Below are 110,592 nucleotides of genomic sequence, written 5' to 3'. Positions count from 1 at the left end.
TCCGCCCCCTGGACCAGAAGTTTGGCGAAGGAGGTTTGATCGAACACGGCCACGGCCTCGCGCACCGCCTTGTGCTCACGCGCGACCGCCTCGAACCAGTTCTGCCGACCGAAGGAATAGCGGATCTCCCGCGCCTCTCCTTCGCCGGCAAAGAAATTGGCCCGCTCCCACCCCATCTTGGAGCCGAAGACCGCGCCTTTGGCCGAGAGGCGGTCATAGAGCGGCGACTTGCGCAAGGGGCGTGCCGTTTCCAGTTCCCGGTTCGGCCAGGGCATGGCGTAATGCAGGCCGAGGGTTTCCTTGACCCGGTCATGGAGCCAGCGGGGGTTGTTGTTGAAGCGGTCGAAGCGGCGAATATCGACCGGCCACAGGTCCTGCGTCGGTGCGCCGTTGACGATCCATTCGGCAAGCGCCTGCCCTGCTCCGCCGGCACTGGCGATGCCCATGGAGTTGAAACCCGCGCCGACGAAGAAGTTCCGCAGGCCCGGCGCCTCGCCGAGGATGAAATTGTTATCCGGCGTGAAACTCTCCGGGCCATTGTAGAATTGCCGGATCTCGGCTTCGGCCAGCGCCGGCACCCGCTCCAGCGCATGCTCCATCAGGATCTGGAACTGGTCCCAGTCGTCCGGCAGGAGCTGGAAGACGAAGTCGTCGGGGATGCCGTCCATCCCCCAGGGTTTCGCCTCAGGCTCGAACCCGCCCATGACAAGCCCGCCGACCTCTTCCTTGAAATAGATGTACCCGTCGGGATCGCGCATGACAGGAAGGTCCGGATGCACGCCCTCGATTTGTCCGGTCACGATGTACATGTGCTCGGCCGAATGCAGCGGCACATCCACGCCGCACATTTGCCCAACCTTTCGCGCCCATTGCCCCGCACAGTTGACGACGGTCTGCGCTTTCACCGCCCCGCGATCGGTGACCACGCCCGTCACCGCACCTGCCGCCGTCGAGATGTCCACGACACGCACGCCCTCGACGATCCGCGCCCCGCCGCGCCTTGCGCCGCGCGCCAGCGACTGCGTGAGATCCGTGGGATTGGCCTTGCCGTCGCCCGGCAGCCAGACCGCGCCGGCAAGATCCTCGGTCGCCATCACCGGCCAGAGCTTTCCGGCCTCCGACGGGCTCAGCACCTCGATATCGACTCCTTGCGCAAGGGCCGAGGCCGCCGTGCGCCTGAGCACCGTCATGCGCTCTTCGCTGCGCGCCACGGTGAGCGAGCCGCAATTCTTCCAGCCGGTCGCCAAACCCGTTTCCGCTTCAAGGCTGGCATAGAGCTCGGTGGAGGCGCGGATAAGGCGTGTCATGCTCTCATGCGAGCGCAATTGCCCGACCAGCCCCGCAGCATGCCAGGTGGTTCCACCGCTCAATTGCCCCTGCTCCAGGAGCAGCACGTCCCGCTTGCCAAGTTTCGTCAGATGATAGGCAAGGCTCGCCCCGACGATCCCTCCGCCGATGATGACGATCTCTGCCTGCGATGGCACCGCGTCCTGCGACATGAATTGTATCTCCCTCACCTTCCAACCCTCCCCCGGCGCTCGCGTTGTTCCACGCCCGACGCACCGGGATCGTCCGCCGAACGGACATCTGGACAGCCTGCATTCTTTGCAAAATTTTGCAATTCTTTTCTACATTTGGCAATTTTGTGCTATAGAACATCTTTGCCAAGCATGCGACCTTTGCAAATGTGCTTGAAACCGGACGGAAGCCCCCGATGCGCGAGACCTCCCTCATGCCCGCCGAACATCGCCGCGCCCGGATTGTCGACGAGGTCGAACGCCGTCAAACGGTGACGATCCGGGCATTGAGTGAACGCCTTGGCGTTTCCCGCGAGACCCTGCGCAACGACATTTCCCTGCTCGACGAGGCCGGCCGCCTGCGTCAGGTGCGTGGCGGTGCGATGATCCGCGACCGGGAAGAGCCGCCGGTGGGGGAGCGTGTCCTTACCAATCCGGACGGCAAGCGCGCGATTGCCGCTGCCGCTGCCGCGCTCATTCCCGACGGCGCAACCATCTTGCTGGATTCAGGGTCGACCACGCGCTTGCTGGCGGAACGCCTCGTCGAACGGGTGGCAACGGGCACCCGGCTGAGCGTTTTCACCAACGATCTGAAGATCGCGCTCGCATTGCATCCGCTTGGTGTCGCGGTGCATGTACTGGGTGGCCGTCTCGCCGACGGCGAGGAATCCACCGGCGGGCTGGATGCCATCGACATGCTGAGCGGTTATAGCGTCGACCTCGCTTTCGTCGGCGTTGGCGGACTCGGTTCCAGATTGCCGATCTCGGATTTCAGCCGCGAGGCCGTGGCCCTGCGCGCGGCGATGCTCGCAACGGCCCGCACCCCGGTCCTGCTCGCCGATCACACCAAGATCGACCGGCCCGCGCCTGTGCGTCTGGCGCCGCTTCCCGAGAACCTGCGCCTCATCACCGACCGTCCGCTTCCCTCCCCCTTGGCCAATGCCCTCGCAAAAGCCTCCGTGCACGTCGAATTGGGACAACCCTGACGACCCGGCTGTCGCCCCTCATGCGGCAATCAAAGATCAGAACAAAGCCACGGTGACGTCCGAAAGGCCCCAGCAAAAAACTGGTCGATAATTGAATACCTTCACGAAACCGCCAGGAATCCCGATAGTCATCTTCGCGGAATGCATATCTATTACAGTTCATCGCGGATTGGTTTAGTCTCTACCGCGTTCGCGGAGGTCCTTCTGGATGCCTGTTTCGGCAAGGGCGACACCAGAATCTGTGAAAGTGCGTGGCCCGGCCTTGGATGGTTTATGAGCCGACGATCTCAAGGTGCAGCCGGGCGTTGAGCCAGAAAACGGCTTGAAGGCCGAACTGAATGCGCTGTCACCGAAGACCCCGAGGTCCTGCGCTGTTCGGGCAATGCCTGCGCCATCTGCCAGCATCTGGAAAACCTTCGAGAGCCGTCATTGTTATTGCCACCGCTGACAGGACATGCTTGTCACTTGTTCCAACCTGGGTCGTCAGGCGCACCGGCCGTGAGACGCATGGCAGGGGCAGAAAAGCGGGAATACGTGATGCCGCCTTGACCTCAGTCAACGAGACGGCAAGCAGGCTCCTGCCCGCACACGCCCGCATTCGGCACCGGAGATATTGACGCCAGACAAGGCTTATGAAAACGCAACGGGACCTGTGAGGCTGGCAGCCACACCCAAAACCCTTGTTCACCTTGAATGGACTGCGAGCTTGTCAGAACACCGGGACAGCTTCGCTGATTCCGCCAGATCAAAAATACAAACAAGACCGAGACAGAAATGAACACCTTGACCGTGGCAGCGATTGCGCTGCTTTCACTCCCGACGGCGCTGGCTGCACAAGGCATCACCGACAAGCAGGTCGCGGACATGGCGCGTAACAGCTTCGCACCGGTGATGGCCGAATACGATATCCCCGGATTGGTGGTCGGTATCACTTTTCGCGGTGAACAGCATTTCTACGCGGCCGGGCTTGCTTCACGAGAGGGTGAGGTTGCTGCATCGCAGGACACGCTTTTCGAGCTCGGGTCAATCAGCAAGATCTTCAATGCAACGCTTGCGGTGCAGGCCGACCAACAAGGCAAGATCAACCTTGATGCACCCGTATCGGATAGCCTGCCAGACCTGAAGGGGTCCGCCTTTGACAGCATCGAGCTTGTCGATCTCGCGACCCATATGACCGGTGGCTTGCCGTTGCAGGTCCCGAGCGAAGTGCAGGATGTGCCTGAACTGATCAACTGGCTGTCTGATTGGCAGCCGCCTCAGCCCGGGGCCCGCAGCTACTCAAACGTCAGCATTGGTCTTCTGGGGCACATCACCGCCGACGCGATGGGCATGCCCTACGCCCAGGCCGCCGAGGAAGTCCTGTTCCCGGCCCTGGGCTTGACCAGCACCTACGTCAACGTTCCGGACTCGGCGATGGATCGCTACGCCTATGGCTACGACCGTAAAACCGACGCCCCAATCCGCGTTAATCCCGGCGTGCTCGCGGACGAGGCCTATGGTGTAAAATCCACAGCTCACGACATGGTGCGCCTGCTGGAACTCGAACTAGGTCACGGTGAAGTCGCCCCTGAGCTTTTCAAAGCCCTCGAAAGGACGCGGGAGGGTCGCGCCGAGACGGCCTATTACACCCAGGGCATGATCTGGGAGCAATATCCGTGGCCTGCCAAGCTGGACGCTATGGTGGCTGGCAACGGGTCCGATTTCATTCTGTCTCCCCAGCCCGCCTCCGCCATCACGCCGCCCCAGCCGCCGCAGCAGGATGTCATCCTGAACAAGACCGGATCAACCAATGGCTTCGGTGGGTATGTGGCGCTGTTGCCATCACAGGATCTTGGCATTGTTGTTCTTGCCAACCGGAACTACCCCAATGAAGCTCGAGTCCGAGCGACTTACAAGCTGATAGAGGGCCTTCTGGCCGCTCAAGAATAGCGCATAACGAAAAGCGTTTTGGAAGATGCCGACAGCGCCCGAACGACCGGTCGAATGTCGTTCGGGCGCTGTTTGCTATGGCGATATCAACAGGCTGGATGGTGTCCCGCAGGCGGTCGCGACGTTTCGACCGCCGACAGGTGTCAGTCCCTTGGCCCCCAGAGCGGCATCGATCCCGCCCCTGCCGATGGCGCCGACTTCGGCCGGTAGAGCCGTTGCAAGGTGCCGATCATGTCCTCGAACGTCTTGTCGAACTCGACGCAGGTCTTGTCCGTCGGTCGGAGGTAGGTCGAACGGCCCTTTCGCTCGCTTGTCAGGAACCCTGCCTTTTCCAGTTCGCGTATCTTGCGGTGGACGGTGGAGAGCGGCAGATCAAGAACCCCGGCCAGCGACGACAGGTCATAGAGCCGCTCCTGGTTCTCCCCGACGATCACGGTTCGAATGATCAGGGCATCGAGCGGCCCACCCCACAACCCGGTTTCGATTGCATAAAACCGGTTCAGGCATTCGATAATCTGCGTCTGCACGATACGGCGTAGTTCTTCCGCTGTCTCTGGCGGGAAATCCTGCCGGATGTTCATTCGCGTTGCTTCCGCATGTCTTGTCCCCCGCCGCTTTTCCTGCATATCGGCATTTCTGCGGAAGGCTAACAGCTCCTTTCCAGAATGGAAACATCCAAAGCCCGGGGAGCGACGTCGCATGCTATTGGAAATACAGGGCGAAATGCGCCGAGGCGAATGACTTCACTGCCCCAGGGCCAATGACGAAGACTCGCCAAAGGCGCCGGAAACTGCGCAAGGCGGAGGAGAAAAGCATGACGAAACATATTCTTGTAGTCGGAGGCGGCATCGGGGGGACGATGACCGCGAACAGTATCGTCGCCAAGCTCTATCCGGAAATTTCGCGGGGTGAAGTCAAGGTCAGCATGTTGTCCGACTCCCCTTGGCATTACTACAAACCGGCGTTCATGTACGTGGCGTTCGACATGTTTTTCGAGGGCGAGCTGCGCCGCAAGCAACGGTCGCTCTTGCGTCCCGAGATCGATTTCAATGTCGACAGGGTGACCGAATTCGACTTCGCCGGATCCCGTGTGAAAACCGCCAGCGGCAAGACCGTCGGCTACGATTACATCGTCGTGTCGACCGGCTGCCTCCCGGCCCCCGAGCGCATTCCCGGCCTCAAGGAAGGCGGCGATTATTTCTACCAGTACGACCCGGCGCGCCAGCTTGCCGAAAAGCTGCGGAATTTCGAGAAGGGCCGTATCTTCATCACCGTGAACTTCCCGAAGACGCCGAATGTCCCGCATCAGTGCGGCATCGCGCCGATGGAAACCACGCTGATGGTCGACGAGTACCTGCGGCGCAAGGGCGTGCGCGATCAGGTCGAGATCGTCTACACCTATCCGACGGTCTCGCAGCTTCTGCGCAACTGTTTGTTCCTTCAAGAGGAAGTCTGCGAGGTCCTGCCGCCGGTCTTCGAGAGCAAGGGCATCAAGTATCAGCGCGGCTTCACCCTTGCCTCCGTTGATCCGGGCAAGAAAATTGCCGTTTCGGAAGAGGGCAAGGAAGAGGAATTCGACATCCTCATGTGCACGCCGCCGATCCGCGCCGTCGATGCGGTCCTCGAGAGCGGCATATCCAAGGCGCCGAACAACGAAGGCTGGCTCCCCACCGACCGTCAGACGCTGCAGCTGGAAGGCCACCCCAACGCCTACATCATGGGCGACACGGTCGACCTGCCGATCAGCAAGGCCGGAGGCTCCTGCCACAACCAGTGCCCCGTGATCGCCAACAACATTGCCGGCGATCTGCGGCTCGGCCGTCCGGTCGATGCCTATGACGGCCGCGTCCAGGCCGTCGCCCAGATGGGTCTCGAGTTGGGAATGCCGCTTTGGTACGACTACGACGAGGATGTGCATCCGACCCCGCCGACCAAGGTCGGCGGATTGCTTCGCAAGGCATTCAACAGGGGGATCTACTGGTCAGTTGCCCGCGGCATCATCTGATCACGGTGGATCGCCGACAACCTTTGGGAAGGAAACACAATGAGCACATCCACGACTGAAACGACAGAAACCAATGCAGCCGAGCCGCTTGTGGAGCGGATCGCGCAGAGTTCTGCACAGATGGACGACGCAACGGAAAAAGGCCTTGCCGAACTTCTGGAAAAGGTCGCCCCGTTGCTGCAGGCTGGACGGTTTCACAACGTCGTCGACCTCCTGTCGCTGGCATCGGACGCAGTGGACATGGCCGATGACGCCATGATCCAGAAGCTGATGAAGGCCTATGAAGAAGGTATTGGCGCGGCCTGGTCGCTCAGCAATGCCGCTCGCTATGCCCAAGCCGAGGCGGCCACCTTGCCCGTGCCGACCCTGTTCGGTCTGCTGCGTGCTGCCGGCGACGAGGACGTCCGTCGCGGTCTGCATTTCGGGATCCGCTTCCTCGCCGTATTGGGCAGCCGAATGAAGGACGACGGCGAGGCATGACCGCAGATGCGGACCTTGCCGCTCTTTATCAGGAGCGGGTGCGGCATTGGGCTGCAAGGGTGCGCAACGATCGCCGGCTTTCGCACCCGGCGATCACCGTTACGAAGAACAGCCCGATTTGCGGCAGCGCCCTGACACTCGATGTCAGGGCGGATGGCCGGACGCTTGTCGAACTGGGCTATCGGGTCCGCGCCTGTACCCTGGGAATGGCTGCGACGGCGGTCGTCGTCGCCAATGGTGCGGGGAAACCTGTAGAGGAGATACTCTCCGCCGGGAAGACGTTGCGACGCCTCCTGGCCGGCGAGGATGTTGATTTCCCTCCCCCGTGGAACGCACTTGAGATGTTCGTCGCCGCCCGGAGCTTTCAAAGCCGGCATGGATCGATCTTGCTTCCCTTTGAAGCGATATCGGACGCCTTCGACGAAACCGACCCCACCTGAGTTTCGGCCCCGCCGACCTGGCCAGACAACCGACGCCTGTCGGCGCCCCCGGGGACCCGGCGCGATTGCCGTCCTCCTTCCATGCGGTGATTTGTGAACAGGTTTCGACAAGTGACGAGCGCGGCGTTTCGTTGGGACATTCGTCCCTGAAGCAGCCGGTGAAGCTCTGGGCTAAACCGTTCTGCACCGGCTTGCCGGGCTGGATGCAAGGACGGTCGAAACAGGACTCCCGCATCGCTTGAGACCCGCCCTGCGGGGCAATATCCGATCCATGGCACGCCGGGGCGAGGCGCTGCCATGACCGGACCTCAGGTCACGCGCCATACGGTGCCCGGTCGATAGTCTCCAACGAAAAACGATCCTTGCGCCGCTCCTCCTTGCGGATGGCGTTTTCGAAGGACCGGCCGACCTCACGCATCACGACAGAGTGCAGCGCAAGGCGGCCCGGAGCCGCCGCGCCTTCGGACCCGAGGCGTGGCGGCATCGCCGCCACAAGGGTTAGAAAGTCACCCGCCCGTGTTCGCCCACATCGGGCATGCTGTCTGTCATGTTGGCCTTGGCGATCTCATAGAGATAGGCGGCACCCCCATCCGTGGCCCAGATCTCACCTTCATGGGGGCTGAATTTCACCAGCCGCACGGCGTCGTCATTGCGCCCGTTGGGGAACCAGGCGGCGGCCATGGCAGACCAGAGTTCATCGAGCTTGGCGGCGTCGTTGGTTTCCTCGAGCTTGCCGGCGATGTTGGCGTAGAAATTCGCCTTGGGGTCAGTCACATAGAATGACGCCTCTCCGCCGGATTTTGCTGCACGGTCAGCGGCCGAGCCCGCGGCGGTAATGAACCAGATCGCATTCGCCTCCTGGTCGGGCATGGGCGACATCGGCACCGGCCTTTCGCTCTCTGCAGCCAGAAACCCGGCGCGAACGTCGTCGAGGCGGTTCCAGAAACTCTGTTTGAGATCGGTATCGGTCATAAACGGTCTCCTTTTCTCGTTGTCTCATTGCCGGGGCACAGACACGGATCCTATTGCGAACGATGAGAAAACGCCCCGGGCCGGCGCTTTGTTCCGTGAATGATGCCGGTTCGCCACGCGAGCTCATGGGAGCTGTGGTTTGCGGGCGGCTGGAGCGTACTTCGCGGGCGTTTGTCCAGCGCCGGTGTTCGGGGAAGACCGGGACCGCCCCGGTCTCGACCCGGCCGCAGCGGGCTCGTGTCCCGGCCCCTGACCGATTTGCGGGCGTTTGCCCAAATGTTTTGCAGTGCAATAAGTAATTGCATTATGCAATTGACATGCAAGTAGGCTGCTAATAATCCTGAGTGAAGTTGGTTGAATTTGGCGTTTTGGACACGTGAAACGTGCCCCCACACGCAGCCTGCCGCCCGAACCTGGCCGTGTCGTCTGAGGGCGGTCGTCGCCGGGTGCCGGCAAGCTCCGGTCGAAGGATCTCGCGGAGTGCGCCAGGGATCGGGATTGCCAACCGCTCGGATGAGAAGCGGACGGATAAAAACACCGGAGGAAATCTGTCAGCACCGCCGATGACGAGCGGCCGCAGCCGTTCGACGTTCAGAAGGACACTTGCGATGTATGCCGATGCGAAAACAGCCTCCACGTCCGTCGAATTCGTCGGAAAACGCTCTTCCGACTATCGCGATGCGCTCTCGCATTACGCCAATGTCTGGCTGCCCGACATCGCCTGCATGAAACGATGTCTGAAGCCGTTGCCCGGGGAACGGATCCTCGAGGTCGGAGCTGGAAACGGGTACTTCAGCACGGCCATTGCCGATTGCGTCGGTCCCGAGGGGCTTCTGGTCGCAAGCGACCCTTCCGTCGACCAGCTCGCCGGCCTGGAGGCCGAAAGCGCGCATGGAAACATCCGGGTCGTGCCGGCCCCGGCCGACGTGCTCGACATTCCCTTCAGCGGGTTCGATGCGATCTGGAGCCGTGGCGCGATCCATCATGTTGCCGACAAGACATCGGCGTTCGCCCGCTTTGCCGATCTGGCGCGGCCCGGCGGCCGGCTGGTGATCGCGGATATCTTCGCCGGCACCCCGCTTGCCCGTTACTTCGATGGCTTCATCGCCCGCAGTTGCAGCACCGGACACGAGGTGGCGTTTCTGTCGCGCGAGTTCGCCGACAGCCTGTGCGCCCTCACCGGCTGGGGCTCGCCGCGTTTCGACGAGGTGATCACGCCGTGGGAGTTTCGAAACCGCGAGGATATCGGGCGGTTCCTTCAGCTCCTGTTTTCCGCCAAGCCGGAATACACGGCGGAAGACTGTCTTGCCGCCGCCGACCATTATCTCAGCGTGAGCGAAACCGCGTCCGGCTGGGCCCTGATGTGGCCGATGACCGTGATGACGGCCGTTCGTCCGGCGCATGGTTGACGGACCATGGCGAGAAACCTCTCCATGCCGCATCTCCGCAAGACCAGAGGCGCTGCCGGTCTGCAGGTCGCGCCGGGAAAGCCGGCCGCGCGGCAGCACCGGCCCCGCCCCGTGCTTCGGATAAGGGCCTTGCGCGGCGATCAAGTCGAATTGAAATCGCTGCGTCTCGACCGAAAACGCGTGGCGTTGCGCTATGGCGGGCGTGGGGGCGACGCGGACACGGTGCCGCCGGCGATCATCCCCGGGGCCGTCAGCCCGACGACCGTGATTTATCATGGCAGTGTCGGCGCCTTCGCCCATATAGCCAGCCAGTCGGCCTTTCCGAACTCCCGCAGCATTGGTTGCGACAATCTGTTCGACGTTGTCGAGGCCGTTCGCAACGGCCGGGCCGACGTGGCTGTTCTTCCTTGCGAAAACATTCTCGCCGGGCGTGTTCCCGACATCCATCTCCTTCTGCCGGATGTGCGCCTGGCGATCGTCGGGGAGATCTTTCTGCCCATCGAGTTGCATCTCGTGGCGCCGCAGGGATGGCGCGCCAGCGAAATCCGCCGCGTGCATTCGCATCCGGTGGCCCTGAAACAGGTCCGACGGTTCCTTGCCACCCACGGGCTTTCCTCTGTTGAGGAAAACAACACCGCGACAGCGGCCGCCCTCATCAAGCAACGCGGTGACCGGGAAGCCGCGGCGGTTGCCTCCGCCCTTGCGGCCGAAACCCACGGCTTGACGATCCTCAAGCGGAACATCGCCGACACGCCGTTCAACATGACGCGGTTTTATGTGCTGTCGGCAAGGTCGGTCGTGCCGGCGGCGGATCGGCACGACATCATGACCAGCCTGTTGTTCGAAGTGAAAAACGCGCCCGGGGCCCTGTTTCGCGCGGTCGGCGGATTTGCCGAAAACGGCATCAACCTCACCAGGCTGGAAAGCTACCTCCTGGACGGACAGTTCGTCGCCACACGGTTCCTCTGCGAGTTCGAAGGCCATCCCGACCACGACCGGGTGAATCGGGCGCTTGCGGTGCTCGAGCGCCAGACCACGCGCCAGACTGTGCTGGGTGTTTTTCCAATGCATGCGACCGGTGCCCGCGTGCGTGCCCGAAACCGGCAGTCGTCGCACCTCGATAGCCTGTCCGGGGGCCGTCCGTGATGGACAGGCCCCAGGCTCTTGAAACCGCCTCTCGGGACGCGCTCGCCGCAGCGCTTGGCATGCTTGCGCCGCTGCTGGGCGAGCGGCTGTCCACCGCGATGCCTGTGCGCGACCAGCACGGACAAGACGCAAGCTATCTTCCCGCCGTGCCGCCGGATGCCGTTGCCTATCCGGTGGATGTCGACGAGGTCGTCTTCATTCTCAAGACCTGCCATACCCACCGTGTTCCGGTGATCCCCTTCGGGACGGGCACGTCATGCGAGGGGCATGTCGCCGCACTGCACGGCGGGATCTGCCTCGACATGTCCCGCATGAATGCCATCGAACCGGCAAGCGTCGCCGACATGACCTGTCGGGTCGGTCCCGGCGTCACACGCAAGACGCTGAATGCCTGGTTGCGCGACAGCGGTCTGTTCTTTCCCGTCGATCCGGGCGCGGATGCCTCCATCGGGGGCATGATCTCGACCCGCGCGTCAGGTACCAACGCCGTGCGCTACGGGACGATGGCCGATCATGTTGTCTCGCTGGACGTGGTGCTCGCCGATGGAACGCAGGTCCGGACGGCGAGCCTCGCCCGAAAATCCGCAGCCGGCTACAATCTGAACCAGCTGATGATTGGCGCGGAAGGAACCCTCGGCGTCATCGTCTCGGCCACCTTGCGCCTTCATCCGATCCCCGAAGCGGTCGAGACCGCTCTGATCGCCTTTCCGTCCTCCGCGACCGCCATCGACTGCGCGATTGCCATCATGGGATCCGGCCTCCCGGTTGCGCGTATCGAATATCTCGACGACGTCCAGATTCGCGCGGTCGAGAGCTATTCGAAACTCGGGCTGAGCGCGGGCGACACGCTCATCGTGGAATGCAGCGGGGATCCGGACACCGTTTCCCGGCAGATGGCGTGGATCACGGAACTTGCCGCGGATTTTGCGCCCCGCACCGTTACGACGGCCCAAAGCCTGGAGGACCGAAACCGGATCTGGCAGGCGCGGCATGATGCCTGGTGGGCGGCCATCGCCTTGCGACCCGGGGCGAAGGGGATCCCCACCGACAGTTGCGTCCCCGTCTCGCGCCTCGCCGAAGCGGTCGAGGCGGCCCGAACCGATTGCGCGGACCTCGGCCTTACCGCGCCAATCTGCGGCCATGTCGGCGACGGCAATTTTCATCTCTGCGTCGTTTTCGATCCCGACAACGATCTCGAGGCACGAAACGTCGAAACGCTGCTTGAGCGGCTGTCGCGGCGGGCCATCGCCCTGGGCGGGACGATAACCGGGGAACACGGGATCGGCTACGGCAAGCGCAGCTATCTGGCCGAGGAGCACGGCATTGCAGGGCTGCGCACGATGGCGGCGGTCAAGCGCGCGCTCGACCCGCGCAACATCATGAACCCCGGCAAGATCATCGCTCCTGGCGACCTGCCGCCGTTCGACTGATGGGGAGGACAACACTTATGGCAAACGACCCGCATTCCATTGCGGATTTCCGGGATCTGGCGCGCCGGCGGCTGCCTCGGTTCGTCTTCGATTTCATCGACGGGGGGAGCGGGAGCGAAAACACGCTTGCGGAGAACCGCCGCGCGCTCGACCGTATCCGCCTGCTCGGATCGGCGCCCACGGATGTCAGCGACTGTTCGGGCGCCGTCACCCTGTTCGGTCGGCGCCACGCGTTTCCGGCAATCATCGGCCCGACCGGGCTGGCGGGAGCTGCCTGGCCGCGCGGCGACCTCGATCTGGCGCGAGCGGCGTCCGCCAGCGAGATCCCCTTCGTGATGAGCACGGCCGCCACTGCGACGATGGAAGAGGTTGCCGCGGCCGGCGATGGCGCAAAGTGGTTTCAGCTTTATCTCTTCAAGGATCGCAAGGTCAGCAAACGACTGGTTGAAAGAGCGCGGACCCTCGGTTTCAGGGCCCTGGAAGTGACGGTCGACAACGCCATTCCCGGGCGGCGCCTTCGCGATGCCAGAAACGGCTTTTCCCTGCCGTTTCGCTGGACGCCGGCAAAGCTTGCAAGCCTTGCCCTCCACCCGGCGTGGAGCCTGCGCATGGCGCGGGCCGGAGCGCCGAAACTGGAGGTCATGGCGGCGGAGCTCGGTCTTCAGCAGACGGATACCATCGCCGAGCTGATGCAATCCCAGCTCGACGGATCGGTTGGGTGGGAAGACATCAAGTGGGTCCGCGACACCTGGGACGGTCCGTTGATCGTCAAGGGCATGCTCGACCCGGGACAGGTGTCCAAGGCGCTCGAGATCGGTGTCGACGGGCTGGTGGTGTCAAACCATGGCGGCCGGCAGCTGGACGGCGCCGTCGCGACCATCGACATCCTGCCGGAGTTCCGCGCGCAGGCCGGGTCGGACCTGACCCTGCTCGTGGACAGCGGCTTCCGCACGGGATCGGATATCGCGCGCGCCCTGGCGCTCGGCGCGGACGCCGTGCAGATCGGTCGCGCCACGCTCTACGCGCTGGCAAGCGGCGGAGAGCAAAGCGTTCGCCGGGCGCTCGCCATCCTCAAAGCCGAATTCGAGATCGCACAGATGCTTATGGGCGCGCGAACCCTGTCCGATTTCGATGCGTCCATGCTGCGACCTTCCCGTTCCCTTGCGACGCGGGAAACAGGTCGGCGGACACACGATCCCTCACCGGAAAACGGCCCTCTTTCCCTTGTCGCCGGCGAGCGACAGGGCGCCCTGCCCTGACAGCGGGGCCCGGGCAAGCTCTCGTCATTCCAGAAAGACAAACACAGAAGGGAACAGTCAGATGCTTCGACAGAAACTGGCCGCATGTGCTGCGGCTGTCCTCATGTCCGCGACCGCGCTGCCGGCACTCTCGGCGGAAATGACCAAGGTCGCCATTACCTACATCGTCGATCATCCTGCCATCGACGCGGCCCGCATGGGCATCGTCGATGAACTGGCGGCGGGCGGCTACAAGGAAGGCGAAACCCTCGACATCCAGGTTCAAAGTGCGCAGGGCAGCATGCCGACGCAGCTGCAGATCGCCAAGGCCTTCGCGGGTCTCAAGCCCGACCTCCTGATCGCGATCAGCACTCCCTCCGCACAGGCGCTTCAAAGCGCGGCCGGGGATGTTCCGGTTCTCTTCGCCGCCGTGACCGATCCGGTCGAGGCGAAGCTGGTCGCCAGCATGGAGGCGCCCGGCGGAACGATCACGGGGACCAGCGACAAGCAGCCGTTCGGGCCGACCCTGGAGTTGATCAAGACCCTCGTCCCGGACGCAAAGACGATTGGCGTGATCTACAACGCAGGCGAGGCAAATTCGGTGTCCCAGGTGGCGGCGCTGAAGGTCGCGGTCGCGGAAAGCGGGATGACGCTTGAAGAAAGCACCGCCTCCCAGACAGCCATGGTGGCCGATGCCGCCGTCAGCCTTGCCGGCCGTGCGGACGCGATCCTCATCCCGACCGACAGCACCGTGGTCGCGGCCGTCGAAAGCGTTGTGAACGTGGGCAAGAAAGCCAAGGTTCCCGTTTTTGCCAGCGACACGAACTCGGTCGAGCGCGGGGCGCTCGCCGCACTCGGATTCGACTACTACAAGCTCGGCCGCCTGACCGGCCAGATGGCCGTTCGCGTCCTCGCGGGAGAAAGCCCCGGTGCGATCCCGGTCGGCGTTCTGGACACGCAGGACCTTTATCTGAACACGACCTCGGCGGCGGCCATGGGGGTGACGTTGTCCGGCGACATGCTGGATAAAGCCAAGAAGGTTGTTGAATAGAATGAGCGCGCTGGCTCTTTCCGGAGCGATCGAAGCAGGATTGCTTTTCTCGCTCGTGGCGCTTGGGGTGTACCTCTCCTTCCGGGTCCTCAGTTTTCCCGACCTCACGGTCGACGGCAGTTTCCCGTTGGGGGCTGCCGCCACCGCGGTGGCAATCGTTCACGGGATCAATCCGTTTCTGGCGACTGCCATCGGAACCCTTTCGGGATGCTGTGCAGGGTTCGTCTCCGCCTATCTCAATGTCCGCTTCAAGATCCTGAACCTTCTCGCCGGGATCCTGACAATGGTGGCGCTTTACTCGATCAATCTCCGGGTGATGGGGCGTCCGAACATTTCCCTTTATGGCGAGGAAACGATTTTCACCCCTTTCGCGGAGATACTCGATTTCGGCCTGTGGACGACAAGTGCCGTTCTTCTCGTCATCGCGCTCGCCATGAAGTTCTTCGTAGACTGGTTCCTCGGAACGCAGGTCGGCCTTGCCCTCAGGGCCAGCGGAGAAAATCCGGTCATGGCCCGGGCGCAGTCGGTCGATAACGGCCGGATGACCATCGTCGGAATGACGCTGAGCAACGGGCTTGTCGGCCTGGCGGGGGCATTGTTCGCGCAGAGTCAGGGCGTGGCGGATGTGTCTTTGGGCATCGGCACCATCGTGACGGGTCTTGCGGCGCTGATTATCGGCGAAACCCTGTTCGGTTCGATCAAGGTCGCCTGGGCAACCTTCGGCTGCCTGATCGGTGCGGTGCTGTATCGCCTGTTCATCGCCGCGGCCCTGAGCGCCGGGTTCCTCGGCATTCAGGCACAGGATCTCAACCTCGTCACTGCCATCGTCGTCGCGGTCGCGGTCATCCTGTCCCAGGCGCGGCGCAACAGCAGGTTCAAGCTGTGGCCGAGATTGCGGCGCCTTTTCCCCCAACCGCAACCGCAAAAGGGATAAGCGAATGCTTAGTGTCTGCGATGCCTATATCACCTTCAATCCCGGCACGCCGCTCGCCGTTCCCGCGCTTCGCGGTGTCGATCTCGACATCGCGGAAGGAGAGTTCGTCACTGTGATCGGGACCAACGGCGCCGGCAAGTCGACGCTCCTGTCGGCCGTGGCCGGAGATGTGCGCCTCGACCGCGGCGGCGTCTACATCGATGGCCACGACGTGACCGCACGGCCAACCGAACAGCGTGCCGGCATGATCGGCCGGGTGTTCCAGGAACCGCGCGCCGGCACGTGCAGTTCGCTGACGGTTGAGGAAAACCTTGCGCTTGCCGCAAGCCGTGGCGGACGGCGGCGCCTTCGCAACGCGCTTGGCGGATCGCGCAAGAAGCGCGAGCTTGCAGAACAGCTTTCGCGGCTGGGAATGGGACTGGAGGACCGGCTCGGCGCCATGGCCGGAACGCTGTCCGGTGGTCAAAGACAGGCGCTCAGCCTGTTGATGGCCACCCTGCTCCCGATGAAGATCCTGATCCTCGACGAACATACCGCCGCTCTGGATCCAGGGGCGGCGGCGACCGTTCTCGAGCTGTCGGCGGAGATCACCGGAGAACAGAAGCTGACGGCCCTGATGGTCACCCACAGCATGCGCAATTCGCTCGACTTCGGCTCCCGGACGATCATGATGAACGCCGGTCGTGTGCTGCTCGACATTCACGGAGAGGAGCGAAAGGGCTACGACGTTCCTGATCTTCTCGACCTCTTCAAGAAGACCACCGGCACCGAAGTCGAGGACGACCAGCTCATCCTCGCCTGACCGCGACAATCCAGGCGTCCCGGCGCCAACCGCCGGGGCGTATCTCCCTTTGCAGAAGGCCGCCTAGATGGCGGCGCGTTCGCGCTCAAGCTCCGCGACCAGCAACCCCGGCGGGTTCTCCGGCACCATCTGACGCAGTCTGGACACGCTTACCTGCGCAAACAGACCGGCGGCGGCATAAGGCTCGGCGTCCAGAAACCGCTCGACCGCCTCGCGGCTTTCATGGGAGAGCACCATCAGGCTTCCGATGACCCGCGCGCCGTCGTCGCTCTGAAGCGGCCCGCCGAACACGACAGCGTCGCCATGGGCGATCATGTATTCAAGATGTTCGGCGCGGGTGCGCTTGCGCAAGTCGCCGGCATCCGGCCGGTCGAGACAATGAATGACATACGGCATTTCGGGTTTCTCCGTCTTGACCAGGCACGCTGCCGGTCAGGCCTCCTCCGCTGGCGGCCGGGGACAGCGGGCTTTCGCGGTCGCCCGCGCGAGGCCTTGATGATGTTTGTCGAACAAGGGCGATTAAGCCGTTGCCTTTACGCATTTAAGTGCATATAGTTGCACTATGCAAACAATTAGCAATCAAAAACCATCCGCCACGAAAAGCGACAGTGCCACGCCCGGGAGTGGGAACAGCGAGTTGCTGCAGCTCGAAACCTGGCTCCCATACAGGCTGTTTCGCATTTCCACCCGTGTCGCGGATGTGCTCAACGCCTTTTACGGTCCCAAATACGGGTTCTCCAGGTCTGCGTGGCGGACCATGGCGATTATCGCGAACCGCCCCGGTGCCAGCGCCAAGGAAATCTGTCAGGCAGGCGGGCTCGATCAGTTCTCGGTCTCCCGCGCGGTCAAGCAGCTTGTTGAGCTGGGGTTCGCGCGGCGGACCTCCGGCCGATCGGACCGCCGCTACGCGGCGATTGAACTGTCCGAGAGCGGCTGGGCGGCCTTCACAGAAATCTCGAATGTCGCCAAACGCCTCGACGCGGACCTGACAAGCGCGGTCTCGAGTGAGGAACTGGCGTTGCTCGACGGCATTCTGGCCCGGCTGGACAATGCAAGCGCGGGCATTCTAGCGCGCGGTTGGCGCGGCGCAACGGAGCCGGTCGCGGATGAACCCGGCGCCCCCGCGGCCAAACGGGACGCTTGATCGGCCCGCCTCGCCCCACCCGCTTCGGCTTTTCGGGCGCGGTCGGCGACACTTTCAGGAAGGAAACCATGGGCGCGTTTCTGTTTGCAGCCACGGCAATCCTTTGGGGCAGCAGTGCCATCGTCACCGGTCAGCAGGCGGTGTCCGGCGCTCCGGAAGTGTCGGTCGGCTACCGCATGGCGCTGGTGGCCCTTGTGATGTTCGCCTGGAGCGTCCTGCGCGGACAAAACATCAGCTTGCGCCGGACGGATCGCCCCTGGGTCGCGCTCCAGGGCATCCTGTTCTTCGGTCTGGCCTTCATCTCGTTCTACCATGCCACCACGCTGATCACGTCGGGCATCGCCGCGCTTGTCCTGTCGACGTCCTCCCTGTTCGCGGCTCTTGTCGGCTGGCTTTTTCTCTCTGCTCCGGTCACGCTGCGCATGCTGATCGGCATCGTTTCCGGCATTGCCGGTCTCGGCGTGATCGCGATGCCGCAACTTGCACTGGTCTCGTCCAGCGCCGAGACGATCGGCGGCGTGGCGTTGGCGCTTGCCGCCGCCGCCTGCACCGGATGCGGCACCGTGGTTGCCATGCGCAACCAGCGCGCCGGGATACCCATTCCCGTGCTGATCAGTTGGGCGGCGCTTTTCGGCGCGCTGTTTTCCTTCGCCCTCGCCTATTTCGGTGGCTTGAGTTTCAGCGTGGATGTTTCGCTGACGTATCTCGCCGGCCTTGCCTATCTGGCGATCATCGCCTCCTGCATCACTTTTTTCATGTATTTCAGCCTTGTGCAGCGGATCGGCGCGGCCAGCGCGTCTTACACGCTGGCGCTGGTGCCCGTGGTGGCCCTGCTGCTTTCGGCCCTGTTCGAGAACCTTCGGATCGACGCCTATGTGGTGTCGGGCGGCATCGCCGTCCTGCTCGGAAACATTCTCGTGCTGAGCGCTCAGGGCAAGCGCCCGGCGCCGGCCGCGCGCACCTCATGACGGAGGAAATGATCCCATGACCAAAGAGGTTTACGGCACCCATCCGGCGGTGCCGCTTTCGGCCGCGGTTCGCGCCGGTGATTTCATCTTTCTGTCCGGCCAGATCCCCTTCGGCCCTGACGGCGACCTTGTGCGCGGGGACATCGAGACGCAGACCCGTCAGGTCCTCGACAACATCGCGGCCGCCCTTGCGCTGGCAAATGCCTCGCTCGCCGATGTGATCAAGACCACGATCTGGCTGACCGATCCGGCCGATTTCGGCCGGTTCAATGCCGTCTACGGCGCCTATTTTCCCGAGCGGCCGCCGGCGCGCTCCTGCGTCGCGTCGCAACTGATGGTCGATGCCCGCGTGGAAATCGAGGCGGTGGCCTACAAGCCCCTGCCCTGACCAGTCGCACCGACCGGCCCGGGCCATGTTGCATGGCCCGGGCCCTTGATCGCGATGGTGTCTTCGCCTGAGCGTCAGGCGGCCTTGCGGTGGGAGACCGCATCGAGGACAAGCGCCGCCGTTTTCGCTGCGGAGGCCGGATTCTGGCCCGTTACGAGATTTCCGTCGCTGACCGCGAAGGGCTCGAAGTCGGCGCCGCTGACATAGTCCGCGCCGAGGTCCCGCAGCCGACTCTCCAGCAGGAACGGAACTGCCGCGTCCAGTCCAACGGCGCGTTCCTCGCTGTCGGTGAAGCCGGCGACCTTGCGTCCGGTGACGATGGACGCCCCATCCGCGCGCTTTGCGTTCACCAGCCCTGCGGGACCGTGACACACGGCCGCCAACACTTTTCCGCTCTCGAGTGTCTCCTCGACAAGACGGGCGAGCGCCGCGCTTTCGGGATAGTCGAACATCGTGCCATGCCCGCCGGGAAGAAACACCGCGTCATAGTCGGCGACCTTCAGCGTGTCGAACCGTGGCGTGGCGGCGACGGCTTCGCGCAGGAGCGGGTCCTCGAAGTAGCGCTCCACAGTCGCCTCGTTCTCGCCCTTGGGCGCGACGCTGCGGGCGTCGATCGGGATCGCACCGCCGGAAATCGACGCCAGCGTGACGTCGGCGCCGGCATCGCGGAAGGCATAGTAAGGCGCGGTCAGCTCTTCCAGCCAGACGCCGGTCGGCTCGTCGGACGGCGCCATTGTAGCGGCAGAGGTCGCGATCATCAGGATCTTGGGTGTGTCGGTCATGCCCGGCTCCCATTCTGGTTGCGTTGTGTGTGACCGGGATATGGTGGGGCCTGTGCCTTTCAAAAAATAATTCCTGTCGCCCAAAGACATAAAATATCTTATATCTCTCGCCATGTCCCTCAGTCATCTGCGCAGTTTCATCGAGGTCTATCGTCATCGTTCGTTCACGGCCGCTGCCCGCGCACTCGGGCTGACCCAGCCGGCGCTCTCGCAACATGTCGCCAGTCTCGAAGGCCAGCTCGGACGACCGCTGTTCGACCGGCATGCCCGTGGCGTCCTGCCGACGGCGGCCGCGGACGATCTTGCCGCACGGCTTGGCAGTTCGCTCGACGACGCGGAAACAGCCCTTGCATCCGCACAGGCGCGCTCCGCCATGTTGACCGGGACGATCCATCTGGCGGGGCCGGCCGATTTTCTGGCGGAAGGCTGCGCCCCCCTGCTGGCGCGTCTGCAAAAGGCCGGACTGACGGTGCGGATCGACGTGGGCGGCCGCGAGGCGCTTTACGAAAAGCTTTTCAGCGACGAGGTCGACCTTGCCATTACGGCCTCCGCCCCCGTCGATGCGCGCCTCGATCATGCCCGGATTGCCGAGGAGCGGCTGCTTCTCGTGGCAGCCCCCGGGGCGATGCGCGTCATCGACGCCGCACGCGATCTGGAAACGGGACTGCAGGCCATCCCCTGCGTGGCCTACGATCTCGACCGGCCGCTGGTGCGGTCCTGGCTTGAGCAGAACGGGATTGCACTGCCGGACGTGTCCCCGGCCTACACTGCGCCCGACCTGCGTCTGCTTCGAGGGCTTGTGAGCGAAGGCGCGGGGTGGACGGTCTTGCCCGATTACCTGTGCACAGACGCGTTGCGCGCGAAGCGTCTGGTTGCGCGGGCCGCGCCGGTTTCAACACCCGTGAACCCGCTCAACCTCGTCTGGGCGCGCAGCGCCTTGCGGCACCCACGCATTGCCTTTGCCAGAAAGACCCTGCTTCAGGCGTCCGCCTGAGCGCGCTCCCGGCGGATGGGAGTGAACTCATGATCGGCTTTCCGCGGCGGTTGACGCGTTCAGGCATTCCTTGGGCGCAAAACGCTCCACCGTGTCAAACCTACGCCTTTGACAGAAACCGGCGGCGAACGAACCCCAGCGCCATCGACACATTCTGAAATATTACAAGTGTATTTACCCATAAACTGCTTTATTCGTCATCGATGATGCTGTGCACGTGACGTTTAAACACTCCTTCACGACTCATTATATAAAATAACTCTCCATAATCGGAGATCGCAATGTCGACATCTGCGCTCTTAAAAGTTGTATTTTGTTTCGGCTTTCTGGCGGGGGCCGCCTGTCCGGCTGTCGGTTCACCGGAAACCACGACGATAGAGCAGCTTCAGGCGCGCACGGCCGGCTCGACTCTCGAAGACTTGCGGCGGGATGTGGTCCAACTGGCAGTTCTTGCGCGTAAATTCGTGGCTGACAAAGGACTGGTCGAAGCACTTGACGCCTTCAAGGAGACGCCCTGGAGGCGGAAGGCGAACGGCCTTCATGTCTGGGGGGTGACGGTCTCGGGAGTGAGTTGGTATGATGTTGGACATCCGGACCTTGTCGGTATCGACGTGAGCAACATCACGGATATCGAGGGCCGCTACTGGGCGCGTCTCGCGCGCGAATCCGCCGACGGCAGCGGAGCGGAGGTGTTTTCCCTCCTGTTTCCCCATCCTGAAACCGGCCTTTCGGCCCGCGGCCTGCATACATGTTTTCTGCTGAAGGACGGTCAGCGGATCCTGTGTGCGGGCGGGTTCAAAGATGCTCGCGGATAGGTCCCGGTTCCGTATCCGGTTTTCCAACTGGTCGATCGTCGTGCGCGTGATGGCCGCGCCGATCGTCATGCTTGTGACGCTCGCCCTGCTGTCGTTTGTCGGCTGGCAGACGTTGAAGACGCAACGTGCGATGATCGCCGCCGGCTACGAGGAATTGCAGCCGGTGCTCATCCATGCGGCGAATGTCCCGCAGGAACTCGCCCGCATTGAAGCACATCTCTACAAGCTTTCGGCCTGGGGCCAGATCGGCGTGGAGGGCTCAGAGCTCGAATCGACGATCAAGACCATCAACCGGAGCCTGCGCACGCTAAAGCTGGACATCAACGCGCTCGCCGGCGCCGGGCTGGCAGGCGTCGACGAGCTGCAATCCGCCTATGGCGACTACCGCAAGAACACCAAGAACGCGATGCAGTTGATCCTGCGGAATGCGACGCTTGGCGCGGTGGCCACGCGGGGCGGCCATGCCGTCTACCTACGGGCCTCGGAAGCGGCCCGCCGGATTTCGGAAAATGCCCGCATGCGGTCGCGGGCGAGAACGGCCGCCACGATCGAGGCGGCGGACCGTCTGGCGCGAGATTTCATCACGGCATCGACCATCGCCGGCCTCCTTGCGATCGTCATCAGCCTCGCTGCGGCCCGCACGATCGTGAACCCGATCCATGTCCTGGTTCGCACGATACGCTCTCTCCTCGCCGGCGATCTGGCGGTGACTGTGCCCTTTATCAGCAGGACGGACGAGTTCGGCAGGATTGCCCAGTCCGTCAAGGCGCTTCAGGACGTACTGATCGAGAACCGGGCAACTGCGGACCAGCACGAGGTCAAGCAGGCGGAGCTCGAGTATATTGCAACGCATGACGCCTTGACGGGTGTTGCCAACCGGAAGGCCTTCGACACCTTCATGAATGCGGCGCTGGCCGCCTCCCCCGAGGCCGCCGGCGCCCTTGTTTACATCCTGCTCGACCTCGACGGCTTCAAACCGGTCAACGACACCTACGGCCACGACGCCGGCGATGCCGTGTTGAAGCGCCTGGCAAAGCGGCTGGAACGCAGCGCGCGGCCGGGAGACCTGGTTGCGCGCATCGGCGGCGACGAGTTCGGCATTCTCCTGCCAATGCAGGACGGGCGCTACGACCCTGAGGCGATCGCCAACCGGTTCCTCGATTCCGTTCGGGCACCGGTTGCGTTCAACGGTCAGGAGCTTCATGTCGGCGCGAGCATCGGCATCGTTCGCCGCTCGGACGTCGAAGGCGGCACGGCCGCGTTCATTGCGGCCGCCGACCAGGCAATGTACATCGCAAAGCAGGAAGCCGGCCCGTCCTTCCACGCCTTCAGGCCCAACTCCGCGGCAATGCTGTCCGACCTGGCGGAGCGGCAGGAACTGGAAGCCGCGATCGGTTCGGGTGAGTTCGTCGTCTGCTATCAGCCAAAGGTCGACCTGCGCAGCGGCGCTGTCGTTGGCTTCGAGGGACTGGCCCGCTGGAAGCATCCGGTGCGCGGTATCCTGACTCCGGCGATCTTCCTGTCGCAGATCGGCAGACTCGGCCTTCAAAGGGAATTCTCCGAAGTGATCGCCCGCCAGGTGATTGGCGACATCGCGGCATTCGATGCAGTGGGCCGCTCGGATATCGGCTTGTCGTTCAATCTGGAGGACAGCGTGCTGGCGACCTCGTCGGGCGTGGCTGCTCTGGAAGGTCTGCTTGCCGCGCATGTCTCGGTCGCCCCGAGATTGACGCTCGAAATCACCGAAAAAGTGTTCGTGTCCCGCTCATCCGCCGCGATCCGGGCCCATGCTGTTCGCTTGACGAATCTGGGCGTCCGGATCGCGGTCGACGATTTCGGAACGGGCTACGGCACGTTGCGCCACCTGCGCGCCTTTCCCTTTCATGAAATCAAGATTGATCGCGAGTTCATATCCTGCATCGGGCAAGACCGGTCGATGGAAGTAATCATCGACGGTTTCATCTCGATGGGAACCGGACTTGGCGCGGACATCGTCGCCGAAGGCATCGAAACCGAGGCACAGGAGCGTTATCTGGTTCAGCGCGGTTGCCATTTCGGCCAGGGTTACCGATACGGCATCGCCCTGCCGCTGGACGAGGCCCTCGGCCTGGTGCGGCGTGGCGCTGCCGTTTCGCGGACCGGATAGGCCGACGGGTGGCTTCCACGCCCCCGGTTGCCGGAGACTCTGACGTGTCGAAGCAGATAGCCCTTGTTGCAGGCTTCACCGTTCCGGCATCATGAAGTCCGATTCCGTTCATCGAGGGAGTGGCATGTCTACACGCAAGATCCGGACAACCGCAGCAGCCGCGGCCGCGTTCGCCGTTCTCATTCAACTCGGCACGGCCCTGCCCGCACACGCCGCGACGCCCTGCGGCGGCGATTTCCAGGCGTTCCTCGCCGGTGTGGCACAGGAGGCGCGTGCGCAGGGGCGCTCGGAGGCGGCCATATCGGCAACCCTCGACGCGGCACGGATCGACCGCAAGGTGCTGTCGCGCGACCGCGCGCAAGGCGTGTTCAAGCAGACATTTCTCACATTCTCCAAACGATCGGTCAGCGGATACCGGTTGAAACAGGGCGCTGCCAATCTGCGCAAATACAAATCGACCTTTCAAAAGGCCGAACGTGACTACGGGGTGCCCGGTCCCGTCATCGCCGCGTTCTGGGGTCTGGAAACGGACTACGGTGCGGTACAGGGCGACTTCAACACCGTCAGTGCGCTGGCAACCCTCGCGCACGATTGCCGGCGCCCGCAGCTGTTTCGTCCGCAGCTCGTCGCCGCAATCGAAATGGTGGAACACGGTGACCTCGACCCCCGGCGCACCACCGGCGCATGGGCGGGCGAAATCGGTCAGGTCCAGATGCTGCCGGAGGACATCATCCGGTTCGGCATCGACGGGGACGGCGACGGCCATGTCGACCTGAAGAAAAGCGCGCCAGATACGATCATGACCGCAGCCCGGTTTATCAATCATCTCGGCTGGCGCCGGGGTGAACCCTGGTTGCAGGAGGTGGCGTTGCCATCGTCTCTCCCCTGGGCAAAGACCGGCCTGCACTTCGACATGACGGTCGCAGACTGGTCCGGGCTCGGGGTTCGCGCCAGAGAGGGCAGCCTGCCCGCAGCCTCGCTGCCGGCCGCCCTGTTGCTTCCGCAAGGAAAGGATGGACCAGCGTTCCTCGCCTATCCGAATTTCCGGGTCTATCTGGAATGGAACCAGTCGTTTATCTACACGACGTCGGCGGCCTATTTCGCGACCCGCCTGAACGGTGCCAGCCGTTATGATGCCGGCAATCCCGGAGACGGGCTTTCCGATGCCGCGATGAAGGACCTGCAGACCCGGCTGCGGAACAAGGGATATGACGTGGGCAAGATCGACGGCATTCTCGGTGCGGGAACGCGGGCGGCCGTGCGCAGCGAGCAGGCGCGTCTGGGTCTTCCGGCCGACGGCTGGCCGACACGGGCCTTGCTCAACCGGTTGTAACCGGAGCCTTCAGGCGCAGCGTTCCTATGCACCGTCGGACGTGGTCTCACCGTCGGCGGTGCTGCCGGAATGAATGAACCGGATTCCGGCCTCATCGCCGTTGAGCCAGACCAGTTCGGCTGCGACCTTGATGTTCTTGCGGGGAAACTCGAACAGAAAATTCTGACTGAGAGCGATGGCGCTGCCTAGCCGGACCCGGCATCCGGTGATGCTCAAATCCTCCACCATGCAGGCGATAGACACACCCTTGTCCTGGATGATGCCCGGCACGGCGCAATCGACACGTGGCGTCGATCGAACTTCCCCGCGCACGGTGGGCTTTTTCAGCACGCTGCCCCGCTCCTTGTTTCAAACCGGCCCGTTCGGGCACTTTTTGCAAGCTTTCAGCGTAACCTGTCGCCGTCAACAAGGCGTAAATCCGGCGTGCGTTTTTGCAAGGCGCGCCGGTGGATGCCCGGCAGAGGCATCCGGCCGCCGTTCCGCTGCGTAACAAGAGCGACCAACAAAGGGAGGCCACCATGTCTGGATCGACGTTTCGAGGAACTGCCACCGGGTGTCTGCTCGGTCTGACGCTCATGCTTGCCATGCAAGGCAGCGCCATCGCGCAGGATGCCGCACAGCTCAAGGGGATCGTCGAAAAGCAGATCACCGCATTCCGGGCGGGCGATGCGGACGCCGCCTATGGCTACGCTGCGCCGATGATCAAGCGCATGTTTCCCAGTCCGGACCAATTCATCGACATGGTGAAGCGGGGGTACGCCCCGGTCTACGACCCGTCCTCCATCTCGTTCGGCGAACTCCGCGAGACCGCGCGCGGCCCCGTCCAGGAAGTTTACGTCACCGATGCGAAGGGGCGTAAGTGGCTTGCGCTCTACAGCTTCGAGCAGCAGGCGGACGGGACCTGGAAAATCTCGGGATGCGTGTTGACGGCAAGCCCCGGCGTTTCCGCTTAAGCGGCGCGCGCCGACCGGGTTACTCGCGCGGGGACAGGTCGCCGCGGGCCCAGCCCTCGCGGGTCTCACGCCGAAAATCCTCGAAGGTTCCGGCTTCGATGGCGTCGCGAATGCCCTGCATCAGGCTTTGATAATAGGCGAGGTTGTTCCAGCTCAGCAGCATGGCTGCAAGCCCCTCGCCCGCCTTGACCAGATGGTGCAGATAGGCGCGGCTGTAGTCGCGCGCGGCCGGGCACCCCGACGTCTCGTCGAGCGGGCGGGGATCTTCGGCATGGCGGGCGTTCTTCAGGTTGATCTTGCCGAAACGTGTGTAGGCAAGTCCGTGCCGACCGGCGCGCGTCGGCATGACGCAATCGAACTGGTCGATGCCGCGCGCAACGCTCTCCAGAATGTCTTCCGGCGTCCCCACCCCCATCAGGTAGCGCGGTTTGTCGACCGGCATCGCGGGCGTCGTTTCTTCAAGCATTCTCAGCATGACATCCTGCGGCTCGCCGACCGCGAGGCCGCCGACCGAATAGCCTTCGAATGGCATCTCTCCGAGCGTTTGCGCGGAGATCACCCGCAGGTCCGGCACGTCACCGCCCTGCACGATCCCGTAAAGCGCCTGACCGCGCTCCGGGCCGCCCATCGTCTCGAACTGCTGGCGCGAACGCTCCGCCCATCGAAGCGACAAGCGCATCGCGCGCTCCACATCCTCGCGCGGCGCAGGCAGCGCAATGCATTCGTCGAGCTGCATCTGGATGTCGGACCCGAGCAATTGCTGGATTTCGACGGAGCGTTCCGGCGTCATCACGTGACGCGAGCCATCGATATGGCTCTGGAAGGTCACGCCCTTTTCGTCGAGCTTGCGCAATTGCGCCAGCGACATGACCTGAAACCCGCCGGAATCGGTCAGGATCGTATGCGGCCAGTTCATGAACGTGTGCAGGCCGCCGAGGCGCGCAATCCGCTCCGCGCCCGGACGCAGCATCAGGTGGTAGGTATTGCCAAGCACGACATCGGCGCCAAGCTCGCGCACCTGTCCCGGATACATCGCCTTGACGGTTGCCTGGGTGCCCACCGGCATGAAGGCGGGCGTGCGCACCAGGCCGTGCGGTGTCGCGATCTCGCCGCGCCGGGCCATGCCGTCCTGCGCGATCAGACGGAAGGAAAAGCGGTCGGTCATGGGGCGTCCTTGGGAAAGAGCAGCGAGGCGTCGCCGTAGGAATAGAAGCGGTAGTCCTGCGCGATCGCATGGGCATAGGCGGCGCGCATCTCATCCAGTCCGCTCAAGGCGCTGACAAGCATGAAGAGCGTGGAACGCGGCAGGTGAAAATTGGTCATCAGCGCGTCGATGGCCCGGAAGCGGTATCCGGGCGTGATGAAAATCGAGGTCTCGCCCGAGAAGGCAGCAAGGCCGCCCTCGCCCTGGGCGGCGCTTTCCAGAATGCGCAAGGACGTTGTGCCGACCGCGACGACCTTGTTGCCGCGCGCGCGCACGGCGCGCAGCGCCGCCGCCGTCTCGGGCGAAATCTCGCCCCGCTCCGCATGCATCTTGTGATCGTTCGTATCGTCCGCCTTTACCGGCAGGAAGGTTCCCGCCCCCACATGCAGCGTGACGAGATGGCGTTCGATGCCGCGCGCGTCGATGGCCGCCATCAGCTCGGGCGTGAAATGCAAGCCGGCCGTCGGGGCCGCGACCGCGCCGTCTTTTCTGGCGTAGATCGTCTGGTAGTCGTCCCGGTCGGCGGCGTCCTCGCCGCGTTTTTGCGCAATATAGGGCGGCAGGGGAATATGGCCGACGGCGGCAATCGCCTGGTCGAGATCGGGTCCCGCCAGATCGAAGGCCAGCAACACCTCGCCCGTGTCGCGCTTTTCCGCGACCGTGGCATCGAGCGTGCCGAGAAGGCAGGTCTCGCCCTGCGCTTCACCGAAGCGGACACGGTCGCCGACAACCAGCTTTTTCGCCGGGCGCACGAAGGCCCACCAGCGGTCATCCCCGGCTTTCAGGTGGAGGGTCGCACCGATGCGCGCCACCGCTTGCCCACGCGTGCGGGTACCCTCAAGCTGAGCCGGGATGACCTTCGTGTCGTTGAAAACAAGCGCATCGCCCGGTTCCAGCAGCGACGGCAGGTCGCGCACGCCCCGGTCTTCCAGCATCGTCGCGCCGCCGGGACGCACGACAAGCATGCGCGCGGCATCGCGTGGACGGGACGGACGAAGCGCAATGCGCTCGTTGGGAAGGTCGAAATCGAAGTCGTCGACGCGCATGGCGGCTCTGGGCTCAAGGGGCTGGCGTCAGAGATCCCACGCCCGGTTCTGGAAAACGAGCCGGTAGCCGTCGGGATCCTCGAAGGTTGCTCCCGCGACCTCCCAATAGGGATTATGCGCGGGCACCGGCTCATACCCGTGTGCCGTCATCCGGTCAACTGCATGGCGCCATTCGACCGGGTCGGGGAGATAGAGAACGAGAAGGTGTTCGGGGCTTTGCGCCCGGGGCGCGATCTGGCCTTTTTCCAGGACAAACTCCAGATGCCAGGGCGCAGCGGGATAGCCGAGGATCGTTCCGGAAAAGCCGTCATGGTCCGAAAACGCGGCAAGGCGCCGGAAACCGGCGCCTTGCACGTAGAAGCGCTCGAGAGGCGCGAGGTCGTTGGTCGGTCGGGCCACGCGAAGGACCGGTGCAGTTTCCTTGGCTTCATTCATGGCACGAACCTTTCCAATCAGGCGTCGGCGGCAACCTTCAGCGACGTGATCTTGTCGGGGTTTTGAACCGGCTCGCCGCGCTTGATCTTGTCGACATTGTCCATGCCGGAGATCACCGCGCCCCAGGCCGTGTACTGTCCGTCGAGCCAGGGTGCATCGCCGAAACAGATGAAGAACTGGCTGTCGCCGGAGTTGGGATCCATCGCGCGCGCCATCGAGCAGGAGCCGCGCGTGTGCTTGTGATCGTTGAACTCGGCCTTGAGCTTGGTGCCCGACCCGCCGGTGCCGGTGCCCTGCGGGCAGCCCGTCTGGGCCATGAAACCGTCGATCACGCGGTGAAACACGATGCCGTCATAAAACCCGTCGCGCACCAGCTCCTTGATGCGGGCGACGTGGCCCGGCGCCAGATCCGGCTTCATCTCGATGACGACGGGCCCTTGCGTGGTTTCCATCAAGAGGGTGTTTTCCGGGTCCTTGTAGTCCGTCATGCATATGCTCCTTGTTCATGCGTCTTGGGATTGGGTCGGACGCGGCCGTCAGTCGACGTCGGCCGCAACCTGCAACTTGATGATCTTGTCGGGGTTTTGAACCGGCTCGCCGCGCTTGATCGCGTCGACGTGTTCCATGCCGTCGACCACCTCGCCGAAAACCGTGTATTTGCCGGTCAAATGCGGGGCGGAGGAGAACATGATGAAAAATTGCGAATTGGCGCTGTCCGGATCGTTCGTGCGCGCCATTCCCAGCACGCCACGCTCGAAGGGCCGCGGAGAGAATTCGGCGTCGAGATCGGGGCGATCCGATCCCCCGGTTCCGGTTCCGGTCGGATCGCCGGTCTGCGCCATGAACCCGTCGATCACGCGGTGGAAGACGATCCCGTCATAAAACCCCTCGCGCGCGAGCGATTTGATCCGCTCCACGTGATTTGGGGCAAGATCCGGACGCAGGCGGATGACGACGCGTCCGTCCTTCAGGTCGAGATAGAGCGTGTTTTCCGGATCTGCCGGCTGCGCGCCCGCGGACAGGGTCACGCCAACCAGCAATAGCAGCGCCCCGATGGTGGAGAAAATACGCGAAATCATGTGACCTCCTGAAAGGTGCCGGGTCCCGTCAACCGAGACGGCGGGCCAGGCATTCGACGACATGCGCGGGAACGAAGTGTTTGACGTCGCCCCCCATCTTGGCGATCTGGCGCACCAGCGTGGCGGTGATGTGGCGAACCTCCGGCGAGGCCGGCAGGAAGACGGTTTGCACCTCTGGCGCAAGAGACCGGTTCATCCCGGCCATTTGCATCTCGAAATCGAGGTCGGTTCCGTCGCGCAGGCCGCGAACCAGAAACGCCGCGCCATTCTGGCGGGCCGCCTCGATGACCAGATTGTCAAAGGAAATCACCTCGAGTCGCGCGGCATCCTTTGCCCCGAAAGCCGCCTCGGCAACCGTGGCAAGCATCTCGACGCGCTCCTCGAACGCGAAAAGCGGCGTCTTGCCGGGATGGATGCCGATGGCAACCACGACACGATCGGCCAGGTCCAGTGCATGGCGCAAAATGTCGATATGGCCATTGGTCACCGGGTCGAAGGATCCGGGATAGAGAGCGGTGCGAGTCATTTGCCCTGAATAGCCGGGGCGGGCAGCCGACACAAGCGGATCCGGCACAGGATGTTGCCCATCTGCCACGCGCCAGGAATTTATTTAACGCAAGGTCACTTTGTGCTAGACTGTTGCTCATAAACATAAGGAGGCGCAAAATGCGTGGCATTGCTTTCCTGAGCCTTGGCGGGCTTGCGACCGCGATTGCGGCTGTTGCCGTATTCGGGGTCGGGATCACGGTGTATTCCAGTTCTCCCATCGACGTGGCTTCGATCAAGAAGGGTGACCGGCTCCCCCGCACCGTCCAGGTCGCCTGCGGCGGCGAGACGATGGTCGACACGGCGACCGGTTGCGCGGATATCGCCCGCACGCTCGCCCCGGCCGCAAGCGGCTCCTTCCGTACCACGGCCATTACCGGCGGACAGACCACGGTTCTCGTCCGCAAACGTGTTTCAGAGTGATCCGAAACTTCCTGACCTCGGACCTCTCGACAGTGTGACGGCGGCTCCCCCGATCCGCCGTCACATTCCCCCGACCCGATACGGGATCCGCCTGACGCCCCGGCCGGCCCGCGTTCGACCGGAGCTTCGTAACGGGGGCATCCATCGTATCGAATGTCTGGCCGGGCGGAATGTCTGCGCTGACGCCGGCGCGGCCGAGGCCGCAGCCGCAGCCGCAGCCGCGAGGCATGGCAGATCACGACGCGGGAAACTCCGTCATCTGCGCCTCGTCTTTTGCGGATCGCCCCTCCCGACCGGATTTTATCGGCCTTCCCCTTGCGGGCGACGGTCAGATCGAGCGGCCAGGCCGACAGGTTCACACTGCGCGCACACAGTGTTCACGGTTTTCTGACTGTCATGCTCTTGTTACATGACCGCAGATCGTCCATATCCCTCTCATGATGACGAATTATGAAAAATATCACCCATACAGCCCGGTCGCCCTTTGGGTGTCCGGCGTCCTTGTCTTCAGCGTGACGCTTGGAGCCGGGGTTGCGGCAATTGGCAGTCACGCGGATGCGATGCCGCGCCCGGAACGACTTGCTTCCGTTTCCGAAATCATCGAAGAGCGCGAGGATTGCTCCGGCGTGATCTTCCGGGATGCCGATCCCGCGTGCTTTGCCGTGCGCGACAATCCGCATCCCGACACCGTGCAAGCGCGAAACGACCGCAATCTTCAAGATCCCGGAGAAGCCGCCGGATCGTGACGCGCGTCACGGTTCCCTTGCCGTGCCCGGTGCAGTGTGGAGACATCAAAAACACACAGCAGGGACACAACGGCAATGACCTTCACCACCGACGCCCCCAAGACCTCCCCCGACAAGAGCTACCGAGACGTCGTCCTGGCGGCCGCCGCCGCGCTCGCCGTCTTCGCAGCCATCGCCACCGTCACGCAGACGGTCAAAATGGCCGCAGCCAGCGATGCAGCACCGGTCGCGGTCACAGCCAAGGCAGATCGCGTGACGGCCGCGCTGCCGGCCGCGTGTCAGGGAGAAGCCTGGGGCGACTGGTCGGCGGAATGTCTGGCCGAAATCAGCGGCACCGCAAACCCGCGTCAGGTCCGTTTCGAAACCTTCGAGGCTCGCGACGTCCAGGGCAAGACCTCCGTTCTGGCCCGGGTGCCCACCCGCTCCTGATCCAGACCTGACCTTGGGCAGGTTTCCGGCAAGCGACCGGCACTGCCGCTGAACTGCAAAAGGCGACGCACTGGAAACCAGGCGTCGCCTTTGCTGTGTCTGGGCTGTGTCTGGGCTGTGTCTGGCGCCGGCACTGGCGCGGCTTGCGACCCGACAGGCCGGGACTTACTCGGGTTCGTCGTCCGGACCGGACGCCCCGTCATCCGCGCTGGACGAACCGTCCGCCTCGCCAGGATCACCCGCACGGTCCTCGCCGCCCGCGTCCGACGCGCCCTCTGCGCCCTCTGCGTTGCCCTCGACCGTCTCGAGGTCGCCATCCTCGGCATCCTCGTCGGAGATGCGCGATACGGAAACGACTTCCTCGCCCTCAGCCGTGCTGAACACGATCACGCCCTGTGTCGCGCGGCCGGCGATGCGGATCCCGTCCACCGGGCAGCGAATGAGCTGGCCGCCGTTGGTCACCAGCATGATCTGGTCGTTCTCTTCCACCGGGAAGGAGGCAACCAGCGGACCATTGCGATCCGTCACCGCCATCGCGGTGATGCCCTTGCCGCCGCGCCCGGTCACCCGGTACTCAAACGACGACGAGCGTTTGCCGTACCCGTTTTCCGAAAGCGTCAGAATGACCTGCTCCGCAGCACTCATCGCCGCATAGCGCTCCTGCGACAGCTCGCCCTCGGCAACCGCATCCTCGTCTCCGCCGACCACCGGATCGACCGTCTCGTCGCCCTCGCCCCGCATCAGGCGTCGTCTGCGCAGATAAGCCACGCGTTCTTCCGCCGTACAATCGAAGTGGTGCAGGATCGACATGGAGATGACGTGATCATTCTCGGCCAGATTGACACCGCGCACGCCGACCGAATTGCGTCCGGCAAAGACACGCACGCCCGTTACCGGGAAGCGGATACACTGGCCAAGCGCCGTGGTCAGGTGAACGTCGTCATATTCGGTGCAGGTGAAGACGCCGACGATACCGTCGCCCTCCTCCAGCTTCATCGCGATCTTGCCGTTCTTGTTGATCTGGGCGAAATCGGAAAGCTTGTTGCGACGCACCGTGCCGCGACGGGTCGCGAACATCACGTCGAGGTTCGCCCAGGCCTCCTCGTCCTCCGGCAGTGGCAGGATCGAGGTGATCTGTTCGCCCTGTTCGAGCGGCAGCATGTTGACGAGCGCCTTGCCGCGCGAGGTCGGACCGCCGACCGGCAGGCGCCAGACCTTCATCTTGTAGGCAATGCCGCGCGAGGAGAAGAACAGCACCGGCGTATGGGTGTTGGCAACAAAGAGACGCGAGACGAAATCCTCGTCCTTCGTCGCCATGCCCGAGCGCCCCTTGCCGCCGCGTCGCTGCGCCCGGTAGGTGTCGAGAGGCACGCGCTTGATGTAGCCGGCATGGCTCACCGTGACGACCATGTCCTCGCGACGGATCAGGTCCTCGTCTTCCAGATCCGCGCCGCCATCGACGATCTCGGTCCGGCGGGGCGTCGCGAATTCCTCGTGAATCTCCGTCAGTTCCTTGCGGATGATGTCGAGAATGCGCGAGCGCGAGCGCAGGATATCGAGGAAGTCCTGGATCTCCGCGCCGATCTTGTTCAACTCGTCGGCAATCTCGTCGCGTCCGAGCGCGGTCAGGCGCTGCAGGCGCAGATCGAGGATCGCGCGTGCCTGCTCTTCGGAGAGCCGGTAGGTGCCGTCCTCCTGCACCATGTGGCGCGGATCGTCGATCAGCCGGATCAGCGGCTCGACGTCGCGCGCCGGCCAGTGCCGTTCCATCAACTGGGCGCGCGCGGTCGCGGGATCCGGCGCAGTGCGGATGAGGTGGATCACCTCGTCGATGTTGGCAACCGCGATCGCCAGACCGACCAACACATGGGCGCGGTCGCGAGCCTTCTTCAACAGGAAGCGCGTGCGCCGGCCGATCACCTCCTCGCGGAAGGCGATGAAGGCGCTCAGCATGTCCTTCAGGCCGAGCTGCTCCGGCCGCCCGCCGTTGAGCGCCACCATGTTGCAGCCGAAGCTCGTCTGCAGCGCGGAGAAGCGGTAGAGGTTGTTCAGGACCACTTCGGCGACGGCATCGCGCTTCAGTTCGATCACGACGCGCATGCCGGTGCGGTCGGATTCGTCGCGAATGTCGGAAATCCCCTCGAGCCGCTTGTCGCGGACGCTTTCCGCGATGCGTTCGATCATCGTCGACTTGTTCACCTGATAGGGAATTTCGGTGACGACGATGGCGAAGCGGTCCTTGCGGATCTCCTCGACGTCTGCCTTGCCGCGCATGACCACCGATCCGCGCGCGGTTTCATAGGCCGAGCGAATGCCGGCGCGCCCGAGGATGATGCCGCCGGTCGGGAAGTCGGGCCCCGGAACGATCTCCATCAGTTCCGCCGTGGTCATCGCCGGATTGTCCATCAGCGCGATGGCCGCGTCGATTACCTCTCCCAGATTGTGAGGCGGGATGTTGGTCGCCATGCCGACGGCGATGCCGCCCGCGCCATTGACCAGAAGGTTGGGGAACTTCGCCGGCAGGACGACAGGCTCGCTCTCGGAGTTGTCGTAGTTGTCCTGGAAGTTGACCGTATCCTTGTCGATGTCGTCGAGAAGGCGCTGTGTGACTTTCTCCAGACGACATTCCGTGTAACGCATTGCCGCGGCCGGGTCGCCGTCGACCGAGCCGAAGTTGCCCTGCCCGTCGATCAGCGGCAGGCGCAGGGAGAACGGCTGGGCCATGCGCACGAGCGCGTCATAGATCGCGCTGTCGCCGTGCGGGTGATATTTACCCATGACGTCACCGACCACGCGGGCCGACTTGCGGTAGGGCTTGTTCCACTCGTAGCCGTTCTCGTGCATCGAATAGAGAATGCGCCGATGCACCGGCTTCAGCCCGTCGCGAACGTCCGGCAATGCGCGGCTGACGATCACGCTCATCGCGTAATCGAGGTAGCTGCGCTTCATTTCGTCGGTGATGGAAATCGGCCGAATGTCGGACGGAAGTCCGCCCGACGGTGCGCTCGTGTCGCGGTCTGCCAAGGGGGTATCTCACATCTGTTGAAATCGTCCGATTCTTATAGCCGATTCCGGCGCTTGCGACAAATTCAAGACCCCAAAACCCCCGGCTAATTATATATACATATCAATGCCTTGTTCCGACGTTTCGCGAAACTGAAAATGGGTCGCGGGAACGGGGTCCCGACAGCTCCTGTTTTGCCTGCTATAAGCGGATTGTCGGGAATCGGAAGATCGGGGGGACGATGCTCGGGGACTATCTTCTAAATGCGTTTGCAACGCTCTTCGTGACCATCGATCCGGTGGGGCTTGCGCCGATGTTTCTGGCTGTCACCGCGGGCGCCACGCCGGCCATGCGCAAGCGTGTCGCAATCCGCGCCGTGCTGATCGGCGGCGGCATCCTCTTCCTGTTTCTGGTGGCGGGAAAGAACCTGCTCGGTGCGCTCGGCATCTCGGTTCCCGCCTTCCAGATCGCCGGCGGGCTGCTGCTGTTGATGATCGCCGTGGAGATGGTGTTCGAGAAGCGCAACCGGCGAAAGTCGGAGACCGCCGAAAAGGCCGTCGCCCATCACGACGACCTGCAGGACGTCGCCGTGTTTCCGCTGGCGATCCCGTTGATCGCCGGACCGGCCGCAATCAGCGCCGTGATCCTGCTGTCCTCGCAGGCGCCCGATACGATCTCCGTCCTTGGCCTCGCCTCGGTGATCGCGGTGATCGTTGCGACCTGCTACCTGTCGTTCCTGCTCGCCGACCGCATCGAGCGGCTTTTGGGCGATACCGCGGCCATGGTGATCACGCGCCTTCTCGGGGTGCTTCTGGCGGCGCTGTCCGTGCAATTCATCGCCGATGGCGTCATCGCGCTGATCGCCGCAGCCAACGCGTGATCGCGGCGACCGCCTATCCCAGTTCCAGCGTGGTGATGCCGTAGGTGCGGCCAAGGTCCAGCTCGGGCGCTTTTCCGCGATACATGCGCACCGTCTCGAATTCCGGCGAGAGCTCGTGCTTTTCAGCAAGGTCGCCCCCCGCCTCGTTCGACGCCGGGACATCGAGAAAGACCATTTGCCCGCGCACCTCTCCCGCCAGTGCCTGGAACAGCGTGTCGGCAATCTCCGGCGTATCGGCCAGAAGCGGGCCGATCTTGTAGCCCTCCCGGCATTGCCGGATCACCCCGTAGCCGCGCAAGACGCCGTCCTCGACGAAGACATACCCGCGCCGCCTGGCGGCCATCGGAGTGCACCAGGCATCCAGGAAGCGCTCGCGTGACGTGGCGAAGAACGGCCGGTCATAGGCAAGGACCGAGGGCATCACCCCCTGCCCAAGAACGGCGACACGAGGATCCATCGGCGGTGAAACCGATGAAATGCCACCGTGGCGGAACGTGCGATAGTCGCTTTCGAATCCCGTCAGACGATAGGTCGCCTCCTGAGCCGGAACGGCGTCGAGACCGATCGTGCGTCCCTTGAGGTGATCGAGCGCACGGTCCCATAGCGGCCGCGCCAGCCCCCGCCCCCGCCAGTCGGGATGGCAGATGTAAAAACCGATGAAGCCGAAGTCCTCACCGTAGCGCACCGCCGAGATCGACGACACCGGCGTGCCCCCGCTTTCGCCGACAAGGAACCCGCCCGGGTCGGTCGCCAGAAACGCCGCCGCATCCTCAAGGCCGGGGTTCCAGCCCTCGTCCGCCGCCCAGTCCAGGGCGCAGTCCAGATCGGTCGTCTCCATCTGGCGGATCACGAGGTCTGGGGACATGGCAGCGCTCCGGCGTGAGGAATCGGGGACCGGATCAGGACCCCGGTGCGTTCAGCAACTGGTAGACGACGGGATCGTCGGGGCAGGTCTCGGCGCCGCATTCCAGAACGGTCGACAGGGTATTGGCGGCAGCAAGCAGCACGATGAGCGCCACGGCAAGGGTGCCGAAGGCCGGCCATGCGGCCCGGTCACGGGGATCGCGTGCCTCGGCGGGCGCGGGATCGCGCAGGAGCATCATTGCCGCGCTGGCGGCAATCGCCACCACGAACACGATGAACGCCCAGGTGTAGAAATGCAGCCCGAGGAAGGGCGCGCCGAAGCCGGCATCGCCCGGCTCGATGTGCAAAAGGACCTGACGCATCGCGAACCCCGCGCCGGCCAGCCCCGCAAGCACCGTGATGCCGTAGTGCGCGGGATGCGGTCCGCGCGCGACCGTGAGCACCGGACCGATGGCCAGCAACAGAAACCCCGCGCGTTGCAGCAGGCACAGCGGACAGGGCAACTCGCCGCCGAAAATCTGATCCGCGAAGGCCACCAGCAAGACGGCGGAAATAGCAAAGAGCGCGGCGACGTTGAGAAGACCCTCGGTCTTGTGGGAAATCATTGCAAGACCTTTCAAAACGACAGCGGGAGCGCGTCGGAGGCGTGATGAAAATAGACGCCGACGGCAACAATGAAGCTGACGGTTGCAAGGCCAAGCGCGGCAGGCCTGGAGCCGCGCGCGGCCACGACGAGCGTCGCTGTCAACAGAAGGAAAAGCGCAGTCAGATACATCGGGTCACAGACCTTGGGGCAGGAGCTGGCCGGACGCGCGCTCGGGGTCCGCTCTTGCGGCCCCTCGGCGTCCGTTGCCGTTTTCATACCGCCCTTTGGCGCGTCAGTCGAGGACGACGCTCATCGTTCGTCCGCCAAAGCCGTGAACGCTGTCGCGGGCGCGGATGTCCACCGTATCGATGCCTTCGGGTATCTCCACGCCCGAAAGGGATCGGGTGAAGGGCTGTTCGTCGACATGCGGATGGGCCAGCACCCGTTTTCCGAGCACGGTTCCGTCGGGCGCGACGACCTCCCACAGGTCGGCGTAGTGGTCCCAGCCCGCGTCGGCGTGGGCGAGGGTGACGTCGAAGCGCCAGGTGCCGTCGCCGGCCTGTCGCGCGTCGACCGCAACGACATCGGCCTCGCCCGCCGTCGAGGCCTCCGGAAGCCCCAGGGACAGGACAACCAGCGCGGCGAGGAATGCTGCGCTGAAATCGAGTTTCCTCGGCATGGTCGATCTCCCGGGTTGATTTTGACAGGTGTCTCGGCCTTGACTACCGCTCACGGCACGGACGCGCGAGTCACAAGCGCGTCACCGCCCGCGCCCGTACGGCGCTTCACGTGTTAGACAGGGGACGCCACGCATGGCCGCCACCGGCTCGAAGAAAGTCATTTATGCCGCACTTGTCGGCAACGGCCTGATCGCGATCACGAAGTTTTTCGCGGCCGCCTACACCGGCTCCTCGGCGATGCTGTCGGAAGGCATCCACTCGCTGGTCGACACCGGGAACCAAGGGCTTCTCCTCTACGGCCTGAAGAAGGCGGACAAGCCGGCCGACGAAAAGCACCCCTTCGGCTACGGGGTGGAGCTTTATTTCTGGGCCTTCGTCGTGGCGATCCTGATCTTCGCCGTCGGCTCCGGCATCTCGATCTACGAAGGTGTCCAGAAGATCCTGAATCCGCATCCGATCACCTCGCCGATCATTGCCTATGTGGTGTTGGGCCTGGCCATCGTGTTCGAATCCGTCGCCTGGTGGATCGCCTACAAGGAGTTCGACCGCGTGCGCGGGCAACGCGGCATCCTGCAGGCGGTGCGCGAAAGCAAGGATCCGGCGGTGTTCACCGTTCTCTTCGAGGACACCGCCGCCATGGCGGGCCTCATCGTGGCGCTCCTGGGGTTGCTGGGCGTGCAATACCTCGGCCTTCCCTGGCTCGACGGTGCCGCCTCCGTGACGATCGGCGTGATCCTCGCCCTGACGGCCGCCTTTCTGGCCTATGAGACCAAGAGCCTGCTCGTCGGCGAGGGGGCCGATCCGGAAACGGTGGAAATCATCCGGGGTCTGGTCGAGGCGACGCCGACGGTGTCGCGGATGAACGAAATCCGCACGCTGCACCGCGGCCCGCAGGACGTGCTGCTGGCACTCTCCATCGACTTCGAGGACAATCTGACCGTCGGCAAGGTCGAGGAAGCGATTTACGCGCTCGAGGTCTCGATCAAGAACCGATTCCCCATCGTGCGCCGGGTGTTCATCGAGGTGCAGGCGACGCGGCACCACAAGGAGATGCTGGAAGCCGGCCGCAGGCACGACGATGCCGGGACATAGAGCGGCGGCGAATCACAAACCGAACAGCACCTGATGCAGGATGCGACCGGGAAGGAGCGTGAAGGCGCCGGCAATCCCGAGCGCGCCGATGACGAATGAGATCATGGCGTTTCGATGCCGCCGGATCTGCCCCTTGCGGGCGGACAGGACGGCAACGGGCAGCATCGCGATCACCCAGACAGACAACAGGTGAATGCCGCTGAAAGGTCCGAGCACGGGCATCGTGTGGATCCAGAGCGACGAGACCGCGACGATCCCCATCGCTGTCACCCAGCCATAGCCGAGGAGCCTGTGGGCTGCCGTGCCCTTCCCGCCTGCAAGCTGAAGGGGCGTCAAGGCCAGTGAAATCAGGGCTGCAACGGCATGCAACTGGATGGCAGGCGAGGCATTCACCAAAGGCGCGAGCGTCATGACGCTCCCCGTGTTGCACGCGCGAGCGCCGCCCATGGATCGATCGACCAAAAGCCGCGCGCGGCCCCTGACGGCGATGGCAGCACGTGGATGCGGGTGGTTTCGATCTTTGGACCTTGAAGGCCATAGGCCAGATCGCGGGTCGGGCAGCCGAAATACAGCGCCGCGGCGCGTTTGCTGGTGAAGGCAAGTACGCCGGGCGCTGCGGCTGCAATGCGTGCTTTCAGACCGTCCGCATCGCTGCGCGCGGGATCGATGTCATGATCGGGACCGACATGCTGCTTAGCGATATCGGTGAGACCGATCCCGAATGCCGGCAATTCGCGGAATTCTTGCGGAGAAAACAGACGCGGTGTCAAACCGATCTCGGCCAGGGTCCGCCAGAACCGGTTGCCCGGTCCGGCGTAATAGGCCCCGACTTCGGCGGACCGGCGCCCGGCGCCGGTTCCGCAAAAGACGACGTCCAGGCCCGGCTGCAAGACATCGGGCAGGACGGGCGCGCGCGACGCATCTGTCTCGCGCGCGTTCATCGTCAAAACGGAATTTCGTCGTCCATGTCGCCGCCACCGCCGCCGCCGAAGCCGCCGCGCTGTCCGCCGCCGGAGGAGGATCCGCCACCCGACGGTCCGCCCTGGTCGTAACCGCCGCCCTGGTCGTAGCCGCCTCCGCCCTGCTCGACGTATCCGCCGCCACCGCCGGAGCGACCGCCGCCTCCGCCGCCCTCACCGCGGCCGTCGAGCATGGTGAGCGTGGCGTTGAAGCCCTGAAGCACGACCTCGGTGCTGTAGCGTTCCTGGCCGGACTGGTCCTGCCACTTGCGGGTCTGCAACTGACCCTCGATGTAGACCTTCGAGCCTTTGCGCAGATAGTTTTCCGCGACCTTGGCAAGACCCTCGCTGAAGATCACAACGCGGTGCCACTCCGTGCGCTCACGGCGCTCGCCGGAGTTCTTGTCCCGCCAGTTTTCCGAGGTTGCCAGACGCAAGTTCACCACGGGGCGCCCGTCCTGCATCCGCCGGACTTCCGGATCGGCACCCAGATTGCCGACCAGGATCACCTTGTTGACGCTTCCCGACATCCTCGTCTCCTCAAATCTGTGCTGTCTGCCTGTTGGCCCCGACCATAGGCGCAAGCGCCCGGCGGTGCCGGGCCAATCTGCGGCTTTTCCACAATCGCAAGGCCATTCAATACGAATGTTCCGTATTCGTTCCATATCCCGAGCCACGAAACAAGCGAGAAAACATGGAATCCTTGGCAAGTCCGGTTAAAAGCCCCAGATGACTGCGAGGCGACATGACGCCACGTTCCCGCCGACGGGCTTGCGCGCCGGATCATGTTCCTTTTATGTTCACGCAATCGGGTTCGCTCCCGCCCGCGTAAGCTCTTTCCGGAATGAACGGCGTATCCGCATCCCATTCGGGGCGGATCACGTCGTCGCAAGACCGTTCGCGCATCGTGCGACACATCACACTCGGCACTGCCACCAGGGACCCATCCATGGCCAAGAAGCGTTCGACCGCCCCCTCCTCCATCACGCCGCCGCCCGCGGACCGGCGCCTGATCACCGTTCGGGGCGCGCGCGAGCACAATCTCAAGAATGTCGATGTCGAGCTGCCGCGCGACAAGCTGATCGTGATGACCGGCCTGTCCGGCTCCGGCAAGTCGTCGCTGGCCTTCGACACCATCTATGCGGAAGGCCAGCGCCGCTATGTCGAGAGCCTCTCGGCTTACGCGCGCCAGTTCCTCGAGATGATGCAAAAGCCGGATGTCGACCAGATCGACGGCCTGTCGCCGGCGATTTCCATCGAGCAAAAGACGACGTCGAAGAACCCGCGCTCCACGGTCGGCACCGTCACCGAGATCTACGACTACCTGCGCCTGCTGTTCGCGCGTATCGGTGTTCCCTATTCGCCGGCAACCGGCCTGCCGATCGAGAGCCAGACGGTGTCCCAGATGGTCGACCGGGTGCTCGCGCTTGAGGAAGGCACGCGGCTTTATCTGCTGGCGCCCATCGTGCGCGGACGCAAGGGCGAGTACCGCAAGGAACTCGCCGAATTGATGAAAAAGGGTTTCCAGCGCGTCAAGATCGACGGCGAATTCCATGAAATTCCGGATGCGCCCGCGCTCGACAAGAAGCTGAAGCACGACATTGACGTCGTGGTCGACCGGATCGTGGTGCGCGAGGACATCGGCGGACGGTTGGCGGATTCGCTGGAAACGGCGCTGGGCCTCGCCGACGGGATCGCAATCGCGGAACTGGCGGACAAGCCGCTGCCGGAGCCCGCGGGCGACGCGGTCCTGCAAAACCGCAACGAGACGCACGAACGCGTCGTCTTCTCGCAGAAATTCGCCTGCCCGGTTTCCGGCTTCACGATCTCCGAGATCGAGCCCCGGCTGTTTTCCTTCAACAACCCCTTTGGCGCCTGCCCGACCTGCGACGGACTGGGCACCACACTGGCGTTCGAGCCGGAACTGGTCGTGCCCGACCACACGCTCAGCCTGCGCCAGGGAGCGGTGCTGCCCTGGGCGAAAACCGGTTCGACCTCGCCCTATTACGCACAGACGCTGGAAGCGATTTCCCGGCATTTCAAGGCATCCATGACCACGCCCTGGGCGGAGCTGCCCGACGAGGTCAAGGACACGATCCTCTTCGGCTCGGGACGCGAGAAGATCGAGTTCACCTATGACGACGGCGTGCGCAGCTACCGGACGGCCAAGACCTTCGAGGGCGTCGTCGGCAACATCGAGCGGCGCTGGCGCGAGACCGATTCCGAATGGGTGCGCGAAGAGCTGTCGCGCTACCAGTCCGACCGGCCCTGCCCGGCCTGCAACGGCAACCGTCTGAAGCCCGAGGCGCTGGCGGTGCGCATCGCCGAGCGTCATATCGGCGACATTGCGAAACTTTCGATCCGCGAGGCGGGCGACTGGTTCGAGGCGCTTCCCGCGCATCTCACCGACAAACAGACCACCATCGCCGTGCGCATTCTCAAGGAAATCCGCGAGCGGTTGAAGTTCCTCAATGACGTCGGGCTCGACTATCTGTCGCTGTCGCGCAATTCCGGCACGCTGTCGGGCGGCGAAAGCCAGCGCATCCGTCTTGCCTCGCAGATCGGATCCGGCCTCACCGGCGTGCTCTACGTTCTGGACGAACCGTCCATCGGCCTGCACCAGCGCGACAACGCGCGCCTGCTCGACACGCTCAAGCATCTGCGCGACCTCGGCAACACGGTGATCGTCGTGGAGCACGACGAGGACGCGATCCTGACCGCCGATCATGTGGTCGACATCGGTCCCGGCGCCGGCATTCACGGCGGCGAGATCATCGCGCAAGGAGCGCCCGCCGACATTCTGGCGTCGGATGCCTCGCTCACCGGACAATATCTCTCCGGCAAGATGGACATTCCGATGCCGGCGGAGCGGCGTCCGGTCTCCAAGACCCGCCGCATTCGCGTGTCGGGCGCGCGCGGCAACAATCTCAAGGATGTCACGGCGGACATTCCGCTTGGCACCTTCACCTGCATCACCGGCGTGTCGGGCGGCGGCAAGTCGACCTTCCTGATCGACACGCTCTACAAGGCGGCCGCGCGCAGGCTCAACGGCGCACGCGACAATCCGGCGCCGCACGATCACATCGAGGGGCTGGAGTTCCTCGACAAGGTGATCGACATCGACCAGTCGCCGATCGGGCGCACGCCGCGCTCCAACCCGGCAACCTACACCGGCGCCTTCACGCCGATCCGCGAGTGGTTCGCCGGTCTGCCGGAAGCGAAAACGCGCGGCTATGCGCCGGGGCGCTTCTCCTTCAACGTCAAGGGCGGGCGTTGCGAGGCCTGTCAGGGCGACGGCGTCATCAAGATCGAGATGCACTTCCTGCCGGACGTCTATGTCACCTGCGACGTATGCAAGGGCAAACGCTACAATCGCGAGACGCTCGAGGTCGAGTTCAAGGGCAAGTCCATCGCCGATGTTCTCGACATGACGGTGGAGGAAGGCGCGCGCTTCTTTTCCGCCGTGCCGTCGGTGCGCGACAAGCTGGAAACGCTCGCCCGCGTCGGTCTCGGCTATATCAAGGTCGGCCAGCAGGCGACGACACTGTCGGGCGGCGAGGCACAGCGCGTGAAGCTTGCCAAGGAACTCGCCAAACGCGCCACCGGACGCACGCTCTACATTCTCGACGAGCCGACCACGGGACTGCATTTCCACGATGTCGCCAAGCTTCTGGAGGTGCTGCACGAGCTGGCCGACCAGGGCAATACGGTGCTTGTCATCGAGCACAATCTCGAGGTCATCAAGACGGCCGACTGGATCGTCGATCTTGGCCCGGAGGGTGGCGATGGCGGCGGCATGATCGTCGCCGAAGGTCCTCCGGAAACCATCGTCGAGACGCCGGAAAGCTACACCGGCCGGTTCCTGCGCGAGGTGCTTGAACGTCGGCCGGCACACAGGTTGAGCGCGGCCGAATAGCAAGGCCGGAAAAACAGGCAACCGGCGCGGCGGACCGGCGCGGCGGATTTGGCCGGGATTCCGGTTGAAACGGCGAGACTCCCGGGTTTCCGCCCGCCGTCCGCCGGCTGGGCATGCGCGCCGCGCCTGGGCGTGTCGCTCCGGGATGGTGCAATGCACAATCCGCACGCCAGCCATGCAAACAATGCACTTTTTATCATCGCGCGAAAAACCTACTTCAAGGTCATCGAATTCGGGCGGCGCCAACGGCACAGCCGGGCACTTGCTCACCACCCCATCGAGGCCAACATGTTTGACTCACTTGCACGCAAGTACCGCAGCTGGCGGACTTACCAGACCACCGTCTCAGAGCTGTCGCGCCTGTCCACGCGCGAGCTTGACGATCTCGGCATCGCTCGCGGCGACATCTCCTTCGTCGCCCGTCGCGCTAGCCGATAACAGCTCACGATCAAAGAGATAGACCTCCTCCCCTGTCTCTTTGGCGTGTTCGGGCGGGACCTCCTCCTCCCAATCCCGTCCGACCTTTGCGTCGCCCGCCGGTCCTCCTCCCTCCGGCGGGCGTTCGCATGTTTTACGAGCCTCGCGAGCTGCGGCGCCCTTGCTGACCGACTGCGCAAACCGGGTGTCTTCCGGCTTGCATAATCTGCATGGCGGTCATGCCGAAAGAGCGCATTTCGCCGCGACGGACTCACCCCATATCAAAGCCAGAGAGACGTGCTGCGGCGCAACATGCACCGGGTGGCACGCCTTACCCCAGATCCCGATGATGGAGTTTCCCATGCTCGACACTCTCGTGCGCAAATATCATTCCTGGCAGTCGTACCGCCGCACCTATGACGAACTGTCCCGGCTTTCGAACCGTGAACTGAACGACCTCGGCATCGGCCGCGGCGACATCGATTTCATTGCCCGCCGCAACATGCGCTAATCTGTCGCGGCCCTTCTTCGGGTCGCTCTATATGTGCTCAAAAAAGCGCCGCCCGACTTGATCGTGTGGCGCTTTTTGCTATTTGAAACAGCACGTTGTGGTTGCATGCAGTGCAACATTCACGAAATTGAATTGCTGCCCGCTTGTCGCGGGTCAGCTATGCAGGAACAGCTCTGGAATTGCCTGCGCGAGTCACCCATATGTTGCTCATCGGGTTCGGGCGCACCTCCTCCCAGCGCCTCGGGTCCGACCCGACCGGCATTTCTCCTCCCGATGCCGGTCACATTAGAAAACGACGCCCACCGGTCCTCCTCCCTCCGGTGGGCGTTCGTTTTTTAAGCCGTCTCCCCAACATCTTGCCGTCTCTCCCGATCTGCCGCATGACTCAAAGGTCGCAGCCGCGCTCTTCGTCATTTGCAGTCCTGAGATCCCGCATGCCGATTTCCGCCGAAAAACCGCCGTTTCCCGCCTTTTACGACGATCTGGATCTGACCCTTGAAGAGATCTTCAAGCGGCTCAGCGATGGCGTGCGCAACCGGCGTTCAGCGTTTCACACACCGGCGCTTGCAACGGTCACCCCTCAGGGCGCACCGGATGTCCGCACAATGGTTCTCAGGGGCGTGGAGACATCGCCCTTGACGCTGCGGTTCCACACGGACATTCGAAGCGGGAAAGTCGATCAGGTTTCGCAGAATCCGAACGGATTTTGCGAAATCTACGATTCGAATTGCAAAATTCAGCTCAGATTGACCTGCAGGATGACCGTTCTCGGCGATGGCGAAACGGCCGAGCGCGCCTGGTCGGAGACACGCGCGATGAGCCGTGCCTGTTACCAGATCGAGACCGGTCCCGGCACCGAAATCCCCGCGCCCGGTGCCGCTGTCTACGCTCCGGAGCGCCTGGACGAGGGACGGGCGAATTTTGCCGTGCTGATGGCCGAGGTAATGAAAATGGAGTGGCTCTATCTCGCGGCCAGAGGCCACGCTCGGGCGCGCTTCGAACGGGGCGCAGGCGACTGGACGGGATGCTGGCTCGCGCCCTGAGACCGCCTCACCGTTCCTTGCGGGTGCTGCCAAGCACGTCGAGATAGGCTTTCTGCATGTCGGAGATCCGGCCCGCAACCGCCGCATTCGCACTGAAGGCGTTTTCCGCCTGCATCATGTCGACCATAGCGCCGGCCATGTCCGGCGAAAAACCGATGGCGCGGGCGCCGCGTACCGGCTCCGGGCCATCGGTGGCCTGGACGCCCGCCCCGGAGGAGCCCTGCGCTGTTTGCGCCAGACGATTTCCGGCCTCCGCCCCGGCCGCGACGATGCGGCGCGCGGAGGTTTCGAAACGGTCCTGCGCGCCCTTGAGGCCCGCGATTGACGTCATGAGTGCCGACATGACGGTCAGTCTAGGGTCGAATGTGTTAACGCTGGTTTTCCATTGTTCGTCGAAGTCTACGAATCGCCCGTTCCCTTTCCCGCGCGCACGGGCCACGAAAACCGGATCCGACACGCATGCTCCTGACGCTTTCCCTCACCGGCCCGTTCTTTGCCGTGGTCGCGCTCGGGTTCTTTGCCGCACGAAAGGGCTGGATGCCGGACGGCGCGGTGCGCAGTCTCAATGTCTTCGTCTTCTATTTCGCGATGCCGGCGCTGATCATCCGGGCGCTGGGACGTCAGGACATCTCCTCCGCCTTCGACGGCCCTGCCATCATCGTCTGGGGACTGGCCGGATTCCTTGCCTTCGCGCTGGCGATGGCGGTGATGCGGGTCGCCTTTGCCGCGCCGCTGGCCGAAATGGCGCTGGCGGGCCAGGCGGCCTCCGTTGGAAACATCGGCTTTCTGGCGCTGCCCTTGATGCTGGCGGCCTTCGGCGACATCGCAGCGCCGCCGATCGCGATCGCGCTGATCATCGATCTCACGGTGCTGATCCCGCTGTCCATCGGCCTGCTGGAATGGAGCAGCGGCAAGAGCGGTGGCACGACCCGAATGCTGGCCGGCGTCGCGCGCGGCGTGCTCGTCAATCCCTTCATCCTGGCGATGGCCGCCGGCGGCGCATTGTCGCTCTCCGGCCTGACGCTGGCAGCTCCGGTCGACCGGTTCTTCGTGTTCCTCGGCAATGCCGCCGGCGCCACTGCATTGTTTTCCCTTGGCGTTTCGCTGGCGGAACGACATGTCGGGGGGGACGGCCGGGCCATCGCAATTCTGGTTGCACTCAAGCTTCTCGTCCACCCGGCGCTGATCTATGCGCTTGCCCAATTCTTTGGACTGGATGCCCTGCAAACGGGTCTCTTCATGGTGATTGCGGCGATGCCGATCGCCGGCAATGTCTTTGTGATCGCCGAGCAATACGGCGTTCTGGTCCAGAGGCTTTCGACGGCGATCCTCCTCTCCACGGCGCTTGGCGTGGTCACCGTTTCGTTTGCGGTCATGGCGGCCAAGGGCTGACAAACCCTGCCGTGCGACCCATATCCCTTTGACTTGCCTTGCGGGCGCCCTCCACTGCCCGTGTCTCATCGTTCCAAGGAAGATCCATGCGCGATCCGCAAAACCCGCTTCTCACCCCCTGGACCGGTCCCTACGGACTGCCACCGTTTTCGCGTCTCGAACCCGCGCATTACCTGCCCGCCTTCGAGACGGCGCTCGCAGAGGCGCGTGCCGAGATCGAGGCAATCGCAAATGCGGAAACACCGGCCACCTTCGACAACACCGTCGCGGCTCTGGAGCTTTCCGGCGAACGGCTGACGCGGGTCGCGTCGACCTTCTTCAACCTGACAAGCGCCAACACCTCGCCGGACCTGCAGGCAATCGAGCGGGAGCTCGCACCGAAGCTCGCCCGGCACGCGAGCGAGACGCTCCTCAACCAGGCGCTGTTCGCGCGTATCGAGCGTCTCTGGGAGACGCGCGACCGGCTGGATCTCGACATGGAACAGGCGCGCGTGCTGGAGCGCTATTACGCAATGTTTCAGCGCGCCGGGGCGGGGCTGGACGCGGATGACCGCGCGCGCATGAGCGTCATCACGCAGGAACTGGCTGTCCTCGGCACGCGATTTTCGCAGAATATCCTGGCCGACGAGGCCGCCTATCACCTCGTGCTGGAGGGCGAGGAAGACCTCGCCGGCTTGCCGTCCTTCCTGCGGGAGGCCGCAGCGGAGGCGGCCGAAGAGCGCGGGCTTTCGGGCCGCCACGTCATTACGCTGTCGCGCTCACTGATCGAACCGTTCCTGCAATTCTCCACCCGGCGCGACCTGCGCGAGCACGCGTTCAAGGCCTGGAGCGCCAGGGGCGAAAACGGCGGTGACACCGACAACCGCGAGATTATCGCGCGAACCCTGGCCCTGCGGCGCGAGCGCGCGCAACTGCTCGGACACGAGAATTTTGCCGACTACAAACTCGACGACAGCATGGCCAAGACCCCGGAAGCGGTGCGCGACCTGCTGGAAAGCATGTGGACGCATGCGCTCACCAAGGCCCGCGACGAGGCGCAGACCCTCCAGGAACTCGCCGCTCAGGATGGCGACAACATCGAGATCGCGCCCTGGGACTGGCGGTTCTATGCGGAGCGCGCGCGCCAGCGTGACCATGCCATCGACGAAGCGGACCTGAAGCCGTACCTCCAGCTCGACTCCATGATCGAGGCCGCGTTCGACACGGCGACCCGCCTGTTCGGACTGACCTTCGAGGAGCAAAGGGGACTGGATCTTTATCATCCGGACGTCCGCGCCTTTTCGGTTCGCGACCGAGACGGCAAGGACATCGGGCTCTTTCTCGGCGATTACTTCGCCCGCGCCCCGAAGCGCTCTGGTGCGTGGATGAGTGCATTCCGCAAGCAGCAGAAACTCGCCGGCGACATTCTCCCGATCATCGTCAACGTGATGAATTTTGCCAAGGCGCCGAAGGGTCAGCAAACCCTTCTGACCTTCGACGACGCGCACACGCTGTTCCACGAATTCGGTCATGCGCTGCACGGTCTGCTGTCGAACGTCACCCATCCGGTCCTGTCGGGAACGTCGGTGTCGCGCGATTTCGTTGAGCTGCCGTCGCAACTCTACGAGCATTGGCTCGATCAGCCCGAGATCCTGCAGCGCTTCGCGGTGCATGTGGAGACGGGAGAGCCGATGCCCGACGATCTGCTTGAGCGCGTTCTGGCCGCGCGGACCTTCAATTCGGGCTTCGAGACAGTGGAGTATCTCGCCTCGGCGCTGTTCGATCTCGACGCGCATACGGCACCTGCTGAAATGACCGATGTAACAGCGCTGGAAAGCGGAACGCTGACCCGGCTCGACATGCCTGCGCAGATCGCCATGCGGCATCGGCCGACGCATTTCGCCCATGTGTTTTCGGGCGAAAACTACGCATCGGGATACTACAGCTACATGTGGTCGGAAGTGATGGACGCCGACGCCTTCACCGCCTTCGAGGAAGCGGGAGACATATTCGATCCAGGGACGGCCGCACGGCTTTTGGCGCACATCTATTCCACCGGGGGACGCCAGGACCCGAAGGACGCCTACATCGCTTTTCGCGGCGCGCTGCCGAACACAAGCGCCCTGCTCAAAAAGCGCGGTTTTGCCTGAAGAGACGGATCGTCGGCGGCGCGCAGGTCGCGCGCCGCCGAAATCAAATCAGAGAAATTCAACCTTGCCGGTCGCAATGTCGTAGACAGCGCCGACAACCTTCACCCGCCCCTCGGCGACCGCTTCGGAGACGATGGGCGTCGCAGCCTTCAGCTTTTCGACGTTGTAGAGCACGTTTTCGCGGGTGGATGCCTCCAGCGGATTGGCCGGCTTCTCCGCAAGCGCCCGTTCCACGCCGGGCTTGAGAGCGCCAACAAGATCGGGCAGATGGCCCGGCAGCTCCGTGCCGTTCTCGATGACATCGATCGTGGCGGAAATGGCGCCGCAATTGGTGTGTCCAAGCACGACAAGAAGCGGAATGCCGAGGACCGCCACGCCGAACTCGATGCTCGCCAGCCCGTTCATGTCGACGAAGTTTCCGGCAACCCGCAGAACGAAAAGATCACCCGGACCCTGATCAAAGACGAGTTCCGGTGCCACGCGGGAATCGGCGCAGGACAGCAGACCTGCGAACGGATACTGAACCCCGGCGCGCGCGAGCCGCCCTGCCGAGAAATCCGTGTTCGTCGAGGTATTGGCGACATAGCGCGCATTGCCATCCAGAAGACGTGTGAGCGCCTTGTCGGGATCGATATCATTGGGCGCGGCCGGTGCTTCGTCCGCGAAGGCTTGACCAGGGAGGGCAAAGCCACCGGCGAAAGCGGTCGAGGCGGCGGCCGCACCGAAACCGAGCAGGCCACGGCGCGTCATGTCGGACGAATGATCGTTGCACATAAAAAGACTATCCTTGTACGTCATCGCTTTGGCCTTACCGGAGGTTCCGGAAATCGGCATGCGACGGGCGGCCGGCCGTGCCGGCCCCGCGACCGCAGACCACCGTGAAGCCGTGGTCATGCGGCAATGAATGTACGGTCGCGCGATATGCACGCTGTTTTACCGTGCCAAAGTCTTTATCAGGAATTTTGGTATTGCAATCATCTAAACCGCTGATTGAGCGGAATTTCCCGATGTCGTATCCAAATGATTATGCTTTCAAATCAACATGTAGGTGTCGACCGGTCTCGCGGTGTCCCTTACGTCGCGTCTTCCGGTGCCGTTGCCAGCAACCCCTCGATGTAGGGCGCGAAACTGTTCCAGCACTCCAGGACGAAGGTGTCGGGCGCGGTACGCCAGAGCGTGATCTCCGCCTTGGTGAACAGCGTGCGCGTCACCTGCCCGACGGGAAAAACGCTCTCGTCGAGATCCAGAAACACCTGCGTGTTGAGCAAGCGGGCGGCGCCGGGGCCGCTGACGATCAGCGCGACGTTGCGCTCCGACACGTCGACCAGCGCATGCGGGATCGTCGCCAGGGCTGTCTCGACCTCGTCGAAAAGGCTCCTGGCGAGGCTCCAGGGCACGTCTTGCGTTTCCGTTTCAGGTGCCGCGAGCAGCAGCCATTCGTCCGGGCCGAGCCACAGGGCGGCGCGCTTGCCAACCGGGTTGGCGGCGAGCGGGGTCATCGGCAGCGAGGCGCCGAAGGCCGCACCCGCCTTGCCGGCCGCCGTTGCATCGCCGCGAAAGGCAAGCCGGGCAAGCGGTGCCGCACGAGTGACCGAAACGTCGGAGCGCTTGAGAACGCTCGCGCCGTCGGCGGCGGCGGGCGAATAAAGGGCGAGATCAGACATTGAGCCGGGTTCCTTCCGGATCGACGAAAACGGGCCGGACGACCTCGACGGCGATCCCGCCGTCGGGCATCGGCACATGCAGGGTCTCGCCGATGCGGGCCCGTCCGCCCGCGATCATGGCAAGCGCGATAGGGCGCCCTGCGGCGGGCGACCGATAGGACGAGGTGACATGACCAAGCGCGGAAGTGCCGCGCGCGGGAGACCGTTCCACGGTCACTTGCGCGCCCTCCTCAAGCAGCGTCTTGCCGTCCTTCGTCAAGAGGCCGACCATCTGCTTGCGCCCCTCGGCGACGAGATCGGGCCGGGCAAGCGAGCGTTTTCCGACGAAATCCGGCTTCTTCTTGCCAATGGCCCAGGTCATGCCGACATCGTCCGGCGTCACCGTGCCGTCGGTCTCCTGTCCGACGATGATGTAGCCCTTTTCGGCGCGCAGGACATGCATGGTTTCCGTGCCATAGGCGCAGCCGCCGAGCTTCTCGACATTCGCCCAGACGGCCTCCCATATCGCACGGGCGCGCGACGGCGGCACGTTGATCTCGTATCCCGCCTCGCCGGTGAAGCTCATGCGGAACAAACGGCAGGGTATACCGCCCATCACATGCCCCTCGCGCACAGACATATGCGGGAAGGCATCGCCCGACAGGTCGATATCGTCGACAAGCGGGGCAATCGCCTCGCGTGCCTTCGGCCCCTGCACCGCGATCACAGCCCATTGCTCGGTCGTCGAGGTGAGCCAGACGTCGAGGTCGCTCCATTCGGTCTGGAGGTAGTCTTCCATGTGGGCGAGCACGCGCGGTGCGCCGCCCGTCGTCGTGGTGACGTGGAAGCGATCCTCCGCCAGCCGCCCGACGACGCCGTCGTCCATGATGAAACCGGCCTCGTTGAGCATCAGCCCATAGCGCAGCTTGCCCACCCCGAGTTTCGTCCAGGGGTTGGTGTAGATGCGGTTGAGGAATTCGGCCGCATCCGGGCCGACGATCTCGATCTTGCCGAGCGTGGTCGCGTCGAACAGGCCGACGCTCTCGCGCACCGTGCGGCACTCGCGCGCGACCGCGTCGTGCATGTCCTCGCCGCCCTTCGGAAAGTACCAGGCGCGTTTCCACAGCGCGACGTCCTCGAAGGCCGCGCCCTGTTTCGCCGCCCAGTCGTGGATCGGCGTCTTGCGCACCGGATCGAACAGATCGCCGCGCGAGGTGGTCGCCAGCGTCCCGAAGGTCACCGGCGTATAGGGCTGGCGAAAGGTGGTGAGCCCGACCTGCGGGATCTCGTTGCCAAGCGCGCCGGAGGCAATCGACAGCGCGTTCATGTTCGACAGACGGCCCTGGTCGGTCGCCATGCCGGTCGTCGTGTAGCGCTTGATGTGCTCGATGGACTGCATGCCCTCGCGCACCGCGAGCTTGACGTCCTTGGCGGTCACATCGTTCTGGAAATCGACGAAGGCGCGCACCCGCGCGGCGTCGCGGTCATGCGGCACGGCGCCAAGCCACCAGCCGTCGCCGGCCTCGCCACCGGTTGCGGCGAATTCAGGCGTGTCGCCTTCATGTCCGACGGCGGTTGCCGCCGCAACACCGGCCCGGGCACCGTCCGCGAGAACCTCGGCAAGCCCGTCGACGCCCCGGCAACTTCCGGCGGAGCCTTGCGCCTGGACCGGATCGCCGGGGAGGAAGGCGCCCTTGTCGGCCTGCCAGTCGAGCTTGCCGCGCGCTTGCGAATGCAAGCTGACGTTCGGAGTCCAGCCCCCCGACATCAGCAGGCAGTCGACGTCGACCTCGCCGGCGGACAGGACGCCCGCGTCCGAGATCCGGCCGAGGAGGACGCGCTTGACGCGCGTCTTGCCGATGACACCGGTGACCGCGCAGCCGCGTTCCACGCGAACGCCGAGCGCGGCCGCCCGCGCAACAAGATCTGCCGGCGGATCGGCGCGCAGATCGGCGATCACCGCTATGGCGCCACCGGCCTCCGCGATATCGAAAGCCGCGCGCCACGCACTGTCGCAGGCGGTCGCAACGGCTATTCGCTTGCCGGGGAGCACGCCGTAGCGGTTGGCGTAGATCCGCCCGGCCTCGGCCATCATCACGCCGGGGCGGTCGTTTTCCGGGAAGACCAGCGGGCGCTCGATGGCGCCGGAAGCGATCACCACCTGCTTGGCGCGCACCTGCCACATGCGCTCGCGCGGACGTTCAGGATCGGGTTTGGCCAGGTGGTCGGTGACACGCTCGGCGAGCGCGAGGAAGTTGTGGTTGAAATAGCCGAAGACCGTGGTGCGCGGCAAAAGCGTGACGCGCGGATTGTCGCCAAGTTCGGCGAGCGCGCCTGCAAGCCAGTCCGATGCCGGCTTGCCGTCGATTTCCGCGCCGCGCTCATGCAGCAGGCTGCCGCCGAATTCCGCCTGTTCGTCCGCGAGGATCACGCGCGCACCGCTGCGTGCCGCCGCAAGGGCTGCGGCAAGGCCGGCCGGTCCGCTGCCGGCGACCAGCACGTCGCAATGGGCATAGGTGTTGGCGTAAGTGTCCGTGTCGGGCTTTTTCGGCGCCCTGCCGAGACCGGCGGCGGACCGGATGAAGGGCTCATAGACCTTGTTCCAGAAGCTCTTCGGCCACATGAAGGTCTTGTAGTAGAAGCCCGCGACGAAGAGCGGCGACAGCTTGTCGTTGACCGCGCCGATGTCGAAGGACAGCGACGGCCAGCGGTTCTGGCTTTCGGCTGCCAGCCCGTCGTGGATCTCGACCTGCGTGGCGCGCAGGTTGGGCGTCGCCTCGCCGCTCAAGTGCCGGGCCTGGCTCCGCGCCACGCCGACAAGCGCATTCGGCTCTTCCGAGCCGGCGGTGACGATGCCGCGCGGCCGGTGATACTTGAACGAGCGGCCGACCAGATGGACGTCATTCGCCAGAAGCGCGGAGGCCAGCGTGTCGCCGGCAAAGCCCTGGTAGCGCTTGCCGTCGAAGGTGAAGGAAACGGGCGCCTCGCGGTCGATGCGCCCGCCTTCCTGCGTGCGGTTTCGTTGCGTCACTGTGCGCCCTCCCGGGCCAGGGCCTCAAGGTCCGGGCAAGGCTCGCCGGTCTTGTAGACGCAGACGAAGCTGTCGCTCACGGTGTGGCGCACCGCGTTGAAGAAGCGTCCGCACCCGTGGACGTGGCGCCAGCGCTCCGCCAGAAGGCCCTTCGGGTTGCTGCGCATGTAGAGAAAATCGGCCCATTGCCGATCGTCGAGATCGCCCGGCTGACCGGGGCGGTCGATATGCGCCTCGCCGCCGCAGCGGAACTCGATCTCCGGGCGTTCGATGCCGCACCAGGGACAATGGATGAGAAGCATGGGTCCGGCCTCAGTGTGCGACGGCGGCCGCGGCCGCCTCGTCGATCAGGCGACCGGTGCGGAACCGGTCCAGCGTGAAGGGGGCGTTGATTCGATGCGGCTCGTCGCGCGCGATGGTGTGGGCGAAGACATGCCCCGAGCCCGGGGTCGCCTTGAAACCGCCCGTGCCCCAGCCGCAATTGACGAAAAGCCCCGGCACCGGCGTCTTGCCGATGATCGGCGAGCGGTCCGGCGTGACGTCGACGATCCCGCCCCAGTTGCGCAGCATGCGCATGCGGCGGAACATCGGAAACAACTCGCAGATGGCATCCACCGTATGGGTTGTGATCTGCAGGCCGCCGGTCTGGCTGTAGGAGACATATTGGTCGGTGCCGGCGCCGATCACCAGCTCCCCCTTGTCGGACTGCGAGAGATAGGCGTGCACCGTGTTGGACATGACCACGCAGGGAAAGCACGGCTTGACCGGCTCGGAGACCAGCGCCTGCAGCGGGTTGGATTCCAGCGGCATGCGCACGCCAGCCATGTCCATCACCACGCTGGTGTGACCGGCGGCGACAACGCCGACCTTCTTCGCGCCGATGAAGCCGCGCGAGGTCTCGACACCCGACACGGACCCGTCGGCCGCGCGGCGGATGCCGGTCACCGCGCAATTCTGGATGATGTCGACGCCATATTGGTCCGCGCCGCGCGCATAGCCCCAGGCAACCGCATCGTGACGCGCGACGCCGGCCTTGCGCTGCAGCGCCGCCCCCATCACCGGATAGCGGATGTTCTTGCCGATGTTGAGCGGCGGGCAATAGGCCTTGGCCTCCTCCGGCGTCAGCCATTCGTTCTGGACGCCGGCGAGCCGGTTGGCGTGGACGTGGCGCTTGAACACCTGAACGTCATGCACCGTATGCGCCAGCATCATCACGCCGCGCGCGGAATACATGATGTTGTAGTTCAGTTCCTGCGACAGGTCCTGCCACAGGTCCATGGCTTGGTCGTAGAGCCCCTCGCTCTCCTCCCACAGGTAGTTGGACCGAACGATGGTGGTGTTGCGCCCGGTGTTTCCACCGCCGAGCCAGCCCTTCTCCAGCACGGCGACATTGGTGACGCCGTGTTCCTTTGCCAGATAATAGGCGGTCGCCAGTCCATGCCCGCCGGCACCGATGATGATCACGTCATATTCGGGCTTCGGGTCGGGCTTGCGCCACTGGTGGCCCCAGTCCTGATGGGCGTTGACCGCCTTGCGGGCCAGTTCCCAGAACGAGAAACGGGTCATGCGAACCTCGGTTTGGTGGCGCGAAAGGCGTGCCCCTTCGCACATCGTCCCTGATTTGTGCCGCTCCCCGAACGCGGGCGCTTGCATAAAACCGACATCGGGGCGGCCCAATGCGTCGCAGGCAAACAGGTTGCCCGCCCCCTCACCCCTTGCGCTGCATCAGGGCGGCAAGACCGGCAAGGGCAACCGATGCCCAGGCCAGGATCAACAACCCGCCGCCAAGCGGCGCGGCGAAGGCGAATAGACGGTGCCCCAGAAAGGCGCGCGCGCTCAAGTCGCCGGCAAACAGGACCAGCCCCACGGCGGCGGCACATGTTATCGCAAGGGCCGCGCCGCGCGGCGCCAGATGCCGGGCAAGGCTGAGAAACAGGAACAGCGGCGCATGGGCGATCAGCATGCGCGCAGCCGGATCGAGCAGCGCGCCGACCGGCGAATGCGTGGCCGCCGCCGACAACCCGACGCCCAAAAGCCCGCAAAGCCCGGCAAGCACCAGCGGCGCGGCCTTCGGGCCATGCGACAGGGTATCGGGCGCGCTCATCACGCGTCCTCCCCGGCCCTTTGGAGCGAGACGTCCGCCGCACTCCAGGCCCCCGGCCAGACCTCGGCTCCGCCGGCGCGAAGGCGGCGGATCTCGGCCACCGGCACATCGACGACCAGATACGGCTCTTCGCCGGCCATACCGTCGACGGGCGCAAGCTCGGCGCCAATCCCGGTGTAACCGAGGCTCGGTTCGCACGGGAGATAGAGGGCGGCTCCCGAGACATTGGTGTCGTTCTGGGTGGTGCCGGGTGCGGCGCCCACGACACCGCAAACGGCAACGGCGCCCAGAAGCTCCACGGCACGCGCCTTCGCGCAGCCGAAAACACGATGATATCCGGCAAGGCTCGAGGTCATGGAGGGGACCAGAAGCACATCCGGAGCGTCCTTCGCGATCAGGCAGGAAAGCGCTGGCATCTCGACGTCGAGGCAGATCAGCATGGCCATGCGCACGCCCTCGATCTCGAACAGCGGCACATGCGCGCCGGGCGTCAGCAACCAGGTCTCGGGGTCTTTCTCGAACGGGGTAAGCGCAAGCTTGTCGTGGACGACCTCGCTTCCGTCGGCGAGCAGCGCGAAGGCGCGATTGACGTAACCTTGCGCACCGACGGGCGCGGGCCACGGCATGGACCCGGCGAGCAACGAGATCCCGTGTCGGACGACCATGCCCTTCAACGCCGGAAGAAGCGCATCCGCTTCGCCGGCCATCCATGCGAGTTCTTCCGTCGGCCGGAGACCGTCGGGCTTCCAGGCAAGGAATGCCTCACTCAGATATTCGGGAAGAACGAGCAACCGCGCGCCGTCCTTGCGCGCGCGCTCAAGACGCGCATCTACACCGGCGAGAAAAGCGTCGCGCGATGAACCGCCCGAGCCGAGATTGTAGGCGCAAAGCGCGAGGCGAAAGGAATCCATTGTCATGGGAGCGGATGCTGACCGCAATGCCGCGCAAATTCAAGCGTCGCAGGCGTTGAAACACCCGGCCCGCGTCGAATTGACGTCAGCGCAAAAGCGGTCGCGTCAGTCCTGGGAGGACAGGATCTTGCCGGCCATCAGCAAGTTGGCGAGCACCAGACCGGACCGCAACGGGGAAACCGCGGCGTCCTTTTGCGGCATCACGCCCACGACACCGCGCGACCGCAGCGTCTGCAAGGCGTGATCCGCATTGTCCGCTGCCCGGTCGACATCCGACATAAGCTGGCGCAGCTGTGCCCTGGGAGACATGATTCCATCCCGCTTTACCCATCCATCCTCAGGGTATGGGGACAGCCTTTCCGCTTTGTTAATGGCCCGGCAAATACTGCCGGCGACCCGGCAATTCGTTCACATGCGGCTCTGGCGCGGGTCGGCGGCATCCAGCACGCGAAACTGCACACGCTCGCGCCCCTGCCAGGTGTCGAGCGAAAGACAACCGGCGACATGCAGCGGATCGCCACGCTTTTCCAGCAGCATCTTGCCGAGCGGCGTGTCCGCCGCCTTGAAGGCAATCGCCTTGAGGCTGCCGCCGCCGCCATCGGCCAGCGTCAGGCGGACGTGCCCCTTGCCGACGGTATCGGCGTAGGACACGCGGTGGCTCGGGAGCGCGAAGACCGGCTCGGGGTGCCCGGCGCCGAAGGGGCCGGCCTGCTCAAGCGCATGCACCAGATCCGTGCTGGCGGCCGATGCCGTCAGCGCTCCGTCGATCTTCAGTTCGTTTTCCGCACGCGCGGTTTCCACCTGTGCCGCAAGCGCGGCGTCGAGAAAGGCGGAGAGATCGGCAAGACGGTCGCGCCGGACGGTAAGGCCCGCCGCCATGGCGTGGCCGCCGCCCTTCTCCAGAATGCCCTCGTCGACCGCCTTGCGCACGGCGGCCCCGAGATCCACGCCGGGAATGGAGCGCCCGGACCCGGTGCCCTTCCCGTTCACGTCATAGGCAATGGCGAAAGCGGGCCGGCGATAACGATCCTTCAGCCGCGAGGCCACGAGACCGACGACGCCCGGGTGCCAACCGTCGGAGCCGGTCAGCAGGACGCTCGGATCGCTCGCCTCGACGCTGACAAGCGCCTGGGCGTCGCCCTCCTCCAGCATGATGGCTTCCAGCGCCTGACGCTCGCCGTTCAGCCGGTCGAGCGTTTCGGCAATACCGCGCGCCTCGTCCATGTCGTGCGTGGTCAGCAGGCGCGCGCCAAGGGCGGCATCGCCGATGCGCCCGCCCGCGTTGATGCGCGGCCCGACCAGAAAGCCGAGATGATAGGGCGACGGCGGACCATGGACACGCGCGACATCGCAAAGGGCGGCAAGCCCGACATTGGCGCGCGCATGAAGCGCCAGGATACCCTTGCGCACAAAGGCACGGTTGAGGCCCTTGAGCGGAACCACGTCGCAGACCGTGCCAACGGCCGCGAGATCCAGCAAGGACAGGAGATCCGGCTCGCGCCGGGTCTTGAACAGGCTCCGGCGGCGCAATTCGCGATTGAGGCCCACCACGAACAGGAAAGTGACGCCGACGGCGGCAAGATGCCCGAGGCCCGACAAATCGTCCTGACGGTTCGGGTTGACCAGGGCGGCGGTCGGGGGCAGGTCCTCGCCGACCTGGTGATGATCGAGCACCACCACGTCGAGGCCGACGTCCCGGGCATCCGCAAAGGCCTCGAAGGAGGTGCTGCCGCAATCGACGCAGACGAGCAGATCCGCGCCCTCCTCCCGCAACATGCGGATCGCGGGACCATTCGGTCCGTAGCCTTCGATGATGCGGTCGGGAATGTGGATGCGATTGCGGATGCCGAGCGCGGAGAGGTAGCGGCTGAGCAACGCGGAGGATGTCGCCCCGTCGACATCGTAATCGCCGAAGATCGCGATGGTGTGGCCGGCCTGAATGGCATCGGCCACGCGCGCAACGCCGGACTCCAGGTCCTGAAGCACGGAGGGATCCGGCATCAGCGCCTTGACGGTAGGATCGAGAAACGCGTCCGCGCCGTCGATCGTCACGTCCCGGGCGGCGAGCACCCGGGCGACGACTTCGGGAATGTCACTGCGCTGCGCAATCGCGAGCGCAGTGGCATTCTGCTGCGGGCTGAGCCGTTCACGCCAGACACGTTCGCCGACGGAACGGCCGACCCCGAGCACCTGTCGGCGCTGTTCACGGTCAACCGGAAGGGTCGGGCTCATGCGCGGCGTCCGTCTTGCGGCCTGGGCGCGGTGCGCCTCAGTCCAGGTGGAATTTCTCGACCTGCGTGTGACGCGCCTTGATGTAGCGCACCGTGCCGGTGGTGGAGCGCATCACGACCGTATGGGTGGTGATGTCGTTGCGGCCGAAGCGAACGCCCTGGAGGAAGTTGCCGTCGGTCACGCCGGTGGCTGCGAAAAGCACGTCGCCGGTCGCCATCTCTTCCATGGTGTATTTGCGCTTGATGTCGGAGATGCCCATCTTGTGCGCGCGTTCCACCTGCTCGTCGCGGGTGATTACCAGCCGGCCCTGCATCTGGCCGCCGATGCAGCGAAGGGCCGCGGCCGCCAGAACGCCTTCCGGCGCACCGCCGATGCCCATGTAGATGTCGATGCCCGTCTCGTCGGGGTCTGTCGCATGGATGATCCCGGCCACATCGCCATCGCCGATCAGACGCACGGAGACGCCGGTCGCGCGCAGGTCCTCGATCAGGCGCGCATGGCGCGGACGGTCGAGCACGCAGGCGGTGATCTCGCCGACGGGAACGCCCTTGGCCTTCGCCAGCGCCGCGATGTTGTCGGCGACCGGCGCGTCGAGATCGACGATGCCGGCGGGATAGCCCGGGCCGATGGCGATCTTGTCCATATAGCTGTCGGGGGCGTTCAGGAGACCGCCCTTCGGTGCCAGCGCGATCACGGCCAGCGAGTTCGGCAGGTTCTTGGCGCAGATCGTCGTGCCTTCGAGGGGATCGAGCGCAATGTCGACGGCCGGCCCCTGACCGGTTCCCACGGTTTCGCCAATGTAGAGCATCGGCGCCTCGTCGCGCTCACCCTCGCCGATGACCACTGTCCCGTCGATGGGAAGGCAGTTGAGTTCGCGGCGCATGGCGTCGACGGCGGCCTGGTCGGCGGACATTTCGTCGCCACGACCGCGCAGGCGCGCGGCGGCAACGGCGGCGCGTTCGGTCACGCGGGCCAGTTCCAGGGTCAGGATGCGGTCGAGAGCTTCGCTATGCGCGGCGTCGGAGGTGGACATCGGATTTCCTCAAATCGGGGTCAACAAGGGGTCAACGGAGCTTTTCGATGCGGATCATCTGGGGCGTGCCCGCCACCACATTCCTCGCGGTGATCGTCCCCAGCGCCCGTTTCACGGCGGCTTCCGTGGTTTCATAGGTTGTCAGGATCACCGGCTGCGGCGCATCGCCATGCGTCTCCGCCTCCGCGTGAATGCGGGCGCGGTCGCGCTGCACGATGGATTCAAGCGAGATGCCCTCGTCCGCCATGATCTGCGCGATTTCGGCAAAGGCGCCGGAGCGGTCGTAGACCGCCAGACGGATATAATAGCCCCCCTCGTGCATGCGCATCCGCGCCGCCTGGTAGGGGGCAAGCTCATGCGCCGGCATGCCGAGCGTCGGCACCGACAGGCCGCGCGCCACGTCGACAATGTCGCCGAGCACGGCGGAGGCCGTCGCGCTGCCGCCCGCACCCGGGCCGACCAGCACGACCTCGCCGACGGCGTCGCCGTCGATCGCGACCGCGTTCAGCACACCGTCGATGCGCGCGATGGCGGAGGCCTTGGGCACCATCGTGGGATGCACGCGCTGCTCGATACCGCTGTCGGTGCGCTGGGCAACGCCGAGCAGCTTGATACGGTAGCCAAGCTCGCTGGCGGCCTCGATGTCGGCGCGGGTAATGGAGGAGATGCCCTCCAGATAGATCTTCTCGCTGTTGATCTGCGAGCCGAAGGCCAGCGACGTCAGGATCGCCAGCTTGTGGGCGGTGTCGTTGCCCTCGATGTCGAAGGTCGGATCGGCCTCTGCATAGCCGAGACGCTGGGCGTCTGCGAGGCAATCGGAAAAGTCGAGCCCGTCCTGCTCCATGCGGGTCAGGATGTAATTGCAGGTGCCGTTGAGAATGCCATAGACGCGGTCGATCTCGTTTCCGGCGAGCGACTCGCGCATGGTCTTGATGACCGGAATGCCGCCGGCGACGGCCGCCTCGTAGGACAGGCTGACGGAATGGTCTTCCGCAAGCCGGGCCAGCGCGACACCGTGTTTGGCGAGAAGCGCCTTGTTGGCGGTGACCACCGACTTGCCGGCGGAAAGGGCTGCGCGCACGCTGTCCTCGGCCGGACCGCTGTCGCCGCCGATCAGCTCGACGAACACGTCGATATCGGGCGAGCCGGCAAGCGCGACGGGATCGTCGAACCACGCCATGGCGGAGAGATCCGCGCCCCGGTCGCGCGTGCGGTCGCGCGCGCTCACCGCGCTGACGCGCACGGGACGACCGCAGCGCGCGGCCAATGCCGACGACCTGGTTTCCAGAAGGTGCAACAGGGAGGCGCCAACCGTCCCCAAGCCCGCGACGCCAACGCGCAGTTCAGTGGTCATAAATCCGCAATCCGTTTGTGAGCCGTGAAGGCGCAGGCGCCGAACGTGCCGCGCCTAACCCGATACCTCGATGGGGATCACGTTGTGCAACGTTTTGTCTGCGGTTTCAAGGAAGCGCCGCAGCCCTCGCGCCGCCTGGCGAATACGCTGCTCGTTTTCCACCAGCGCGATGCGGACATGGCCGTCCCCGTATTCGCCAAAGCCGAGCCCCGGCGCGACGGCAACGTCGGCATGTTCGATCAGGAGCTTTGAAAATTCCACCGAGCCGAGATGGCGGAACTTTTCCGGAATCGGCGCCCAGGCGAACATGCTTGCTTCAGGCGCGGGCACCTCCCATCCGGCGCGCCCGAAAGATTCCACCAGTGTGTCGCGGCGCTTCTTGTAGATCGCCCGCGCCTCGACGATGCAATCGTCCGGCCCGTTCAGCGCGGCGGTCGCGGCCACCTGGATCGGGGTAAAGGCGCCATAGTCGAGATAGGACTTCACCCGCGCCAGCGCCGAGATCAGCCGCTCGTTGCCGACAGCAAAGCCCATGCGCCAGCCCGGCATCGAATAGGTCTTCGACAGCGACGTGAATTCCACCGCGACATCGATGGCGCCCGGCACCTCGAGGATCGAGGGCGGCGGCGTCTCCCCGAAATAGATCTCGGAATAGGCGAGATCGGAGAGCACGAAGATGTCGTGCTTCTTGGCGAAGGCCACGACGTCTCGGTAAAACGCGAGATCGGCGACCGAGGCGGTCGGGTTCGCCGGATAGCACAGGATCATCGCGATGGGCTTGGGCACCGAATGCACAAGCGCGCGTTCCAGCGCGTGAAACACCTCCGGTCCCGGCTCGGAGGGAATCGCCCTGAGCACCGCGCCGGCCATCAGGAAGCCGAAGGCATGGATCGGATAGCTCGGGTTGGGCACCAGCACGACATCGCCCGGCGCGGAGATCGCCTGCGCCATGTTGGCGAAGCCTTCCTTGGAGCCGAGCGTCGCGACGACCTGGGTGTCCGGGTTGAGCTTCACGCCGAAGCGGCGCTCGTAATAGGCCGCCTGCGCGCGGCGAAGGCCGGGGATGCCCTTGGACGAGGAATAGCGGTGCGTCCTGGGGTTCTGCACCGTCTCGGTGAGCTTTTCGACGATGTGCTTCGGCGTCGGCAGATCGGGGTTGCCCATGCCGAGGTCGATGATATCGGCGCCGCCGGCGCGCGCCTTGGCCTTCAGCCGGTTGACCTGCTCGAAGACATAGGGCGGCAGGCGCCGGGTTTGATAGAATTCTTCCATGGTTCGATCCTCGCCCGCAGGCTGCAGAACGGCGCGCGCGGCCCCGCGTTGTCCGTTCGATCCGTCATGTCGCGATCCCGCGCGCTCGGCGTCCCGGGTCGCGGGGTTCTAGCAGGCGCTTGGTGCGCATGCACCGGCAAAAACGCCCGGTTGCCCTGCAATCTGTGCAAAGCCGCCCGCCGGGGACGTCACTCCTCCGCCGGCCCTTCGATATCGCGAATGGCGCGATCCGCGTGTTCGGCCCAAAGTCGTTTCAGCGCCTCGGAGGACGTCGTGGCTCTTGGTGTCGCGATCGCGTCGCGGCTGCGGGCAAGCGCCTCAAGACGCGAGCGCTGCTCTTCCGCTTCCTCGTAGGACATCAGCCCGCGCGACACCGAGGGGGCGCCGCTCAGCACACCGGCCGGCGCGCTCCCCGTCGGAGCGGCAGGCGATTGCAAGGCCTGTTCCAGCGGGGTGCCGGAGGACGTCCCCGGTTCCGTCTGCGCGACAGCGGAGGCCCCGGACGACAGCCTGTCTTCCGGCGTCACGGAGGACGCGGCTCCGGACGACACATAGGGATCGCCGCCCTCAAGCGCCTCGAACAAGGTGCCCGACGGCGCATAGGCGCAACCGGCGAGCAAGCCCGCGGCAACGATAACAAGGCCAAGTCTCATCAAGCGCCCTCGCGACAAATCGGCTCCGTCCTGATAAAACCGCAAGCGACCGGCTTGCAACCGCTGCGGCGTCTACGACATTGTAAGCGCTTTGTCCAACTTGTCAGCAGCGCGTCACCGAGCGCTAGTATGCCGGCAAGCGGACAAGCTACCAAATCAATACCCGGGCACGGCACAACGCCGCCTGCCCGGACCGACCACGCGGAGGGCGCAGTCAGGATGACGGACGACCACAAGAATCCCCTTCTCCATTACATCGTCAACAATCCTGAAGCCTTCGCACACAATCTCGCCCGCATCGTGGAGAACGCGGGCAAGGCGATGGCCGCCTATGTCGAGCCGCGCGAAAGGGGCGAGATCAAGCCGGAAATGGCGGACGAACTGACCGTCATCTTCAAGACGCTGGGCCAGGTTGGCGAATACTGGATGTCGGATCCGCAGCGCGCCATCGAGGCGCAGGGGCGCCTGTGGACCAAATATATCGATCTGTGGAACTCGTCGCTCAAGCGCATGATGGGCGAAGCCTCGACACCGGCGGTCTCCGCCGACCCGCGCGACAAGCGGTTCGGCGATCCGGAATGGAACGAAAACCAGTTCTTCGATTTCGTCAAACAGATCTACCTGATCACGTCGCAGTGGGCGGAGCAGCTCGTCGTCGAGGCTGCCGACCTCGACGAACACACACGCCACAAGGCGGATTTCTACGTCAAGCAGATCGCCAACGCGCTGTCGCCGTCGAACTTCGTGCTGACCAATCCGGAGCTTCTGCGCGAAACGCTGGAATCGAACGGCGAAAACCTCGTGCGCGGCATGAAGCTGCTTGCCGAGGACATCGAGGCGGGCAAGGGCGAGCTGAAGATCCGCCAGTCCGACCCGACCAAATTCAAGGTCGGCAAGAACCTCGGCATCACGCCGGGCAAGGTGATCGCGCAGAACGACGTGCGTCAGGTGATCCAGTACACGCCGACCACCGACACCGTGCTGAAACGACCGCTGATGATCGTGCCGCCGTGGATCAACAAGTTTTACATCCTCGATCTCAATCCGGAAAAGTCGTTCATCAAATGGGCCGTCGAACAGGGCCACACGGTCTTCGTCATTTCCTGGATCAATCCCGACGAGCATCAGGCGCAAAAGAGTTTCGAGCACTACATGCGCGAGGGCATCCTGGAAACGCTCGACGTGATCAAGCGTGCCACGAAGCAGGACGAGGTCAATGCGATCGGCTATTGCGTCGGCGGCACGCTTCTCGGCGTCACACTCGCCTATATGGCGGCCACGGGCGACACGCGGATCGCATCGGCGACCTTCTTCACAACGCAGGTCGATTTCACGCATGCCGGCGACCTGCAGGTCTTCGTCGACGAGGAACAGATCGAGGCGCTGGAACGGCGGATGGGCGAGAAGGGCTATCTCGATGGCACGAAGATGGCTTCGGCTTTCAACCTGCTGCGGTCCAATGACCTGATCTGGCCGTATGTGGTCAACAACTATCTGAAGGGAAAGGAACCCTTCCCCTTCGACCTGCTGTACTGGAATTCCGATTCCACCCGCATGCCGGCCGCCAACCATTCCTTCTATCTGCGCAGCTGCTATCTGGAAAACCGGCTGAGCAAGGGTACGATGGAGATCGGCGGAAAACGGCTCGACCTCGGCAAGGTCAAGATCCCGGTCTACAATCTGGCGACCCGCGAGGACCACATCGCGCCGCCGGAATCCGTGTTTCTCGGTTCGCAGTCCTTCGGGGGGCCGGTCGACTTCGTGCTGTCGGGTTCCGGGCACATCGCCGGCGTCGTCAACCCGCCGTCACGCAACAAGTACCAGTTCTGGACGGGACCGACCCCGACAGGAGAATACGACGACTGGCTGGCCAGGGCCGACGAAACTCCGGGGTCCTGGTGGCCGCATTGGGATGCGTGGATCCGCGCGCATGACGACACGACGGCAAAGGCCCGCAAACCTGGCGCCAACCGCATGAAAATCCTGGAAGATGCTCCCGGGAGCTTTGTGAAGGCAACGTCCTGAAGTTGTATTCGTCGCGAAATTCGCCCGTCTTTGCGTGGCATTCCGCGTCACCGTGCGCTAGACTTTCCGCCTCAGTCGGGGGGGCGGCCGTTTTGCAGCCCGGAAAGCCGGACCGGAACCAGCAGAGCCGACGATGCAAAGACCGACCATGCCAGACCAGATTCCATCCGAGCCGATGCAACGACGGGCCCGGGGCTATTCGGCCTATCGGCCGATGAACGCCGGGCGACTGCGGTTGCTGGGAATGGACTCCGCGGTCTGGCAACGCCATGCCAGCGGCTGGAGCGTGTGGACCCGCTTTGCGACCCTGCCCTTCCTGTTCCTGGCGGTGTGGGCGCACGGCTGGTACGGCTGGCCGACGGCGATTGCGCTTGTCGCTGCGGTTTGCGTCTGGCTATGGCTCAATCCCAGGATCTTTCCGCCGCCCAGACGCCTCGACAGCTGGCATGCGCGCGCCACATTCGGCGAGCGGGTCTGGCTCAACCGGGGAGTCGTTCCGATCCCGCCGGCGGACAACCGGCAGGCCGTCATCCTGTCACTGGTCACCGGCGCCGGTTTCCTCGTCGGCATGTGGGGCGCGATTGCGCTGCATGTTCCGGCAGTGATCGTCGGCACGCTGCTCACCTACGCCGGAAAGCTCGCCTTCCTGAAGAGCATGGCGCGGCTTTACGACGTGATGCGAGACGCCCACCCCGTCTACCGGTCCTGGACGGTGGTTCCGGTAAACGACAATCTTCCCGACAGCGGCTGCCACAGCAAGACGGGTTCCTGACGGCCTGCGGTGAGCTGTGTCAGACGTCCCTTGCGGAGGACGCGGTGGATGTCGCCGCGGAGCGTTCCGCTTCTTCCACATCCGTGTCGTAACCGGGATCCAGCGTTCCGCACAACCGGTCCCAGACGGAAAAGAAATTCGCGAAATTGTAGCGAAAACGCGAATGATGCCGGTCGTGGAAGGTCACGCAGACCATTGGCGAGGGACGGCGCACAAACGGCGAGGCATAGAACTCGAACCCCGAGTGGCCAATCGTTCCGTTGAAGTGATCGACCAGCCGATGCGCGATCAGGACCTCCACCGGGATCGGCAGGATGAACACCGCCCACAGATAGTAACTCTGCATGACAAAGGCATCGACAAGGTCGTCGCTGTAGGTGCTCCACACCGTCGGCGCCACGGAGCGATGATGCTCGGCGTGAAACCGGTAGAGCCAGCGCGTGTGCATCAGCCGGTGCCCCCAGTAGAACCAGGCATCGAAGGCGACGACCGAGACGGCGAACATGAGGATTGCCGACCACCATGTCAGCGGCAGCGGCGCGACGAAGGTCCATCCCTTGACCGACGCGAAGACGCCACCGGCGAGACACCCGGCCGTCACCGTCAGCGACACAACGCTTTGGCGGATCTCCGTCCACATGCGTTTTTCGCCACGCCGGTTCTGCTGGATCCGCCGCTCGGGATGCCGGTTCTGGATTGCGACGAGCACGGCCCCGGTCGCGAAATAGAGCGCCACGTTGATGCCATAGGCAACCGCATAGAACGGCAGAAATTCAAGCAGGACATCGAGCATCGCGGTTCAAGAACTCCCTTTCGCCCCCCAGTGCTTAGGGCGCGGGACCGCGCGGTGCAAGGCCGGAGACCTGCGTCATTGCCCGCGGGTCAGCACCCGGTCGAAGCGTTCCAGGGCCCAGTCGACATCGTCACGGGTCAGAACCAGCGGCGGCGCGATGCGGATCGTGTGATCATGCGTGTCCTTGGCGAGGATCCCCTCGCCTCGCAGCGCCTCGCAATAAGCGCGCGCGCCGCCGGCTTCCGGATGCAGCTCGACCGCCAGCATCAGCCCGCGCCCGCGCACCTCGCGGATCGCATTCGAGCGGATGCGCGACAAGCCCTCCTTGAAGTAATCGCCGACGACGGCCGCATTCTCGATCATCCCCTCCTCGACCAGCACCTTGAGGGCTGCACGCGCCACGGCGCAGGCAAGCGGATTGCCGCCAAAGGTCGAGCCGTGCTCGCCCGGCTGCAACACGCCCAGGACCTCGGAGTTGGAAAGCACGGCCGACACCGGGTAGAAGCCGCCCGACAGCGCCTTGCCGACGAGCGTCACATCTGCCTCGATCCCTTCATGCTCTTCCGCCAGCAGCTTGCCGGTGCGCCCGAGGCCCGTCTGGATCTCGTCGAGGATCAGCGTCACATTGTTGGCCGTGCAGATCTCGCGCACCTTCGCAAAATAGCCCGCCGGCGGGATCAGGATGCCGGCCTCGCCCTGGATCGGCTCGACCAGAAAGCCGACGGTGTTCGGCGTGATCGCCGCCTCAAGCGCCGCCGCGTCGCCGAAGGGAACGACGCGAAACCCGGGTGCGAAGGGGCCGAACCCGGTGCGCGCCGCCGGGTCGGTCGAGAAGCCGACGATGCCGAGCGTACGGCCGTGGAAATTGTTGTCGCAGACGATGATCTCGGCCTTGTTCTCCGGGACGCCCTTGACCTCATAGCCCCATTTGCGCACCGCCTTGACGGCGCTTTCAACGGCCTCCGCGCCCGAGTTCATCGGCAGGATCTTGTGTGCGCCGGTGAGGCGGGCGAGATCCTCGTAGAGCGGGGCAAGCTGGTCGTTGCGAAAGGCGCGCGAGGTCAGCGTCAGCTTCGAGGCCTGGGCGACCATCGCGTCGCGGATCACCGGATGGCAGTGCCCCTGGTTGACGGCGGAATAGGCCGCCAGACAATCGAGATAGCGGTTGCCGTCGACATCGTGGACCCAGACGCCCTCGCCCCGCGACAGCACCACGTCGATCGGCTTGTAGTTATGCGCGCCGAGAAGGTGTTCGGCGGCGATATAGTCTTCCGGCATGCGGCTCATGTGTCTCTCCCGGGATGATCGGTCGTCTGTGAAGGCCTGTTGCGGCGCAGGCGCGCGGGTTGTCAGGCAAAGGCCTGCGTGGGTCTGTCCATGACGTCCTGGCCAAAGAGGCTCGCCACCAGTTCCGCAAGGGCGATGGCGCTGCGGCCGCGCTCGTCGAGGAACGGGTTCAGCTCCACCACATCGAGCGAGACGGTGACGCCGGCATCCTCGAGCAACTCCATGACAAGATGCGCCTCGCGATAGGTCGCCCCGCCGGGAACGGTTGTTCCCACACCCGGAGCAATCTCGGGATCGAGGAAATCCACATCCAGCGATACATGAAGAACGCCGTTTTCCGATTTGATCCTGTTCAGGAATTCCCGCATCAGGACAGATACCCCGTTCTCATCGATCTGGCGCATGTCGCAGACGGTGACGCCACGCTCGCGCAGCAGGCGGCGCTCACCCGGATCGATGGACCGGGCTCCGAAAACGCACATGCGCTCCGGCGCGACGGTGGCCCGCGGCGTGTCGCCCATGACGGGCGCCAGCGTTGCCTCTCCGGCTGCGAGCGCCAGCGACATGCCGTGCATGTTGCCCGACGGCGAGGTCTCGGGCGTGTTGAAATCGGCATGGGCATCGAGCCAGAGCACGAACAGCGGACGGCCCTCTTCCTGCCAGTGCCGGGCGACCCCGCTTACCGACCCCATCGACAGCGAATGGTCGCCGCCGAGAAAGATCGGCAGATTCCCGGCGGCGGAAATGTCATGGGCCCGCTCGCACAGGGGCCGGACCCAGGCGGCAACCGTTTCCGGAAAATGGGCCGCCCCTTCGAGACGAAGCGGCCCGACCGACGCCTTGTCGAGCGGCGCGAGGTCGCCCAGATCCTCCACCGGCCACCCAAGCGCGGAGAGGCGCCCTTCCAGATCGGCGACGCGCAGCGCCGCCGGCCCCATGGCCGCACCCCGTCGTCCCGTTCCCGCCTCGAGCGGCACACCCAAAAGGGCGATCGGTCGTTTCAATTGATTGGGCATCGACACATCTTTCCTTTCGCAGTCCGGCACCGCGCACAGGGGCAACCGGTCCGTTTTGCACACGGACAAAGGCAACCGATGCGGAGGATGCGCGTGCGGGGCGTTGACGGAAAGTCGGTTTATCGACACTTTCGATATGGAATTTGAGCAATATGGCAGATGCAATCTAGCAAAGTGACAAACATGGATGATCTCGACCGCCGGTTGATCGCGCTCTTGCGGCACGATGCCCGCCTGCCCGTCGCCTCGCTGGCCGCCGATCTCGGGGTGTCGCGCGCCACTGTGAAGGCGCGCATCGACCGGCTGATCGACAGCGGCGTCATTCAGGGGTTCACCGTGCGTCTGCGCAGCGCGGAAGCGGGCGGGCGGGTGCGCGCGATCATGATGATCGAGGTCGAGGGGCATCGCACCGACGCGATCATCCGCCGACTGTACGGGTTTCCCGAAGTGCGCGGGCTGCATTCCACCAACGGGCGCTGGGATGTCGTGGCGGAACTGGAAACCGATACGCTGGAGGCTTTCGACCGGCTTTTGTCGAGCGTGCGCACGATGGACGGCATCGCCAGTTCGGAGACGAGCATACTCCTGTCGGCGCGCAAGGGCTGAGACCGCGTCCGCGCTGCGGACAGAAGAGCCCGCCCAAACGAAAACGGCCCGCCAGAGGCGGGCCGTTCGAAATCGCAACAAGCAGGCTGAAAATCAGCGCTTGGAGAACTGGAAGCTCCGGCGAGCCTTGCGGCGGCCGTACTTCTTGCGCTCCACGACGCGGCTGTCGCGCGTCAGGAAGCCTTCCTTCTTGAGCAGGCCGCGAAGCTCCGGCTCATAGTAGGTCAGCGCCTTGGAGATGCCGTGACGAACCGCACCGGCCTGGCCGGACAGACCGCCGCCGGCGACCGTGGCGATCACGTCGTACTGGCCATCGCGATCAACGAGCACGATCGGCTGGCGCAGGATCATCTGCAGCACCGGGCGTGCGAAGTACTCCGAGAAGTCCTTCTTGTTGATGATGATCTTGCCGGTGCCCGGCTTGATCCAGACGCGCGCGATGGCGTCCTTGCGCTTGCCGGTGGCATAGGCGCGGCCCAGCGAGTCAAGCTTCTGGACATGCACCGGGGCTTCCGCCTCGACGGTGCCGATGGCGCCGCCCAGGTCTTCGAGGGACTGAAGCTCAGCCATGATTACGCCCTCTTCCCGTCGTTCTTCGCATTCACGGACTTGAAGTCGACCGAAACCGGCGACTGTGCCTCATGCGGATGAGTGGAACCGGCGTAGATCCGGAGGTTCTTCAGCTGGGTGCGGCTCAGCGGCCCGCCCGGCATCATGCGCTTGACGGCCTGCTCAAGAACGCGCTCGGGGTGCTTGCCCTCGATGATCGCGCGCGCCGTGCGCTCCTTGATGCCACCGGGATATCCGGTGTGCCAGTAGTACTTCTTGTCCGTCAGCTTCTTGCCCGTCAGAACGGCCTTGTCGGCGTTGATGACGATGACATTGTCGCCGCAGTCGATGTGAGGCGTGAAGGTCGGCTTGGTCTTGCCGCGCAGCGTGTTGGCGATGAAGGCGGCCAGACGGCCGACGACAACGCCTTCGGCGTCGATCAAGATCCACTTCTTATCGACCTCGGCCGTTTTGGCGGAGTAGGTCTTCATGGGTGCGATCCGTGTTTGTCGTGGACCGGACAACGCCTGGCGGCGAAACCGGCCCGAATGCCATGCAAAACAGCCCCGAACCGGGACCGCGTGCTGTCGACAGGGTGTTTACGCCCGGCGGCGAAGACTGTCAATCCACATAATTCGACATGCGACGTGAATTATATAATGAAATCAATACCTTGAAAAAACGGTATCATTTTACCACACGAAATCGGACTGAGTCAGCGCGGCGGGATCGAATAGGTCGCCGTGGCGTGGGCGACCGGGTCGCCGCCATCCGCGCCGGTGATCGCGCATTCCACGACGGCGAGCCGCTTGCCGAGCTTCAGGAGCCTGCAGGTGGCGACGAGATCGCCGGGCCCGGGCTTGCGCAGGAAGTTCATGTTGAGATTGGTCGTGACCGCAAGCGCGACCGGGCCGATATGGGCCAGGATCACCACATAGGCCGCGAGGTCGACCAGCGTCATCATCGTGGGGCCGGAAATGGTGCCGCCGGGGCGCAGGTGCCTCTCCTGCGGCGAAACCGACATGACGGCGCAGCCCTCGCTGACCTCGCGGATTGCGTAAATCCGCCCGTCGGCGTGAACCTGCGGAAACTCGCGATCGATGAAATCCTCAAGCTGCGCTATCGTCATCACTGGCTGCAAGCGACCGTCTCCCCCCCGAACTGATCTTCCCTTCTCGTTAACGGAAGGGCAAAGAGGCGACAAGCATCATGATGTTATGCTTCCCGCTTTCTGACCGCGAGGCTTGTCGTTATAAAGGGGCCAATTCGCCTTATGGGGAGAGCCGCCATGGACAGCGCCACACAGCCGCCGCTTGTTGAAACCCGCCAGGGGGGCGTTCTCACGCTCACCATGAACCGGCCGGAGCGAAAGAATTCGCTGTCGGAAGAAATGATGGAAGCGCTGCAGAGTGCGCTCGATGCCGCCCGCGACGACCCGGAGGCAGGCGTGATCGTGCTGTGCTCCACCGGAAATGTGTTTTGCGCCGGCCACGATCTCAAGGAAATGACGGCGGCGCGCGACCACGCCGATCGCGGCCGGGCCTATTACGCCGAGGTGATGACCCGCTGCGCGCATCTGATGCAGACCATCGTCACCCACCCCAAGCCGGTGATCGCCGAAGTCGACGGCGTGGCGACCGCCGCAGGCCTGCAACTCGTTGCGTCCTGCGATCTGGCGATTTCCAGCGAGGATGCGCGCTTCTGCACGCCCGGCGTCAACATCGGCCTGTTCTGCTCCACCCCGATGGTGGCCTTGTCGCGCAATGTCTCGCGCAAGCAGGCGATGGAGATGCTGCTCACCGGCGAGATCATCGACGCAAGCACGGCGCGCGAGTTCGGGCTGGTCAACCGGGTGGTGCCGCAGGCCTATCTGAAACAGGTTGTCGCGAAATACGCGGGCACCATCGCCTCCAAGTCGCCGCTTACGCTGAAGATCGGCAAGGAAGCCTTCTACCGGCAGGCCGAAATGCCGCTCGACGAGGCCTATCGCCATTGCGCGCAGGTCATGGTCGACAACATGATGGCGCGCGACGCGGAAGAAGGCATCGGCGCCTTCATCGAAAAGCGCGAACCCGTCTGGACGGGCGAATAGACGTCCCCTCCCCTTCCAGCCTGCACGAGCGCCATCCGTGACCCACGACAGCTACTCCGACGCCTTCATTCGCGACGTTCTGGACACGACGAAGACCATCGCCATGGTCGGCGCCAGCGCCAACACCGTGCGCCCGTCCTATTTCGTGCTGAAATACATGCTCTCCAAGGGCTACCGCGTGTTTCCGATCAATCCGGGTCAGGCGGGCAAGGAAATCCTCGGCCAGACGGTCTACGGGTCTCTGGCCGATGTGCCGGAACCGATCGACATGGTCGACATCTTCCGCAATTCCGAGGCTGCCCTGGGTGTGACGCAGGAGGCGATGACGCTCAAGCCGCTGCCGAAGGTGATCTGGATGCAGCTTTCCGTGCGCAACGACGAGGCGGCACGCCTGGCCGAAGAGGCCGGCATCAAGGTGGTGATGGACCGCTGCCCGAAGATCGAATACGGGCGGCTGTCCGGGGAGATCGGCTGGACGGGCGTCAACTCGCGCATGCTCTCCTCCAAACGCCCGAACCTGAAGGCCGGCTTTCAGCATCGCGGGTTGGGCGGAAAGCCGTCAGACAACTGACCCTCATCGTCACCAGCGCGGAAAAGCCCCGCCCGGGCACCGCAACGAATGCGGGCCGGAACGGTGGCGTTCGACCGCACGCGGCTTGCGGATTTGACGCAAGCCATGAGCGCCGTGCACTGTGTCGCCATGGCACGGTGCGCCGACCTGTCCGCCTTGAAACAATGACTGTGAGACTGTTCGCGTGACGATTGTTTCCAAAAAGCCCCGCAAAGGGGCGCCGCCGGAGGGCTCCACGCCCCGGCCGAAGCGGGTGACCGATATCATCGGCTGGCGCGAATGGGTCGCGCTGCCGGACATCGGCATCCCGGAAATCAAGGCCAAGATCGACACCGGCGCACGCACCTCGGCCCTGCATGCCGTCGACCAGCAGGTGTTCGACCGCGGCGGCCGGACCTGGGTGCGCTTCAGGGTGCCCGCCTCCAGCAAGCATCGCGACATTCCCGTCGAGGCCCCGCTGATCGATGAACGCGACATCAAGAACACCAGCGGTATCCCCGAACGCCGACGAATCATTCGCACAACCCTGCTGCTTGGCCGGCATCACTGGCGGATCGACCTCTCCCTCGCCAATCGCGAGCAGATGGAGTTCGACATCATTCTGGGACGCACGGCGATCCGCAGCCGCGGCGTGCTCGTGCATCCCGGCAAATCCTTCGTGGCAGGCTCGCCGCAGCCGCCTGTCTTGACCGGACGCGCTATTCCGCCCGCCGGTTTACCGGGAGACGTTCAATGAAAATGGTCATGATGGCCCGCAACCCGGACCTCTATTCGCACCGCAGACTGGTCGAGGCCGCGCAGGAACGCGGCCACGAGATCGACATCGTCAACACGCTGCGATGCTACATGAACATCGCCTCGCGACGGCCGGAGGTCTATTACAACGGCGAAAAACTGCCGCAATACGACGCGGTCATCCCGCGCATCGGCGCATCGGTGACCTTCTACGGACTGGCCGTGCTGCGCCAGTTCGAGATGATGGGTGTCTTCCCACTCAACGAATCCGTCGGCATCGGCCGCTCACGCGACAAGCTGCGCTCCATGCAGCTGCTCGCCCGCGACGGCATCGGCCTACCGGTCACGACCTTCGCCCACGATCCGCGCCAGACGGAAGAGGTGCTGAAGCTTGCCGGCGGCGCGCCGCTGGTGATCAAGCTCCTGGAAGGCACGCAGGGAATCGGCGTGGTGCTTGCGGACACCGACCGTTCGGCGAAATCCGTCATCGAGGCGTTTCGCGGCGCGGGCGTGAACATTCTCGTGCAAGAGTTCATCAAGGAAGCCGGCGGCACCGACATTCGCGCACTCGTCGTGGATGGCAAGGTGATCGCGGCGATGAAGCGCACCGGCGCGGAAGGAGAATTCCGCTCAAACCTGCACCGCGGCGGCAGCGCCCAGGCCATCCGGATTTCGCCCGAGGAACGCCAGACCGCGATCCGCGCGGCAAAGACGATGGGCCTGAACGTGTGCGGCGTCGACATGCTGCGCGCCAACCACGGCGCGGTTGTCATGGAGGTGAATTCGTCGCCGGGCCTGGAGGGCGTCGAAAAGGCAACCGGCATCGACGTCGCCGGCAAGATCATCCAGTTCATCGAGAAAAGCGCGAAGCCCGGCAAGACACGCACGAAAGGCAAGGGGTGAGCACGGACAGCCGGAAACGGAAAGACCGCCCGCCGTTCGAGATCGGCGACTTTACGGTCGAAGCCGGAACGCGGCGCACCGTCGACCTGCCGGTCAGCGTTCTGTCGGATCACACGCCGGTCTCGATGTCGGTCCATGTCGTGCATGGCGCGCGCCCCGGGCCGACGCTGTTTGTCAGCGCCGCGGTTCACGGCGACGAGATCATCGGCGTGGAAATCGCGCGCCGGCTGTTGTCGATCGACAGCCTAGACAGCCTGCGCGGCACGCTTCTGGTGGTTCCGATCGTCAACACCTTCGGGTTTCACAACCACTCGCGCTATCTGCCCGACCGCCGCGATCTCAACCGCAGTTTTCCCGGCAGCGCGCGCGGATCGCTCGCCGCGCGGCTGGCGCAGCTCTTCATGTCGGAGGTGGTGGAGCGCTCCGATGTCGGCATCGACCTGCATTCGGCCGCCATCCACCGCACAAACCTGCCGCAGATCCGCGTCTCGCCGACCCGGCCGGAAACGCTGGCGCTGGCCGAAGCCTTTGGCGCACCTGTCCTGCTGGTCTCGCCGCTGCGCGACGGATCGCTGCGCCAGGCCGCGCAAAAGCACGATGTCGACATCCTGCTCTACGAGGCCGGCGAAGGGCTGCGGTTCGACGAGTTCGCCGTGCGCGTGGGGGTCAGCGGCATCCTGCGCGTCATGCGCAGGCTGGGCATGGTCGGTCCGAAAGGAGTGACGCGCCCCAAGCTCGCGTCGCTGCGCGGTCGCTCGACCACCTGGCTGCGCGCCCCCGCGGGCGGGCTGTTGCGCGCTTTCAAGACCATCGGCGACAGTGTTTGCGAGGGCGATGTCCTTGGCATCGTTTCCGATCCCTTCGGCGAACGGGACCGGCCGGTCGCGGCGACGACGGACGGGCTGATCATCGGCCGCACCAATCTTCCGATCGTCAACGAGGGCGACGCCCTGTTCCATGTGATGCGCGTTGCCCAGGGCGACGCGGAGCCCGCGCTCGCCAGTCTAAACGAGGAAATCGGCCGCGATCCGCTGTTCGATGAAGACGAGATCATCTGAGACGCAGGCGCTCATCGGGATGGAAGCTGTCTTCGTCACAAAATGCGCGGTGACGAAAGTATCTGATCCTAATCCGACTGAGGAAAACGACCGCGCTTTGCTTTGACGCGCTTCCCCCCTTGCGCCAGTATGCCGCCGGCTTTCCGACATTTGTCGATTGAGGAGAATTTCATGTCCGACCGCATTCCCGGTTTCTCGACGCTCGCCATCCATGCGGGCGCCCAGCCCGACCCGTCCACCGGGGCGCGGGTGACGCCGATCTACCAGACGACCTCTTTCGTGTTCGACGACGTCGACCATGCCGCCTCGCTGTTCGGCCTTCAGGCCTTCGGCAACATCTACACCCGCATCACCAATCCGACGACGGCGGTGCTGGAAGAGCGCGTGGCAGCGCTAGAGGGCGGCACGGCAGCGCTTGCAACCGCGTCCGGGCACTCCGCCCAACTCCTCACCTTCCATGCGATGATGACGCCGGGCGACAACATCGTCGCAGGCAACAAGCTTTATGGCGGATCGATCAACCAGTTGAACCATTCGTTCAAGAGCTTCGGCTGGGAGGTCCAGTGGGCCGACGCCACGGATCCGGCGAGCTTCGACGCCCTGATCAACGACAAGACCCGCGCAATCTTCATCGAGAGCCTCGCCAATCCCGGCGGCGTCGTCACCGACATCGCGGCCATTTCGGAAATCGCGCGCAAGCACAACATTCCGCTCGTCGTCGACAACACGATGGCGACGCCCTACCTGTGCCGTCCGATCGAGCATGGCGCGGACATCGTGCTGCACTCGCTGACGAAATTCATGGGCGGACACGGCAACTCCATGGGTGGCGTTCTGGTCGACGGCGGCACCTACGACTGGTCCTCCACCGAAAACTATCCGATGCTCTCCAAGCCGCGCCCGGAGTATTCCGGCATGGTGCTGCACGAGACTTTCGGCAATTTCGCCTTCGCCATCGCCTGCCGGGTGCTTGGCCTGCGCGATCTCGGCCCGGCGATCTCGCCGATGAACTCCTTCATGCTGCTCACCGGCATCGAGACCCTGCCGCTGCGCATGCAGCGCCACTGCGACAATGCGCAGAAGGTGGCGGAATTCCTTCAGGGCCACGACAAGGTCGCCTGGGTGTCCTACGCCGGCCTGCCGGGCGATCCCAACCACGAGCGGCAGCAGAAATACATGCCCAAGGGCGGCGGCGCGGTCTTCACCTTCGGCGTCAAGGGCGGCTATGAAGCCGGCGTTGCCGTCGTGACCAACTGCCAGATCCTGTCGCATCTCGCCAATATCGGCGACACGCGCTCGCTGATCATCCACCCGGCCTCGACCACCCACAAGCAGCTCACCGAAGAGCAGCGCGGGGCGGCCGGTGCAACGTCCGACGTGGTGCGCCTGTCGATCGGCCTGGAAGACGCGGAAGACATCATCGCAGATCTCGAGCAGGCGCTGGCCGCCATCGACGGCTGAGCAAGACAGTCTCAGACAAGACGCAAACAGGCCGGGCAATGCCCGGCCTGTTTCGCATTCGTAGGCTGCAGGCGTCTTAAACGGCTCGTGCCGCGAAGCGGGCCCGCGCCCAGACCTCGATGCAGGCCGCGATCACGACAACGATGAAGCCCTGGTGTGCCAGTGCCAGCCAGAACGGCACCTGCCCGAGCAGGGTCGCGATCCCGATCACCATCTGGACGGAAATGGCGAGAACGAGCACCGGCGCGGCCGTCGCGAGGTGTCGCGCGGCCGGGTTGCGCATCACCGACACCCAAAGCCAGACGGCGGCGATTGCAAGCGCATAGGCGGTCATGCGGTGCTGGAACTGGACGGTCAGCACGCTCTCGAAGTGATTGAGCCACACAGGCGTCATCGTCCACAGCCCGGCTGGGATGAAGGCCCCGTCCATCAAGGGCCAGGTGTTGAAGGCCAGGCCCGCCTTCAGCCCGGCGACCAGGCCACCGAGAAAGATCTGCACGAACAACAGCGCGACGATTGCAGCGGCGGCGCCGGTGTAGGCGCCCTTTTTCATCGCGGGCCGGGGCACCGTGGCCGGGATCAGCGCGAGATAGCGCGCCAGTCCGAACAGATAGGCGAAGATCAGACAGGCAAGTGTCAGATGGGTGGCAAGCCGGTACTGGCTGACATCGACCCGGTCGGCCAGGCCCGAGACGACCATCCACCAGCCGATCACTCCCTGCATCCCGCCAAGCACGAAACCGCCCACGAGCCACGGCAGCAACCCGCGCTCGACGCGACCGCGTGCCCAGAACCAAACCAGCGGAACGAAAAAGGCGACGCCGATCACCCGTCCGAGCAGCCTGTGGCCCCATTCCCACCAGTAGATGAACTGGAATTCGGCGAGCGACATGCCCTTGTTGACGAGCTGGTATTCGGGGATCTGGCGGTATTTCTCCAGCTCCTCCTCCCATTCCGCGACGGAGAGCGGCGGGATCACGCCGTGGATCGGCTCCCATTCGGTGATCGACAGGCCGGAATCGGTCAGCCGTGTCGCACCGCCAACCACGATCATCGCGAAAACCAGCAAGCACATCGCATAAAGCCAGATCCGGATCGCACGGCGGTCGCGCGAGATTTTTTCGCTGGAAGGTCCGGTGGAAAGAGAGGTATCGAAGGGAACGTCGCTCATGCTTTGATCGCTCGCAGGGAAAAACGGGCCGCCCGGCGGGTGGTCACCGGAACACTACGGTCGGTTATAGGCGGCACGGGCGCTTGGCAAGGGCTTGACGAATGCCTGTGATGTGACACATCCCCACGCCACACGCCCCGCAACGGAGAACGCCATGCCCCCTCGCCTGCGCAAATTCATCGGAATGATCATGCTCGTCGTCTTCGTGATCGTTTATGCCTTCGTGGCGATGGTGATCGGCGACATGACCATGCAGAACCGTCCGACGGGCGTGCAGTTTCTCTATTTCGCCGTGGCCGGCCTGTTGTGGACAATCCCGGCCGGCGCGATCATGTGGTGGATGGACAAGCCGGAGCGGCTCGAGGCCAAGGCGCGGGCGCAGGCGCTTACGAACACGTCCGACGCAGACTGACCCCGTCCCGGATCCTGCGCAGCATGTTGTAGATCGGAAACGGCGCGCCGTTGAGATATTGCGAAACGATCGCGGCATCCTGAAAATAGCCGTTCATCGATACCCGCGGCATCGCGAAGCGATCCGCTTTCCTTTCGAGCATGCCAGGATGCGTGGTGAAGGCGGCGCGAAAGTTGAATTGCGAGACGACCTCCTGCGACTGGTGATTGACCGCCGCCTCGAAACCGTAGGGATAGGCAAAGACCTGCGGCGTCACGCCGAGCTCGGCGGCAAGCCTTTCCAGTCCGGCTGCGATATCGTCCTGCATGCGCGTGCGCGACAGGCGCGCCAGCGCGAAATGATTGTGCGTGTGCGCACCGACCGTGAAAAGCGGATCGCGGCACAAGCTGCGCAACTCGTCCCAGTCCAGAATGAGCTCATCGGCGAGCGCGGCAAGGTCCAGCCCGTGAACCGCCGCAAGCCTGCGCAGCTCCACCCGTTGGGACTCCTCGCCCAGCTCCTTGGTAAACCAGTGCAGCAGCCGGTCGTAGATGCGGACCTTCCCGTCCCGGGTGCTTGCATCCAGGGTTCGCATGCGCTCGCCGATCGGCGTTTCGATGGACGAGGCCCCCCGCACGATCCGTTCCAGGGCTTCCCACCAGATCTCGCTGCTACGGTCGACGAAACCGGAGGTCACGAAGATGGTGAAGGGTACTTCGTGCTTTCGCAGCACCGGATAGGCATGGATCAGATTGTCGCGATATCCGTCGTCGAATGTGAAGGCGCACACACGCTGGGCCGCCGGATCGTCGGTCTCGACATGATCGAGTGCTTCCGCGAGCGAGACGATGCGCAGCCCCGCCGCGCGCGCCTGCACGATGGTGCGTTCCAAAAACTCCGGAGTTACGGTGAGATGCCGGTTCGGCGCAAATCCGTGCATCCGGCTCTGGGGACGGACGCTGTGCAGGGTGAACACCAGACCGCGATGACCGGTGAGCGGCGCGAGCAACCGTCCCATCCCGCTTGAATGCAGGAGGCGACACCCCGTTGCCAACATTTGCCGTCGCATGTCCATTTGCGAAACCGATTCCGAGTGCAATCGGCTCGACCCTATCGACGTTTTCTTTAGAACTCCTTGCTATTCAAGATTGTAGTAGAGGCCAGCCGATGCTCCGGCAGGTGTTTTCAAAGGTTGAGCACATGTCCAACGCCCTCGCCCGGTCCGCAGACCTGTTCCAGTCGCACGACTGGGAAGAGATGGACCTGGAAGCCATGAGACTGGATGCCATGCTTGAATCCGGAGAGTTCGTCATCCGCGCAGCATCCGATCCGGCCGAGGTCGAGGCGGAATGGCGAGCGTTGGAAATCAATGCCTTCGGCACCCTGTTCACCACCTATGACTGGCTGTCGTCCTGGTACCGGCTCGTGGGCCGACCGCGCGGCATCCGCGCCCTGATCGTGGTCGGCGAAATCCGGGGCGAACCTGCTTTCCTGCTCCCGCTCGGATTGACCGGGAAGGCAAAAGGCACTTTTACCATCGGACGGTTTCTCGGTGACTTCCACGGCAACCAGAACAGCGGACTTTGGCGCAAGGACATTCTTGCCGGCATTCACACCCATTCGTTGCACAAGGCGCTGGTCGAGCTGGGCCGGGCGCACGGGGTCGACCTCTTTGACCTGAAATACGTTCCCTCAACGATCGACGAGCGCATCCATCCGCTGATCGACCAGCACGCCATCGAAAGCCTCAATTCGATCCATGCCTTTCCGCTGTCCCCGGACTTCGAGACGATCTATCGCGCCAGACGCAGCGCCAGCGCACGCAAGAAACTGCGCGCGAAGGAACGCAAGCTCTCCGAAACCGGCGCCTTGCGCTATGAACGCGCGGTCGATGCGGCGACCGCATCGCATTTCCTTCACGCACTTGTGGCGCAACGCAGCGCCCGCCAGGCATCGCACGGCATTCCAAACGTGTTTCATCACGCCGATGCCCATGCATTCCTGGAGGATCAGCTCCAACGCGCCCTCGCCGACGGCTCCGACCGTTTCATGATCCATGCGCTGCTGATCGACGGCACCGTTCGCGCGACCTATCTGTCGGGCATGCGGTTCGGGCGGTTTCATGCCTATACCAACAGCATCTGCGAAAGCATCGCCAACCACAGCCCCGGAGACCTCCTGCTGAACGCCGTGATTGCCGACGCCTGCGCGCTCGGTGCGACAACCTTCGACTTCGGGCTCGGCGCGGAGCGCTACAAGACCGCATGGGCCGACAAGGAGCTCCTGATGGACGTCGAGGTGCCGGTGTCGACCAAGGGACGGATCGCCTCGTCGGCCATCCAGGCGCTGCGCCGGATCAAGCGGCGGATCCGCAGCTCGCCAAGGCTTTGGGGACTGGTGCGCAAGGTTCGCAAGCTCAAGGCCTGACCCGCCCGGAGTACGGTCGATACACAAAGGCCCGCCGCATTGTCATGCGACGGGCCTTTTTTCGTGAACGCGAAGGCGTGGCCTCGCCTCAGGCAGCCATGTCCGGGTGCCGGCGCGCGGTCTCGCCCTTGCGCTGCACCGATTCCACCGCAACGGGCGCGCCCGTCTGGTCCTCCAGCATGCGGAGCGCGTCCTCCAGTTCAGGCCCTGCCGGCGACCCGCCCGTTGCAACCACCACCTGGTCGGCCATGGCGAGAATCTGGGCGCTGATCAGGGAATCGTCGATCAGGCCGAGATCGAAGAAGACCTGATCGTAGGTGTGATCGATGGCGTCCATCAGCATCTCGAAGCGTCCAGCCTCGGCAAGATCGTCGTCGATCAGCCGGCGCCCCGATTCGATCACATGGGCGCGCGAGGCTGCATCGCGATAAATGACGCCGGCAAAGGATGCCGTTCCTTCCAGCAGTTCGGCAAACCCCGGCACGGCTTCGGCATCCGCAAGATCGGGACGAACCTCCAGGAAAAGAGGCATGATCCCCTCTTCCGCCGCCTCGCGCACGAGACGGAAGGTAACTTCCTGTGCAACCTCGTCGCTGTCGACGCTCAGGACGGCAACCCGGCGCGGACGCAGGTGGTCGAGAGCCGGGGGCGCGACCGGCGACGGGACGGGCACCGCGGCATCGGTCGTGGACCGCGGCGCGGACACCGGGGCGATGTCCTGACCGGACGTGTCGAGCGTGTCGCCGACAGGTTCGTCGTCGGCCGTCTGCCCGGCTGTCTGCCAGTCATGATCGAACCCGCTCCCGGCAGAACCGCCTTGTGCGGATCGGTAGCCCGGCGCAGCCGTCGACGGCATGGCGGCGGCGGCCGGCGGCTCGGACGCGCCCATGGGCAGATGACGGAAGGCCCGACCGGACAGGAACTGCCCGAGGATTGCCCAGAGGCTGCCCAACATGAACACAACAAAGGTCAGGACCGAGGCAATCGGCACAACCTTTGGCGAATAAGGCTCCAACGGCACCGTTGCACGCGAGATCACGCGGGCATCCGCCCCGAGCTGCGGGGCATTGCGACGGGTGTCGGCCTCGCGGTAGCGGGTCATGAGCTGATCGAGCTGGGTCGCCTTGACCTGCGCTTCGCGCTCCAGTTCGCGGAGGCGGATTTGTTCCTCGTTCGATTTTGCCGCCCGCGTCTTGAATTCCTCGAGCGTCGCCGTGAGCGAGGCAACGCGATCCTGCTGGACGCGGGCCTCGTTCTCGAGACCGGCGGCGATCTTTGACGCCTCGCTGCGAATCTGGCGCTCGATATCCGCAAGCTGCGAGCGCAGCGCCCGGATTTGCGGGTGATTGGGCAACAGCGTCGTCGACAACTCGGCGATCCGCGACTGCAATTCGACCTGGCGTTCGCGCAGACGCTGCACGAGCTGCGAGTTGATCACCTCGGCCACGCTGTCGAGCGACGCGCCGCTGTCAAGTTGCCGACGGATGAGATTGGCACGTGCTTCGGCCTGGGACTGCGCGGCGCGGGCGTCGGACAGCTCGGTCCCGATCTCGCCAAGTTGTTGCTGGTCGAGGGTCTGGTTGTCCGCGCCCAGCAACAGGCCGGCCATCGACCGGAAGGCCTCGACCTTTTCCTGTGCTTCCTTGACTTCCTGACGCATGCGCTCGATTTGCGGCTCAAGCGCGGTCGCGGCGAAATCCGTCGTCTCGCGTTTCACCGACGACTGAAGGTCCAGGTATTCCTCGACCAGCGCATTGGCGACACGCGCGGCCCGCTCGGGGTCCCGCGAGGTGAAGCGGACGGAAATCACTCGGGATCCGTCGACCCTGTAGACTTCCAGATTCTCGTAGAAAACCTTGAGCACACGCTCTTCGGGAGAATTGCGCCCGGGATCGCGCATCAGTCCAAGGGCAACCAGCGCGTCGCGAAAGAGGTTCGATTTCGGTCCGGCCTCGAATTCGGGAATGGACGCGAGATCCAGCCGCTGCGCTACCCGACGCAGCAGATCGCGGGACATCAGGAGCTCGACCTGGCTGGCGACACCCTCATTGTCGAGCAGCGCCCGCTCTTCCTCGATCCCGCGCACATCGCCGGGATAAACGGCGTCGGAGGTCTGAATCAGCACCTTGGATTCGGCGCGGTACTTGGAGGGAACGAACTGGAGGAGGACAATGGTTGCAATGGCGACGGCGACACACAACGGCAGAAGCCACCGCAATGCCCGCTTGAGGGCACCGGCCAGAGCAGACAGGTCGATCTCGACCCTTTCATCCGCGTCATGTACGTGCGGCTCAGTCATTCGCTGTACTCCCAGGAACCATGCAAGGAGTGTGCGCGCATTATGGTAAGCGGACCGTTAACCGCACTCTCAAGAGCCAGTGAACACGTTCGTCCAAAATGATCCCGGCGGATTCACCGCAAGTTAACCACGTTGCGGGAAATACTGGGTCAGCCTCTTCGGGAGTTCAGTATGATTACGCGCCTTGCCATTGCCATGTGTCTGGCCCTTACGGTCGCCGCCTGCGGCGGCTATCGTCAGCCGCCAACGGCATTCCACGAGATCCTCACCAAGCCGTACCGGCTTGATTCCAGCGACCAACTGCGCGTCATCGTTTTCGGACAGGCCGACCTCAACAACACCTACACCGTCGACCAGGCCGGCTATATCTCGATGCCCCTGATCGGCAGTGTCGCCGCGCGTGGCCTGACGCTGCGCGATCTCGAGGCAACCATCACAAAACGCTTGAAAAACGGGTACTTACGCGACCCCGACGTGTCGGTTGAAGTGGCGGTGTACCGCCCGGTTTTTGTCATGGGTGAAGTTACCAATGCCGGTCAGTACCCCTATGTTGCGGGCATGACGGCCCAAAACGCAATCGCCACCGCCGGCGGATTCTCGCCCCGGGCCCAGCAAGGCAATGTCGATATCACGCGCCAGATCAACGGCGAGGTTCTCAGCGGACGCGTTCCGATCACCGATCCGGTGCGCCCAGGCGACACGGTCTACGTCCGCGAGCGATTCTTCTGATCGCCGACGCACGGCCCGCTTGGCCGGCGCTTGTTGAGTTAACCTGAGACTCACTGCTCCCTGTTAGTGTCTGGCGTGCATGACCTGAAGTCATAATTCAGGCGTGCGCAAGCTAGAGACAGGGAGTTTCTCATGGCTACCGCGCCCTTGCGCATCGTTCATATCGTTCGAGCGCCGATCGGCGGGATCTTTCGCCATATCGCGGATCTCGCCCTCGCCCAGACCCGTGCCGGCCATCAGGTCGGCGTCATTTGCGATGCCTCCACGGGCGGCGCATTCGAGGCGGAGGCGATTGCCCGGCTCGCCCCGCAGCTCGCCTTCGGGGTCGCCCGGTTCCCGATGCGCCGACAGGTCACCCCCGGCGACCTGCGTTCCGCCCTCAGCCTGTACCGCCATGTACGTGACCTGTCGCCCGACGTCCTGCATGGCCATGGCGCCAAGGGCGGCGTCTTTGCGCGCGCCATCGGCTCGGTGCTCCGGCTGGGCGGCCGCAAGGTGACGCGAATCTATTGCCCGCACGGCGGCAGCCTGCACTACGATCCGACCCGGCTGGAAGGGCGGATCTATTTCGGGCTCGAGCGCCTGCAGCAGCGCTTCACCGACGGTCTTGTTTTCGTGTCCGACTACGAATACGCGGCCTATGAATCCAAGGTCGCCCACCCCTCGATTCCAGCGCGCGTCGTCTACAACGGCCTGACGCCGGACGAGTTTTCCGCAGTTTCCGCCGACGAGGACGCGGCCGACTTCCTGTTCATCGGCATGTTGCGCGATCTCAAGGGACCGGATCTCTTCATTTCAGCCCTGCGCGACCTGAAGTCGATCTACGGTGTCACCGCCAGTGCGCGGATTGTCGGCGATGGCGACGACCGGCCGCGCTACGAGGCGATGGTTGCCGAGTTCGGCCTGTCCGATCACGTGACCTTCACCGGCGCCCTGCCCGCGCGCGAGGCCTTCCGCAAGGCGCGCTGCGTCGTCGTTCCCTCCCGCGCGGAGGCCATGCCCTACATCGTGCTGGAGACCGTTGCCGCGCAGGTCCCGCTGATCGCGACCCGCGTCGGAGGCATTCCGGAAATCTTCGGTCGTTTCGCGGACCGCCTCGTGACCCCGGGGTGCGTGACGGAGCTGGCCGCGGCGATGGCGTCTGCACATGCGGACCCGGATGGCATGCGCAAGCGCGCGGAAGGCCAGCGAAAATGCCTGTCCGAAACCTTCAACGTCGAGCTGATGAGCGACCGTATCACGTCGCTCTACATGGAAACACGCGCCGCACGCGGCCAATCCTCCCCGTCGCGAAGCGCCGAAACACCCGTAATGGGGTCAACCGCCGTTCTTGCCCGAAACAAGACATCGCCGTCCGGCGATTCGGATTGAGCGGGGAAACGCACAGACCATGACCCAGAATCATTCCGCACAACTCCTCAAAGACGTCTTGCCGGCTGCCGCATCCGAGGACAAATCCCAGATCGCCGGCGGTGGCGGCTCGCAGGCCGGGGGGCTTTCGCCCCGCGCGCTCGAGGTGGCCGCCAGCCTTCAAAAGTCGGTGATCTCGCCGGCGGTCTTGAGCGGACTTGTCCGACTCACCGACATCGCGATCGTCGCCACGATCGGTCTTGTCTCGGTGACGGGCGGGTTCAGCGGCCAGACCGCAACCACCGATGTGCTTGCAGCCCTGGGAATCGCACTGCTTCTCACCGCGACCTTCCTGCAGGCGGCCGACTGCTACCAGCTGCCGGTGATGCGCAACATCATCTCCCAGGGCGCACGCACGACCATCGCCTGGACGCTGGTGTTCGCGGCGCTGTTGATGATCAAGACCTTCGGCGGCCTGCTCGACGGGATTGCCGATGCGCATTTCTCGATCTGGTTCGGCTTCGGCCTTGCCACCCTGCTCACCGCCCGCTTCGCGGTTTCGCTGTTCGTTCGCAAGTGGACGAAGGACGGCCGGCTGGAACGTCGGGCGGTCATCGTCGGCGGCGGCCAGGCGGCTGCCGACTTCATCCACGAGGTCGAAAGCCAGCCGAACAACGACATTCGCATCTGCGGCCTGTTCGACGACCGCAAGGGATCGCGTTCGCCGGAGGTTGTCGCCGGTTATCCGAAGCTCGGCACCGTAAACGATCTCGTTGAATTCGCCCGGGTGGCCCGCATCGACATGCTGATCGTGACGATCCCGCTGCGCGCGGAAAAGCGGCTTGCGGACTTCCTCAAGACGCTGTGGGTGCTGCCGGTCGACATCCGCCTGTCGGCCCATACCGACAAGCTGCGCTTCCGCGACCGCGCGTCCTCCTTCATCGGGACGGTTCCCTTCGTCGACGTCGTCCACAAGCCGATGGCCGACTGGGACTCGATTGCGAAACGGGCTTTCGATCTCGTTTTCGCCTGCCTGATGATCGTTCTCCTCGCGCCGGTGATGGTGGCGACAGCCGTCGCGATCCGGATGGAGAGCAAGGGACCCGTGCTCTTTCGCCAGAAGCGCTACGGCTTCAACAATGAAGTCATCGACGTGCTGAAGTTCCGCTCGATGTATCACGAGATGGCGGATCCGCTCGCCAAGAAGGTCGTCACCAAGAACGATCCGCGCGTGACCAGGGTCGGCCGTTTCATCCGGCGCACGTCAATCGATGAATTGCCGCAGCTCTTCAATGTGGTGCGCGGCGATCTCTCGCTGGTGGGCCCGCGCCCGCATGCGGTGAACGCCCATACCGACGAAAAGCTGTGGGACGAGGTCGTCGACGGCTATTTCGCCCGCCACAAGGTCAAGCCCGGCGTCACCGGCTGGGCGCAGATCAACGGCTGGCGCGGCGAGGTCGACACGCCCGAGAAGATCGAAAAGCGCGTGGAGTACGACGTCTATTACATCGAGAACTGGTCGATCCTGTTCGACCTGCGCATCCTCTTCCAGACGCCCTTTGCACTGCTGAAGACGGAGAACGCCTATTGAGCACGACCATGCCCCCCGGGATCTTCCCGGCGACAGCTGCGACGATGCGGCATGGCCCCGGCCTTGCCGCATCCTCCGTCGCGACCGTCGCGCTTTGGGTCGTGGTCTTTCTGGGCGGCTTCGTGCTGAACGAGCCCGCCCCCTACGAGCTGGCGATGCTGGTCGTGATCAGCGGCTGGTTGCTGAGCGGTCCGCGCTTTGCAACCGCACTCGCGCCGCTTGTGCTGATCATCACGCTGTTCGTCACCGGCGGGCTGATCGCCACACTGATGTCCGACGACTTCGGCGAGGCGATCCTCTATATCGCGGTGACGGGATTTCTGGCGCTCACCACGGTGTTCTATGCCTCGGTGATCGCCGCTGACCCGGCACGTCTCGATACGGTGCGCAAGGCCTATACCGCGAGCGCGCTTGTCGTCGCCCTGACCGGGATCGGCGGCTATTTCGGCTTGCTGCCCGGCGAGGTCTTCACGCTCTACGGCCGCGCGAAAGGCACATTTCAGGATCCCAATGTTTTCGGGCCGTTCCTCGCCCTGCCCTGGGCCTTCCTGCTGCACGGAGTGCTGACCCGCCCGTTTCGCCGGATGCTCTGGCCGGCCGCGGCCCTCGCCCTGCTCAGTTTCGCAATTCTTCTCAGCTTCTCCCGGGCCGCCTGGGGGCTTGCCGCCTTTTCCGGCATCGGCATTTACGCGCTGGTTTTCATCACCTCAACCGACGGGCGGCAACGCGCGCGCCTTCTGGCGATTGGGGCCGCCGCCATCCTCGCGGTCATAGCGATGATCGTCGTCGCCCTGTCGGTCGATTCCATTTCTGGAATGCTGTTGCAGCGCGCGAAGCTGGTGCAGGATTATGACACCGCCCGCCTCGGGCGTTTCGCGCGCTACGCACTCGGTTTCCAGATGGTGGTCGATCATCCATTCGGTCTCGGTCCGCTTCAGTTTCGCAACTTCTTCCCCGAGGACGAACACAACACCTTCCTCAAGGCGTTCACCACATACGGCTGGCTCGGCGGCGTCGCCTATCTCGCGCTGGTGTTCTTCACGGCAAAGCAGCTCGCCGGCCTGGTGTTTCAGCCGCGGGTGTGGCAGGGCGCGGCGCAATGCATCTTCGTGGTTCTGCTCGGCCACATGCTGATGTCCTTCGTCATCGACACTGATCGCTGGCGGCATCTCTATCTGCTCTACGGGCTGGCCTGGGGGCTGATCGCGGCCGAATACAGCCTGCGGGCCCGCCGGCGCGACGGGGCGCGCCGGGCCGTCTCGGGCTGAGCGAACCGACAATCCCCAACAGCCGCTTGCGATCCGTCGGGAAGCGCTTGCGCGCCCCGCGCGAAGCGGTTAGGAAGAGCGGGTTCGGCGTGCCGGACAGTCGGGCAGTAGCGCAGCCTGGTAGCGCACTTCACTGGGGGTGAAGGGGTCGTCGGTTCAAATCCGGCCTGCCCGACCATTTTTTCCAATTCCGTCGATCCTCGACCTGAAAACCGGTTGCCGTGAACCACGGCGCCCGTTGCGGGCACGTGGCCCAGGCACACTCCGGCATCGCGCCGTTGCCTTCGGTTGCAATTAAAATCTCTTATGCAACCAAATCTTACCCGATTTTCTTCATGTCCTTTGTTGTCACCGGACCTCCAGGGACGTTAAATGGAGCGCACCTGAGGGGCGTAGCGCGGGGAGGATGCGATGCGGATCAAGCAAATGCCACCGACCGCCCTGCGCGGACAGGCCGGCGCGGCGATCGACACGTTTCACAGGTGGTGGATCGAGACCGACGGCACGATGCGCGCGGACATGCCGCATTTCGCTCGCCAGGTGTTCCTGAGCCCGGAAACCGACGGCGAGCGCATTCCGGAAATCGGTTATCTCGGCCGCGGCTCCTTCATTCACGAAGTCATGGGCGGCAAGTTCGGCGCGGATCAGGCGGCCGCAATCCGCCAGGCAGATCCACGGTTCGAGGCGTCCGTCGCCGCCGGTTTTGCGATTGCATCGACCGGCCGCGCGGTTTGCGACGAAGTGGAGATGGAGGTCACGCCTCCGGGCATGACCTCCCCGCTCCACGTTGCCTATTACCGGATCATCGTCCCGGTGAAGTTTGCCCCGGAAACATTTGCGCTGGTCAATCTGACGCTTCCGCGAGACGACTGGCGCGCGAAACACATTCGGCCAGATACAGCGCGTCCGCGCGTGAACTGACCAGGAAGGCGTCGTCCTGCATGCGCCCCGGGGCCGGATCGTGCCATATGGTGGCAAGCGGATATTGGCGGCATGCGCCATAAATATACCCGAGCCCAAGCCGGACATGCTTGTCCCGCGCCAGCCCGACCGACCAGTCCGGCGCCCACGACATCATCGACAAGAACAGCGAGATCTGCGCACCAAGGGCAAGCGCGCGCCGGGACTTGCCCGTGGATCGGAAGGATTCCGCTGTCAGCGCCTCTCCCGAATAGCAGACACGCCCCCGGATTTCCTCCATCGGCTTGCACGACCAGGTCTCATCCAGCAAATCCTCCCCGTAAGGGCGATAGAACCGGGCCAGCCGGTTTCGGTGATGCTCCAGAAAGGACATGTCGCCAGTGTCGAACACTTGCGAACAGTAGAACACCACGGGCCGGCCCTCGTGGAGGAGCGTCAGGCAGAAGCTGTCTTCCCGGTTGAACTCAAAATGCTGGAGCTGAAAATGCTCCGTTACATGCTTTCCAGAAGCTTCGATATTGTGAACGATGGCGCGAAAGTCCACATCGACCCGGTATTCCAGATCCATTTCATTAAGTCTTGCCGACAGAATGTCCCTGGCCCTGGCGAAGACATCCGTTTTGAGAGGTCCGATTGTCATGATCCAATCCCTAAATCATTGGTGGTAACGGACCTTTTCGACGGCCGGAATCGGCTTACGTCAATGCGGACTGTTAAAAAAGCCAATGAGAGGATCACAAATCCCGCCCGGACGGCACGCATCCTTTCCAAGCGGCAAGCGGTGTGTCCACGATGTGTTTATTTCGGCTCGCCACAGGTGAGGCTCCGCTGGGGAAGCAAGCCCGCCCCCTTTTCGCCGCTCCCAAATGGCGGGGACGCAACAGGTGATCCGCTCCGAACGGGAGAGACCCCGAGCCTTTCTTCCTCCGCCGGCCGGCGCAGTGTTTGGGGCGTTTCGGTCATTCCCGACGCCCTATCCGCCCTCTACCTGGATCAACCGGACGAGGTTCCCGCAAGGGACGTCCAGGACAGCCATATACGAAGCCAACGATGTTTTCCGAGCGGGATATCCTTCTTGAGCTTGAACCCCAGCTTGCCGGGGTAGAACTCAAGCGCTCGCGCCCGATCCTCGACAAACACGGCAAGCGTGGCGGAGCAGCTCCAGGCTCACGGCATGTGCCTTTGAGCGCCCTTTCCAGGCACTCTCGAGCCATCCGGCCCGCTCCAGCATGGAAAGATGCCGGGATATTGTTTGACGCGACAGGGAGTTTCCATCCGCAGATGTCGGGGAAGCGAACATCTCGAAGAGGGACCGGTTCGGCCGACGTCGCAACGACGCCAGGATGCGGCAGCGCTCCATAGGCGCCCAAAATGCAAAAGATTGCTGCATGTCAAACCGGCGTACGACGGTCTCGGGACACGCCGTGCACGTCACTGGGTTTTCTTGATATTGCCCATGATTGCAATGGCGCGGGCGACCATGTCTTCCACCGCCTTGTCGGAAATATCGTATGTCCTGGCATAGGCGGCCATTGCGAGCGCGACCGCCTGCAGGTTGTTTTCTTCCGCGAGCTCGCTGTTTTCGCAAGCGGTCAGAACCGCTTCCCCAACCAGGACTTCCTCGATATCGCGTTCGCTCACGTAGAATCACTCCTGCACAATCATCAAGCCTGGCAAGAACTTCTCAATTTCAAACACCGATGGCTTTTGCACACACCCCCAATAGCTTCAGGTTCTACAAGGAGACGGCAACCGCGACCAGTTCTTTCTTTCGCGCCGGGCGCTCGAAAACGGCAGCTCCCGCCTTCGCCATAGCAGCGGGTTTCGTCGCGCCACCGACGTCCGCATGGGCGAACCGGCCGCTTACCTCGAAAAGCAACTGAAAGCCTTTCGCCAGGGCACGCGCACCCGCGAGATGATGAGCGTGGTTGCGAAAAGCCTCGACGATCAGTCGATCGCCGATCTTCCGGCCTGGTCCTTTGCGCACAAGGTGGAGACCGCACTTCCTGCGGGCGTATCCGTCGACGATGCACCGCAGGCCTGCACCGCATGTCACGGCGCGGAGGGGGTCGGCCAGCTCGGGAACGTGCCGAATCTGGCAAGTGAAAGTGCAATCTACATCGATACGCAGCTCAAGGCGTTTCGCCTTGGAAAGCGGACCGACGACGTCATGAGCGCCATTGCGGCGGATCTCACCACCGAGGAGATCCGCGCCCATGCGGACCGGAACGCTGCAATCGAGTTGAACATCATCGACGCGCATTGACGGACCGAGGGGCAAGCCGCCCTCGCCGGCCCGCGCACCGCCCGGCAGCCGTTGTCAGCGTGCCTGATCCAGGATGCGCTTGCACTCCAGAAGCTCAAACAGCGTCGCCTGCAGCCGGCGGATGTCGTCCTTGGAAAGGTTTCCGGAGGCGGCGACCTCGACCCGCTCGCCGAGCAGTCGCTCCATCAGCCGAAGGCCGGCACGCGCCTGGGCCGGTTCACCGCCCTCCACAGCGTCTGGAAGAATGCCGCGCGGGAGATCCGCGTCCTGTTCGTCGGCAACCGATGCAGCGGCGCTCCCTGTCTCGCCACTCGCCTGCTGCGTCTTCGTCCTGCGATCGGGAGCGGACCGCGCGTTCGCCGGCGCCGAACCTTTCGAAGGCGGAGAGGCCACGCCCTCGTCGGCGCCGGCCACCTGGGCGGCAAGAGCCGCGAGCGGAAGGCCGTCCTCGCGCCAGACCTGCATGACGAAGCGCGCACCCTGTTCCTTCAGGATGCGCTGCACGCCCTTGATGGTATAGCCCTCGCCATACAGGAGGTGGCGGATCCCGCGCAGCAGATCGATGTCGTCGGGACGATAGTAACGCCGTCCGCCGCCGCGCTTCAGGGGACGAATCTGGCTGAAGCGGGTTTCCCAAAACCGGAGGACGTGTTGCGGAAGATCGAGATCCTCGGCGACCTCGCTGATCGTGCGGAAGGCGTCTGGGCTTTTTTCGGTCGACACGGACTTACCAGTCTATCGTCGCAATGGAATTCAATCGTCGCCGGATGGCCCGATCATCGTCTCGTTGATCTTCTTCTTCAAAACGTTCGACGGTTTGAAGACCATGACACGGCGCGGAAGGATCGGTACTTCCTCGCCGGTCTTCGGATTGCGGCCGATGCGTTCGCCCTTGGAGCGAACAACGAAGGATCCAAACGAGGAGAGCTTCACAGATTCACCGTCAACAAGACAATCCGCAATCTCTGATAGGACTTTTTCCACCAGTTCCGATGACTCGGATCTGGAGAGACCGACCTTCTGGTATACAGCTTCGCACAAGTCAGCCCGTGTGATTGTCTTGCCGCCCATGGTCCCTCCTTGGCCGAGCACCTGCCCTAGCGGAAATAGGGATAGTCATTCTTGCCGACAAGCGTATTGGCTTGCGCCCCGGCGGTCAACAGCGCCGGGCAAGTCCGGCACGAAAAACGCACGACATACAAGCGTTTGACACATTACCAGCGCAGAAGCGACGCGCCCCAGGTGAAGCCGCCGCCCATCGCTTCCAGCATGATGAGGTCGCCGCGCCTGATGCGCCCGTCGCGCACGGCGGCATCGACGGCAAGCGGGATGGAAGCCGCGGAGGTGTTTCCCTGGTCCTCCAGGGTGATCACAACCTTGGCGGGGTCGATGCCGAGTTTCTTCGCGCTGGCGTCTATGATCCGCCGGTTGGCCTGATGCGGGATGAACCAGTCGAGCGCGTCGGCATCCGTGCCGGTTGCGGCGAAAGCATCCTCGACCACATCGGTAATCATCGACACCGCGTGGCGGAACACTTCCTTGCCCTGCATGCGCAGATGGCCGACGGTCTGCGTGGAAGACGGCCCGCCGTCGACATAGAGCTTGTCGCGATGGTTTCCGTCGGAGCGCAGGTGCGACGTCAGGATGCCCCGGTCCCCTGCGGTTCCCTCGCCCTCGACCGCTTCCAGCACCATGGCGCCGGCGCCGTCGCCGAACAGCACGCAGGTGGTGCGGTCGTCCCAGTCGAGAATGCGCGAGAAGGTCTCCGCGCCGATGACGAGCGCGCGCTTTGCCATGCCGCAACGCAGATAGGCATCCGCCGTGGAAATCGCATAGACGAAGCCCGAACACACCGCATGAACATCGAAGGCAAAGCCTTTGGTCAGACCGAGTTTCTGCTGCACGGTCACGGCAGACGCCGGAAAGGTGTTGTCGGGTGTCGCGGTGGCGAGAATGATCAGATCGATATCCTGGGCCGTGAGACCGGCCGCCTCGAGCGCGCGCGTCGCCGCCTCGACGGCCAGATCGGAGGTGAATTCGCCCTCGGCTGCAATATGGCGCGCCCGGATGCCGGTGCGCTGCACGATCCACTCGTCGGAGGTGTCGACCATCTCCGCCAGTTCCGCGTTCGTCAGTCTGCGTTGCGGAAGATAGCTGCCCGTGCCGACGACAATGGAGCGCTTTACTGTCACTTATCACCTTCCGATCCGTCTCGCGCACCGAAACGGCCGCGATGGTAGTGCTTCAAATCATTGGAAATCTTGTGCATCAGGTCATTGCGGGCCATGTCGTAAGCCAGCTCGATCGCCGAGGAAAACCCTTCCGGATCCGTCCCGCCGTGACTCTTGATGACAATGCCGTTGAGGCCGAGAAAGACACCGCCATTGACCTTGCGCGGGTCGAGTTTCGCGCGCAGCACATCGAAGGAATCGCGCGCAAGCAGATAGCCGAGCCTCGCCCGCCAGCTGCGGTTCATCGCGGCGCGCAGATACCCGCCGATCTGCTTGGCCGTGCCTTCGGCGGTCTTCAGCGCGATGTTGCCGGCAAACCCCTCCGTGACAACCACATCGACCGTTCCCTTGCCCAGGTCGTCGCCTTCCACGAACCCGTCATAGGTCAGCGTGTCCAGATTGGCCTCGCGCAGCAGACGACCGGCGGTGCGGACCTCTTCCAGCCCCTTGACCTCCTCGACGCCGATGTTGAGCAGGCCGACACTCGGACGCTCGATGGAGAACAGCACCCGCGCCATCGCCCCGCCCAGAAGCGCGAAATCGATAAGTTGCTGCGCATCCGCACCGATCGTCGCGCCGACGTCGAGCACGATCGATTCGCCCCGCGCCGTCGGCCAGATCGCGGCAATGGCCGGACGTTCGATATTGGCCATGGTGCGCAGGCAGAACTTCGACATCGCCATCAGCGCGCCGGTGTTGCCGGCGGAGACCGCGACATCGGCCTCCCCGGTCTTCACCGCGTCGATGCTGCGCCACATGCTGGATTTCCACCGCCCCTGGCGAAGCGCCTGGCTGGGCTTGGCATCCATCGCCACCGATACGTCGCAATGGTGCAGGCTCGCGGTGTCGCGCAGCCGGGGGTGCGCAGCCAGCAGCGGCGCGACCACGTCCTTGTCGCCGAAAAGCGAAAAGACGATGTCCGGGCGACGTTCAAGCGCAAGCGCGGCGCCGTCCACGACGACTTTTGCCCCGTTGTCGCCACCCATCGCATCTAGTGAAATTCGAACCGTTTGAGCCATCGTCCGCTTTGTTTCCGGCCGTTTCTTGTCCTGTCGGCGACATGTGCTGCTGGCGGCCCGGGCCACCGGGCCAGGCCGCCCACCGGCGCTACAGTGTCCAGGTCTGGCCCGGCACGCGGACCGCACGGTCTGCGTCACGGGCCCGGCGGACGCCGAGGCGTTGGCGAACATACCCGTTTGCCACCGCGAAACAACCGCTTTCTCCTTTCGCACCGCAATGCGATCAACGCTGTACCGGATCCTCACCCATCGGTCTTCTTGAGGTCCGCAAGGACGGCAAAAGGAGACGGGCGGCCCGCACCGGCGGCTTTTTCGCCCTCCTCGTCTTCATCCGCACGATAGGCGTCGGGCACCTTTGCCTCCGGCGCGCGCGGGTAGAGATCGAGAGCAAGGGCGAATTGTTCGCACAGCACCGCGCCCAGATCGAGATCGCGACCGCTCAGCGGATCGGGGGGATCCTCGCTGAAGGCCTCGACCTCGATTTCAGCCGTCTCGTCGGCTTCGCTCGCACGCGGATCGAACCGGCGGGAAAAGGTCTCGTCGATCACCTGCTCCACCGGCGCCAGCGTCACGACACACGGCTGTGTCGCGCGGGCACGCAGATGCCCCTCGACGGCGATTCCGTCCTTTCGCCAGGGACGCAGGCGGAACACGCAGCGCATGTCCTGCAGGTCCAGAAGGCCGTAGGTCTCGATCAGCCGGGCGCGCTCATTCGCATCGGGCTCAAAGGTCAGTTCCTTCTCCTGATTGCCGAGACGGGTGACGTCGAACAGCCGGGTCACCGGAAATGTCTTCACGATCATGGGCCGATCTCCCTTTATTTTGAAAAGTCCGTTGCGGCCGGCCAGTCCGGGCGGCCCTGAAGAATTTCGTCCGCCGGCTGCCCGTCCAGGGCATCGGCGGCGGACCGGATGTAGCGCGCCATGGCAAACGCGGCCTCCGGCTTTTGAGTTTCGGCAAAGAAATTGCGTTCGACAGCCCCGGCAAGCGATTGCGTCCCGCCGTCCTTGAGCGCCTGGCCGTAGACGGCCGCGCGTCCGTAGAAGGCTTCGGCCATCTTCTTCACCTTCTTGGGCACGGTGACGTCGCCAACGCCCATCTCCCGCAAAGTCCCGTCCATGTCCTCGAAGAACAGATCGAAGAGGTCCTGCGAAAAGGCGCTCTCGACCTGCGATCCGCCGCGCAGGCGCTCCAGGACAAGAATGGTGTGGAGCACCACCAGTTCGAAACGGCCGTCGACTGTATCCGGCACATCGAGGCTGGCGTAAAAATGCGGTTGCCGTGCCTGCGCCACGATCGCGGTGTAGGTCGCAATGACTTGCGGGGGCGTGCGCCGGCGGAACAGACCGAATATCATGGTTTGCCTTCGTCTGGAGCGAGGTTGCCAAGTCGCCTATCGCAGGTTAGGGACTTTGCCAAGGATGCACGGTCCACGATATCGACCGGCGTTTGCCCTTATGTCGGGCTTTGCAGCACGGAAAGCAACAGGACACGTTTCAATGAAGAAATGGCTTCGCGGTGCACTTGTGGTTGGCGTGTTGGGATTGCCGCTCGGCGGATGCTTCACCACGACGCTCAACCACGGTCATGTCATTCCGGCCGAGCGCGTGCGCGACATTCAGGTGGGCTCTTCGCGCGAACAGGTCGAACTCCTGCTCGGGTCGCCCTCCACCGTGTCCCGGCTGGACGGCGACGCCTATTACTATATTTCGCAAACCAAGGAGACGACTGCGTTCCTGGCTCCCGAAACGGTCGAGCAGCGCGTTGTCGCCATCTACTTCGACGAGGACGGTTTCGTGCGCGACACCGGCTATTACAGCCAGGAGGACGGCAAGATCGTCGACATCCTGACGCGCAAGACCCGGACCGGCGGCTCCGATTACGGCTTCCTCACGCAGATCCTGCGCGGCGCCCAGAACCCGAGCCTCGGCCTTTGATCCGGACGACCCCGCAGGGGTCGGCCTGACCGCAAATGCAAAACGCCCGCAGCATCTCGCCGCGGGCGTTTTTCGTCTAGCCGATGGGAAAGCCGCCCGCCCGAACGGACGGGGGCTCCCGTGTCAGCCGTGCGCCAGCACCGCCAGCAGCAACAAGGCGATGATGTTGGTGATCTTGATCATCGGGTTCACGGCGGGTCCCGCGGTATCCTTGTAGGGATCGCCCACGGTATCGCCGGTCACCGAGGCCTTGTGCGCCTCGGAGCCCTTCTCGTGCTTGACGCCGTCCTTGTCGACGAAGCCGTCCTCGAAGGACTTCTTGGCGTTGTCCCAGGCACCGCCACCGGCGGTCATGGAAATCGCCACGAAGAGACCGGTGACGATCACCCCGAGCAGCATGGCGCCAAGCGCCGCGAAGCCTTGCGACTTGCCGGCAATGGCCGCGATCGCGAAATAGATCACGATCGGCGACAGCACCGGCATCAGCGACGGCACGATCATCTCGCGGATCGCCGCCTTGGTCAGCATGTCGACGGCCCGGCCGTAATCCGGCTTTTCCGTCCCCTGCATGATCCCCGGCTTTTCCTTGAACTGCCGGCGCACTTCCTCCACGACGGCACCGGCCGCGCGGCCCACGGCGGTCATCGAAATGCCGCCGAAGAGATAGGGAAGCAGGCCGCCGAACAGCAGGCCGACGACGACATAGGGGTTCGACAGGGAGAAGTCGACGCTCACCCCCTCGAAGTAGCTGCCGGGCGCTGCATTGGCCGCGAAGAACTTGAGATCCTCCGTATAGGCCGCAAACAGAACCAGGGCGCCGAGACCGGCGGAGCCGATCGCATAGCCCTTGGTCACCGCCTTCGTGGTGTTGCCGACCGCGTCCAGCGCATCGGTGGTGACGCGCACTTCCGCCGGAAGGCCCGCCATTTCCGCAATGCCGCCGGCGTTGTCGGTTACCGGACCGAAGGCATCGAGCGCCACGACCATGCCGGCAAGCGCCAGCATCGTGGTGACCGCGATGGCGATGCCGAAGAGGCCGGCCAGGTTGAACGCCGCCAGGATGCCCACGATGATGATGATCGCGGGAAGCGCGGTGGCCTCAAGCGAGATCGCAAGCCCCTGGATGACGTTTGTGCCATGCCCGGTGACCGATGCCTGTGCGATGGAGCGCACCGGACGATAGTCGGTTCCGGTATAATACTCCGTGACCCAGATGATCAGGCCGGTGACGAGCAACCCGACGAGGCCGCAGTAAAACAGCTGCTGTCCGGTGAAGCTGACGCCGCCGGAGGTCGTGTACTCGGTGGAAAAACCCAGCCAGAAAAACACGACGGCGAAAAGCGCCACGGCGGAGAGCACGGCCGTTGCGACAAACCCCTTGTAGAGCGCGCCCATGATCGAGTTGTTGGCGCCGAGTTTGACGAAGAACGTGCCGATGATCGAAGTCACGACGCAGGCTCCGCCGATCACAAGCGGCAACAGCATGAGGTCGGTGGCGGCGCCGCCGGTGAAGAAGATCGACGCGAGCACCATCGTTGCAACGACGGTTACGGCATAGGTCTCGAACAGATCGGCAGCCATGCCGGCACAGTCGCCGACATTGTCACCGACATTGTCGGCGATGGTTGCTGGGTTGCGGGGGTCGTCTTCCGGAATGCCGGCCTCGACCTTGCCGACGAGATCGCCGCCGACATCCGCACCCTTGGTGAAGATGCCACCGCCCAGTCGCGCGAAGATCGAGATCAGCGAGGCACCGAAGCCGAGCGCGACAAGCGCGTCGATTACCGTGCGGCTTTGAGCGGCGAAGCCCATGCCCTCTGTCAGGATGGCGTAGTAGACGGTCACGCCGAGAAGCGCGAGACCGGCGACGAGCATGCCGGTGACCGCGCCGGACTTGAAGGCGATTTCCAGCCCTGCGGCGAGCGAGCTGCTGGCCGCCTGCGCGGTCCGAACGTTGGCCCGCACCGACACGAGCATGCCGATATAGCCGGCCGCGGCCGACAGGATTGCCCCGATCGCGAAGCCGATGGCCACGAGCACACCGAGCAGCCAGGCCACGAGTGCGAAGATCACGACGCCGACGATGGCGATCGTCGTGTACTGACGGTTGAGATAGGCCTGAGCACCTTCCTGGATGGCGCCGGCGATTTCCTGCATGCGTTCATTGCCGGCGTCCGACGCCATGACGGACTGGACTGCCCAGATGCCGTAAGCGATGGAAAGCAGACCACATAAGATGACAAGTGTGAGTTCGAGCATTCTTCCCCCCAATGAAGGACGCGAAATGGGCCTGTGTTTGTTTTGCTTCTGGCCCGGAGGGCTTCGACGGTAGCCGTCCTGCGCCTGTCGTCAAGGCGCAGTTTGGCCAAGGGCACCGGATCGGGGGAATCAGATGCCACGGCCTGCGATTTCCGACGGGAGGCGTCCGGATCAGACCCGGGAGGCGGATCGCTCCGACAGGACTAGCCATGCGAGAAGAATCACGCAGAGCAACGTGAAGGGGAAAACGAGCCAGTTCACGGTCGCCCATCCGAAGGTATGCAGCAACGCGCCGGACGAAAACGATGCGGCCGCGACGAAGCCGAAGACCAGGAAGTCGTTCACGGCCTGGACCTTGTTGCGTTCGGCCGGACGATAGACATCGGTGAGCATCGCCGTCGCGCCGATGAAACCGAAGTTCCAGCCAAGCCCGAGCAGGACCAGGGCGATCCAGAAATTTGCGACATTCACGCCTGCCAGGGCAACGACGGCACAGCCGGCAAGAAGCGCCAGGCCGACGGCGACGATGCGTTCGCGCCCGAACCTTGCGATCAGGTGGCCGGTGAAGAAACTCGGCCCGAACATTGCCAGCACATGCCACTGGATCGCATGGGCCGCGTCTGTCTGCGTCAGCCCGCAGCCGATCATGGCGAGCGGCGTCGCCGTCATGACGAGGCTCATCAGGGCGTAGGAGGTGATCCCGCAGGCCGCGGCGACGATGAAACGCGGCTGCACCATGATCTGGCGCAACGGACGGCTCGCACCCGCAGCCACCGGCCCGCGCGCCGGGCGGGGAATGGAGATGAAGGCCAGGATCACAAGGCTTATCAGGGCAAGGCCGGCCTGCGCGATATAGGTGCCTGCAAACATGATCGGGTCGAAGAGATCGGCCGTGTTGATCACGGTCTGCGGACCGATGATCCCGGCCGCGACGCCTCCGGCGAGCACAAAGGAGATCGCCTTGGGGCGAAACGCATCGCTGGCGGTATCCGCGGCCGCAAAACGGTACTGCTGCACGAAGGCGCTGACGAAACCGCTGGCCATGACGGCAAGGCAAAACAGGATAAAGTCGGCCTGGAAGATCGCATAGGCGGAGACCAGCCCGGACAGGATTCCAAGCATCGCCGAGCCGACAAAACCGGCGCGCCGCCCGAAGCGGTGCATGATCGCGCCGGCAGGCAACGTGCCGAAGGCCGTGCCCAGCACGAAACTCGAGACGGGGAGCGTCGCAAGCGACTTGTCGGCACCGAGCAGGCTTGCCCCGACAAGCGAGGCCGATGCAATGACGATGGAGGCCGACGCGCCGCCAAGCGCCTGGGCGATTGCCAAAAGGACCGCGTTGCGGCGCGCGAGGCGGTCGTCGACAAGGAAATCGGTGGCGTTGGCGGCTGCGGTCATCGTCATGTCCGGCTGGGGTGCCATGGCCAGTTCCGGGCCGAAAAACAGGCCGTTCAATGGGCGCAAGCGCATGGCAGCGATGGAATGTCGACACCCGGTTTAGGACGCCAATGCGAAAAGCGCAAATCGCCTTGTCGCGCGCCCCGAACCGGCCACCCGATCTTCCCCTACGGCAATTCGACGGCGATCAGGCGTCGCCGCTGTCCGGTTCCGATGCTTGACCTGCCTCTTTTGCCGGTGCCTGTGCGCTGAACTCCTTTTCGCGGAATTCGCGAGCCAGCCGGTCCAGCACACCGTTGACCATACGCGGCTCGTCGCCATCGTAAAACGCGCGGGCGACGTCGATGTATTCACTGATGACGACGCGGGCCGGCACATCCTTGCGCTTCATCAGTTCAAGCGCACCGGCGCGCAGGATCGCCCGAAGGGTCGTGTCGATCCGCTTCAACGGCCAGCCGGCGACAAGCGCGCGGTTGATCACCGGATCGAGGGTGCGCTGCTGATCGACAACACCGCCCACCAGATCCCGGAACCATGCCGGGTCGGCCTCGCGGTACTGCTCGCCATCGACTTCGGCGCCCAGGCGAAAGGCTTCGAATTCCGCCAGCACGTCGGCAAGGTTCACCCCGCCGACGTCCATCTGATAAAGCGCCTGAACGGCGGACAGCCGCGCGGCACCGCGCTTGTTTGCGGGACGCGGCGTGTCGGCGGGTGCGGGCGTGGGATCGGACATCGACGTCAAACTCCGAGCTGGTCCCGGACGGCGATCATGTCGAGCGCCGCCTGCGCCGCCGAACCGCCCTTGTTCTTCTGCTTCACATCTGCGCGCGCCCAGGCCTGGTCGCTGTTTTCGACGGTGAGAATGCCGTTGCCGACAGGCAAGGCGGCATCGACCACCAGTTCCATCACAGCACGAGCCGATTCATTGGCCACGATGTCATAGTGAGACGTCTCGCCGCGAATGACGCAGCCAAGCAGAACCGCGCCGTCGAAGTCGGCGACACCACCTTCCATCGCCGCCAGTGCCATGGCGAGCGCGCCGGGAATCTCCAGAACGCCGGGGACGGAAACGCGCGTCACCTCGGCACCATTGGCGTCAAGCACGTCCATCGCGCCGCTCAGAAGCGCATCGGCGATGTCGTTGTAAAAACGGGCATCGATAACCAGGATCTTCGGGGTTGCCATATCGCCTCTTCCACCTTCAAAGCGCGCAAGACCGAAAGCCTGAGGCCGGTCAGCTGCGCGCGGGATCGAAATTTGATGTCGCGGTGTCTTGCCGCTCAGCCCCGTCGCCGGTCGGCGATGGACGATCCGCCGAACGGCAAATCGACGCGCGCGACGGCCGCTGTCAGGGTGCCGGTAGGAACCACGCCTTGCCCCCTTTGTCCAGCCCGGATTGCCGATGCCTGCCCTGCGCCCGGCGCAGGAACCCTCCGCTAGCGGTATTCGGCAAGCCGGGCCGCGTAACGCGCCATCATGTCGACTTCCAGATTGACAAGATCGCCGGCCTTGCGGTCCGCCCAGGTGGTGGCCGTCAGCGTATGCGGGATCAGGAAGACGGAGAAGGTGTCGCCATCGACTTCGTTCACCGTGAGCGAGGTGCCGTCGAGCGCGACCCCGCCCTTCCTGGCGATGAAGGGGGCGAATTCGGCCGGCACGCGAAAGCGGAAGCAGACGGAATCCGGATGGTCAGTGCGCTCGACGATCTCCGCGGTCGCATCGACATGCCCCTGGACGATGTGGCCGCCCAGCTCGTCGCCGATCTTCAGCGACCGTTCGAGATTGACCCTTGCGCCAACCGTCCAGTTTCCGACCGTCGTCAGTTTCAGCGTTTCGGCGGCCGATTCAATCTCGAACCAGTTTGTTTCGCCGTCGCGGCCCTTCGCGGTGACCGTATGGCACACACCGTCGCAAGCGATGGACGCACCGATGTCGATCCCGTCGGGATCGTAGACCGTGGCGATCCGCGTCCGCAGACCGGCCGGAATCCGCGAAATTTCGGCGATGCATCCAATGTCGCTGATGATTCCGGTGAACATGGGTCACTCCATCCTTCGAAGGTAGCGCGTCATCGTATCGTCCCCGACCGGCACCGTTTCCAGCGCCGTGTAGCGGTCGATCTCGGACAGGGCCTCGAGGCCCCGGCCGGCGAACGGGAGAATGCCGCCCTCGCCCACCCGCATGTCGCCACGCGAGATTATCACCTCGTCGGCGAGGTCGCTCTCCACCAGCGCATTTGCGACCGTCGCGCCGCCTTCCACAAGCAGGCGCGTCAGGCCGCGCTGGCCGAGCGCGCGCATGGCGGCCTGCGGGTCGATGCGACCGTTGACCGGCGTCGCGAGGCGTATGACCGTGCATCCGGACGCCGAAAGCGCCGACACGCGGTCTGGATCGGCCTGCGCGCTCACCAGCACCCAGACGGGAACCTCGCGGGCGGTCCGGACCAGGCGAGTGTCCAGGGGAAGCCGCGCCGATGTGTCGAGAACAACACGCACAGGAGAGCGGTTCGCGAGCCCGGGGAGACGGCAGGTGAGCGCGGGATCGTCGGCGATTGCCGTTCCCACCCCCACCAGGATGCCGTCGCATTCCGCGCGCAAGACATGGACCCGGCGGAAGACGTCCGACCCGGTGATCGGGATCTGCCCCTCGCCTTCCCGCCCGATGAACCCGTCGCGGGAAACGGCGAGTTTCAAGATGACATGCGGACGCCCGGCGAGGACCCGGCGAACATGCCCGGCGTGATGATCGGCGCAGGCATCCCGCAAGACACCGGTGACGACCTCCACACCGCGGTCGCGCAGCATCGCGACACCGCGACCGGCCACGCGCGGATTGGGGTCGGGCAAGCCGATCACCACCCGCGCAACGCCCGCGTCGGCCAGCGCCACGGCGCAGGGACCGGTTCGCCCCTGATGGGAACAGGGTTCCAGTGTGACATAGCAGGTGGCCCCCCGCGCACGTTCGCCAGCCTGGCGCAGCGCGATCACCTCCGCATGGGCGCCACCGGGTGGCTGGGTAACGCCCTGCCCGACAACCACGCCCCCGGATGCGGGATCGCTGACAATCAGGGCGCCGACAGACGGATTGGGCCACACGCGGCCAAGCCCCCGCCGGGCGACGGAAAGAGCGGCAGCCATGAAACGCGCATCGACGGCCGTCATGGGATCATGAGCACTTCGGTCCACCGGCTACCCGTCGTTGAATGTCGTGGCATCGGGGCCACTCATCTCGTCGAGAAGCGCTTCGAAGTCCTTGGCTTCTCGGAAGTCCTTGTAGACTGAAGCGAACCGGACATAGGCAACGTCGTCGAGGACCTTGAGACCCTCCATCACCAGATTTCCGATATCCGCGGCCCGCACGTCGCTGTCGCCGGAGCTTTCCAGCTGGCGCACGATCCCGCTGATCATCCGTTCCACCTGATCGGGATCCACCGGACGCTTCCGGGTGGCAATACGAACGGACCGTTCCAGCTTTTCCCGGTCGAAGGGGACACGCCGTCCGGTCCGTTTGACCACCGTCAGTTCGCGCAGCTGAACCCGCTCGAAGGTGGTGAAGCGACCGCCGCACTCCGAACAGATCCGGCGGCGACGGATTGCGGTGTTGTCTTCCGTTGGACGCGAATCCTTCACCTGCGTGTCATCGCAACCGCAATATGGGCACTTCATGTGTCACTCGGCTCCGAACCGGATTGCGCCGCCCGTTTCGCCAGAAAACCTCGCGGGGCGGCGCAACGCCGGGATTGTCACAGGGACCGGGCGCGCGACGGCGCCATCGTCCGTCTCAAAGACCGGAATAGATCGGGAAGCGGTCGGTCAGTGCGACGACCTTTTCCTTCACCGCCGCCTCCACGGCCGCATTGCCGTCTTCGGAGTTTGCGGCCTTCAGACCGTCCAGCACCTCGGTGATCAGCTTGCCGATCTCGCGGAATTCCTGCTGGCCGAAACCACGCGTGGTGCCGGCCGGCGTGCCGAGGCGAATACCGGAGGTGATCGTCGGCTTCTGCGGATCGTTGGGAACGCCGTTCTTGTTGCAGGTGATGTTGGCACGCCCGAGCGAGGCCTCCGCCGACTTGCCCGTCAGGTCCTTGGGGCGCAGATCGACCAGCATCAGATGCGTGTCGGTCCCGTCGGAGACGATGTCCAGTCCGCCTTCGCGCAGGGTCTCGGCCAGCACCTTGGCATTCTCGACGACGTTGCGCGCATAGACCTTGAACTCCGGACGCAGCGCCTCGCCGAAGGCCACGGCCTTGCCGGCGATCACATGCATCAGCGGACCGCCCTGAAGCCCCGGGAACACCGCGGAATTGATCTTCTTGGCAATGTCCTCGCGATCCGTCAGCACGATGCCGCCGCGCGGACCGCGCAGGGTCTTGTGCGTGGTGGAGGTCGCGACGTCCGCGTGCGGGAACGGGCTCGGGTGCGCCCCACCGGCGACGAGGCCGGAGAAATGCGCCATGTCCACCATCAGATAGGCACCGACCGCATCCGCAACCTGGCGGAAGCGCGCGAAATCGATTTCACGCGAATAGGCCGAGCCGCCCGCAATGATGAGCGCCGGCTTGTGTTCGCGGGCCAGTTCCTCAAGCGCGTCGTAGTCGATGAGGCCGGTCGAGGTGTCGAGGCCGTATTGCACCGCGTTGAACCACTTGCCCGAAAGATTGGGGCGCGCGCCGTGGGTCAGGTGACCGCCGGCGTCGAGGCTCATGCCGAGGATCGTGTCGCCCGGCTTGATCAGGGCGAGGAACACGGCCTGGTTCGCCTGGCTGCCCGAATTGGGCTGCACGTTGGCGAAGCCGCAGCCGAACAGCTGCTTGACGCGGTCGATGGCGAGGTCCTCGGCGACGTCGACGAACTCGCAACCGCCGTAATAGCGACGGCCCGGATAGCCTTCCGCATATTTGTTGGTCATGATCGAGCCCTGCGCCTCGAGCACGGCGCGCGAGACGATGTTCTCGGAGGCGATGAGTTCGATCTCGTGGCGCTGGCGTCCGAGTTCGCGGGTGATGGCCGAATGGATTTCAGGGTCCGCGTCCGCAAGACCGCGCGTGAAGAAGTCCGGATAAATCGGCGTGTCGAGCGTTGAGTCGGTCATCGACATCGTCGGTCCCCTCTTTCGTGAACTGATCAGAACGCAAGCAAATGCTTGGGCAAGGCGCGCGGGCGAAACGTGTCTCCGTCACCAACCGGGCGCGGAAGACGAACAGGTGCCGCTGTCAAGGGTTTCGCAAATAGCACAGCCCAGTTGGCGAACCAAGAGCGAAGACCGGCATGCAACGGTCTCAGGGCGCCATCGACAGCCGCCGCGTCAGTTTGCGCAAGGCCAGTTGCTGCAGGTCCGCCTGGCTCGCCTGCCGGGGCCCCAGCACGACGACCTCGATCCCGGTGGCGGCGTCAATCGCCGTGACCCGCACCTGTCGTCCAACCGGAAAAAACTCGAAATACACCTCGCCCGTCGGGCCACCCGACTGGCTCATCCGGCCGTTCCGCTCACAGGAACCCGGCGCAACCGCGGCGCGCGGAACAGGGCACGACGCTCCGTTTCAGGGAAAGGGTCGCTCATGCGCTGTCTACTGATAGGCCGAGACCGCGGTGCTGGCGCCGTCAAGCGCCAGTCCGTCGCGGTCGTAGATATCGTCGCGGAAATGCACCACACCCTCGGCCGTCGCCCATCCGGTGACATAGGACATGTAGAGCGGGATCTGCGACTGAAGCCGTACGTCCTCACGCTCGCCGCTGCGGATCGTTTCGTCCACCCGGGCGCGATTCCAGTCCGGCGTCGTGCTGGCGAGAAGCCAGGTGATCAGCTCACGCACGTTCTGCACCCGCACGCAGCCGGAGGAATGGAACCGGTAATCGGATCCGAACAGGGATTTCGACGGCGTATCGTGCAGATAGACCTGATGCTTGTTGTGGAAGTTGATGCGAACCGACCCGAGCGAATTTATCTCGCCCGGCTCCTGGCGGAACTGGAACTTCGTCGCCTCGTCCGTTCCCCAGTCGATCTGCTGCCAGGAAAGCTCGTTGCCCTTCCAGTCGAAAATCCGGATCCGGTTCTTCTCCAGATATCGCGGATCCTCGTTCATCTTCGGGATCAGGTCCTTGCGGATGATCGAGACGGGCACCGTCCAGTACGGATTGAAATTCAGCTCGTAGATCTTGGAATTGAGGATCGGCGTCTGCCGGTCGATCTTGCCGACGACAGCGGTGTGACGCGACCGCACGCGACCATTCTCGACCGCCTCGATCTCGGCCGCCGGAATGTTGACCATCACATAACGATCGCCGAGGAAGCCGGACATGGAGCGCAGGCGCACCATGTTGGTCTCAAGCTGCGAAAGGCGCACAGCCGCGGGAACATTCATGGCGTTCAGCGTGCTCTTTCCGACGACGCCGTCGGGCGTCAGACCGTGACGGATCTGAAAGCGGCGAACGCCGGCATCGACGTAGGAATCGAAGGTGTCGGACATGCCGGCGGTCTGCTCGAGGTCGCCGGAGACCATCAACCGGCGACGCAGCGAGATCACATTGTCCTCGCGCGCCCCGAGACGCATGGCGCGGCGTCCGCTCGTCACCTGCGGCCAACCGCCGTTCTGGACGATCGATGAGTAGCGCTGGATCGCGGTTTCGACATAGGTCGCGGTATCGGGAGAAAGCGTCGGAGAAGACGATTCCACAGCCTGGAGACTGCGCATCGTGTTGTCGAACTGGTCGCTCCATTCCACACGCTGCTGCTGTTCGATCAGAGCCTTCAAGGCAGCGTTTTGCGCCAGCGCCGGGGTCGCGGACACCCCGGAAAACAGGACCGAGACGGCGCCAAGCAGCGAAACGCCAAGCAGGCCACGCCGCATCCGGGCGCGCGTCGCACCGTGTTTTGCCGACTGAGATGCCACCATGTTCATTCCGTCCCGCCTTGCCGTATCGTGTCAAACAGAGGTATCGCCACCGGATTAACAAATACTCTCTCCCGAAACGGGAGAGCCGACAGCAACAGCCTGTTTTGCGCCGCAATCCTTAACGCATGGTAATATGGCACATTCATGTCGCAGCGTCCGCCGCGTCCGCGCCGGAAAACCGCACATGGATCGCCACCGTTTTCTGTCGTGAAACGCATCGGGCCGCTCCATGAGGATGCGGCCCGATCGTCAAACCAGTCAGGTTTCGCGTGCGCCTGTCGACGCAGTCGCCTCAAAGGCGATAGAGAATCTGGTCTGTCCAGAAGCGCTCCAGGCGGCGCAGGGACCGGTTGAGAACCTTGAAGTCCTCGGGGCCGATCTCGCCGACCTGCTCCACCGACAGCATGTGCCGCTGGTACAGCGCGTTCACCTTCCCGGCGACATCCTTGCCCTTCTCCGTCAGGCTGACGCGGACCGAGCGACGGTCGGTGCGCGAGCGCTGGTGGTGAATGAAGCCGAGGTCGACCAGCTTCTTGAGATTGTAGGACACGTTCGAGCCGAGATAGTAACCGCGCGTGCGGAGTTCGCCCGCCGTCAGTTCGGCATCGCCGATGTTGAAGAGGAGCAGCGCCTGCACGCTGTTGACGTCGGAGCGCCCCTCGCGGTCGAATTCGTCCTTGATCACGTCAAGGAGACGTCGGTGTAATCGCTCGACCAGAGTCAGTGCCTCAAGGTAGAGCGGCTGGATTTCATCGCCGTCTTCGGCTTGCAAAGCCGCGTCGACCGCTTTCGTTGCCGTCATCATCTGTTTGCGCCTCATGTATTGTTTGCGGTGCGTTTTTTCTCACCTTGATGCAAACCCTACACGCCGGCCTCTAAAATCCGCTTAAAAAGGAGACTAAATCGTCGGTTAACGCGCAAATGCATTGCATATTGATCGAATTCACGAATTCTTAACTGTAAATATTGCCGAGTTACGCGGTTTTGAACTCGAATACATGAAAAATGGTGCCGAACGGCGCCTGAAAAAAAATCGAGATTCCCGATGCGCGACAGATGGAAAAAAGACTGAAAATCATTCGCCTAGGCATTTTTCACGAGGAAAAAAGCCGCGCCGACGACATGCCGGCGCGGCAGGTAATCCGAGACCGAAGATACCCTCGCCGCGTCAGGCGGTTTCCGCGCCACGCAGGAAGCGGATGATGCCGGAGAAATCCGTGTCCGCTTCGCCCTGGTTGCAGAACAGATTGTAAAGAGCTGAGGCTTCCGCACCGAGCGGGGTCGAAGCGCCGCTGGCGCTGGCAGCCTCCTGGGCAAGCTTGAGGTCCTTCAGCATCATCGCGGCGGCGAAGCCCGGCTGATAGTCCCGATTGGCCGGCGAGGTCTCGACCGGACCGGGAACCGGGCAATAGCTCGTCAGCGACCAGCACTGGCCCGATGCCGTCGACGAAATGTCGTAGAGCTTCTGGTGATCGAGGCCGAGCCGCTCGGCCAGAACGAAGGCCTCGCACACGCCGATCATGGAAATCCCGAGCAACATGTTGTTGCAGATCTTCGCCGCCTGGCCGTTGCCGGGCCCGCCGGCGTGAACGATCGTCTTGCCCATGATCTCGAGATAGGGTTTGGCCGCCTCGAAGGCGTCGTCCGGGCCGCCCACCATGAACGTCAAGGTGCCGCCGGCCGCGCCGGCGACACCGCCGGAAACGGGGGCATCGACCATCGCCATGCCGGCGCCGGCCGCCTCCTTGGCAACGGCGCGGGCACTGTCGACATCGATCGTGGAGCTGTCGATCATCAAGGTGCCGGGGCGCGCATTGGCGAGAATGCCGGCGTCCCCGCCATAGACCTTGCGCACATGCGTGCCGGCGGGAAGCATGGTCACGACCACATCCGCGCTCGACACGGCCTCGGCCACCGATTCCACCGGCTTGCCGCCGGCCTCCTTCAGGCGCGCACGCGCGTCGGGCGAGAGATCGAGCCCGCAAACCGTGTGGCCGGCCGCCACCAGATTGGCGGCCATCGGCCCGCCCATGTTGCCAAGCCCGACAAATCCGATCGTTGTCATGGATGAAACCTCCCCGTTTTCGATGATTGAGCGTGTTCTTGTCGCGCGATGCGCGTCACCTTCGCTGCTCCCGGTCACTCAGATACAGAAGCACCAGATAGATCGCGATGGTCGTCAGGTAGAAGCCGATTTCATAAGGCCGACGCCCGAAGACATCGGAAAAGGCCGTGTGCATCACCACCTGTGTCAACGCGCGGGTGAGCCACATCACCGTGCCCCAGGAGACGGTCAGCCACAGACCGATGGCGGCAACGAGATCCAGAACCGCGAAAAACACGGTGGCCGCCTGCCATTCGATCGGCATGTCCCAGAACCAGACCCCGCGCCAGGGCACGATCCCGACAATCCGGGCCCAGTGAATGAGACCGCCGCCGATCAGAAGCACGGCCATCGCGCGCAGATACCAGATCAGCGCCACCGACCATGCTGGCCGGTTCTTCCAATAGTCTTGTAGCAAAGCGTTCATGTGATCTCCGGCCCCGCCGCGCCCGGTCAGCGCAGCCCGGCGCTCCTTTTATCAGACATCGAGATCGCCGCCATCGGGAAGCTGGAAATAGCGCTCGATATCGGCCGGCTGAACATCGGCGATCCGTTGCGGCTTCCAGTCGGGCTGATTGTCCTTGTCGACGATCACCGCGCGCACGCCCTCATAGAAGTCATGCCCCTTCAGAATGTGGCTGACGATCCGGTGTTCGAGACGCATGCAGGCCTCGAAATCGAGATCCGCTCCCTTGCGCAATTGCACGAAGGCAAGCGCGAGGCTGGTCGGCGACTTGGTGCGGATCGCCGACAGCTGCTTCGCCGCCCATTCGCCGTCGCCCCCCTCGCCGGCCACCGCATCCAATGCCGCGAGCACCTCTTCCAGCGTGTCCTTGCCGAAGACATCCGCGCAGATTGCCGAACGGGCCGCGAGCGGCGCTTCGTCCGCTCCGAGGTCGGAGGCCGTGCGCGCGAAGGCCGCAAGGGCCTCGTCGGGATGCGCGCCTTCGCAAAGGGCCGTGGTGAGCGCATCCAGGTCGGACGACGTCACCGCG

General features: G+C 64.2%; 115 protein-coding genes, 1 tRNA gene and 1 pseudogene (2 of these 117 only partly in view). 50 read left to right on the top strand and 67 right to left on the bottom strand.

Translation table 11 applies throughout. The annotated features are described in order from the left end of the window. Nucleotides 1–1,499 carry the 5' portion of a GcvT family protein gene (locus G572_RS0101225; protein WP_029056932.1) on the bottom strand. Its footprint begins 952 nt before the window's first position, so 1,499 of the gene's 2,451 nt are visible here — the first part of the coding sequence; its start codon is at nt 1,497–1,499; its stop codon lies beyond the left edge, outside the window. A gap of 215 nt (nt 1,500–1,714) precedes the next feature. On the opposite strand from G572_RS0101225, the gene G572_RS21950 reads away from it, so the two are divergent. Beyond that, the gene (locus tag G572_RS21950; RefSeq protein WP_051241418.1) at nt 1,715–2,503 is read left to right on the top strand and encodes a DeoR/GlpR family DNA-binding transcription regulator; all 789 of its coding nucleotides are present in this window, start codon (nt 1,715–1,717) and stop codon (nt 2,501–2,503) included. A 774-nt stretch (nt 2,504–3,277) separates the two neighbouring features. After that, the gene (gene ampC / locus G572_RS0101215; RefSeq protein ID WP_029056931.1) at nt 3,278–4,432 is read left to right on the top strand and encodes a class C beta-lactamase; all 1,155 of its coding nucleotides are present in this window, start codon (nt 3,278–3,280) and stop codon (nt 4,430–4,432) included. Between the two features lie 143 nt (nt 4,433–4,575). Here the strand turns inward: ampC and G572_RS21945 are convergent, their stop codons facing one another. Beyond that, nucleotides 4,576–5,013: an ArsR/SmtB family transcription factor gene (locus G572_RS21945; protein WP_051241416.1), complete on the bottom strand. Its 438-nt coding sequence runs from the start codon at nt 5,011–5,013 to the stop codon at nt 4,576–4,578. Nucleotides 5,014–5,246: 233 nt separating this feature from the next. Here G572_RS21945 and G572_RS0101205 point away from each other — a divergent pair, with 233 nt between their 5' ends. Genes G572_RS0101205 through G572_RS0101195 form a run of 3 tightly spaced genes read left to right on the top strand, consistent with a single transcriptional unit; the run spans nt 5,247 to nt 7,357 of the window. Continuing rightward, on the top strand, nt 5,247–6,437 hold the full coding sequence (locus G572_RS0101205) for an NAD(P)/FAD-dependent oxidoreductase (protein WP_029056930.1): 1,191 nt from the start codon (nt 5,247–5,249) through the stop codon (nt 6,435–6,437). 39 nt (nt 6,438–6,476) lie between these two features. Beyond that, nucleotides 6,477–6,917 carry a DUF1641 domain-containing protein gene (locus tag G572_RS0101200; RefSeq protein ID WP_051241414.1) on the top strand — a complete coding sequence of 147 codons (441 nt, stop codon included), beginning with the start codon at nt 6,477–6,479 and terminating at the stop codon, nt 6,915–6,917. Beyond that, nucleotides 6,914–7,357, top strand: coding sequence for an iron-sulfur cluster assembly scaffold protein (locus tag G572_RS0101195; RefSeq protein WP_029056928.1), 444 nt, complete (start codon nt 6,914–6,916; stop codon nt 7,355–7,357). Before G572_RS0101200 ends, G572_RS0101195 begins: the two co-directional genes overlap by 4 nt. A 76-nt stretch (nt 7,358–7,433) precedes the next feature. Here G572_RS0101195 and G572_RS26815 read toward each other — a convergent pair. Together G572_RS26815 and G572_RS0101185 are read right to left on the bottom strand one after the other, a co-directional pair. Further along, a pseudogene (locus G572_RS26815) lies at nt 7,434–7,592 on the bottom strand (integrase core domain-containing protein); the annotation flags it as partial. 263 nt (nt 7,593–7,855) lie between these two features. After that, a complete protein-coding gene (locus G572_RS0101185; RefSeq protein ID WP_029056927.1) occupies nt 7,856–8,329 on the bottom strand; it encodes a pyridoxamine 5'-phosphate oxidase family protein in 474 nt (157 codons plus the stop codon). A gap of 608 nt (nt 8,330–8,937) precedes the next feature. Between G572_RS0101185 and G572_RS0101180 the strand changes: the two genes are divergently transcribed. The 7 genes from G572_RS0101180 (at nt 8,938) to G572_RS0101150 (ending at nt 16,339) form a co-directional block, all read left to right on the top strand. Beyond that, the gene (locus G572_RS0101180) at nt 8,938–9,738 is read left to right on the top strand and encodes a class I SAM-dependent methyltransferase (protein ID WP_029056926.1); all 801 of its coding nucleotides are present in this window, start codon (nt 8,938–8,940) and stop codon (nt 9,736–9,738) included. A 129-nt stretch (nt 9,739–9,867) separates the two neighbouring features. Continuing rightward, a complete protein-coding gene (locus tag G572_RS21940; protein WP_169391269.1) occupies nt 9,868–10,884 on the top strand; it encodes a prephenate dehydratase domain-containing protein in 1,017 nt (338 codons plus the stop codon). Beyond that, complete coding sequence (locus G572_RS0101170) at nt 10,884–12,314, top strand: FAD-binding oxidoreductase (RefSeq protein WP_051241408.1); 1,431 nt, start codon at nt 10,884–10,886, stop codon at nt 12,312–12,314. The genes G572_RS21940 and G572_RS0101170 overlap by 1 nt, the downstream gene beginning before the upstream one ends. 17 nt (nt 12,315–12,331) lie before the next feature. After that, on the top strand, nt 12,332–13,573 hold the full coding sequence (locus G572_RS21935) for an alpha-hydroxy acid oxidase (RefSeq protein ID WP_084649814.1): 1,242 nt from the start codon (nt 12,332–12,334) through the stop codon (nt 13,571–13,573). Between the two features lie 61 nt (nt 13,574–13,634). Beyond that, nucleotides 13,635–14,603: an ABC transporter substrate-binding protein gene (locus G572_RS0101160; RefSeq protein ID WP_029056924.1), complete on the top strand. Its 969-nt coding sequence runs from the start codon at nt 13,635–13,637 to the stop codon at nt 14,601–14,603. Between the two features lies 1 nt (nt 14,604). Next, nucleotides 14,605–15,537: an ABC transporter permease gene (locus tag G572_RS21930; protein ID WP_037545007.1), complete on the top strand. Its 933-nt coding sequence runs from the start codon at nt 14,605–14,607 to the stop codon at nt 15,535–15,537. Between the two features lie 4 nt (nt 15,538–15,541). After that, nucleotides 15,542–16,339 carry an ABC transporter ATP-binding protein gene (locus G572_RS0101150; RefSeq protein ID WP_029056923.1) on the top strand — a complete coding sequence of 266 codons (798 nt, stop codon included), beginning with the start codon at nt 15,542–15,544 and terminating at the stop codon, nt 16,337–16,339. Nucleotides 16,340–16,402: 63 nt separating this feature from the next. On the opposite strand, the gene G572_RS0101145 is transcribed toward G572_RS0101150, so the two are convergent. Then, nucleotides 16,403–16,735: a YciI family protein gene (locus tag G572_RS0101145; protein WP_029056922.1), complete on the bottom strand. Its 333-nt coding sequence runs from the start codon at nt 16,733–16,735 to the stop codon at nt 16,403–16,405. A 241-nt stretch (nt 16,736–16,976) separates the two neighbouring features. On the opposite strand from G572_RS0101145, the gene G572_RS21925 reads away from it, so the two are divergent. The 3 genes from G572_RS21925 (at nt 16,977) to G572_RS0101130 (ending at nt 18,839) form a co-directional block, all read left to right on the top strand. Continuing rightward, nucleotides 16,977–17,483: a MarR family winged helix-turn-helix transcriptional regulator gene (locus G572_RS21925; protein WP_051241406.1), complete on the top strand. Its 507-nt coding sequence runs from the start codon at nt 16,977–16,979 to the stop codon at nt 17,481–17,483. Nucleotides 17,484–17,551: 68 nt separating this feature from the next. Beyond that, nucleotides 17,552–18,451 (top strand): DMT family transporter, encoded by a 900-nt coding sequence (locus G572_RS21920; protein WP_051241629.1) that lies wholly within the window; start codon nt 17,552–17,554, stop codon nt 18,449–18,451. Between the two features lie 16 nt (nt 18,452–18,467). Beyond that, entirely contained in the window at nt 18,468–18,839 is a 372-nt protein-coding gene (locus G572_RS0101130) for a RidA family protein (protein ID WP_029056921.1), read from the top strand. Nucleotides 18,840–18,913: 74 nt separating this feature from the next. On the opposite strand, the gene G572_RS0101125 is transcribed toward G572_RS0101130, so the two are convergent. Next, complete coding sequence (locus tag G572_RS0101125) at nt 18,914–19,621, bottom strand: type 1 glutamine amidotransferase domain-containing protein (protein ID WP_029056920.1); 708 nt, start codon at nt 19,619–19,621, stop codon at nt 18,914–18,916. A 112-nt stretch (nt 19,622–19,733) separates the two neighbouring features. Here G572_RS0101125 and G572_RS0101120 point away from each other — a divergent pair, with 112 nt between their 5' ends. The 4 genes from G572_RS0101120 to G572_RS0101105 all read left to right on the top strand — a co-directional run bounded on the left by G572_RS0101120 (nt 19,734) and on the right by G572_RS0101105 (nt 24,909). Then, complete coding sequence (locus G572_RS0101120) at nt 19,734–20,615, top strand: LysR family transcriptional regulator (protein ID WP_029056919.1); 882 nt, start codon at nt 19,734–19,736, stop codon at nt 20,613–20,615. Between the two features lie 281 nt (nt 20,616–20,896). Further along, nucleotides 20,897–21,430, top strand: coding sequence for a hypothetical protein (locus G572_RS21915; RefSeq protein WP_029056918.1), 534 nt, complete (start codon nt 20,897–20,899; stop codon nt 21,428–21,430). Continuing rightward, nucleotides 21,417–23,576 (top strand): putative bifunctional diguanylate cyclase/phosphodiesterase, encoded by a 2,160-nt coding sequence (locus G572_RS25260; protein ID WP_029056917.1) that lies wholly within the window; start codon nt 21,417–21,419, stop codon nt 23,574–23,576. Before G572_RS21915 ends, G572_RS25260 begins: the two co-directional genes overlap by 14 nt. A 124-nt stretch (nt 23,577–23,700) precedes the next feature. Continuing rightward, the gene (locus G572_RS0101105) at nt 23,701–24,909 is read left to right on the top strand and encodes a lytic murein transglycosylase (protein ID WP_029056916.1); all 1,209 of its coding nucleotides are present in this window, start codon (nt 23,701–23,703) and stop codon (nt 24,907–24,909) included. 24 nt (nt 24,910–24,933) lie between these two features. Here G572_RS0101105 and G572_RS0101100 read toward each other — a convergent pair whose 3' ends face one another. Next, nucleotides 24,934–25,239: a PilZ domain-containing protein gene (locus G572_RS0101100; RefSeq protein ID WP_029056915.1), complete on the bottom strand. Its 306-nt coding sequence runs from the start codon at nt 25,237–25,239 to the stop codon at nt 24,934–24,936. Nucleotides 25,240–25,427: 188 nt separating this feature from the next. Between G572_RS0101100 and G572_RS0101095 the strand changes: the two genes are divergently transcribed. Beyond that, a complete protein-coding gene (locus G572_RS0101095) occupies nt 25,428–25,862 on the top strand; it encodes a DUF4864 domain-containing protein (protein WP_156884439.1) in 435 nt (144 codons plus the stop codon). Nucleotides 25,863–25,881: 19 nt separating this feature from the next. On the opposite strand, the gene tgt is transcribed toward G572_RS0101095, so the two are convergent. Genes tgt through coaD form a run of 6 tightly spaced genes read right to left on the bottom strand, consistent with a single transcriptional unit; the run spans nt 25,882 to nt 30,152 of the window. Continuing rightward, on the bottom strand, nt 25,882–27,027 hold the full coding sequence (gene tgt, locus G572_RS0101090) for a tRNA guanosine(34) transglycosylase Tgt (protein WP_029056913.1): 1,146 nt from the start codon (nt 27,025–27,027) through the stop codon (nt 25,882–25,884). After that, a complete protein-coding gene (queA, locus tag G572_RS0101085) occupies nt 27,024–28,112 on the bottom strand; it encodes a tRNA preQ1(34) S-adenosylmethionine ribosyltransferase-isomerase QueA (RefSeq protein WP_029056912.1) in 1,089 nt (362 codons plus the stop codon). Before queA ends, tgt begins: the two co-directional genes overlap by 4 nt. Nucleotides 28,113–28,139: 27 nt before the next feature. Then, complete coding sequence (locus G572_RS0101080; RefSeq protein ID WP_029056911.1) at nt 28,140–28,547, bottom strand: VOC family protein; 408 nt, start codon at nt 28,545–28,547, stop codon at nt 28,140–28,142. Between the two features lie 17 nt (nt 28,548–28,564). Beyond that, nucleotides 28,565–29,035, bottom strand: coding sequence for a peptidylprolyl isomerase (locus G572_RS0101075; RefSeq protein WP_029056910.1), 471 nt, complete (start codon nt 29,033–29,035; stop codon nt 28,565–28,567). Between the two features lie 48 nt (nt 29,036–29,083). Then, on the bottom strand, nt 29,084–29,626 hold the full coding sequence (locus G572_RS0101070) for a peptidylprolyl isomerase (RefSeq protein ID WP_084649812.1): 543 nt from the start codon (nt 29,624–29,626) through the stop codon (nt 29,084–29,086). Nucleotides 29,627–29,654: 28 nt separating this feature from the next. Further along, nucleotides 29,655–30,152 (bottom strand): pantetheine-phosphate adenylyltransferase, encoded by a 498-nt coding sequence (gene coaD, locus G572_RS0101065; RefSeq protein ID WP_029056908.1) that lies wholly within the window; start codon nt 30,150–30,152, stop codon nt 29,655–29,657. A gap of 140 nt (nt 30,153–30,292) precedes the next feature. Between coaD and G572_RS0101060 the strand changes: the two genes are divergently transcribed. The 3 genes from G572_RS0101060 (at nt 30,293) to G572_RS0101050 (ending at nt 31,770) form a co-directional block, all read left to right on the top strand. Then, nucleotides 30,293–30,595, top strand: coding sequence for a hypothetical protein (locus G572_RS0101060; protein WP_029056907.1), 303 nt, complete (start codon nt 30,293–30,295; stop codon nt 30,593–30,595). A gap of 437 nt (nt 30,596–31,032) precedes the next feature. Continuing rightward, on the top strand, nt 31,033–31,341 hold the full coding sequence (locus G572_RS0101055; protein WP_029056906.1) for a hypothetical protein: 309 nt from the start codon (nt 31,033–31,035) through the stop codon (nt 31,339–31,341). Between the two features lie 75 nt (nt 31,342–31,416). Continuing rightward, complete coding sequence (locus tag G572_RS0101050; RefSeq protein WP_029056905.1) at nt 31,417–31,770, top strand: hypothetical protein; 354 nt, start codon at nt 31,417–31,419, stop codon at nt 31,768–31,770. Nucleotides 31,771–31,935: 165 nt separating this feature from the next. Here G572_RS0101050 and gyrA read toward each other — a convergent pair whose 3' ends face one another. Continuing rightward, nucleotides 31,936–34,719, bottom strand: coding sequence for a DNA gyrase subunit A (gyrA, locus tag G572_RS21905; protein WP_208979020.1), 2,784 nt, complete (start codon nt 34,717–34,719; stop codon nt 31,936–31,938). Between the two features lie 296 nt (nt 34,720–35,015). Here gyrA and G572_RS0101040 point away from each other — a divergent pair, with 296 nt between their 5' ends. Beyond that, nucleotides 35,016–35,654, top strand: a complete 639-nt coding sequence (locus tag G572_RS0101040; RefSeq protein WP_029056904.1) for a MarC family protein — start codon at nt 35,016–35,018, stop codon at nt 35,652–35,654. A gap of 13 nt (nt 35,655–35,667) precedes the next feature. On the opposite strand, the gene G572_RS0101035 is transcribed toward G572_RS0101040, so the two are convergent. Genes G572_RS0101035 through G572_RS0101020 form a run of 4 tightly spaced genes read right to left on the bottom strand, consistent with a single transcriptional unit; the run spans nt 35,668 to nt 37,783 of the window. Continuing rightward, complete coding sequence (locus G572_RS0101035) at nt 35,668–36,519, bottom strand: GNAT family N-acetyltransferase (protein WP_029056903.1); 852 nt, start codon at nt 36,517–36,519, stop codon at nt 35,668–35,670. A 34-nt stretch (nt 36,520–36,553) separates the two neighbouring features. Then, a complete protein-coding gene (locus G572_RS0101030; protein ID WP_029056902.1) occupies nt 36,554–37,123 on the bottom strand; it encodes a disulfide bond formation protein B in 570 nt (189 codons plus the stop codon). Between the two features lie 11 nt (nt 37,124–37,134). Continuing rightward, nucleotides 37,135–37,380 carry a DUF5993 family protein gene (locus tag G572_RS21900; protein WP_037544995.1) on the bottom strand — a complete coding sequence of 82 codons (246 nt, stop codon included), beginning with the start codon at nt 37,378–37,380 and terminating at the stop codon, nt 37,135–37,137. Nucleotides 37,381–37,396: 16 nt separating this feature from the next. Beyond that, a complete protein-coding gene (locus tag G572_RS0101020) occupies nt 37,397–37,783 on the bottom strand; it encodes a hypothetical protein (protein ID WP_037544992.1) in 387 nt (128 codons plus the stop codon). Between the two features lie 133 nt (nt 37,784–37,916). Between G572_RS0101020 and G572_RS0101015 the strand changes: the two genes are divergently transcribed. Further along, the gene (locus G572_RS0101015; protein WP_029056900.1) at nt 37,917–38,876 is read left to right on the top strand and encodes a cation diffusion facilitator family transporter; all 960 of its coding nucleotides are present in this window, start codon (nt 37,917–37,919) and stop codon (nt 38,874–38,876) included. Nucleotides 38,877–38,888: 12 nt separating this feature from the next. Here G572_RS0101015 and G572_RS0101010 read toward each other — a convergent pair whose 3' ends face one another. The 3 genes from G572_RS0101010 to G572_RS0101000 are packed head-to-tail and all read right to left on the bottom strand — an operon-like array spanning nt 38,889 to nt 40,365. Then, a complete protein-coding gene (locus G572_RS0101010) occupies nt 38,889–39,287 on the bottom strand; it encodes a DUF2306 domain-containing protein (RefSeq protein ID WP_029056899.1) in 399 nt (132 codons plus the stop codon). After that, nucleotides 39,284–39,817: a mismatch-specific DNA-glycosylase gene (locus G572_RS0101005; RefSeq protein ID WP_037544989.1), complete on the bottom strand. Its 534-nt coding sequence runs from the start codon at nt 39,815–39,817 to the stop codon at nt 39,284–39,286. Before G572_RS0101005 ends, G572_RS0101010 begins: the two co-directional genes overlap by 4 nt. 2 nt (nt 39,818–39,819) lie before the next feature. Beyond that, a complete protein-coding gene (locus G572_RS0101000) occupies nt 39,820–40,365 on the bottom strand; it encodes a single-stranded DNA-binding protein (RefSeq protein ID WP_029056897.1) in 546 nt (181 codons plus the stop codon). Nucleotides 40,366–40,784: 419 nt separating this feature from the next. Here G572_RS0101000 and uvrA point away from each other — a divergent pair, with 419 nt between their 5' ends. The 4 genes from uvrA (at nt 40,785) to G572_RS0100980 (ending at nt 45,722) form a co-directional block, all read left to right on the top strand. Beyond that, on the top strand, nt 40,785–43,751 hold the full coding sequence (uvrA, locus tag G572_RS0100995; protein ID WP_051241402.1) for an excinuclease ABC subunit UvrA: 2,967 nt from the start codon (nt 40,785–40,787) through the stop codon (nt 43,749–43,751). Nucleotides 43,752–44,039: 288 nt separating this feature from the next. Continuing rightward, entirely contained in the window at nt 44,040–44,189 is a 150-nt protein-coding gene (locus tag G572_RS25780) for a DUF1127 domain-containing protein (protein WP_084649886.1), read from the top strand. A 340-nt stretch (nt 44,190–44,529) separates the two neighbouring features. Beyond that, nucleotides 44,530–44,679 (top strand): DUF1127 domain-containing protein, encoded by a 150-nt coding sequence (locus tag G572_RS25775; protein ID WP_084649885.1) that lies wholly within the window; start codon nt 44,530–44,532, stop codon nt 44,677–44,679. 434 nt (nt 44,680–45,113) lie between these two features. Then, nucleotides 45,114–45,722, top strand: coding sequence for a pyridoxamine 5'-phosphate oxidase family protein (locus G572_RS0100980; protein ID WP_029056895.1), 609 nt, complete (start codon nt 45,114–45,116; stop codon nt 45,720–45,722). Between the two features lie 7 nt (nt 45,723–45,729). Here G572_RS0100980 and G572_RS0100975 read toward each other — a convergent pair whose 3' ends face one another. Next, on the bottom strand, nt 45,730–46,053 hold the full coding sequence (locus tag G572_RS0100975; RefSeq protein WP_156884438.1) for a hypothetical protein: 324 nt from the start codon (nt 46,051–46,053) through the stop codon (nt 45,730–45,732). A 128-nt stretch (nt 46,054–46,181) separates the two neighbouring features. Here G572_RS0100975 and G572_RS0100970 point away from each other — a divergent pair, with 128 nt between their 5' ends. Further along, complete coding sequence (locus G572_RS0100970; protein WP_029056893.1) at nt 46,182–47,114, top strand: AEC family transporter; 933 nt, start codon at nt 46,182–46,184, stop codon at nt 47,112–47,114. A gap of 86 nt (nt 47,115–47,200) precedes the next feature. Beyond that, nucleotides 47,201–49,243, top strand: coding sequence for a M3 family metallopeptidase (locus G572_RS0100965; protein ID WP_029056892.1), 2,043 nt, complete (start codon nt 47,201–47,203; stop codon nt 49,241–49,243). Nucleotides 49,244–49,291: 48 nt separating this feature from the next. On the opposite strand, the gene G572_RS0100960 is transcribed toward G572_RS0100965, so the two are convergent. From G572_RS0100960 to G572_RS0100900, 13 genes are all read right to left on the bottom strand, one after another. Beyond that, nucleotides 49,292–50,017, bottom strand: coding sequence for a carbonic anhydrase (locus tag G572_RS0100960; protein WP_029056891.1), 726 nt, complete (start codon nt 50,015–50,017; stop codon nt 49,292–49,294). Nucleotides 50,018–50,316: 299 nt separating this feature from the next. Then, nucleotides 50,317–50,907, bottom strand: a complete 591-nt coding sequence (locus G572_RS0100955; protein ID WP_029056890.1) for a sarcosine oxidase subunit gamma — start codon at nt 50,905–50,907, stop codon at nt 50,317–50,319. After that, nucleotides 50,900–53,917, bottom strand: a complete 3,018-nt coding sequence (locus tag G572_RS0100950) for a sarcosine oxidase subunit alpha family protein (protein WP_029056889.1) — start codon at nt 53,915–53,917, stop codon at nt 50,900–50,902. The genes G572_RS0100955 and G572_RS0100950 overlap by 8 nt, the downstream gene beginning before the upstream one ends. Then, nucleotides 53,914–54,219 (bottom strand): sarcosine oxidase subunit delta, encoded by a 306-nt coding sequence (locus G572_RS0100945; protein ID WP_029056888.1) that lies wholly within the window; start codon nt 54,217–54,219, stop codon nt 53,914–53,916. Before G572_RS0100945 ends, G572_RS0100950 begins: the two co-directional genes overlap by 4 nt. Before the next feature lie 10 nt (nt 54,220–54,229). Beyond that, entirely contained in the window at nt 54,230–55,483 is a 1,254-nt protein-coding gene (locus G572_RS0100940; protein WP_029056887.1) for a sarcosine oxidase subunit beta family protein, read from the bottom strand. A gap of 142 nt (nt 55,484–55,625) precedes the next feature. Further along, entirely contained in the window at nt 55,626–56,021 is a 396-nt protein-coding gene (locus G572_RS0100935; protein WP_051241400.1) for a DUF423 domain-containing protein, read from the bottom strand. Then, entirely contained in the window at nt 56,021–56,938 is a 918-nt protein-coding gene (locus tag G572_RS0100930; RefSeq protein ID WP_208978991.1) for a nitrilase-related carbon-nitrogen hydrolase, read from the bottom strand. Before G572_RS0100930 ends, G572_RS0100935 begins: the two co-directional genes overlap by 1 nt. 99 nt (nt 56,939–57,037) lie before the next feature. Then, a complete protein-coding gene (locus G572_RS26135; protein WP_156884437.1) occupies nt 57,038–57,241 on the bottom strand; it encodes a hypothetical protein in 204 nt (67 codons plus the stop codon). A 99-nt stretch (nt 57,242–57,340) separates the two neighbouring features. Continuing rightward, on the bottom strand, nt 57,341–59,164 hold the full coding sequence (gene recJ, locus G572_RS0100920) for a single-stranded-DNA-specific exonuclease RecJ (RefSeq protein ID WP_029056884.1): 1,824 nt from the start codon (nt 59,162–59,164) through the stop codon (nt 57,341–57,343). A 37-nt stretch (nt 59,165–59,201) separates the two neighbouring features. Beyond that, nucleotides 59,202–60,197 (bottom strand): class II fructose-bisphosphatase, encoded by a 996-nt coding sequence (gene glpX / locus G572_RS0100915; protein WP_029056883.1) that lies wholly within the window; start codon nt 60,195–60,197, stop codon nt 59,202–59,204. A 31-nt stretch (nt 60,198–60,228) separates the two neighbouring features. Continuing rightward, nucleotides 60,229–61,551: a homoserine dehydrogenase gene (locus G572_RS0100910; RefSeq protein ID WP_029056882.1), complete on the bottom strand. Its 1,323-nt coding sequence runs from the start codon at nt 61,549–61,551 to the stop codon at nt 60,229–60,231. Between the two features lie 54 nt (nt 61,552–61,605). After that, nucleotides 61,606–62,823, bottom strand: coding sequence for an LL-diaminopimelate aminotransferase (locus tag G572_RS0100905; protein WP_029056881.1), 1,218 nt, complete (start codon nt 62,821–62,823; stop codon nt 61,606–61,608). Nucleotides 62,824–63,011: 188 nt separating this feature from the next. Further along, nucleotides 63,012–63,476 carry a hypothetical protein gene (locus G572_RS0100900; RefSeq protein ID WP_037544982.1) on the bottom strand — a complete coding sequence of 155 codons (465 nt, stop codon included), beginning with the start codon at nt 63,474–63,476 and terminating at the stop codon, nt 63,012–63,014. A 219-nt stretch (nt 63,477–63,695) separates the two neighbouring features. Here G572_RS0100900 and G572_RS0100895 point away from each other — a divergent pair, with 219 nt between their 5' ends. Together G572_RS0100895 and G572_RS21890 are read left to right on the top strand one after the other, a co-directional pair. Then, a complete protein-coding gene (locus G572_RS0100895) occupies nt 63,696–65,501 on the top strand; it encodes a PHA/PHB synthase family protein (RefSeq protein ID WP_029056879.1) in 1,806 nt (601 codons plus the stop codon). A gap of 148 nt (nt 65,502–65,649) precedes the next feature. After that, nucleotides 65,650–66,273 carry a DUF6653 family protein gene (locus G572_RS21890; protein WP_208978990.1) on the top strand — a complete coding sequence of 208 codons (624 nt, stop codon included), beginning with the start codon at nt 65,650–65,652 and terminating at the stop codon, nt 66,271–66,273. Nucleotides 66,274–66,292: 19 nt separating this feature from the next. On the opposite strand, the gene G572_RS0100885 is transcribed toward G572_RS21890, so the two are convergent. The 3 genes from G572_RS0100885 to rocF all read right to left on the bottom strand — a co-directional run bounded on the left by G572_RS0100885 (nt 66,293) and on the right by rocF (nt 69,369). Next, a complete protein-coding gene (locus G572_RS0100885) occupies nt 66,293–67,066 on the bottom strand; it encodes a sterol desaturase family protein (RefSeq protein ID WP_029056878.1) in 774 nt (257 codons plus the stop codon). Between the two features lie 75 nt (nt 67,067–67,141). Beyond that, a complete protein-coding gene (gene rocD, locus G572_RS0100880; protein ID WP_029056877.1) occupies nt 67,142–68,353 on the bottom strand; it encodes an ornithine--oxo-acid transaminase in 1,212 nt (403 codons plus the stop codon). 62 nt (nt 68,354–68,415) lie between these two features. Further along, nucleotides 68,416–69,369, bottom strand: coding sequence for an arginase (gene rocF, locus G572_RS0100875; protein WP_037545472.1), 954 nt, complete (start codon nt 69,367–69,369; stop codon nt 68,416–68,418). 183 nt (nt 69,370–69,552) lie between these two features. Between rocF and G572_RS0100870 the strand changes: the two genes are divergently transcribed. After that, nucleotides 69,553–69,975: an Lrp/AsnC family transcriptional regulator gene (locus tag G572_RS0100870; protein ID WP_029056875.1), complete on the top strand. Its 423-nt coding sequence runs from the start codon at nt 69,553–69,555 to the stop codon at nt 69,973–69,975. Between the two features lie 93 nt (nt 69,976–70,068). Here the strand turns inward: G572_RS0100870 and rpsI are convergent, their stop codons facing one another. From rpsI to G572_RS0100855, 3 genes are all read right to left on the bottom strand, one after another. Beyond that, nucleotides 70,069–70,545 carry a 30S ribosomal protein S9 gene (gene rpsI, locus G572_RS0100865; protein ID WP_037544979.1) on the bottom strand — a complete coding sequence of 159 codons (477 nt, stop codon included), beginning with the start codon at nt 70,543–70,545 and terminating at the stop codon, nt 70,069–70,071. A gap of 2 nt (nt 70,546–70,547) precedes the next feature. After that, entirely contained in the window at nt 70,548–71,015 is a 468-nt protein-coding gene (rplM, locus tag G572_RS0100860) for a 50S ribosomal protein L13 (RefSeq protein WP_029056873.1), read from the bottom strand. 224 nt (nt 71,016–71,239) lie between these two features. Then, the gene (locus G572_RS0100855) at nt 71,240–71,653 is read right to left on the bottom strand and encodes a PaaI family thioesterase (protein ID WP_037544975.1); all 414 of its coding nucleotides are present in this window, start codon (nt 71,651–71,653) and stop codon (nt 71,240–71,242) included. A gap of 159 nt (nt 71,654–71,812) precedes the next feature. Between G572_RS0100855 and G572_RS0100850 the strand changes: the two genes are divergently transcribed. The 6 genes from G572_RS0100850 to G572_RS0100820 all read left to right on the top strand — a co-directional run bounded on the left by G572_RS0100850 (nt 71,813) and on the right by G572_RS0100820 (nt 77,344). Then, nucleotides 71,813–72,616: an enoyl-CoA hydratase gene (locus G572_RS0100850; protein WP_245566133.1), complete on the top strand. Its 804-nt coding sequence runs from the start codon at nt 71,813–71,815 to the stop codon at nt 72,614–72,616. 37 nt (nt 72,617–72,653) lie between these two features. Beyond that, entirely contained in the window at nt 72,654–73,187 is a 534-nt protein-coding gene (locus G572_RS0100845; protein ID WP_029056870.1) for a CoA-binding protein, read from the top strand. A gap of 184 nt (nt 73,188–73,371) precedes the next feature. Further along, nucleotides 73,372–73,923: an ATP-dependent zinc protease family protein gene (locus tag G572_RS0100835; RefSeq protein ID WP_208978989.1), complete on the top strand. Its 552-nt coding sequence runs from the start codon at nt 73,372–73,374 to the stop codon at nt 73,921–73,923. Continuing rightward, complete coding sequence (gene rimK / locus G572_RS0100830; protein ID WP_029056868.1) at nt 73,920–74,825, top strand: 30S ribosomal protein S6--L-glutamate ligase; 906 nt, start codon at nt 73,920–73,922, stop codon at nt 74,823–74,825. Before G572_RS0100835 ends, rimK begins: the two co-directional genes overlap by 4 nt. Next, complete coding sequence (locus G572_RS0100825) at nt 74,822–75,883, top strand: succinylglutamate desuccinylase/aspartoacylase family protein (RefSeq protein ID WP_037544972.1); 1,062 nt, start codon at nt 74,822–74,824, stop codon at nt 75,881–75,883. Before rimK ends, G572_RS0100825 begins: the two co-directional genes overlap by 4 nt. A 171-nt stretch (nt 75,884–76,054) precedes the next feature. Continuing rightward, the gene (locus G572_RS0100820) at nt 76,055–77,344 is read left to right on the top strand and encodes an O-acetylhomoserine aminocarboxypropyltransferase (protein WP_029056866.1); all 1,290 of its coding nucleotides are present in this window, start codon (nt 76,055–76,057) and stop codon (nt 77,342–77,344) included. Between the two features lie 76 nt (nt 77,345–77,420). Here the strand turns inward: G572_RS0100820 and G572_RS21885 are convergent, their stop codons facing one another. Further along, nucleotides 77,421–78,515, bottom strand: a complete 1,095-nt coding sequence (locus G572_RS21885) for a COX15/CtaA family protein (RefSeq protein ID WP_051241398.1) — start codon at nt 78,513–78,515, stop codon at nt 77,421–77,423. A gap of 154 nt (nt 78,516–78,669) precedes the next feature. Between G572_RS21885 and G572_RS21880 the strand changes: the two genes are divergently transcribed. Continuing rightward, the gene (locus G572_RS21880) at nt 78,670–78,927 is read left to right on the top strand and encodes a DUF2842 domain-containing protein (protein ID WP_051241397.1); all 258 of its coding nucleotides are present in this window, start codon (nt 78,670–78,672) and stop codon (nt 78,925–78,927) included. Here G572_RS21880 and G572_RS0100805 read toward each other — a convergent pair. Further along, nucleotides 78,902–79,915: a polysaccharide deacetylase family protein gene (locus tag G572_RS0100805; RefSeq protein ID WP_169391268.1), complete on the bottom strand. Its 1,014-nt coding sequence runs from the start codon at nt 79,913–79,915 to the stop codon at nt 78,902–78,904. The two genes, G572_RS21880 and G572_RS0100805, sit on opposite strands and share 26 nt — an antisense overlap. Before the next feature lie 191 nt (nt 79,916–80,106). Here G572_RS0100805 and G572_RS0100800 point away from each other — a divergent pair, with 191 nt between their 5' ends. After that, nucleotides 80,107–81,333 (top strand): GNAT family N-acetyltransferase, encoded by a 1,227-nt coding sequence (locus G572_RS0100800; protein WP_169391267.1) that lies wholly within the window; start codon nt 80,107–80,109, stop codon nt 81,331–81,333. Nucleotides 81,334–81,421: 88 nt separating this feature from the next. On the opposite strand, the gene G572_RS21875 is transcribed toward G572_RS0100800, so the two are convergent. Next, nucleotides 81,422–83,632 (bottom strand): exopolysaccharide transport family protein, encoded by a 2,211-nt coding sequence (locus tag G572_RS21875; RefSeq protein WP_037544970.1) that lies wholly within the window; start codon nt 83,630–83,632, stop codon nt 81,422–81,424. A 171-nt stretch (nt 83,633–83,803) separates the two neighbouring features. Between G572_RS21875 and G572_RS0100790 the strand changes: the two genes are divergently transcribed. The 6 genes from G572_RS0100790 (at nt 83,804) to G572_RS0100765 (ending at nt 89,491) form a co-directional block, all read left to right on the top strand. After that, nucleotides 83,804–84,361, top strand: coding sequence for a polysaccharide biosynthesis/export family protein (locus G572_RS0100790; RefSeq protein ID WP_051241395.1), 558 nt, complete (start codon nt 83,804–83,806; stop codon nt 84,359–84,361). Between the two features lie 132 nt (nt 84,362–84,493). Beyond that, the gene (locus G572_RS0100785) at nt 84,494–85,732 is read left to right on the top strand and encodes a glycosyltransferase (RefSeq protein ID WP_029056862.1); all 1,239 of its coding nucleotides are present in this window, start codon (nt 84,494–84,496) and stop codon (nt 85,730–85,732) included. A 19-nt stretch (nt 85,733–85,751) separates the two neighbouring features. After that, nucleotides 85,752–87,302 carry an undecaprenyl-phosphate glucose phosphotransferase gene (locus G572_RS0100780; RefSeq protein WP_029056861.1) on the top strand — a complete coding sequence of 517 codons (1,551 nt, stop codon included), beginning with the start codon at nt 85,752–85,754 and terminating at the stop codon, nt 87,300–87,302. Then, a complete protein-coding gene (locus tag G572_RS0100775; protein WP_156884436.1) occupies nt 87,299–88,570 on the top strand; it encodes an O-antigen ligase family protein in 1,272 nt (423 codons plus the stop codon). Before G572_RS0100780 ends, G572_RS0100775 begins: the two co-directional genes overlap by 4 nt. 101 nt (nt 88,571–88,671) lie before the next feature. Then, a tRNA-Pro gene (locus G572_RS0100770) sits at nt 88,672–88,748 on the top strand. Between the two features lie 233 nt (nt 88,749–88,981). Then, complete coding sequence (locus G572_RS0100765; protein ID WP_029056859.1) at nt 88,982–89,491, top strand: hypothetical protein; 510 nt, start codon at nt 88,982–88,984, stop codon at nt 89,489–89,491. On the opposite strand, the gene G572_RS0100760 is transcribed toward G572_RS0100765, so the two are convergent. From G572_RS0100760 to G572_RS0100755, 3 genes are all read right to left on the bottom strand, one after another. Beyond that, on the bottom strand, nt 89,415–90,131 hold the full coding sequence (locus G572_RS0100760; protein WP_156884435.1) for a hypothetical protein: 717 nt from the start codon (nt 90,129–90,131) through the stop codon (nt 89,415–89,417). The genes G572_RS0100765 and G572_RS0100760 overlap by 77 nt on opposite strands. Before the next feature lie 353 nt (nt 90,132–90,484). Next, entirely contained in the window at nt 90,485–90,631 is a 147-nt protein-coding gene (locus tag G572_RS26130) for a VOC family protein (RefSeq protein ID WP_156884434.1), read from the bottom strand. 291 nt (nt 90,632–90,922) lie between these two features. After that, nucleotides 90,923–91,132, bottom strand: coding sequence for a hypothetical protein (locus G572_RS0100755; protein WP_029056857.1), 210 nt, complete (start codon nt 91,130–91,132; stop codon nt 90,923–90,925). Between the two features lie 205 nt (nt 91,133–91,337). On the opposite strand from G572_RS0100755, the gene G572_RS21870 reads away from it, so the two are divergent. Further along, nucleotides 91,338–91,757, top strand: a complete 420-nt coding sequence (locus G572_RS21870; protein WP_051241394.1) for a c-type cytochrome — start codon at nt 91,338–91,340, stop codon at nt 91,755–91,757. A 54-nt stretch (nt 91,758–91,811) separates the two neighbouring features. On the opposite strand, the gene G572_RS0100745 is transcribed toward G572_RS21870, so the two are convergent. From G572_RS0100745 to G572_RS0100720, 6 genes are all read right to left on the bottom strand, one after another. Beyond that, nucleotides 91,812–92,480 carry a MerR family transcriptional regulator gene (locus G572_RS0100745; protein WP_029056856.1) on the bottom strand — a complete coding sequence of 223 codons (669 nt, stop codon included), beginning with the start codon at nt 92,478–92,480 and terminating at the stop codon, nt 91,812–91,814. A gap of 30 nt (nt 92,481–92,510) precedes the next feature. Then, nucleotides 92,511–92,828: an integration host factor subunit alpha gene (locus G572_RS0100740; RefSeq protein ID WP_029056855.1), complete on the bottom strand. Its 318-nt coding sequence runs from the start codon at nt 92,826–92,828 to the stop codon at nt 92,511–92,513. A gap of 143 nt (nt 92,829–92,971) precedes the next feature. Beyond that, complete coding sequence (locus G572_RS0100735) at nt 92,972–93,949, bottom strand: beta-ketoacyl-ACP synthase III (protein ID WP_029056854.1); 978 nt, start codon at nt 93,947–93,949, stop codon at nt 92,972–92,974. Then, a complete protein-coding gene (gene plsX / locus G572_RS0100730) occupies nt 93,946–95,007 on the bottom strand; it encodes a phosphate acyltransferase PlsX (protein ID WP_029056853.1) in 1,062 nt (353 codons plus the stop codon). The genes G572_RS0100735 and plsX overlap by 4 nt, the downstream gene beginning before the upstream one ends. A gap of 242 nt (nt 95,008–95,249) precedes the next feature. Next, complete coding sequence (locus G572_RS0100725; protein WP_029056852.1) at nt 95,250–95,810, bottom strand: YceD family protein; 561 nt, start codon at nt 95,808–95,810, stop codon at nt 95,250–95,252. A gap of 14 nt (nt 95,811–95,824) precedes the next feature. Then, nucleotides 95,825–96,364, bottom strand: a complete 540-nt coding sequence (locus tag G572_RS0100720) for a ubiquinol-cytochrome C chaperone family protein (protein ID WP_029056851.1) — start codon at nt 96,362–96,364, stop codon at nt 95,825–95,827. Between the two features lie 142 nt (nt 96,365–96,506). Between G572_RS0100720 and G572_RS0100715 the strand changes: the two genes are divergently transcribed. Then, a complete protein-coding gene (locus G572_RS0100715) occupies nt 96,507–96,944 on the top strand; it encodes an outer membrane protein assembly factor BamE (protein WP_029056850.1) in 438 nt (145 codons plus the stop codon). 123 nt (nt 96,945–97,067) lie between these two features. Here G572_RS0100715 and G572_RS0100710 read toward each other — a convergent pair whose 3' ends face one another. The 14 genes from G572_RS0100710 to G572_RS0100640 all read right to left on the bottom strand — a co-directional run. Further along, nucleotides 97,068–99,203 carry a sodium-translocating pyrophosphatase gene (locus tag G572_RS0100710; RefSeq protein WP_029056849.1) on the bottom strand — a complete coding sequence of 712 codons (2,136 nt, stop codon included), beginning with the start codon at nt 99,201–99,203 and terminating at the stop codon, nt 97,068–97,070. A gap of 171 nt (nt 99,204–99,374) precedes the next feature. Continuing rightward, on the bottom strand, nt 99,375–100,625 hold the full coding sequence (locus tag G572_RS0100705) for an MFS transporter (protein WP_029056848.1): 1,251 nt from the start codon (nt 100,623–100,625) through the stop codon (nt 99,375–99,377). A gap of 163 nt (nt 100,626–100,788) precedes the next feature. Further along, nucleotides 100,789–101,334 (bottom strand): transcription antitermination factor NusB, encoded by a 546-nt coding sequence (gene nusB / locus G572_RS0100700; RefSeq protein ID WP_156884433.1) that lies wholly within the window; start codon nt 101,332–101,334, stop codon nt 100,789–100,791. A gap of 5 nt (nt 101,335–101,339) precedes the next feature. Further along, nucleotides 101,340–101,786 carry a 6,7-dimethyl-8-ribityllumazine synthase gene (gene ribH, locus G572_RS0100695; protein WP_029056846.1) on the bottom strand — a complete coding sequence of 149 codons (447 nt, stop codon included), beginning with the start codon at nt 101,784–101,786 and terminating at the stop codon, nt 101,340–101,342. Between the two features lie 251 nt (nt 101,787–102,037). Beyond that, nucleotides 102,038–102,640: a riboflavin synthase gene (locus G572_RS0100690; protein WP_029056845.1), complete on the bottom strand. Its 603-nt coding sequence runs from the start codon at nt 102,638–102,640 to the stop codon at nt 102,038–102,040. A gap of 3 nt (nt 102,641–102,643) precedes the next feature. After that, entirely contained in the window at nt 102,644–103,762 is a 1,119-nt protein-coding gene (gene ribD / locus G572_RS0100685) for a bifunctional diaminohydroxyphosphoribosylaminopyrimidine deaminase/5-amino-6-(5-phosphoribosylamino)uracil reductase RibD (RefSeq protein ID WP_037544967.1), read from the bottom strand. Nucleotides 103,763–103,789: 27 nt separating this feature from the next. Next, a complete protein-coding gene (gene nrdR, locus G572_RS0100680; RefSeq protein WP_029056843.1) occupies nt 103,790–104,266 on the bottom strand; it encodes a transcriptional regulator NrdR in 477 nt (158 codons plus the stop codon). Between the two features lie 115 nt (nt 104,267–104,381). Continuing rightward, nucleotides 104,382–105,698: a serine hydroxymethyltransferase gene (glyA, locus tag G572_RS0100675; RefSeq protein WP_029056842.1), complete on the bottom strand. Its 1,317-nt coding sequence runs from the start codon at nt 105,696–105,698 to the stop codon at nt 104,382–104,384. Nucleotides 105,699–105,879: 181 nt separating this feature from the next. Beyond that, nucleotides 105,880–106,074, bottom strand: coding sequence for a DUF6898 family protein (locus tag G572_RS0100670; protein ID WP_029056841.1), 195 nt, complete (start codon nt 106,072–106,074; stop codon nt 105,880–105,882). Between the two features lie 93 nt (nt 106,075–106,167). Further along, nucleotides 106,168–107,493, bottom strand: coding sequence for a L,D-transpeptidase family protein (locus G572_RS0100665; protein ID WP_425423406.1), 1,326 nt, complete (start codon nt 107,491–107,493; stop codon nt 106,168–106,170). Between the two features lie 292 nt (nt 107,494–107,785). After that, nucleotides 107,786–108,298 carry a transcriptional regulator LdtR gene (gene ldtR, locus G572_RS0100660; protein WP_029056839.1) on the bottom strand — a complete coding sequence of 171 codons (513 nt, stop codon included), beginning with the start codon at nt 108,296–108,298 and terminating at the stop codon, nt 107,786–107,788. Between the two features lie 363 nt (nt 108,299–108,661). Further along, a complete protein-coding gene (mmsB, locus tag G572_RS0100650; protein WP_029056838.1) occupies nt 108,662–109,558 on the bottom strand; it encodes a 3-hydroxyisobutyrate dehydrogenase in 897 nt (298 codons plus the stop codon). 55 nt (nt 109,559–109,613) lie between these two features. Next, entirely contained in the window at nt 109,614–110,024 is a 411-nt protein-coding gene (locus G572_RS0100645; protein ID WP_029056837.1) for a DUF6163 family protein, read from the bottom strand. A 51-nt stretch (nt 110,025–110,075) separates the two neighbouring features. Beyond that, nucleotides 110,076–110,592, bottom strand: partial view of an enoyl-CoA hydratase/isomerase family protein gene (locus G572_RS0100640; protein ID WP_029056836.1) — the 3' portion only. The gene runs 548 nt beyond the window's last position; the window shows 517 of its 1,065 coding nt (coding positions 549–1,065); its start codon lies beyond the right edge, outside the window — the gene reads right to left on this strand; the stop codon is at nt 110,076–110,078.

The organism is Stappia stellulata DSM 5886, assembly GCF_000423705.1.
Lineage (GTDB): Bacteria > Pseudomonadota > Alphaproteobacteria > Rhizobiales > Stappiaceae > Stappia > Stappia stellulata.
The sequence above is the reverse complement of the archived record's forward strand: the minus strand, read 5'-3'. Positions and strand labels throughout refer to the sequence as shown.

Excerpts from the sequence above, each read along its gene's own strand:
- mmsB (WP_029056838.1), bottom strand. The coding sequence starts at position 109,558 with ATGACAACGATCGGATTTGTCGGGCTTGGCAACATGGGCGGGCCGATG.
- G572_RS0100855 (WP_037544975.1), bottom strand. The coding sequence starts at position 71,653 with ATGACGATAGCGCAGCTTGAGGATTTCATCGATCGCGAGTTTCCGCAG.
- rpsI (WP_037544979.1), bottom strand. The coding sequence starts at position 70,545 with ATGGCTGAGCTTCAGTCCCTCGAAGACCTGGGCGGCGCCATCGGCACC.
- G572_RS0101030 (WP_029056902.1), bottom strand. The coding sequence starts at position 37,123 with ATGATTTCCCACAAGACCGAGGGTCTTCTCAACGTCGCCGCGCTCTTT.
- G572_RS0100905 (WP_029056881.1), bottom strand. The coding sequence starts at position 62,823 with ATGGAAGAATTCTATCAAACCCGGCGCCTGCCGCCCTATGTCTTCGAG.
- G572_RS0100780 (WP_029056861.1), top strand. The coding sequence starts at position 85,752 with ATGACCCAGAATCATTCCGCACAACTCCTCAAAGACGTCTTGCCGGCT.
- G572_RS0100850 (WP_245566133.1), top strand. The coding sequence starts at position 71,813 with ATGGACAGCGCCACACAGCCGCCGCTTGTTGAAACCCGCCAGGGGGGC.
- G572_RS0101160 (WP_029056924.1), top strand. The coding sequence starts at position 13,635 with ATGCTTCGACAGAAACTGGCCGCATGTGCTGCGGCTGTCCTCATGTCC.
- G572_RS0100740 (WP_029056855.1), bottom strand. The coding sequence starts at position 92,828 with ATGGGCGGCAAGACAATCACACGGGCTGACTTGTGCGAAGCTGTATAC.
- glyA (WP_029056842.1), bottom strand. The coding sequence starts at position 105,698 with ATGTCGATGACCGACTCAACGCTCGACACGCCGATTTATCCGGACTTC.
- G572_RS0100910 (WP_029056882.1), bottom strand. The coding sequence starts at position 61,551 with ATGACCACTGAACTGCGCGTTGGCGTCGCGGGCTTGGGGACGGTTGGC.
- G572_RS0100980 (WP_029056895.1), top strand. The coding sequence starts at position 45,114 with ATGCCGATTTCCGCCGAAAAACCGCCGTTTCCCGCCTTTTACGACGAT.
- G572_RS0101060 (WP_029056907.1), top strand. The coding sequence starts at position 30,293 with ATGCGTGGCATTGCTTTCCTGAGCCTTGGCGGGCTTGCGACCGCGATT.
- G572_RS0100960 (WP_029056891.1), bottom strand. The coding sequence starts at position 50,017 with ATGTGCAACGATCATTCGTCCGACATGACGCGCCGTGGCCTGCTCGGT.
- G572_RS0100900 (WP_037544982.1), bottom strand. The coding sequence starts at position 63,476 with ATGAGACTTGGCCTTGTTATCGTTGCCGCGGGCTTGCTCGCCGGTTGC.
- G572_RS21935 (WP_084649814.1), top strand. The coding sequence starts at position 12,332 with ATGGCAAACGACCCGCATTCCATTGCGGATTTCCGGGATCTGGCGCGC.
- G572_RS0100945 (WP_029056888.1), bottom strand. The coding sequence starts at position 54,219 with ATGCTTCTCATCCATTGTCCCTGGTGCGGCATCGAACGCCCGGAGATC.
- G572_RS25780 (WP_084649886.1), top strand. The coding sequence starts at position 44,040 with ATGTTTGACTCACTTGCACGCAAGTACCGCAGCTGGCGGACTTACCAG.
- uvrA (WP_051241402.1), top strand. The coding sequence starts at position 40,785 with ATGGCCAAGAAGCGTTCGACCGCCCCCTCCTCCATCACGCCGCCGCCC.
- tgt (WP_029056913.1), bottom strand. The coding sequence starts at position 27,027 with ATGACCGACCGCTTTTCCTTCCGTCTGATCGCGCAGGACGGCATGGCC.
- G572_RS0101150 (WP_029056923.1), top strand. The coding sequence starts at position 15,542 with ATGCTTAGTGTCTGCGATGCCTATATCACCTTCAATCCCGGCACGCCG.
- G572_RS21930 (WP_037545007.1), top strand. The coding sequence starts at position 14,605 with ATGAGCGCGCTGGCTCTTTCCGGAGCGATCGAAGCAGGATTGCTTTTC.
- G572_RS21890 (WP_208978990.1), top strand. The coding sequence starts at position 65,650 with ATGCCAGACCAGATTCCATCCGAGCCGATGCAACGACGGGCCCGGGGC.
- G572_RS0101105 (WP_029056916.1), top strand. The coding sequence starts at position 23,701 with ATGTCTACACGCAAGATCCGGACAACCGCAGCAGCCGCGGCCGCGTTC.
- G572_RS0100935 (WP_051241400.1), bottom strand. The coding sequence starts at position 56,021 with ATGAGCGCGCCCGATACCCTGTCGCATGGCCCGAAGGCCGCGCCGCTG.
- G572_RS21945 (WP_051241416.1), bottom strand. The coding sequence starts at position 5,013 with ATGAACATCCGGCAGGATTTCCCGCCAGAGACAGCGGAAGAACTACGC.
- G572_RS0101125 (WP_029056920.1), bottom strand. The coding sequence starts at position 19,621 with ATGACCGACACACCCAAGATCCTGATGATCGCGACCTCTGCCGCTACA.
- G572_RS0101050 (WP_029056905.1), top strand. The coding sequence starts at position 31,417 with ATGACCTTCACCACCGACGCCCCCAAGACCTCCCCCGACAAGAGCTAC.
- plsX (WP_029056853.1), bottom strand. The coding sequence starts at position 95,007 with ATGGCTCAAACGGTTCGAATTTCACTAGATGCGATGGGTGGCGACAAC.
- rocD (WP_029056877.1), bottom strand. The coding sequence starts at position 68,353 with ATGAGCCGCATGCCGGAAGACTATATCGCCGCCGAACACCTTCTCGGC.
- G572_RS0101075 (WP_029056910.1), bottom strand. The coding sequence starts at position 29,035 with ATGACGGACTACAAGGACCCGGAAAACACCCTCTTGATGGAAACCACG.
- G572_RS0100975 (WP_156884438.1), bottom strand. The coding sequence starts at position 46,053 with ATGACGTCAATCGCGGGCCTCAAGGGCGCGCAGGACCGTTTCGAAACC.
- G572_RS0100870 (WP_029056875.1), top strand. The coding sequence starts at position 69,553 with ATGGATGATCTCGACCGCCGGTTGATCGCGCTCTTGCGGCACGATGCC.
- G572_RS21870 (WP_051241394.1), top strand. The coding sequence starts at position 91,338 with ATGGGCGAACCGGCCGCTTACCTCGAAAAGCAACTGAAAGCCTTTCGC.
- G572_RS0101145 (WP_029056922.1), bottom strand. The coding sequence starts at position 16,735 with ATGCCGTATGTCATTCATTGTCTCGACCGGCCGGATGCCGGCGACTTG.
- G572_RS21915 (WP_029056918.1), top strand. The coding sequence starts at position 20,897 with ATGTCGACATCTGCGCTCTTAAAAGTTGTATTTTGTTTCGGCTTTCTG.
- G572_RS0101195 (WP_029056928.1), top strand. The coding sequence starts at position 6,914 with ATGACCGCAGATGCGGACCTTGCCGCTCTTTATCAGGAGCGGGTGCGG.
- G572_RS0100800 (WP_169391267.1), top strand. The coding sequence starts at position 80,107 with ATGTCCAACGCCCTCGCCCGGTCCGCAGACCTGTTCCAGTCGCACGAC.
- G572_RS0100965 (WP_029056892.1), top strand. The coding sequence starts at position 47,201 with ATGCGCGATCCGCAAAACCCGCTTCTCACCCCCTGGACCGGTCCCTAC.
- G572_RS0100690 (WP_029056845.1), bottom strand. The coding sequence starts at position 102,640 with ATGTTCACCGGAATCATCAGCGACATTGGATGCATCGCCGAAATTTCG.
- G572_RS0100970 (WP_029056893.1), top strand. The coding sequence starts at position 46,182 with ATGCTCCTGACGCTTTCCCTCACCGGCCCGTTCTTTGCCGTGGTCGCG.
- recJ (WP_029056884.1), bottom strand. The coding sequence starts at position 59,164 with ATGAGCCCGACCCTTCCGGTTGACCGTGAACAGCGCCGACAGGTGCTC.
- G572_RS21900 (WP_037544995.1), bottom strand. The coding sequence starts at position 37,380 with ATGAAAACGGCAACGGACGCCGAGGGGCCGCAAGAGCGGACCCCGAGC.
- G572_RS25775 (WP_084649885.1), top strand. The coding sequence starts at position 44,530 with ATGCTCGACACTCTCGTGCGCAAATATCATTCCTGGCAGTCGTACCGC.
- G572_RS0101170 (WP_051241408.1), top strand. The coding sequence starts at position 10,884 with ATGGACAGGCCCCAGGCTCTTGAAACCGCCTCTCGGGACGCGCTCGCC.
- G572_RS0101070 (WP_084649812.1), bottom strand. The coding sequence starts at position 29,626 with ATGATTTCGCGTATTTTCTCCACCATCGGGGCGCTGCTATTGCTGGTT.
- coaD (WP_029056908.1), bottom strand. The coding sequence starts at position 30,152 with ATGACTCGCACCGCTCTCTATCCCGGATCCTTCGACCCGGTGACCAAT.
- G572_RS0101185 (WP_029056927.1), bottom strand. The coding sequence starts at position 8,329 with ATGACCGATACCGATCTCAAACAGAGTTTCTGGAACCGCCTCGACGAC.
- G572_RS0101005 (WP_037544989.1), bottom strand. The coding sequence starts at position 39,817 with ATGAACGCGCGCGAGACAGATGCGTCGCGCGCGCCCGTCCTGCCCGAT.
- G572_RS26135 (WP_156884437.1), bottom strand. The coding sequence starts at position 57,241 with ATGTCTCCCAGGGCACAGCTGCGCCAGCTTATGTCGGATGTCGACCGG.
- G572_RS0100665 (WP_425423406.1), bottom strand. The coding sequence starts at position 107,493 with ATGGTGGCATCTCAGTCGGCAAAACACGGTGCGACGCGCGCCCGGATG.
- G572_RS0101055 (WP_029056906.1), top strand. The coding sequence starts at position 31,033 with ATGATGACGAATTATGAAAAATATCACCCATACAGCCCGGTCGCCCTT.
- ribH (WP_029056846.1), bottom strand. The coding sequence starts at position 101,786 with ATGGCAACCCCGAAGATCCTGGTTATCGATGCCCGTTTTTACAACGAC.
- G572_RS0100820 (WP_029056866.1), top strand. The coding sequence starts at position 76,055 with ATGTCCGACCGCATTCCCGGTTTCTCGACGCTCGCCATCCATGCGGGC.
- G572_RS0100705 (WP_029056848.1), bottom strand. The coding sequence starts at position 100,625 with ATGGCACCCCAGCCGGACATGACGATGACCGCAGCCGCCAACGCCACC.
- G572_RS0101010 (WP_029056899.1), bottom strand. The coding sequence starts at position 39,287 with ATGACGCTCGCGCCTTTGGTGAATGCCTCGCCTGCCATCCAGTTGCAT.
- G572_RS21950 (WP_051241418.1), top strand. The coding sequence starts at position 1,715 with ATGCGCGAGACCTCCCTCATGCCCGCCGAACATCGCCGCGCCCGGATT.
- G572_RS0101180 (WP_029056926.1), top strand. The coding sequence starts at position 8,938 with ATGTATGCCGATGCGAAAACAGCCTCCACGTCCGTCGAATTCGTCGGA.
- queA (WP_029056912.1), bottom strand. The coding sequence starts at position 28,112 with ATGCGCGTCGACGACTTCGATTTCGACCTTCCCAACGAGCGCATTGCG.
- G572_RS0101120 (WP_029056919.1), top strand. The coding sequence starts at position 19,734 with ATGTCCCTCAGTCATCTGCGCAGTTTCATCGAGGTCTATCGTCATCGT.
- G572_RS0100930 (WP_208978991.1), bottom strand. The coding sequence starts at position 56,938 with ATGACAATGGATTCCTTTCGCCTCGCGCTTTGCGCCTACAATCTCGGC.
- G572_RS0100760 (WP_156884435.1), bottom strand. The coding sequence starts at position 90,131 with ATGACAATCGGACCTCTCAAAACGGATGTCTTCGCCAGGGCCAGGGAC.
- G572_RS0100710 (WP_029056849.1), bottom strand. The coding sequence starts at position 99,203 with ATGCTCGAACTCACACTTGTCATCTTATGTGGTCTGCTTTCCATCGCT.
- G572_RS21885 (WP_051241398.1), bottom strand. The coding sequence starts at position 78,515 with ATGAGCGACGTTCCCTTCGATACCTCTCTTTCCACCGGACCTTCCAGC.
- G572_RS0100725 (WP_029056852.1), bottom strand. The coding sequence starts at position 95,810 with ATGATCGTGAAGACATTTCCGGTGACCCGGCTGTTCGACGTCACCCGT.
- G572_RS0101200 (WP_051241414.1), top strand. The coding sequence starts at position 6,477 with ATGAGCACATCCACGACTGAAACGACAGAAACCAATGCAGCCGAGCCG.
- G572_RS0101130 (WP_029056921.1), top strand. The coding sequence starts at position 18,468 with ATGACCAAAGAGGTTTACGGCACCCATCCGGCGGTGCCGCTTTCGGCC.
- G572_RS0100790 (WP_051241395.1), top strand. The coding sequence starts at position 83,804 with ATGATTACGCGCCTTGCCATTGCCATGTGTCTGGCCCTTACGGTCGCC.
- gyrA (WP_208979020.1), bottom strand. The coding sequence starts at position 34,719 with ATGAAGCGCAGCTACCTCGATTACGCGATGAGCGTGATCGTCAGCCGC.
- ampC (WP_029056931.1), top strand. The coding sequence starts at position 3,278 with ATGAACACCTTGACCGTGGCAGCGATTGCGCTGCTTTCACTCCCGACG.
- G572_RS0101040 (WP_029056904.1), top strand. The coding sequence starts at position 35,016 with ATGCTCGGGGACTATCTTCTAAATGCGTTTGCAACGCTCTTCGTGACC.
- G572_RS0100765 (WP_029056859.1), top strand. The coding sequence starts at position 88,982 with ATGCGGATCAAGCAAATGCCACCGACCGCCCTGCGCGGACAGGCCGGC.
- G572_RS0100885 (WP_029056878.1), bottom strand. The coding sequence starts at position 67,066 with ATGCTCGATGTCCTGCTTGAATTTCTGCCGTTCTATGCGGTTGCCTAT.
- nrdR (WP_029056843.1), bottom strand. The coding sequence starts at position 104,266 with ATGAAGTGCCCATATTGCGGTTGCGATGACACGCAGGTGAAGGATTCG.
- glpX (WP_029056883.1), bottom strand. The coding sequence starts at position 60,197 with ATGTCCACCTCCGACGCCGCGCATAGCGAAGCTCTCGACCGCATCCTG.
- G572_RS0100955 (WP_029056890.1), bottom strand. The coding sequence starts at position 50,907 with ATGTCTGATCTCGCCCTTTATTCGCCCGCCGCCGCCGACGGCGCGAGC.
- rplM (WP_029056873.1), bottom strand. The coding sequence starts at position 71,015 with ATGAAGACCTACTCCGCCAAAACGGCCGAGGTCGATAAGAAGTGGATC.
- rimK (WP_029056868.1), top strand. The coding sequence starts at position 73,920 with ATGAAAATGGTCATGATGGCCCGCAACCCGGACCTCTATTCGCACCGC.
- rocF (WP_037545472.1), bottom strand. The coding sequence starts at position 69,369 with ATGCCCAATCAATTGAAACGACCGATCGCCCTTTTGGGTGTGCCGCTC.
- G572_RS0100645 (WP_029056837.1), bottom strand. The coding sequence starts at position 110,024 with ATGAACGCTTTGCTACAAGACTATTGGAAGAACCGGCCAGCATGGTCG.
- G572_RS0101020 (WP_037544992.1), bottom strand. The coding sequence starts at position 37,783 with ATGCCGAGGAAACTCGATTTCAGCGCAGCATTCCTCGCCGCGCTGGTT.
- G572_RS0100720 (WP_029056851.1), bottom strand. The coding sequence starts at position 96,364 with ATGATATTCGGTCTGTTCCGCCGGCGCACGCCCCCGCAAGTCATTGCG.
- G572_RS0100785 (WP_029056862.1), top strand. The coding sequence starts at position 84,494 with ATGGCTACCGCGCCCTTGCGCATCGTTCATATCGTTCGAGCGCCGATC.
- G572_RS0101205 (WP_029056930.1), top strand. The coding sequence starts at position 5,247 with ATGACGAAACATATTCTTGTAGTCGGAGGCGGCATCGGGGGGACGATG.
- ribD (WP_037544967.1), bottom strand. The coding sequence starts at position 103,762 with ATGACGGCCGTCGATGCGCGTTTCATGGCTGCCGCTCTTTCCGTCGCC.
- G572_RS25260 (WP_029056917.1), top strand. The coding sequence starts at position 21,417 with ATGCTCGCGGATAGGTCCCGGTTCCGTATCCGGTTTTCCAACTGGTCG.
- G572_RS0101080 (WP_029056911.1), bottom strand. The coding sequence starts at position 28,547 with ATGAATGAAGCCAAGGAAACTGCACCGGTCCTTCGCGTGGCCCGACCG.
- G572_RS21880 (WP_051241397.1), top strand. The coding sequence starts at position 78,670 with ATGCCCCCTCGCCTGCGCAAATTCATCGGAATGATCATGCTCGTCGTC.
- G572_RS21920 (WP_051241629.1), top strand. The coding sequence starts at position 17,552 with ATGGGCGCGTTTCTGTTTGCAGCCACGGCAATCCTTTGGGGCAGCAGT.
- G572_RS0101035 (WP_029056903.1), bottom strand. The coding sequence starts at position 36,519 with ATGTCCCCAGACCTCGTGATCCGCCAGATGGAGACGACCGATCTGGAC.
- G572_RS0100715 (WP_029056850.1), top strand. The coding sequence starts at position 96,507 with ATGAAGAAATGGCTTCGCGGTGCACTTGTGGTTGGCGTGTTGGGATTG.
- G572_RS0100670 (WP_029056841.1), bottom strand. The coding sequence starts at position 106,074 with ATGAGCCAGTCGGGTGGCCCGACGGGCGAGGTGTATTTCGAGTTTTTT.
- G572_RS0101095 (WP_156884439.1), top strand. The coding sequence starts at position 25,428 with ATGTCTGGATCGACGTTTCGAGGAACTGCCACCGGGTGTCTGCTCGGT.
- G572_RS0100895 (WP_029056879.1), top strand. The coding sequence starts at position 63,696 with ATGACGGACGACCACAAGAATCCCCTTCTCCATTACATCGTCAACAAT.
- G572_RS0100940 (WP_029056887.1), bottom strand. The coding sequence starts at position 55,483 with ATGACCCGTTTCTCGTTCTGGGAACTGGCCCGCAAGGCGGTCAACGCC.
- G572_RS0101000 (WP_029056897.1), bottom strand. The coding sequence starts at position 40,365 with ATGTCGGGAAGCGTCAACAAGGTGATCCTGGTCGGCAATCTGGGTGCC.
- G572_RS21875 (WP_037544970.1), bottom strand. The coding sequence starts at position 83,632 with ATGACTGAGCCGCACGTACATGACGCGGATGAAAGGGTCGAGATCGAC.
- ldtR (WP_029056839.1), bottom strand. The coding sequence starts at position 108,298 with ATGATGACGGCAACGAAAGCGGTCGACGCGGCTTTGCAAGCCGAAGAC.
- nusB (WP_156884433.1), bottom strand. The coding sequence starts at position 101,334 with ATGTCCGATCCCACGCCCGCACCCGCCGACACGCCGCGTCCCGCAAAC.
- G572_RS0101015 (WP_029056900.1), top strand. The coding sequence starts at position 37,917 with ATGGCCGCCACCGGCTCGAAGAAAGTCATTTATGCCGCACTTGTCGGC.